Consider the following 111,647-nt stretch of genomic DNA (forward strand, 5'->3'; position numbering starts at 1 on the left):
GATCGTCAAATGCTTCGAACCACACCAGCAGCTTGCAGCCATGCTGCCTCGTGAAACCATCGATCCGGCCTTCGCGGTGAGCATATGCCCGGCCAATTAGATCACTGGTAACACCGATGTAGATCGTCCCATTTTTCTGGCTGGCCATGATGTAAACGTAGCCAGCCTTCATTCGTCCTCCGTTACAAAAGCCCTTCGGGCTCCTGGGCCCCGGCCTTCGCCGGGGAACATTAGCCTTTCAGCAGGGCGCTCAGCGTCGTGCCCAATTCAGATGGGCTCGGGGAAACGCGAATTTCAGCCGCTTCCATGGCGGCGATCTTGGACTCGGCATCGCCCTTGCCGCCCGAAACGATGGCGCCGGCATGGCCCATGCGGCGGCCCGGAGGCGCGGTGCGGCCGGCGATGAATCCGACGGTCGGCTTCCAGCGGCCCTTCTTCTTCTCGTCGGCGAGGAACTGGGCGGCGTCCTCTTCCGCACTGCCGCCGATCTCGCCGATCATGATGATCGACTTGGTCGCGTCGTCGGCGAGGAACATCTCCAGCATGTCGATGAACTCGGTGCCCTTGACCGGATCGCCGCCGATGCCGACAGCGGTGGTTTGGCCGAGGCCTTCGTTGGTCGTCTGGAAGACCGCTTCGTAGGTGAGCGTGCCGGAACGCGAGACGACGCCGACGCTGCCCTTCTTGAAGATGTTGCCCGGCATGATGCCGATCTTGCATTCCTCAGGCGTCAGCACGCCGGGGCAGTTGGGGCCAATGAGGCGCGACTTGGAGCCGTCGAGCGCACGCTTGACCTTGACCATGTCGAGGACCGGAACGCCCTCGGTGATGGCGACGATCAGCGGCACTTCGGCGTCGATGGCTTCGAGGATCGAATCCGCGGCGAAGGGCGGCGGGACGTAGATGACAGAGGCGGTGGCGCCGGTCTTGGCGACTGCTTCGTGCACCGTGTCGTAGACCGGCAAATCGAGGTGGGTCGTGCCGCCCTTCCCCGGAGTGACGCCGGCGACCATCTGCGTGCCGTAGGCCAGCGCCTGCTGCGTGTGGAAGGTGCCGGTTTCACCCGTCATGCCCTGGGTGATGACCTTGGTGTTGCGGTCGACGAGGATGCTCATGCCAGCGACCCGTCAATCTGCTTGCAGGCGACGAGCAGTTCCTTGACCGCATCGACGCTGACCTGGAGGTTCTTCTTCGCTTCCGCGTCGAGGTTGATCTCGACAATCTCTTCAACGCCGTTGGCGCCGATGACGGTCGGGACGCCGACGTAGAGGCCGTCGAGGCCGTACTTGCCGTCGACATAGACGGCGCACGGCAGGATGCGCTTCTGGTCGCCGAGATAGGCCTCGGCCATCGCAATCGCGCTGGTGGCAGGCGCGTAATAGGCCGAGCCCGTCTTCAAGAGCGCGACGATCTCGCCGCCGCCGCCGCGCGTGCGGGTTACGATCTCGTCGATCCGCTGTTTGGTGGATTTGCCCATCTTGACCAGGTCGTCCACCGGGATGCCCGAGACGGTCGTGTAGCTGGTGACCGGGACCATGGTGTCGCCGTGGCCGCCGAGGACAAAGGCGTTCACGTCCTTGACCGAGACGCCGAATTCCTGCGCCAGGAAGGTCGCGAAGCGGGCGCTGTCGAGGACGCCGGCCATGCCGACCACCTTGTTATGCGGCAGGCCGGAGAATTCGCGCAGGGCCCAGACCATGGCGTCGAGCGGGTTGGTGATGCAGATGACGAAGGCGTCGGGGGCATGGCTCTTGATGCCCTCGCCGACCGTCTTCATGACCTTGAGGTTGATGCCCAGCAAGTCGTCGCGGCTCATGCCTGGCTTACGCGGCACGCCCGCGGTGACGATGATGACATCGGCACCGGCGATGTCGGCATAGTCGTTGGTGCCCTTGATATTGGCGTCGAAGCCTTCGATCGGGCCGCACTGAGAAAGGTCGAGAGCCTTGCCCTGCGGAATGCCCTCGGCGATGTCGAACAGGACGATGTCGCCCATTTCCTTCTTCGCGGCGAGGTGAGCGAGGGTGCCGCCGATCATTCCGGCGCCGATGAGGGCGATCTTCTTGCGAGCCATGGGCTGGGCTGCTGCCTTTCTTCAAACGGTCTGGAGCCGCGCGGGGACGCGGATTTCGCGGGCGCTCTAGACCGTGAAGCCGGATGCATCAACCGCCTAGCCAAAGCCGCGTCATTTGGCGTTCAGGCGCCTTCCGCGATATTATCCGGCATTATGAAACAGCTTATTCTCCTCGCGGGCGCAGCGGCGCTCGTCTCCGCCGCCCCGGCACTGGCCCAAGGGCATGGACACGGTAACGGCAAGGGCAAGGGCAACGTTCATCCCTATGGCGTGAACGGCCCCGTGGGCTACGGCGTTGGCGGCTGCCCGCCGGGCCTTGCCAAGAAGAACAATGGCTGCCTGCCGCCGGGCCAGGCGAAGAAGCTCTATGGCGTCGGCCAGCGCTATCCGCTCGGATACGGCAATGCCTGGACCTATAACCAGATCCCGTACGACATCCGGACCCATTACGGGCTCAGCCCAAACTACAATTATTATTACGGCGACGGCTATGTTTACCGCGTCGATCCGGCAACCATGCTGATCAGCCAGGTCGTCAGCGCCATCATTCACTAGGGATCCTGGCGTCAGGCCTCTTCGATGAGGCTGAGGATGTTGCCGTCCGGGTCCTTGAACCAGGCGGTCTTCATGCCCTCGCCGACGTAAAGGTCGCCTCGCGGTTCAAGACCGGGGAGGTCGTACTTCTCGAAGAAAACGCCTTTGTCCTTCAAGGTCGCGACCTCTTCCTCGATATCGTCGACGTCGAAGTTGAGGGCGGTCGCCTTGTTGGTGCCGGCGAACTCGGACCTATAGACGTTGACGAGGGTGTCGCCGCTCTCGAGCGTGAAACCCTCGCCCCATTCATCCTTGGTCTTGAGGCCCAAGGTCTCCTCATAAAACCTGCGGGCGCGGTCGACATCGCTGACAGCGATCATCGGGGTTGCGTCTGATTTGCCGAGCATGGTCTTGCCTCCTCCATTGCCCGGTGACGAACGGGCGGGAAGCAAGCCGCGTTCCTCGGCTTACCGCCCGGCAAGCTCCTTCAGCACGATCTCCCAATGGACGACGTCGTCGTACATGGCGCGAACGGGGACGCGTTCGTCGAGGCCGTGGGCGCGCTCGTCATCGGGCGAGATGCCCCAGCTGCCGTCGACGTCATAGACAGGCATTCCCTTCGCGCGGAAGAATGAACCGTCACTGGCGCCAGTCGCCAGGATCGGAATGATTTCCATCTTCGGGCCATGGATGAAGGTGATCGCCTTGGTTACGGCGTTGACGACGTCAGGCCGAAGCGGCGAGGCCGGAGACGATTGTCCGAGGAAAGACGGGTCCATGGTCACCTGGACCTTGGGGCCGGCAAGTTGCTGGAGCTCGGCCTGCACCGTCTGGGTGTCGACACCCGGGAAGATGCGGCAGTTGACGGTCGCCTTTGCGGTCTGTGGCAGCGCGTTGTCGGCATGGCCGCCTTCGAGCATCGTCGCGACGCAACGGGTGCGCGTGTGGCCGACCTCCAAATCATTGGCCTCGACAGCGTCGGCGGCGGCGCCGTCATTCGGATTGGCCAGCCAGGCGCGAATGGCGTTGCCGAGGGAATTATTGCCCTCCTGCTTCGCGCGAGCCTCGAAATAGGCGCGCGAAACCTCGTTCATCATCGGCTGGAAGCGATGCGCCTGCAGGGCCTTCAGCGCGTCGGCAAGCTCGTAAATGGCGTTGTCGGGACGCGGCCGCGAGCTGTGGCCGCCGGGATTATGGGTGGTGAAGAAATAGGTCTGGAAGGTCTTCTCGGCCATGGAAATTGCGCAGTTGAGCGGCCGGCCGTCACGGTTGTAACCGGCGCAACCGCCATCGGCGTTGAGGCCGAACTCGGCATCGGTCAGGCTACGCCATTCCGAGGCTCCGAGCTTGGCGCCATTGCCCATGGTTTCCTCGTCACCGGTGAAGAAGAGGATGATGTCGCGGTCGGGCTTGAACCCTGACTCGCGCAGCTTGATGACGGCCATCGTCGTCGCGACGATGCCGTTCTTCATGTCCGAGGAACCGCGGCCGAGGAAGTAGCCACCCTCTTCGCGGAAGACGAAGGGATCGAAGGTCCAGTCGCTGCGCTTGGCTTCGACCACGTCCATGTGGCCGAGGATAAGGATCGGCTTCTTGGTCGGCTTGTCGGCCCGCCAGCGGGCAATCAGCGCCGCGGTCTTGTCGCCCGGCAACGCCTCATAAGGCTTGATCTGGATGTCGGCATCGGACCAGCCGGCGGCTTTCAATTGGTCGGCGAGCAGCGCCGCCATCTTCGGCACCTCGCCGCGATTATGGACGGTCGGGATTTCGATGACCTGCTTGAAGAGTGCACGCGTCTTTGCCTGCCATGCCGGTTCAAGCTTGCTCGGTACCGTCAGCGGGCTTGGCGCGGCGAGCGCCGGGGCGGCGAGGCAAGCGAGCAGGATAGCGGCGATGGGGCGCATGGACTTCAACTTTCTTCTCACTTGCCGGCGAGCTCGCGCAGCAGGATCTGCCAGTGGACGACGTTGTCATAGAGCGACTTGACGGGGAGCCGCTCGTCTTTCCCGTGAGCGCGATTGTCGATCGGCGTTACCGTCCAGCCGCCATTGGTGCCGTAGATAGGAATGCCTGCCACCCGGAATGGCCGCGCATCGCTGGCCCCCGTCGACATTTCCGGGAAAACCGGTTGGCCTGGATGCAAAGCGTGGACTGCCTTCGTGTAGGCCGCGACGACATCCGGACGCAGCGGCGAGGCCAAGGAGGCCTTCTGCTCGTCATTTCGGGTCACCACGACTTCCGGATTGGCAACAATGCGCTCCAGCTCGGCCTTGACCGCATCCGGCTCCACGCCCGGGAAGATGCGGCAGTTGATCATCGCCGTCGCCAATTGCGGCAAGGCGTTGTCGGCGTGGCCGGCGAACAGCCGGGTCGGCACGCAGCGCGTGCGCGTCAGCCCCACCTCGGTCTCGCTGGCCTCGATCGCATCGGGGGCCGCCGTATCGTTCGGGTTGGTGAGCCAGGCGCGCATCGCATCTCCGAGCGGGCCCTTCTCAAGCTTCTGCCGCCCGTCGAAATAGGCGCGCGTCGTCTCGTTCAGCATCGGTGTGAAGCGATAGGCCTCGATCTTGTCCAGCGCGTGCGCCAGCGTGAAAATCGCATTGTCCTTGCGTGGCTTCGAGGAATGGCCGCCGCGGTTGCGCACGGTCAGCGTGTAGCCCGCGTAGGTCTTCTCGGCGGCTTGCATCGTGAAGCCCGCAGGCGAGCCGTCGGTGTTGACGCTGCCGCCGCCGCCATCGGCGTTGAGGCCGAATTCCGGCTGGCCCAGCAGGTCGAGCCATAGCGAGGAACCATTCTTGGCACCGATGCCGTTGGTTTCCTCGTCGCCGGTGAAGAGGACGACGATGTCACGCTTCGGCTTAAAGCCGGCGGCCTTGAGGTTGATCATCGCCTGGGTGATGCCGACGATGCCGTCCTTCATGTCGGTGGTGCCGCGGCCGTAATAATAGCCGTCCTGCTCCGTCATCACGAACGGATCGGTGGTCGAATCCTCTCGCTTCGCCTCGACCACGTCCATGTGCCCCATCAGCATGATCGGCTTGAGCTTGGAATTGCCGGGCGCCCGCCAGCGAACGATCAAGGCGGCGGTGTCGTCTTCACCGGTCGTCGCGCTGCTTGTGTGATAGGGCAGAACGTGGACGTCGTCCTTCGGAAAGCCGGCGGCAAGGAATTGGTCGGCGACATATTGCGCCATGTCCGGAACCTTGTGCCGACCGATCACGGTCGGTGTGTTGATGACATGCTCGAACATGTCGTGCGTCGCCGTGCGCTGGGCCGGCGTCAGTCCGGGTGTCGCGGGCGCCGCAAGGGCCGATGTGCCCAAGGCAAGAACAAGTACGGCCAATCGATGCATGTGAACTTCCTCCCCGGCAGATGCGGGCGGGACGCTAGGCGGCCCCGTGGCCCACCGCAAGATAGTCGGCGCTGCGCATTTCCTCGAGCCGGCTGACGGTGCGCTGGAACTCGAAATTTCCGTCTCCCTGCGGGTAGAGCCCTTCCGGCGCTGCGTCCGCAGCGGCGAGCAGCTTGACCTTATGCTCATAGAGGGCGTCGATCAGGGTCACGAAGCGTGCCGCCTCGTTGCGCATTTCGCGCGTCATGACCGGGATGCCGACGATGATGACGGTGTGGAAGCGGCGGGCGATGGCGAGATAGTCGGGTGCCCCACGCGCCTCTCCACAAAGGCGCTTGAAGGAGAAGACCGCGACGCCCTTGAGGCTCTTTGGGACATGGAGTGTGCGCCCGCCCCCGACGTCAAGTTCCTCAGTGGGGACTTTGGCGCGGTCCTCGACCGGGTAATCGGTCAATTGGAAAAAGGCGCGGCTGAGCGCCGCAGTGGCCTCGGGTCCGTTCGGCACGTGCCAGGTCTGGACGCCCTCCAGTCGGTCGAGCCGATAATCGGTGGGGCCGCTCAGCGACACGACCTTCATGCGTTGCTCGATCAGCGCGATGAACGGCAGGAAGAGCTGGCGGTTGAGGCCGTCCTTGTAGAGGTCCTGCGGCGGCCGGTTGCTGGTGGTGACGATGCCGACGCCAGCATCGATTAAGGCGGTGAAGAGCCGGCTCATGATCATCGCGTCGGCAGGGTTGGTGACCATCATTTCGTCGAACGCAAGGAACCTGAGGTCGCGGGCGATATCTTCGGCGATGTGGATGACCGGGTCGCCTTCCTGCGTCTTGCGGGCGTCCCGCAGCCGCTCGTGGACCTCGAGCATGAAGGCATGGAAGTGGGCCCGGCGCTTGGGCGCGGCGTCGATGGAGTCGAAAGCGAGCTCCATCAGCATCGACTTGCCGCGACCCACCCCGCCCCAGAGATAAACGCCGCACGGCACAGGCGTTTCGCGGCCGAACAGGCGGGACAGGAAGCCGGTCCGAGTATTCCCAAGATCGCCGGCGAGCCGGTCGAGCGCAGCGACCGCACGTTCCTGGTCCGCATCGGGTTTCAGCTCGCCGGCCGCGACCAGCGCGGCATAGGCCTTACCGACGGGCCCCATCGTCATCCAATGCCGGTCCGTTGCGGCGCGTCACCTTCTTGAGCGTACCGGTAAAGCTGTAGCAGGGCTCGCCATCCTGGACGACGACGCCCTGCAGGAACACCAGGCTGCGTGTTTGCTTGACGAGATCGACCTGCGCATCGAGTGGAACGCCGGTCTCGCCGCGAGCGAGGAAGTGCGTCGTCAGGTCGAGCGTGACATAATGCCCTTCGGCCATGCCCGCGCAGCGGCCGCCGGCAAACAAGGCCATGTCGATGAAGCTCATCACAGCGCCGCCGTGAATCGAGCCGCCCATGTTCATATGCGCTTCGGTCGGGAACATTCGGACTTCGCCGCGCCCTTTCCCCGCTGGCCGGAACAATAACCTGCCGGTGGCGGACGCGAACGAGCTACGCGGAAAGTCCCCCCAGCTGAACCAGCCCGGATGATCGGGGTCCGGCTGCGCTCCGGTCGGTTGGCGGACCTGGTCTGTCATGACAGCAGCGCTATGGCCTTAGGTGGCTCTACGCAACCGACTTGATTGGGCCTAGGCGGCGCGCTCCGCCACCAGCTTCTTGGTCTCGGCAATCGCCTTGGCGGGGTTGAGGCCCTTCGGGCAGACGTTCGCGCAATTCATGATCGTGTGGCAGCGGTAGAGGCGGAACGGGTCCTCGAGCTGGTCGAGCCGCTCGCCGGTCATTTCGTCGCGGCTGTCGGCCAGCCAGCGATAGGCCTGGAGCAGGATGGCCGGCCCCAGGAAGCGGTCGCCGTTCCACCAATAGCTGGGGCAGCTGGTCTGGCAGCAGAAGCAGAGAATGCATTCGTAAAGCCCATCGAGCTTATGGCGGGCCTCCGGCGACTGCAGCCGTTCCTTGCCCGAGGGTTCGGGCGTCACCGTTTTCAGCCAGGGCTGGATCGAGGCGAGCTGCGCATAGGCATGGGTGAGGTCGGGCACCAGGTCCTTGACGACGTCCATGTGCGGCAGCGGGGTGATCTGCACCTCGCCCTTGATGTCCTCGATCGCGGTCGTGCAGGCGAGGCCGTTGCGGCCGTCCATGTTCATCGAACAGGAGCCGCAAATGCCCTCGCGGCAGGAGCGGCGGAAGGTCAGGGTCGGGTCGATCTCGTTCTTGATCTTGATGAGCGCGTCGAGGACCATCGGCCCGCACTTGTCGAGGTCGATCGTATAGGTGTCGTAGCGCGGGTTGGCACTGGTTTCCGGATCGTAGCGATAGATTTTGAAGCGCTTCTGGCGCTTGCCTTCCTCGGCCTTGTAGGTGCGGCCCTTGCGGCTGATCTTGCTGTTCTTTGGAAGGGTGAACTCAGCCACGACGGCTCCTCGGCTCCAGTGTTGTGGGAGCCGCTACCACCGCGACTCCCCGATGTTCAAGCTTAGAGGGCCTTGACGGCCTTCAGCACCTCGGCGGCATGGCCGGGGACTTTGACCTTGCGCCATGCCCTGGCGACCTTGCCATCCTTGCCGATCAGAAAGGTCGAGCGCTCCATCCCCATATATTTGCGGCCGTACATGGACTTTTCGACCCAGGTGCCGAACGCATCCGAAATGCGGCCCTCCTCGTCGGAGGCGAGCGGCACCTTGAGGTCGTATTTGGCGATGAATTTATCGTGCTTTTTCATCGGGTCGCGTGAAACGCCGACGATCCTGGCGCCGGCCTCGGCGAAGTCGCCGGCCAGCTCGGTGAAGTCCTGCGCTTCCTTGGTGCATCCCGAAGTGTCGTCCTTGGGATAAAAATAGAGGACGAGCGGCGCGCCCGGGGAGGCGAGGTTGACGGCCGAGCCGTCGCTGGCGTTGACGTCAATGTTGGGGGCCTTGTCGCCTTCGTTGATCATGCCTCGCCTTCCTTGATGCGATTCCACAGTGCCGCGATCCTTTGCCGCGCCTCGTCGTGGGCGGCAAGCAGCGCATCCCAGTCCGGGTAACCGCAGACTTCGGCGACCAGCGGGCGAGACTCCGGCGGTGGCACGCTGCCGTCCGGCGCGACCAGGCGCATGGTGACGAGGATGCGGGAAAGCAGGCGGAGGTCAGCGTCGGCCCGCATGGTTATATGGCCGGCCTCAAGCAGCGGTGCCATCGCAAATTCGAGACGCGGGTCGAAGCCGGTGCGGTGGGTCAGCTGCAGGACGTGGACGGCAAATTCGAGATCGACCAACCCACCTGGGCCGAGCTTGATATCGAGCGGGCCGGACGGAGGCTTATGTTTCGCCATGTCGAGGCGCATTTTGGCGGCGTCTGCGCGGACCTTCGCCGGATCGCGCTTCATGCCGAGCACGGTAAGGATGGCGTCCTTGAGTTTGGCCCGCCCCGCGTCCGAGCCATGGACAGGGCGCGCTCGGAGGAGCGCCATATGCTCCCAGGTCCAGGCTTCGTCGCGCTGGTAGGCCAAAAAGGCATCCATGCGGACGGCCATCATGCCTTCCGCACCCTGCGGCCTCAGCCGCGTATCGACGTCGTAGAGAGGGCCGGACGCCGTGGGCACCGAGAGCGCTGCGACAATGCGGCGAGCGAGGCGGTTGTAATAGTCGGTTGCGCTGAGCGGCTTCTTGCCATCGGAACTGCTGCCTTCCGGGGCGTCGAAGATGAAGATGAGATCGAGGTCGGAAGCGTGGGTAAGAGCCCTGCCGCCGAGGCGGCCGAGGCCAAGGATCAACAGTTCACCGCCGGCGACGGTGCCATGCAGCTGCTCGAACTCGCGGGTTGCGGCGGCGGCGAGCGCCTGGATCGCGCCCTCTGCAACATCGGCATAGCCCATCATGATGTCGAGCGGGTCGCGGTGCTTGAGGATCAGCTGCACCCCGAACGCAAAGCGACGCTCGTTGACGAGGCGGCGGACGCGGTCGAGCTGCTGGTCGTAATCGTCGCCTGAATGGCGCAGCTTTCGTGCGAACTCCGCTGGCTCAGGGGGCGCGGCAAAGCTGGATGCATCGATCAGCCCGTCGAACAGAACCGGACGGCGTGCGAGCTGGTCAGCCAGGACGGGCGCATGCGCCAGGATCAACGACAGCATGTCGGCCAGGGGCGCTTGCGCCTGCAGCAGGCGGAACAGGTTCACACCGCTCGACAGCCGCTCGATAATGTCGCTGAACCGGTTGAGCGCGTGGGTTGGGTCGGGGCCATGGGCGATGGCGCGGAGCATGACCGGGAGCATCGCCTCGAACGCCCGGCGGGCGGCGGGGGAGCGCAACGATCGAACGTCGCCGGCACGCCATTCGGCGATGCGCTTGAGCGGCTGCTGCGTGTCCTTGAAGCCGAGTTCCTTGAGCTCGCCCTCAAGAATATCGCGGTCGTTGGAGAGAAGCGCACCGCGGTCGCCGGCAAGTTCGTCAAATCGGGTACCGACGAAATCGACGTACGGCTGCAGTGAAGCGATGAGCGCGCCGCCGTCCGGCAGGCCGTCGAGCCGTGCAACTGCGTCGAGGCCTCTAGGGTCCAGCGGTAGCCGGTGAGTCTGCTGGTCGGCGATCATCTGGATCCGATGCTCGACGGTCCGCATACGGCGGTAGGCCGCGGCGAACCCTTCCGCGACTTGAGCCTCGAGACGGCCTTCGAACGCCAGGGCCGACAGTGCGTCGAGCGTTGCCGGCGTGCGCAATGATGGCTCGCGACCGCCGTGGATCAGCTGCTGGACCTGCGTGAAGAATTCGGCCTCGCGGATGCCCCCGCGGCCGCGTTTCAGGTCGAATCCCGGGCCAAAGGCCTGGCCCTGCGCATAATGGTCGCGGATACGGATGCTGATGTCCCGAATCTCGTCGATGGCGCCGAAATCGAGCGCGCGGCGCCAGATGAAGGGCTGGATTTCGGCCAGGAAGCGCTCGCCGAGCGCTTTGTCGCCGGCAGCGGCGCGGGCGCGAATGAAAGCGGCCCGCTCCCACGGCAGGGCTTGCGATTCATAATAGGAGATCGCGGCAGCAACCGGGAGTGCGATCGGCGTTACCTCGGGCGACGGACGCAGCCGCATATCCACGCGGGCCACATAGCCATGTTCGGTACGCTGCTGGAGCAGTTCCACCATTCGGCGAGCGACCCGGACTGCGGCTTCCCCCGGATCGTCGCGCTCGCGGCGCGGCAGTGTCGCGGGATCGAACAACAGGATGAGGTCGACGTCGGAGGAATAATTGAGCTCGTGGCTGCCGAGCTTGCCGAGGGCCAGGACGGTAAAGCCTTTTGCCTCGGCGCCGGGAACACGCTCTGAAATCGCCGTTGTCAGGGCACGGTCAATCGCTTGGTCAGCGAAGTCTGAGAGGATGCGGGTGACGTCCTCCAGGGGCAGCTCGCCGGCCAGATCGCCAAGCGCTACGGCCAATGCCAGGGCCGTTCTCCGACGCCGAAGCTCTTCGCCGACATCATTTCCCGCGAGGTTGAGCGCGAGAGGGACGACTGCCCGAGCGCCCTTTCCGACGAAAGCATCGGCAATGTCGGAAAATACCGACGCGGTCTCGCGCAGGAATGGCGAGCAGGCCAGCGCCCTTTGCAGCACTTCGCGTCGCTTGCCGATTGCGTCCATCAGGCAACGCTCTGCCCGATTTCGACGAAAAGGCGAAACCCCTGGCCCTCGCCTGCGTTAAGTTCTTCTAATGGCTAGCAACCCTCATAAGGAGACGGCTGGCGGGCACCATGTGGAAAGGCGCATCATCCGCGTCGAGAACTTGCCCGACCAGGCCGGAATTGCCGCGGCACTTCGTCGCGCATTCGCTGCTGGTATGCCTGAAAAGGACGATAGCGATCTGATGTTCGAGGAATTACTGAGGCGGCTGCACTAGCCGGCCTCAGGCTTCGTCGTCGAGGGCGCTTTCCTCGCTATCATCGTGACGACGCCGGGCGATCGCATCGCTGCCGGCGCTCAGTTCGTCGACTTCGCCCATGATCGTCTGCAGCGCCGACTTGTTCGGGTCGGTCTTGTGCTGGCGGCGGGAGGGCAGCTTGCCGCCTGACAGGAGGGCTTCCAACGCCACACGACCACGGGCCACGCGGCTTTTGATCGTGCCGACCGCGCAGCCGCAGATTTCCGCCGCTTCTTCGTAGGCAAAACCGCCGGCGCCGACGAGGATCAAAGCCTCGCGCTGTGGCTGCGGCAGATGCATCAACGCCCGCTGCATGTCACCGAGCTCGATATGCCGATCCTGGCTCGCCGGAGCGGCAAGGATCTTCGAGGCGGTGAGGTCATCCCACTCGCCCTTGAACCGCGCGCGGCGCATCTGGCTGAGGAACAGGTTGCGCAAGATGATGAAGGTCCAGGCCCGCATGTTGGTGCCGGCCTGGAACCGCTTGCGCGCCGCCCATGCTTTAAGAAGCGTTTCCTGGACGAGGTCGTCGGCGAGGTCGCGGCTGCCCGACAGCGAACGTCCGAAGGCGCGCAGGTGCGGGATCACCGCCGCCAGATGGTCTTTGAACTCATCGTCGGGGAGCGGCACCGGCTCGGGCCGTACCTCCTCGATGATTTCGTCGTCTTCAGCTTCGTCGGACACTTTACCCCACCCCGTTGCTGGGCCGGAGGCCGCATGCGCAATGTTCATTGATACGCCTGTAAAAAATAGGAAGTCAGCCAGCGACCAGCAATATGACCGCGAAGATCGCGATCACGAGCAACAGTCCGACGCCTAGCACCACGCGGGTGACGTGTGGCGTTGCACCGGCGCGCGCTTCGGTCGTCGTCAAATGCTCACTCGGCTCGGCCATTGAACGGGACTTCCTTGAGGAATGGACTTTCCGCGCCAACGCGGAGTTGGCGCGACTGTTCCCTTACGGAAACGAAGTCTATCCCGCTGGAACGGTCGCCGCGTCGAAGAACAGGGCCTGGCTGATCGCCGCCTTCACTGTCGAGCGCTGGAATGGCTTGGTGATGAGGAATGTCGGCTCCGGCCGGGTACCGGTCAACAGGCGCTCCGGAAAGGCGGTGATAAAGATCACGGGCACCGAAAATTCGGCGAGGATGTCCTTGACCGCGTCGATGCCCGAACTGTCGTCGGCGAGCTGGATGTCCGCCAGTACCAACGTCGGCGGCGACTGGCGCGCCTGGGCGACTGCCTCGGTGCGCGTGACTGCAACGCCGGTGACGTTGTGACCAAGGTCGCGGACAATCATTTCGATGTCCATTGCGATAATCGGCTCGTCTTCGATGATCAGCACGTCCGCATGGGTCTGGCGCTCGATTTCGGCCAGAGCCTCAGCGACCAGGCTGTCCACGTCTTCTGGCGAGACACCAATCAGATATGCGGCGTCCTCCGTCGAAAACCCTTCTAGCGACGTCAGCAGCAAAGCCTGGCGCGACAGTGGCGTGATGCGTGACAGCCGAGCTTGAGCGATGCCTTCGGCGCCGAAACCGGTGACACCCGAAGGCTCCTCGCCCGGCTCGATATTCGCGGTCGACCAGATGGCGTGGAAGGTCTTGTAGAGACCCAGCCGGGGGTCGACGTCCCGGGGGAAATCATTCGGCGCGGCGACGATGGCTTCGAGCGCTGCACGCACGAAGGCGTCACCATGAGCCTGCGATCCCGTAAGGGCGCGGGCATAGCGGCGAAGAAACGGCAGGTGCGGCGCGAGTTCCTGTCCAAGCGACATTCAAAGTCTCTCCCTGAATCCCCGGCGGCCCTATTGGGCGCACCGTATGATCGTTGCAACCCCGGAACCGAACGCCACGCGGTCCAGCCGCCTGCATCCCCCCGAGATCATTTCGAGTGTTGGAACAAAGAAGCGCGCTTTTAGTTTCCACGCATCAATTGGGGGCGTTTTTCCTTGCAGTTTGACGAGGTGCAAAGGGGGGATATAGGTGCGCGCCAAAGCCGCTATCGACCCGTCTTGCGTAGTGGATGTGAAGAGGACCATGTGGGTCGAACATTTGATGTACCCAGGCGAGGGGGACGACGAGTTGAGTGACAAGCGCAACAGCGACCGTCTCGCCGGAAAGGACAATTCGAAAGTGCGTTCCAAGCGCAAACCTGAAGGAGGCTCGAAAGCCGGCGACCTCGGGAAAGCCTTGCGATCGGTTTACGACAATACGCTTCGCGAAGAGGTTCCGGGCGATTTTCTCGACCTGCTGGGCAAGCTCAGCTAGGTCGGCGCGCTAACGGCAGCGCGATCCGTGGACGAACGTCCTTCCCAATTCGATCGCCTGCCGACGGGCACGAAGCTGTTGCTGATCCTGTCTGCGGCGCTGCTGCCGCTCGGCCTCGCGCTGGCCTGGGCAGCGCGCGACAGCCTGCACGACGCCAATATCGCCAACCGCGAAGCATCCGAGGAACAAGGCCGCGCGGTCGCACGGGCCATTGAGAGCCTGATTGCCCGCAATGCGCTGGCGCTCAGCGTCGCCGCCAACGGCGCCTTTCACGACAATAGCGACGACCCCTGCGGCAATGCCGCACAATCGCTCGCGGTGACTCCGGCGATCGCCAACCGCTTCACCATCCGCGACACCAACGGCAAACTCCTTTGCGCCCATGGCAATTTCGAGCCCCGGCGCGAAGAGACCCTTGTGGCGCCCGGCGACATCAGGCTGTGGGTGTCGCGTCAGGACAATGCTGTCGACTATCGCGTGGGGGTCGCCGGCGGCATGGCGACGGGCGATGTGACAGTCGATGCCTTGCGCGCAGCCGCCGCCGAAGTCAGCAAGGACATCGACGAACTCGTCGTCACGGATGGCGGCAGCCAGCTCGCCATCATTGAATCGCATCGCGCTGCTTCGACCGCCCAGCCGCTGCGCGGCCGGCACCGGATCGGCAGCGGCCAGCTGGAAGTCCACACCGCTGTCAATGTCGATCACACGACGATCTTCGACCAGGTGGCGATGATGCTGCCGATCCTGATGTGGGTCGTGGCGGCTTTGCTGAGCTGGTACCTGGTGCGTCGTTCACTGATCCAGCCCCTCGGGAGGCTGACGAGCGCGGTTACGGCCTATCAACCGGGCGACACTCTCGAGCTGCCGGAAAAACTGGGGCCTGCGGCAGAGATTCGCGAGCTTGGGCAGGCGTTCGAGCGCGCAGTCGCGAGGATCGAGGAATCCGAGCGCCATATGGCGGAAGCGCTGGAGGGCCAGAGGCGGTTGGTGCGCGAGGTCCATCACCGCGTGAAGAATAATTTGCAGGTCGTCGCCTCGCTTCTCAACATTCACGGCCGCAGCGCAACGATGCCGGAAGCACGCGCTGCTTATGCGGCGATCGGGCGCCGCGTCGACGCGCTGAGCGTCGTCCATCGCAACCATTTCGCCGAGGTCGAGGAGAGTCGCGGCATTTCCCTGCGGCCGTTGCTCGTCGAGCTCTCGGCGACGCTGCGAGCCTCGGCACCGGACGATGCCAAGGCAACGCCAATCCAGCTCGACGTCGACCATCTGTACACGACGCAGGATGCCGCGGTGGCAGCCGCCTTCTTCGTCACCGAGGTCGTCGAGTTCGCCATGCTGGACCAACCCGGCCAACCGATCGAAATCGAGCTGAGGCGGATCAGCGAACTGGTCGCCCACCTCACGATTTCCAGCAACGCCCTGACGCCCGCGAAGGATGGAGACGCCCAGCGGCAGCAGTTCAGCCGGATCATCGGCGGGCTGGCGCGGCAGTTGAGGTCACCGCTCGACGAGAGAATGGGGCGCTTGAGCGTTGATATTCCGGTCTTTCCCGACTGATCGGGCATTTTTCACGCCGCCGCGAAAAATTTTTTCAAAGAGGGGCGGAACCCACCGGAAACGCAGGACGTTGTGCAGGTTGGATAGTGACCTTTTGCCCCCCCGCTCTCGCTATCCGCTTAAATGGGCCCGGACTCGCCAACCCTCCCCCCCCCCGGTGGCGAATCCGGGCCCACGTTTCTCTGGGGCCCTTCATCTCCATTTGAGGCAGAGGCTTTGGCCAGGCGAGCAGCGCGCCAGTGCGTGATGCGAATGGCGAGGATCGCGAACTCGTATAGCAAATATAGCGGCACGAGCAGGATCAGCATCGAGACGACATCGGGCGGCGTCAGAACCGCCGACACCGCTGCGCAGACGACGATCGCGTAGCGGCGCGACTTGGCGAGCTGCTCCCGCGTGACAATCCCGGCCCGCTCTAGGATCATCAGCAGCACAGGTGTCAGGAAGGCTACGCCGAAGCCGAACAGAAAGCGGGTCGAGAAGGCCAAATAATTGCCCACAGCGGGCAAGGCTTCCTGATGGATGCCGCCGATTTCGCCCTGGTAGCCGAGCAGGAAATGCAGCGCCCACGGCATCGCGACGAAATAGGCGAAGCTTGCGCCCATCGCGAAGAACAGGGGCGTCATGATCAGGAAGGGCAGAAGCGCCTTCTTCTCCTTGGCGTAGAGGCCGGGCGCAACGAACTTCCAGATTTGCGTGGCAATGAAGGGGAAGGTGATCATCGCTGCGGCGAACAGGGCGACCTTCACCTCGGCAAAGAAGGCTTCGAAAATATCCGTGTAGATGAGCTTGCCCTGGCCGGCTTCGAGCAACGGCTGGACGAGGACCGCGAAGATATCGCGGGCGAAGTAGAGGCAGATGAAAAAGGCAGCCGCCAGCGCTGCGATGCACATGATCAAACGGCGCCTGAGCTCGACCAGGTGCTCCATCAGCGGCGCCTTGGTGTCGTCGATATCCTTCACGGCAGCGGACGCTCCTCAGGCGGGCGCGGGTCGGGATCTTCGAGCGGGAGGCCGGGCTGGTCGTCGTCGACCGGCGGCGGAATCCCGTCCGATGGCGGCATTTCGGCAGACGCCTCCTGACTCGGCAGCATCAGCTGATCACCGTTGGCCGGGAATTCCTGCATGATACGCTCGTTTTCGGCGCGCCAGCGCTTCTCCATCTCTTCCAGCTCGGCTTCGCGGACCATGGCCTCGATGCCCGAATTGAAGTGGCGCGCCATGCCGCGGATCTTGCCGACCCAGTGGCCGACCGTGCGCATGGCTTTGGGCAGGTCCTTCGGCCCAATGAATACGAGCGCGATGATCGCGACGAGGAAGAGTTCAGAGCTGTCGACGCCGAACATCGGCGTACTCCCGAGCTAGTCTAGCTGCGCGGCGGTTCGTCGCCAGAAGCCGGCGGCGGCGTGGTCGGCTGGGCGGGCGGGGGCGAGGTCGGCGTGATGTCGATCGGCTGCTCGCTCAGCTTGCGTTGCTGCTCCTCGTAGCGGCGGCGCTCCTCGTACTTCTTGTACTTTTCGTCCTCGTCGTCCTCCATGCCGCTCTTGAAGCTTTTGATGCCCTTGCCGAGCTCGCCCATGATGTTGGACACCCGGCCCGCGCCGAAGAGCAGGAGCACGATGACGAGAATGATGATCCAGTGACTGATGCCGCCTAGGCCCATTGGGAAACTCCTTTGAGGGCGTCTTTAGTCCGCCTCGTCTTCGCTTTCCAGTTGTAGCTGGAACATGCTCTCGTCGAGCGGGTCGAGCAGGCCCGCCGCCTTGAGGTCCTCGATGCCCGGCAGGTCGCGGCGAGAGCCGAGACCGAAGTGGGTCAGGAAGTCGTCCGTGGTCGCGTAAAGCAGCGGCCGCCCCGGCGCTTCGCGGCGACCGGCGGTCTTGACCCAGCCCGCTTCCATCAGCACGTCGAGGGTGCCTTTGGAGATCTGGACGCCGCGGATCGCCTCGATCTCGGCGCGGCTGACAGGCTCGTGATAGGCGATGATCGCCAATGTCTCGGTGGCGGCACGCGACAGGCGCCGTGGCTCTTCGCGCTCGCGGCGGAGAATGTGGGCGAGATCCGGCGCGGTCTGGAAATGCCAGCGTCCGCCGCGCTCGACTAGCTCGATGCCATGGCCTTCGTAGTGGGCGGAAAGCTGACCGAGCGCTATCTCAACGTCGCCTTCGCCGGTATAGGCAGCGATCTGCTCCACGGTCAGCGGGATTTCCGACGCGAACAGGGTCGCTTCAACGGCGCGGGCAAACTCATCCATCAGTGAAGCCTCGCGGCGGCTGCCTTGCGAACCAACAGAGGCGCAAAGGCCTCGTCCTGGGCGATCTCCACCCTGCCCTGCCGCGCCAGCTCCAGCGCGGCGACGAAAGAAGACGCGAGCGCGGATTTGATGAACGCGGAGTCTTCGCTCTCCGGCAGGAATGCTTCCAGCACCGTCCAGTCGATATGCGCGCCGATGAGCCGCGAGACGCGCTCGATGGCATCATCGAGGGTCATGACCCGTCGATCATGGACGACGTGCATAGCTGGCTGGGTGCGCGCCTTGACCACACCATAGGCAGCGAACAGCTCGAACGGCGTTACCTGCCAGGCGGATTTGCGGACGAGGCGAAGACCTTCGGGTCCGCCGCGGGCAAAGACGTCGCGGCCGAGACGGTCCCGGCCCATCAGCCGAGCACCAGCTTCCCGCATCGCGTCAAGCCGCTGCAGCCGCATCTGCAGGCGCAGCGCCAGCTCTTCCGGGCTCGGGTCCTGTTCCGGATCTTTGGGCAGCAGCAGGCAGGATTTAAGGTAGGCCAGCCATGCCGCCATGACGAGATAGTCGGCGGCAATCTCCAGACGCAGCTTCCGGGCGCCCTCCAGGTAGGTGAGATACTGCTCGACCAGCGCGAGGATCGAAATCTGGTGGAGGTCGACCTTCTGGACACGGGCAAGACTGAGCAGGAGGTCGAGCGGACCTTCCCAACCGTCGAGGTTGAGGGTCAGCGCCTCGTCTTCGCGTGCCGGAGTGTCGAAGAATTCGGAGTCCATCGGCGTCGAGCCTATCGCAGGGCCTAGACCAGCGCCAGAAGCTCATCGCGCTTGGCGACGGCTTCCGCGAAACTCACGTCATCTTCCTCGTTGAGCGTGATCGCCATCGCCCGCGCCAGCCGCGCCTCGCCGTCGGCAGACAGCGCGGGCACGGCTGCGGCGACGGACTGCATCTCCGCCATGTCGCCTGAGCAATGAAGGGCGATATCGCAGCCGGCCGCGACCGCATTCGCGGCTCGCGAGCCCATGTCGCCCGATAAGGCGTGCATGCCGAGGTCGTCGGTCATCAGCAGATTGTCGAAGCCGATGCGCTCGCGGATGATCTGGTTGATGACGGTCGGCGACATGCTGGACGGGAGGTCCGCATCCCAAGCGGTGTAGACGACGTGCGCCACCATCCCCATCGGCGCCCAACGCAGGCGTTCGAACGGTTCAAGGTCGATTGCCAGTTCGTCGTCGCCTGCGGTGACTATTGGCAGTTCCTTGTGGCTGTCGACGAGCGCTCGGCCATGACCCGGCATATGCTTGACCACACCGACGACGCCGGCCGAGGCCATGCCGTCGAGCACTGCCCGGCCAAGCGCCGCCACCTGCATTGGGTCGCCGCCCAGCGAGCGGTCGCCGACAATGTCGGTCGCACCCGGCTGGAGGACATCAAGGACCGGCAGGCAATTGACGTTGACACCGACGCCGCGAAGCATGAGCGCCAAGGCCCTGGCGTTGACCCGAGCGGCCTCGATCGCCGAGGACGGCGCGAGGTTATAGAGATTGGCGAATGCCTCGGCCTTGGGGAATGCCGGCCAGACCGGAGGCTGCATCCGGGCGACCCGGCCGCCCTCCTGGTCGATCAGGATCGGGAGGTCAGGACGGCCAGACAGCGCAAAAAGCTCGTCGTTAAGCCTCCGCAACTGTTCTTCGTTCGAACAGTTGCGTTTGAACAAAATATAGCCCGCCGGATCGGTATCGCGAAAGAAATCGCGTTCATTATCCGTGAGTTCGGTGCCAGAGAGGCCGTAAATCGCTGCCTGCATCTTATTGCGCCACGAAGCAGTTTTCGCCGCCGGCGGTCACGGCGCGACAGGCGGCCTGTGCCTCCGCCGGAGACGAGGCTGCAGCGCGAAGACGGTAGCCGCCACTGTACTGGACAACCACCTTATTGAGCTTCGCGACCTCCGGGAAGCGCCCGGACAGCAGCCGCCAGGCGGTCTCCGCCTTGCCGGTCGAGGCATAGGCGCCAAGCTGGATGACGGTGCCCTTGGCACCGCTTGGCGCGGCCGGAGCGGGCGTTGGTTCGGTCTTCGGCGGTTCAGGTTTCGCCGGCTTTTCGGCCGCTTCCGCAGGCTTTGTTGCGGGGCCCTCATCGACCGCGTCGGGAACTTCCGACAACTTGCTGGTGTCGAGTTGGGCGTCGCTGTCCTCGCCGGCACCCGTGGCATAAGCGGTGCCGCTGTCGCCGGCGACGTCGAGGCCGCCGGGATTATCGGGCTTCACCTTGTAGGGGCCGGGCTCGGCTTTGATCAGTTGCGGCGGGCCATGACCCTTGTCCTGGCGGCCGAGCCAGAAGAGCGTTCCGGCAACGATACCGACACCGACCAGTACCAGCAGCAGGGCCATCAGCATCTTCCGCCCGGAAACGGCGGGCGGCTCATCTTCGTCATCGACCGCTTCCAGCCAGGGAAGGGCTTCATCGCCGGAGCGGACGTCACTCATTCATTCGACTCCCTCAGCCGATCACCAGGCAGTGATCGCCGCTCCGCTGCAGGTTGCGGCAGACAGTTTTCGATTGTTGGCGCGAGCTGGTGCCGAGACGCAAGACATAAAGGATGCGACCGTCAGGCTTGGTGATGACCGGTACGACGACCTTCGGCATGCGCCCAAGGACCGGGTAGCGCGCCACTCGTGAGGAATAGGCATTGTTGGCCCTTGCCGCGGTGGTGAAGGCACCGAGCTGGATGACTTGTCCGGCAGGACCGGGCGAAGGCATTTTCGGCCAGGGGCGGCTCTTGGCGAGCCGCTCCTGCTCGGCGCGGACGGCATCGATATGAGCGCGCTCGACACCGGCGGTGCGGATCTTGCGGCGCGCGGGCGCTGCCCGATGGTGCACTGCTTTCCTTGGCGCTTTAGCCTTCGCAACTGGCACAGTTGCGGGACCGGGTGCCTCAACTGCGGGTGCAGCCACTGGCGCTTGTGCGACTTCAACGACCTGAGCGACTGGCCTGGCTGGAGCGATTGCAACCGTTTGCGATGGTTGCGGCTGGGGCGCTTCCTTCTGCTGGCCGAGCCAGTAACCGCCGCCGCCAACGGCCGCCAGCAAGATCAAGCCGATGATTGCCAGAAGCGGCCTGCCGGACCTCGAGCGCGGCTGCGGCGGCGCCGTCGCTTTCGTCTCCCGGTACGGCTCCAGCCAGGGCAGCCGGTCTTCATCGACCGGCCGGTGACCATGCATCAGCGCATCTCCTCGACGGCCTCGACTCCCATCAGTTCCAGGCCGTTACGGATGATTTGCCCGATGCCGCGCGCCAGTTCCAGCCGCGCCCGCGAAAGTTGTGGATTGTTTTCAAGGAGAAAGCGCCGCGATGGGTCGTCATTGCCGCGGTTCCACAACGCATGGAACTCGGCAGCTAGGTCGTAGAGATAGAAAGCGATCCGGTGCGGCTCATGCGCCATCGCCGCGCCTTCGACGACGCGGGGATATTGGGCAGCGGTCTTGACCAGCGCCAGTTCCTCGCCGTCGAGCAGGTTCAGGTCCGCAGGCATGTCGAGCGAAACCCCGGCGTCTGCGGCCTTGCGCTGCAGCGAGTGGATCCGCGCGTGCGCGTACTGGACGTAGAAGACCGGATTGTCCTTCGACGCCTCGACGACCTTGGCGAAGTCGAATTCGAGCATCGTGTCGGCGCGCTTGGTCAGCATCATGAAGCGGACAACATCCTTGCCTACCTCGCGCACGACATCGGCAAGCGTCACAAAATTCCCGGCGCGCTTGCTCATCTTGATCGGTTCGCCGCCGCGCAGGAGCTTGACCATCTGGATGATCTTGACGTCGAGATCGACGCGGCCGTCGGTCAGTGCGTTGACCGCTGCCTGCACGCGCTTGACGGTCCCGGCGTGATCGGCGCCCCAGATGTTGACCAGGTGATCGGCATTCTCGGCCTTTTGGTAGTGATAGGCGGCGTCGGCGCCGAAATAGGTCCAGCTGCCGTCGGACTTCTTCATGGGCCGGTCCTGATCGTCGCCGAACTGGCTTGACCGGAAGAGAGTCAGCTCGACCGGCTCCCAATCGTCATGATCATCGAGGCTCTTCGGCCGTTCCAGCTCGCCCTGGTAGACAAGGCCCTTGCTGCGGAGATTCTCCATCGTGGCCTCGACCTTGCCCGACTCTTGCAGCTCGGCCTCCGAGGCGAAGATGTCGTGATGGATGTTGAGCAGGCTGAGGTCGTGGCGAATGAGGTCGAGCATCGCCGCGACCGTTCGCTGCTTGAAGATCGGCAGCCATTCGCTCTCGGGCGCACCGACATATTTGTCGCTGAACTCGGCGGCGAGAAGCGACCCTACCGGCTGCAGATAGTCGCCCGGGTAAAGCCCTTCCGGGATCTCGCCGATATCCTCGCCGAGCGCCTCGCGGTAGCGCAGGTGCGCGGAGCGCGCGAGCGTGTCGACCTGCGACCCGGCGTCGTTGACATAATATTCCTTGGTGACCCGGAAGCCGGCGGCTTCGAGCAGCCGGGCGAGTGCATCGCCCACGACCGCACCGCGGCAATGCCCCATGTGCATCGGCCCGGTGGGATTGGCCGAGACATATTCGACATTCACGCGCTCGTTGTTGCCGATGTTCGACAGGCCGTATCCCTCACCCTCGGCAAGGATGGTCGTCAGCTCGTCCCGCCAGGATTCCTCGGCCAGCCTCAGATTGATGAAGCCCGGTCCGGCGATATCGACCGACGTGACGCCGGGGATGGCCTCGAGCTTCGGCTTGATCGCTTCGGCCAGCGCACGCGGATTGGTGCCGGCAGCCTTGGCGAGCACCATCGCAGCGTTCGTCGCGAGATCGCCATGGGAGGCATCGCGCGGCGGCTCGACCGCGACCGCCTTGCGGTTAGCGTCGGCGGGCAAACGCCCCTCGCTGACCAAATCGTCGAGAATGCCGTCAAGAAGCGCGGAAAAGCGGGCGTAGAGGCTCAATGTCGTGTCACCGAAAGCAGGAAAGCCGCGCCTCTAGCGCAGGCTCAAGCCTTCGTCACGTCCGGCTCTCGGCCATCTACCGGGATTTTCCGGTTCAGAGGAGCCGTGACGCGGGTTAGAAGCCCCGCTCCAGCATAGGGGATTCGGACATGATGATGATGCTAATCGCCGCCATGGCTGTGCAAGCGGCCACGCCGCCCGCCGGTCCCCCGACGGCTGCAAGGCCGCTGAAGGATATCCCCGGCGTCACCGTCTCCTATTATGACGTCGCCGGAAAGAACCAGAAGCAGATCAAGGACGCGCTCAAAAAATTGCGGCCGGTCGGCGCGAACGGCGAACCGCAGGCCATCAAATCAAGCTGGGACGTCGGCGCGGGCGTGCAGAAGCAGACGGAAGGCGACAAATGCACCATCATCGGCGCGAAGGTGACTTTGGAAGGGAAGGTCGAGCTTCCGCGCCTCGCCGACCCCGCCAAAGCCGACGCGGACACAGTCAAAGCCTGGAATGAATACGTCGCCAGATTGGAGAATGTGGCCGCGCTCGATTTTAATTTCGTTTCCGATCGCATGCCTGACATTGAGAAGGCTTTGACCGGCCAGACTTGTGATGCCGCTTCAGGCGCGATGAGTGCGGCCGTCGACCGACTAGCGGCGCAGGAAAGAGGATATATGGCGTCGCTGGCGCCCCCTGCAGCGGCGCCCCAGAAATAACAGCCTCAGAAACGGTCGGGCAGATGGACGGGACCGACCAGCTCCTCGTGGCGGGCGATGGCGAAGCGGTCGGTCATGCCGGCGATATAGTCGGCGATGCCGCGCTGGCGGGCGACTTCGCCCTCCCCGCGCTGCCAGCCCTTGGGAAGACCGGCGGGGTTGTCGAGATAATACTGTGCAAGGCCCGAGATCACACGTTGCGCCTCTTTGCGGACGGGCATCAGCGGGACACTGTTGTAAAGGCGATCATAGAGGAAGCGCTTCAGCTGGCGCTCCTCGGTAGCCAGCGCCTCCGAGAAGCCGACCAATGCAGACCCGAAGCTGCGGACGTCTTCGATGGATTGCACCCCCGCTTCGCGCACCAGGCGCAGGGTTTCCTCCATCGCATCGCCAACCATGGTCCCAATGCCGTCGCGGACGAGCGCTTTGACCTTCTTGATGGGATCAAGGCCCGGGTGGCGCTTCTCGATCGCAAGCCAGAGGCGCCGGACGAATGGCAGCTCCATTAGCTCTTCGAGCCTGAGGATCCCGGCGCGCAGCCCGTCGTCGATGTCGTGGTTATCGTAGGCGATATCGTCGGCAATCGCTGCAACCTGCGCCTCCAGGCTAGGCCAGGTGCCAAGCTCCAGCGGGAAGGCCGCGTCCGCTTCCGCCATAGCCCAGCCCGGATTGGTGACCGGCCCGTTGTGCTTGGCCAGCCCCTCCAGGCATTCCCAGCTGAGGTTGAGGCCGTCGAAATCCGGATATGGATTTTCGAGCAGGGTCACGAGCCGCAAGCTGTGGCCATTATGGTCGAACCCGCCGCCAGCGCTTAGCGCTTCCGACAGCGCGTCCTCACCGGCATGGCCGAACGGTGGATGGCCAAGGTCATGGGCCAGGCACAAAGCCTCGGTCAGGTCTTCATTGAGGCCGAAGGCGCGAGCCATGCTGCGGCCGATCTGCGCGACTTCCAGGGAATGGGTCAGGCGGACTCGAAAATGGTCGCCGTCGGGTGCAACGAAAACCTGCGTCTTGTGGCGCAACCGCCGAAACGACACGGAATGGACGATCCGATCGCGGTCACGCTGGAAGATGTCGCGCGGGCCGCGCGGACCCCCGTCGGCTTCGGAAAAGGCCCTGCCGCGCGACTGGCTTGGCTGCGCGGCTAAGTCCCCCCCTAGTTTCATCAGCTCTTGAGTTTCTCGATCCTGATCTGTGCCGGATTGCGGGTCCACCTAAAGCTGTCGACGCCCGCCTTATCAAGCTTTGTCACGAAATCCTGCGCATCGTCGGCGCTGGCAAAGGGTCCGACCAGCAACCGGAAATAATCCTTCCCGTTGGTGACGTAGCCGGAGCGCGACTTCAGCACCGAACCCGCTTTTGCGGACAGGCGCTTATATTCCGTGGCCAGGCGGTCCTGGTTGGCGCCACCCGCCAGCTGAACCCAATTGGAGCCTGCGACACCGAGCTTCGCGGCTTCTGCCTTTTCCTTCTTGTCCGCCTCGGCCTTGGCCTTCTTTTCGGCAGCGAGCTTGTCAGCCTTCTTCTTGTCCTCGGCTGCAGCTTTGGTCGATCTGGCATTCTCGACCTTTGGCGTGGAGAGGGTAGCGTCAGCCACCTTGGCCTTCGGCTGGATAATCACCGATCGCGTGGTTTCGACCTTCGGCCTGGAAATTGGCGGACCTTCGAACACGAATGCAGGCTCAACGGCCGCAACCGGTGGCGGCTCTGGCGCTTGCGCATCAGCCACTTTGACCAGGCCGTCGCCTGCGGGCGGATCGGCCGGTTCCTGCTTCAGGCTTTCGGCGATGTCATTGAGACGGTCGGCCGGTCGAGGTTCCGGATCCTTGTCGGCGGCATCCGGCCTGGCACTGTCGGCGGTTTGCGTCTTGGGTCGACGAGTTGAGGCAAAGCGGCTCGGATCGAGCGACGGTCGCACCATTGCCATGTAGGTCGACGGCTTCGCGGCTTCCTGTACGGCGCGGACCGGCGCATCGGCAACCTTGATCGGCTTCTTCGCTTGGGTGCGCGCCTGCTTTTGAGCCAGTGCCGCCTGTCGCTGCGGCGCGCTATTGCCGATCGAAACAACAGGTGAAATGGGCACTGGCTCTGCCGAAGCGTAACGTTGGGCCGCGTCCTTGGGGAAAATACCCAAGTGGACCGCGGCCGCCTTCTCGTCCGGCCGGAGCACGGGCAACATCTTGAAGAAGGGCTCGAAGCTCGCGCCGGCGCCGGGCATGACCGCGTCGATCGTCCGGCGCGCGCCTTCCCGATCCCCGGCCAAAGCCAGGATGAAGGCGTTGATCCGCGTCGCTTCCGGATCGCGCCGAGCCAGCAAGGGCTCGATCGTGTCGGCGGCAGCCTTGATGTTGCGTGAAATCGCAAGACTGACGGCCAACCGGCGGCGAGCCTCATCCGCGTCGGCACCCACCAAAGCCACCCGATAATCGGACTGCGCCTTGGCCTGGTCGCCGGTCAGGTCGAACGCGAGGCCGCGGTCGACGGCAATCTGCATCTGCGTCGCGCCGAACGATTGCGCCTTGGCGAAATAGGGCAGCGCATCGGACGGGTCGCCCATTGCGACCATCGCTGCCGCCTTGCCCGCTTGCGGTTGCCAGCTGTTGGGGCTGACATCCTCGGCACGGCCATAAAAGCCGATGGCGGCTTGAGGATCCCCGGTTGCGAGCGCGGCCCGCCCAGCGGCGACCAGTGCCTGGAAATTCCTGGGGTTGAGTGCGATCAGCCGGACGTTGCGGGCCAGCGCCGCTTCGGGGCTTTCGACGGTTCCGGGCGCAGGGGCTTCCGGTGGAGGAGGCGCTGCGCCGATATATTGGGCGCAAGCAGGGGCGATCGGCACGAAAACGGCAGACGCAACGAGTGCCGCGCGGCCGGCGCGGCTAGGCAAGCTCTTGAGCATGAAACGAATCATGCTCGCAACCAGCTTGCTCAAAGCTGACAGAAAAGACCCTCGCGGCGAACTGTGGCGGGGCGGCGGCGAACCGAGCCGCCGCCGCAACGCGCGTTACTGATTGTTTTGCCGATTGAGGAAACGAGGAATGTCGAGCGGCTCCCGGCGGAAGCTCGGCATCGGCTCGTCGCCCTCGCCCTGCGCCTGCGCAGCGCCACGCGCGATGTTCGACATACGCTCAAACAGGGTGCCGCTTTCGCGGGCGATCTTCGGCGCGTCCTCGGCGTCCGAAGTCTCTTCGACCGGAGTGTCGAGCTCCATCACTTCATCCGCCGGAGGAGCGATCGGCGCGGCACCGACCGGCTGGGTGAGGATGTCGTCATTGTCGAGCACCAGCTCGTCCGTCTCGTCTTCTTCCGTCAGCTCCAGCGGCTCATCGTCGATCGCTGCGGACGCCGGCGCCGGGGTCACAGCGACCGGGGCCGCGCGCGGTGTCGGGAAGCTGAACACCTTACCCGGCTGCGGCTGGGTCGCGGCGTCGGCCTCGATGCCAGTGGCGACGACCGAGACGCGGATCTTGCCGCCGAGGTCGTCATTGAACGCCGAGCCCCAGATGATGTTGGCGTCGGGATCGACCAATTCCTTGATGTGGCTGGCGGCCTCGTCAACCTCCATCAGGCGCATGTCCTCGCCGCCAGTGATCGAGATGATGACGCCCTTGGCACCCTTCATGCTGACACCGTCGAGCAGCGGGTTCGAGATCGCCTTTTCTGCGGCCTCGATGGCGCGATTTTCGCCAGCGGCTTCGCCGGTGCCCATCATCGCCTTGCCCATCTCGCCCATCACCGAGCGGACGTCGGCGAAATCGAGGTTGATGAGGCCCGGCATGACCATAAGGTCGGTGATGCCGCGCACGCCCTGCTGCAGCACCTCATCGGCCATTTCGAACGCTTCCTTGAAGGTCGTTTCAGAATTGGCGAGGCGGAACAGGTTCTGGTTGGGGATGACAATCAAGGTGTCGACGTGCTGCTGCAGCTCGCTGATGCCGGCCTCGGCCGAGCGGCTGCGGCGCGCGCCTTCGAACGCGAACGGCTTGGTGACGACACCGACAGTCAGGATGCCCTTGTCGCGCGCCGCCTTGGCGATGACCGGGGCAGCGCCGGTGCCCGTGCCGCCGCCCATGCCGGCGGCGATGAAGCACATGTGAGCGCCGTCCAGCGCCTTCTCGATTTCCTCCAACGTCTCTTCGGCGGCGGCGCGGCCGATCTCGGGTCGCGACCCGGCGCCGAGGCCCTGCGTGATCTTGAGGCCGAGCTGGATGCGGCGGTCGGCCGAGGAGGCATTGAGTGCCTGGGCGTCGGTGTTGGCGACGATGAAATCGACACCCTGAACGTCCCGGCGGATCATGTTGGCAATGGCGTTTCCGCCAGCGCCGCCGACGCCGATGACGCTGATCCGCGGCCGCAGTTCGTCGACCTCAGGACGGATGAAATCGATGCTCATGGGCTAAACCCCCTCCCCTGCACGCAGTGCATTGAACTTAGGGGATGAATCTTTGAATCATCGCGAGTCGCACCACAAGCGAAAAAGTTAACCGTGGTGAAAAAAAACGGTGGATTGTGCCCCTTCAGACTCACCGTGATTCAGATTGGGACAAGGTTAATCGAAAGCGGAACAATTAGCCCCGCCGCGCATCCCAATCGATCTCCCGGATTTCGGGCAACAGGAATGCCCACCAAAGTGCCCCGACGGCAGCGATGGCCGCGGTCAACAGAAAGGCACTCGTATAGCCGGCTCGATCGACGATTATGCCTGTGACGACCGGGCCAACGATGCCCGACAAATTGCCGAGCGCATTCTGAATTCCGACCCAACTACCGGACGCGCGCGGACCGGCATACATTTGCGCAATGGCATAAAGGTTCATCGACAGCGCAGCGGTCGCGGCGCCGGCAAAGCTGAGAAGAATGCCGATTTCGAATGCGGTGTCCGCATAGGCCAGGCCGAGGATGGCGCCGGCGGCAAGCAGCTGGCTCAAAACCATCATCCATTTCCGGCACGCGGCTTCGGATCGGCCCGACCGCGTCCACCAGTCCGAGAAATGACCGTAGCCGAACGCGCAAGCGCCCTGAACGGCATACCCGAGCGAAGCAAGATAGGTCATCTCCGTGATGGTGAAGCCGCGCGACTTGGTGAGGTAAAGCGGCAGCCAGGCCAGCAGGAAGTAGAAGCAGTAATTGCCGAGAGCGTGAACAATAGAGATCGACCACAATGGCCATTGGCTCAGGAGGACGCGAGCCGGCACGCGCCGCTCATCCATATTCGCGACTTGAGCGGGCAGATTGCGAACCAGCGGCTGCCACGGGATCAACCAAAGCAAGGTCGCGAGACCGAATAGGAAGAACATCGTCCGCCAGCCCCAGCTGGCGACAATCAGGCCGCCCGCAAGCGTTCCAAGCGCGGGTCCCAGCGCGATACCCATGGCGAGCGCGGCGTTGGCGACCCCGCGCCGCTCCGCCGGAACGTGCCTGGCGACAATCTTCGATGCGCCGGGGAAAGCGATGCTTTCGCCAATGCCTAGCATGATGCGGAGCACGAGCAGCGACACGAAACCGCCGACGAGACCCATCAACAGCGTGCTCGCCGCCCACAGGAGGATGCCAGCCGCGATCAACTTGTAGACCGAGAAGCGATCGCACAGCCAACCGGCGAAGAGCTGAACCGGTGCGTAAACCCAGAAGAAGGCGGAGACGGCGAGGCCGAAGTCGGTCGCACTTAACCCGAGTTCGCCTTTCATCACCGGGGCGGCAACCGCAATTGCGCCGCGATCTACGTAGTTGAGGAAGACTGCGACGCCCAAAAGCAGGATCAGCGCGTTCCCGGCCGTCCGTACGGTCGCCCCTGTAGTTGCTGTCGCCATAACCCCCCCCCCGGTTGACTGGCTAGAACCCGCCCTTCATGGCCGAGACCAGACGCCCCATGAAACCCTGCCCGGTCTTCTTTTCGATGACTGTGCCGAGTGCCAGGTCGCGCAAGTCTCCCGTGCCGCCTGCCGCAAGCATTGCCAGCCCGACCAACGTCGCGAAAGCGGGGCCGCTGTGCGCATCAGGGAGGCCGGTGATCGTCTTTGGACGCCCAACACGGACTGCACGCCCAAGCACACCCTGCATGTAGTCGGCGATGTTCTTGAGTTCGGCGCCGCCACCGGTCAGCACGACCTGGCGCCCGACGGGGCCAGTGAATCCTAGTCCCTTAAGGGCATTGTCGACCTGGTTGGTGAGCTCCTCGACGCGCTGGCGAATGACGGTCATCAGCTGGGCGCGGGTGATGCGCATCGGCTCGGTTCCGGCCTCCGCCCCCATTTGGTTGGCCTCGATCATCTCGTGATTGTCGCGAGGGCTCGTCATCGCCGAGCCGTAGAAACACTTCAGCCGCTCGGCATCGCGCCGCTGCACGCCGAAGGCGCAGGCGATGTCATCGCTGATGTCGCGAGCCCCGAGCGGGATTGAGCGGAGGCCGACAAGCATGCCGCCGACATGAAGCGAAACGTTGGTGACCTCGGCACCAAGCTCGACCAATGCGACGCCCAGCTCTCGCTCTTCCGGCGTCAGGCAAGCGAGCGCAGCCGCAACGGGCGAAGCCACGATGGCGCGGACACCGAGGTGCGCCGAGCGGATGACATAGTCGAGGTTGCGCAGCGGCGCCGGATCGGCGGCGATAACGTGAATGTCGACACCCAGTCGCTCGGCATGCAGGCCGATGGGCTGACGAACGCCCTCGACACCATCGATCGTATAAAGTGCAGGGTGGGCATGAAGGACAACGCGGTCACCGCGATCGATCGCGGTGCGGCCGTGGCGGAGCAGCTCGGTAATGTCCGACTGTTCGATCTGGTGGCCGCCGAGCTCGACCTCGACGTTGGCGTCCTCGCTGGTCAGCCCGCCCGCGCCAAAGCTGGCCCAGACGTCATCGATAGTGACACCTGACATACGCTCGGCACTCTCGACTGTCTCGCGGACGGCGACTTCGCTGCCGTCAACGTCGGTGACGTAACCGCGCTTGACGCCCTGGCTCTCTCGCTGGCCTGAGCCGAGTACGCGCAGCCGCCCGTCCGCGTCGGGAGCGACGATCAAGGCACTGACCTTCGACGAGCCGATGTCGAGGGCGGTGATCAGGGGCTGCGAGGTGGGGTCGGCCATTCGGTTTACGGTACTAACTCTGGTTCTTTGTTTCGGGAACGATCGGCTCGCCCGGCGCGCGCGGCAGGCGGACGACCATCTTGCCCGGAATGCGAAGGTCGATGCGAAGGATTCCGCGTCCGAGCAAGCCTGCCGATTTGTCGAGTTTCGCGAACTTGGCAAGTGCCGCTTTTGCGTCGGCCTGTCCCTCCGGCAGCGCGACGGTCTCACCGGATTGGAAATTGAGGTCCCAGCGACGACGGCCAACCCAGGTCGCCGATTCCAGCTGCGGCCCAAGCGTCGGCGCGCCCTGGAGCAGCGCCTGCAGGTTGCGACTCTGCGCGTTTGCGCCTGGCCCGATCAGCAAGGGCAGGTCTGGCATGGCACTGATCGGAACGCGGTCGAGGACGACGCCCTCCGCATCGATCAGCGACAGCTTGCTGCTGTCCTGCCAGATTGCCGTCGGCTTCCGCTCGATAATGTCGATGACCAGTGTGTCAGGCAGGCGGCGCGAGACGCGCGCGTCCTTGACCCAGCCATATTGGAGCAGCCGCTCGCGGATGGCGGCGACGTCGACGAGCGGCATGGCCATGCTCTTCTGGTCGAGCGCGATTTGATAGACCGGTTTGCGGTCCATGCGATGCACGCCCTGGACATCGACGCTGCGCACGCGGAAACCGGCGTCGCCGATGGCCTCGCCGGCGGCCAAACCTGCCTTGGCCGGAATATCGAGGGCCACCAGGGTCACCGCCACCGCCGCCGCAGCGAACAGGCCGAATGCCCAACGGGCCAGCCGGTTGGCGCTGTCCTGCTGCACCGGCAGCTTGTCGACGAGCTTCCTGGGAACCGTGACCTTGCCGCGCGCAGGCTTGCCGCGCTTCCGCCCGCTGCCCGATCCACGCCGGACGTGGGCCGCACTCATCCAGCCGCGCCCTCCAGCGCCCTGGCATTTTGCGCCGCGTCGTCGAGTGCTTCGGCGATCAGACGTTCGACCAGTTCGCCATATTCAATTCCGCGCTGGCGGGCCTGCTCGGGAACCAGGCTCAAGGGCGTCATGCCGGGCTGGGTGTTGACCTCGAGGAGGTAGATGCCCTCCTCGCCCTGCTCTTCATCCCAACGGAAGTCGGAGCGCGACGCGCCCTTGCAGCCAAGCAATTTGTGCGCGCGGGCGGCCATGTCCATCATCGCCTTGGCGATATTGTCGGGGACCTCCGCCGGGCAGACATGTTCCGTCAGTCCATCGGTATATTTGCTGTCATAGTCGTAGAAACCGACCTTGGGCTTCAGCTCGGTGACGCAGAGCGCCTCCCCGCCGATGACTGCCACCGTCAACTCGTGGCCCTTGATGAAGGGCTCGGCGAGCAAATGGTCGAAATGCTTCCACGGGCCTTCGACATCGCGACCGATCGGGTTGCCGTAATTGCTGTCGTTGGTGACGATGGCGACACCGACGGACGAGCCCTCGTTGACCGGCTTCAGCACGTAGGGTCGCGCCATCGGATCGCCGTCGTAGAGCGTGTCGCTCTCAACCACCTTACCTTTGGGCATGCGGATGCCGCCGGGGACCAGCACCATCTTGGTCAGTTCCTTGTCGATGGCGATCACCGAGGTTTCGAGTCCGCTGTGCGTATAAGGGATCTGCATCAGGTCGAGCATGCCCTGAACCGTGCCGTCCTCGCCGGGAGTGCCGTGCAGCGCGTTGAAGACAACGTCGGGGCGTATGGCTGTCAGGACTGAGGCGACATTGCGGTCCATGTCGACCGCCGTGACGTTCGACCAGCCGCGGCCGCGCAGCGCTTCGACCACACCCTGGCCGCTGGTCAGGGAGACTTCGCGTTCGGACGACCAGCCGCCCATCAGCACCACGACGTTCAGGTCCTTATTCACCGGTCATTCCACTCCGACGCGCTGGATTTCCCATTCCAGCTGAATGTTGGTTTTCTCCATCACGCGGCGGCGCACTTCCTCGCCGAGCGCTTCGATATCGCTAGAGGTCGCCGAGCCCGTGTTCAAAAGAAAATTGCAGTGTTTTTCCGAAACTTGCGCACCGCCCAGCGTCATTCCGCGGCAGCCCGCCGCATCGACCAAAGCCCAGGCCTTGTGGCCCGGCGGATTCCTGAAGGTCGACCCGCCGGTGCGGCTACGGAGCGGCTGCGATTCCTCGCGGGCACGAGCGATGGCATCCATCTCGGCACCAATGGCCTCCGGCTGGCCCGGCGTGCCGCGGAAGACGGCAGAAAGGACCACCGCGCCTTCGGGCAATTCGGAATGACGGTAGGTGTAGCCGAGCCGTTCGGCGGGCCATTTCTCGACGGTGCCGTCGCGAAGCGCAACGCGGCAGGACAGGAGGATATCGCAGACCTCGCGTCCGTAGGCGCCGCCGTTCATTCGAACGAAACCGCCGACCGTTCCGGGGATGCCGCGCAGGAATTCGAGCCCGGCGACGCCAGCGTCACGCGCTGTCGACGACACGAGAATGCCGCTCGCGCCCCCGCCGCATTGCAGCGTGGTTTCGTCGAGCCGGTCGATCTTCGCAAAAGCCTTGCCGAGACGGACGACCACGCCAGGCACGCCGCCGTCGCGAACGATCATATTGGAGCCTAAGCCCAGCGCCATCACCGGGACATCGGGATCAAGTTGGCGAAGGAAATCGACGAGGTCGGCTTCGTCCGCAGGTTCGAACAGCCATTCGGCATTTCCGCCGGACTTGAACCAGACCAGCGGCGCGAGCGGGGCATCACTTTTGAGCTTGCCCTTCACCTGCGGCAGCTCGGCGATAGAGCTCATTTCTTGCTCTTCCGCGCCTTGGCGATGCCGTCGGCCAGGCCAGCAGCCCATTTGGTGATGTCGCCGGCGCCAAGGCAGAGGATCATGTCGCCGTCGGCGGCGATGTCGCGGAGCGACGAGGCGAGATCGTCGGCGCTCTCCACCAGTTTCACCATGCGGTGGCCATGGACGCGAAGGCCCTCCGCCAACGCGGCGCTATCGACGCCCTCGATCGGTTCCTCGCCAGCGGGATAGACGGGGGCGACCATGACGATGTCGGCATCGTTGAAGGCGTTCTGAAAGTCGTCCATCAGCGCCTGCAGCCGAGTGTAGCGATGGGGCTGAACGACGGCGATGACGCGTCCTTCGGCGCTCTCCCGCGCGGCGGATAGCACTGCGCGGATTTCGACCGGATGGTGGGCGTAGTCGTCGATGACGATCGCGCCATCGACGTCGCCGACGCGGGTGAAGCGGCGCTTGACGCCATCGAACTTCTCAAAGCCGCGGGCGATGGCGGCATCGTCCATGCCGAGTTCGATTCCGACGGCGATGGCGGCAAGCGCGTTTAGCACATTGTGGCGCCCCGGCATCGGCATGCGAATGCCGGTGATTGAGCGCCGCGAGCCATCGCGTTCGAGGATGACGGCATCGAACTGCGAGCCGCCATCGACAACTTCGACATTATCGGCCCGCAGGTCGGCAAGGGCGGAGAAGCCATAGGTTACGATACGCCGGTCGCGGATGCGCCCGATCAAGCCTTGTACGTCCGGGTCGTCGATGCACATGACTGCAAGGCCGTAGAAGGGAACGTTCTCGATGAACTCGACGAAGGCGTCCTTGGCGCGGTCGAAATCGCCATAATGTTCGAGATGCTCGGGATCGACATTGGTGACGACGGCGATGGTGCCGTCAAGCCGCAGGAAGCTGCCGTCGCTCTCGTCGGCCTCGACCACCATCCAGTCGGATTTGCCGAGGCGCGCGTTGGAGCCGTAGCGGTTGATGATGCCGCCGTTGATGACGGTGGGGTCGATCCCGCCGGCGTCAAGCAGGCAGGCGATCATCGAGGTCGTCGTCGTTTTCCCGTGGGTGCCGGCGACGGCGATCGTCTTCTGCATCCGCATCAGCTCGGCGAGCATTTCGGCACGGCGGACACGCGGCAGCCGGCGCTCGACCGCAGCAGCGATCTCGGGGTTGTTTTCCTTGATCGCGGTCGAGCAGACGATGACGGTGGCATCGCCGAGATTGCCGGCGTCATGACCGATTGAGACGGGAATGCCGGCCTTCCGCAGTTTCTCGACCACGTAGCTGTCGGCCTGGTCGGAGCCCTGCACCTTGTAGCCGAGCTGATGCATGACTTCAGCGATGCCGGACATGCCGATGCCGCCGATTCCGACGAAATGGATCGTACCGATGTCAGTGCCCAAAGCCTTCATCATGCCGGGACGCCGTTCGTGACGGTTTCGGGAGCGGTGCGAGCGGCAAGTCCGACGGGGATCGGCGACAGCCCGCCGCCGATGCGTTCGACCAGGTCGGCAAGGTCGCGAGCGGCGTTGGGGCGACCGACGGACAGCGAGCGCGCCGCGGCATTGGCCAACGCCTGCGGGTCCTGGGCCAGTGCCTCGATCTGGCGCGCCAGTGCTTCGGGCGTGAATTCCGGCTGCGGGATCATGCGGGCGCCGCCAGCCTTGGCCATTTCGCGCGCATTGGCGGTCTGGTGATCGTCGGTGGCGATCGGCAGTGGCACCAGGATCGCAGGGCGCCCCGCCGCCGTAAGCTCGGCAATGGTCGATGCTCCGGCGCGCGCGATGACGAGATGCGCGTCGGCGATCTTGTCAGGCATGTCGGTGATATAGGTCATCAGCTCGGCGGGAATGCCGAGCTCCGCATAGCGGGCGCGGACCTGGTCGATGTCGTCGGGCCGGCACTGCTGGACGATCTGCAACCGGTGACGCAATGACGGCCCGAGCAGGCCGAGGCCTTCCGGGACGACCTGGCCGAGAATCGTCGCGCCCTGGCTGCCGCCGGTGATCAGGATCTTGAGCGGCGCATAATCGTCGAATGGCGGCAGCGGCGCCTCGCCCAATCGAGCGACCTCCTCGCGGACCGGGTTGCCGACCAGCACTGTCTTCTTGGCGTAAGCAGGCTTCAGCCGGTCGACCTGGTCGTAGGCGGTGGCGATCGCTTCCGCCTCGCCCGCAAGCAACCGATTGACGCGCCCAAGCACGGCATTCTGCTCATGCAGGATCGTCGGCACCTTGAGCGAACTCGCCGCCAGCAGCGACGGAAACGCGGGATAGCCCCCGAAGCCGACGACAACGTCAAGACGGAAGCTGCGATAAAGCTTCTTCGCCTCGCGCCGTCCAGCGATGACCGAGCCTACCGCCTTCAACCATGAGAGCGGCCCGCCACCGGTCCGGCCAGCCGGCAGCACGTGCACCGGCACATCCTCGAACAGGCCGGGAATCTTCGCGCCGCGCGCGTCGGTGACAAGGCCGACGCCATAACCGCGCGCCTTTAGCTCCGCGGCAAGCGCATGGGCTGGGACCATGTGACCGCCGGTTCCTCCGGCGGCAAGAATGACGTTCATCCGGCTACGGCCTCACCGCTCCATTTAACCACATAGGGCGAGCGCGTGAGATACGGATTTCTGCGCGTGAAGGCGAGCAGCAATCCCATGCCGATGGAGAGCGCCAGCATCGAGCTGCCGCCATAGGAGATGAACGGCAGGGTCATGCCCTTTGATGGGGCGATCTGGACGTTGACTGCCATGTTGATCAGCGCCTGCAGCCCGAACTCGATGACGAGACCGGCAGCGGCGAGGATGGCAAAGGGCGATTCCTCATCGAGCAATTTGACGAGCACCCGGCCGACGATGGCGAGGTAGAGGCAGGCGATGGCGAGACAGGCAATGAGGCCGAACTCCTCGCCGATGACCGAGAAGATGTAATCGGTATGCGGCTCGGGCAGGCCGAACTTCCGCGTGCCACCGCCCGGCCCCATGCCGAAGAGGCCGCCGGCAGTCAGCGTCCGCATGGCATTGTCGGTCTGGAATGTATCACCCTGGCCGAACAGGAAGCCGTCGATGCGGACGGTTGCGACGTCATAGGTGAAGTAGGCGATGATGACGCCGAGGACCGCCGCGACGCCAAGGCCGATGAGCAGCCGCATGCGAAGACCGGCGAGCGCCAGCATGGCGATCCAGACGCTGGCGAAGATGATGGTCGAGCCGAAGTCGGGCTGCTTCATCAACAGGAAGGCGACGATGCCGGTTAGCACCGCCGACAGCGGGAAGACCGGCAGGCTCTTGTCGCTCTGTCTGAGGCTCAGGAGCCATGCGAGCGCAACGACGAAGAACGGCTTGAGGAATTCGGACGGCTGCAGCTGGCCGACCCCGATGTTGAGCCAGCGGACGGCACCGTTCTTCTCCTCACCGATGACCGGCACCAGCGCCAGCAACGCCAGGAAGATGACGGCTCCGACAACACAGAGGCGGCGGAGCTTGTCGCGTGGCATCATCGAAATGCCGATCATGACCGGCAGCGAGGCGCCGATCCAGATGATCTGGCGGTAGAAATAATGGAGTTCGTTGAAGCGGACGTTACCACCCGAATAGCGCTGACCGGCGGCCGGCGACGCGGCGGCGACGGCGATCAGGCCGATGCCGATCAGCACCGCGACGAGCAGCAGCAGGACGCGGTCGATTTCCCAAAACCAGCGGCCAATCGGCGAGCGGTCGGAGCGGCCGTAACGGCTCGGATCCAACAACTCCGCCTTGGCCCTTATGCTGCGCGAAATCCCTGCCGCGGTCATAGCCCCTCCACCAGCTCCCGGAACCGGTCCCCTCGCGCTTCGAAGTCCCTGAATTGGTCGAACGACGCGCTCGCCGGCGAGAGTAGAACAACATCGCCTGGAAGTGAATCCTCCGCGGCGCGATTTGTCGCAATTTCAAGCGTTTCGCATTCCTCGGCCGGAACGGCGAGGTCGCGGAGCAGCCGGGCGAACATTGGCCCAGCTTCGCCGATCGTATACGCCTTCACGACATGGCCGAGTTGGGCCTCTGTATCGCCGAGGCTTTCGGTCTTCGCCTGACCGCCAAGGATCCAGCGCACCTTGGAATAAGCCGCCAGCGCCGGCGCCGCCGCCTCGGCATTGGTCGCCTTGCTGTCGTTGACGAACAGCACGCCATCCTTTTCGCGGATGCGCTCCATGCGATGCGGGAGGCCGGGGTAGGTGCGGAGGCCATCGCGAATTTGCTCGCCTCCCAACCCCAACAGGTAGCAAGTCGACATCGCAGCTGAGACATTCAAAAGATTGTGGGGTCCCTGCAGCGAAGGCCACTGAGGCTGCTCAAAAACGCCTATTGCGCCAGATTCGGCCTGCCAGTTGTGGAACGCGTCGTCGAACACATCGAGATGGCCAGCTTTGCTTTTCTCTTGGGCACCTTTGCCCCACCAATCAGCGGATCGCGCCACTGCGGTGTGAGTACTGGTCTGCATCTCGAACAGCCGCGCCTTCGATGCCGCATAGGCCTCGAAGCTCTCATACCGGTCGAGATGGTCGGGCGTGATGTTCAGCAGCACCGCGACGTCGCAATCAAGGCTCTGCGTCAGGTCGATCTGGTAGCTCGACAGTTCCAGCACATAGACGCCGCCTTCGGGTAGCGGCTCCTGCGCCAGGATCGGCAGGCCGATGTTGCCGCCCATCGTCGTCGGCACGCCGGCAGTCTTGAGAATGTGATGGATGAGCGCAGTGGTCGTCGACTTGCCGTTGGTGCCGGTGATGCCAACCACCTTGTGCGGCGGCAGCTCCGGCCGGGCGCGGGCGAACAGCTCGATGTCGCCGATGATTTCGACGCCCGCCGCCCGCGCAGCCTGCGCGATCGGGTGGCGGTTCAGCGGAACTCCTGGCGAAAGTACCAAGGAGTCGAAAGCGCCGATTTCGTTGAATCCTGTATCCCCGCGAAGGCGGGGATCCAGTAGTGGGCTCCTGCCTTCGCAGGAGCACATCTCGGCCTTGGCACGGGCGTCGGGATTATCATCCCACGCCGTCACCTTGGCTCCGCTGGCCAGCAGCGCCTCGATCGTCGCGATGCCCGACCGCGCGAGGCCGTAGACTGCGTAATGTTTGCCGGCGAAGGCCTTGGCCGTGATCACCGCAATTTGAGGGTCGACAGGCCGGCGAGCGCCAGCACGAAGCTGATGATCCAGAAGCGGATGACGACCGTCGGCTCGCTCCAGCCGAGATGCTCGAAATGGTGGTGGATCGGTGCCATCCGGAAGACGCGCTTCCCGGTGCGCTTGTAGAAGAAGACCTGAATGATGACGCTCATCGCTTCGAGCACAAACAGCCCGCCCACGATCGCCAGTACGAACTCGTGGTGCGTCGCCACTGCGACCGCGCCGAGCGCTCCGCCCAAAGCGAGGCTGCCGGTGTCGCCCATGAAGACTGCCGCCGGCGGCGCGTTGAACCAGAGGAAAGCGAGGCCCGCGCCGATGATCGCAAGGAGCAAGACGGTCAGGTCGCCAACGCCGGGCACGTGCGGAATGCCGAGATACTCGGCGAACTTCACGTTGCCGACGAGGTAGGCGATCAGGAGGAAGGCCATGCTGGCGATGATCACGGGCATGGTTGCCAGCCCGTCGAGCCCATCGGTCAGGTTCACGGCATTGCCGAACGCGACGATGACGAAGGCACCGAAGGCGATGTAGCCCCAGCTCAAGTCGAGAACCGGTCCCTGCACGAATGGCAAATACAGCTCTGTGTTGCTGTTGCCGACCATCAGCCAGGTCGCGACGCCGGCGATCAGGAACTCCAGGGCCAGCCGCATCTTGCCGGAAAGCCCCGCATGGTGGGCCTTCTTCACCTTGTCATAGTCGTCGAGGAACCCGATCAGGCCGAAGCCCGCCGTCACCAACAGGCACGCCCAGACGTAAGGGTTCTTGAGGTCCATCCACAGGAGGACCGAGACGAAGGCGGAGATCAGGATCAGCAGTCCGCCCATGGTCGGCGTGCCGACCTTTGCGAGATGGCTTTGCGGACCGTCTGCGCGGATTGGCTGGCCCTTGCCCTGTTTGGCGCGCAGCCAGCGGATGAAGGCCGGCCCAAGCAGCAGGCCGATAAGCAGCGCGGTGGCGCTCGCGGCACCAGCCCGAAAGCTGATGTAGCGAATGAGGTTGAGGATTCCGGGGAATCCAAGCTGCTCGGCGATTACGTAGAGCATGGGACTCCCGCTTCTGTAACCCGGTCGACGAGCCTCGCAAGCCCGACGCTGTTCGACGCCTTGACCAGCACCGCATCGCCGTCGCGCAGCATCGCCAGCAACAGCTCTGTAGCTTCGTCGACGGTGGCGGCTCGGTCGATGGCAATTTGTTCGCCCAGGGCATTGGCCAGCGGCGCCATGTCACCGTTGATGAGGATGAGGTGGTCGACCTTGGCTTCGAGCACCGGCTCGGCGAGTCCGGCGTGGAGGTCGTTGGCGTGCTCGCCAAGCTCGCGCATGGGCCCCAGAACCGCGATGCGACGCTTCGCATCCTCGACACCAAGGCTCTTCAATGTCGCCGCCATACTTGCGGGATTGGCGTTGTAGCTTTCATCGATGAGCAGGGCCTCGCCGTTTTCCAGCTCAATCTTGTGCCGCTCGCCGCGGCCCTTGAGTCCGCCCATGTCGGCGAGGGCAAGCCCGGCAGCCGCGATATCGCCGCCAACTGCTTCTACTGCCGCCAGAACCGCCAGTGAGTTGGTCACCCAATGCTCGCCGCGCTGGGACAAAGTGTAGGTCAGCTCGCTGTCCATCAGCCGGGCCGTGATCAGGTAGCCGCCTGCGTCGGACCGTACGGCATGCAGCGCGGTGACATCCGCGTCCTGGCTCAGGCCGAAGGTCACGACCCGCTCGGCATGATCGCGCGCGGCGCGCACCAGGCGATCGCGCTGTCGGCTGTCTTCAGGGATGATGGCGGTGCCGCCGGGTTCGAGGCCCTGGAAGATCTCGCCCTTGGCGTCGGCGATCGACTCAATCGAGCCGAGGTTCTCGATATGCGCGGGGGCGATCGATGTGACGACGGCAACGTGCGGCCGGACCAGCCGGGTCAGGGCCGCGATCTCGCCGGCATTGTTCATGCCCATTTCGAGCACGGCATAGACGGCCTCGCGCGGCATCCGCGCCAGCGACAGCGGCACACCGGTGTGGTTGTTGTAGCTCTTCACCGACTTGTGGACCGGGCCGCGGCGGCTGCGCTCCAGTGCCGCGGACAGCGCTTCCTTGGTGCTCGTCTTGCCGACCGATCCGGTGACGCCGAGCACCGTGCCCTTCATCCGCTCGCGGGCGGTGATCGCCATGGCGGTCAGGGCGGCGGCGACATCGTCGACCAGGACATGGGGGCCATCGACGGGTTGTGAGACGACTGCAGCGGCCGCGCCCGAAGCGAAAGCTTGGGTGACGAATGAGTGGCCGTCGTGGACTGTGCCTGGCATGGCGACAAACAGGTCGCCGGGGCCGACCTCACGGCTATCGAATGTGACGCCGGTCGCGTCGAACGCCACGTTCGCCTTGCCGCCGGTGGCCGCTTCGATCTCGGCGCTGGTCCACAGCGCGCTCATGCCGCGCACTCCCTGGCGACTTTGGCATCATCGAAAGGAAATACTTTGTTTCCAATGATTTGACCGGTCTCATGGCCCTTGCCGGCGAGCAGTATAATGTCCTTCGGGCCGGCCAGCCGGATCGCCTCGGCAATGGCCTCGCGGCGGCCGCCGATTTCGGTCGCTCCGGACGCGCCTTGCATGATTGCCGAGCGTATGAGCGCCGGGTCTTCGCCGCGCGGATTGTCGTCGGTGACGATGACGACGTCGGAAAGCCGCGCCGCGACTTCGCCCATCGGCGCACGCTTGCCGGCATCGCGGTCGCCGCCGGCGCCGAAGACGGTAATGAGCTTGCCCTCGACGTGCGGCCGCAGCGCTTCGATCGCGGCTTCCAGCGCATCGGCGGTATGCGCGTAGTCGACATAGACCGGGGCGCCGGCACGGCTGATGACCGCGCGCTCGAGGCGCCCGCGCACTGGCGCGACGCGACCCATGGCGGACAAGGTCGCCGCCCATTCGCCGCCGGTAGCCAGCACTAGGCCGGCGGACACAAGGACGTTCGCGGCCTGATAGGCGCCAATGAGCGGCAGGCTGAGCTTATATTCCTTGCCGCCGAAGCGGATGACGAGCGACTGGCCGAGCGGGGTCGGCGCGCGGCTGACCAGCGCAATGGTCTCGGCGTCGGGTCCGACGGTTATGATGTTGAGCCCGCGCTTCATCGCGTGCTCGATGACCTGTCCGGACTTGGGATCAGCAGTCCACAAGACGGCGGTGCCGCCCGGTTCAACCACCTCGTCGAACAGCCGCATCTTGGCCGCGAAATATGCGTCCATGTCGGGGTGGTAGTCGAGATGGTCGCGGCTGAAGTTGGTGAAGGCAGCGGCGCGGACGGGCACGCCTTCGGCGCGATACTGGTCGAGCCCGTGGCTCGAGGCTTCGTAGGCGACGTGGCTGATCCCGAGCTTCTTCAAGCCGGCGACATTGTTGAGGAAGGTGACGATGTCGGGCGTCGTCAGGCCCGTCGTCACCTGGTCGTCGGCGGTGGTGACCCCCAGCGTACCGATCGATGCAGACCTGTGGCCGGCCATGCGCCACATCTGGCGCGTCATCTCGACCGTCGAGGTCTTGCCGTTGGTGCCGGTGACGGCGACGACGACCTCCGGATAGGGCGCGTAATATCTGGCGGCGAGTTCGGCGAAGAGCTTGCGCGGCTCATCGGCGGCCAAATGTGGCACGCCTTCGACCTTTGCGTCGGGCGATGCGACGATCGCCACAGCTCCATTGGCAATGGCTTCGCCAATGAAATCCTCGCCATTGAAGCGGCTGCCGCGGAAGGCGCCGAAGACATTGCCGCGCACGACCTTGCGATGATCGATCGCAAAGCCGGTGACTTCGGAATCGTTCGCGATGCCGGCGAGCTCACCCAGGTTCACGGGATTATTTCTCCTCGTGAACGAAGGGCAATACTTCCGCCATGTTGGGTTCGCGGCCCTTGTCGGGTCGCACGCCGAGCATCGGTGCGATCCGACTGACGGTGCGCGAAACGACGGGCGCCACGTTCCAGCCGGCGGTCGTGAAGCCGTAGGTGTCCTTGGTTGCCTTGGGTTCGTCGAGCATGACTACGATCACATAGCGCGGGTCGTCCATCGGGAACACACCGGCGAAGCTGGTGATGTTGATGGTCTGGCTATAGCGGCCATTGATCAGCTTCTGCGCCGTGCCGGTCTTGCCCCCGACCCTATAACCGGGCGCGTCGGCCTTCTTGCCGGTGCCCTTCATTACGACCAGGCGGAGCAATGAGCGCATGCGATAGCTGGTGTCGGCGGTGAAGACGCGGCGGCCCTGCGGCAAGGGATGGCTCGCATCGCGCTTCAGAATGGTCGGCGCATGATAGATGCCGCCGTTGAACAATGTCGCATAGCCCATGGCGAGCTGGAGCGGCGCGACGGCGATGCCCTGGCCGAAGCCGATGGTCATGGTTTCGAACGGCCCCCAGCGCGACCCGGGATTGAGGGCGCGGCCGCGCTCTTTCAGTTCGATATCGACCCTGTCGAGGAAGCCCATTTTCTTGAGCCAGGCCTTCTGGCGCTGGATCCCGAGCTGGTCCGCCATCTGGGCCATGCCGATGTTGGAGCTTTCCATCATGATTTCAGCGACGGAGCAGCGGCGTCCGAACGGATGGGTATCGTGAACGACGTGGCCATAAACCGGCAGCGCATCCGGGCAATTGTATATCTGGCCCGGTCCGGAGACGACGCCGGAATCCATCGCCATCGCCAGCGTGAACGGCTTGAAGGTCGAGCCAAGCTCGAACACGCCGAGCGTCGCACGATTGAACATCTGCTCGGGGGTCGCCTTGCCGGCAACGTTCGGGTTCATCTCCGGTAGCGAGGTCATTGCCAGGACTTCGCCGGTGTGGACATCCATGATGACCCCGGCGGCGCCGATGGCACTGAATTCGTTCAAGGCGGCATTGAGTTCGTTCTCGAGCGCCTGCTGGACACGGCTGGAGATGGAAAGCGTCAGCGGCTGGCCGCGGCGGGCGGGATCGGACAATTCCTTGTCGAAGGCGCGCTCGACCCCGGCCATGCCATGGCCGTCGACGTCCGTGTAGCCGATGACGTGGGCGGCAAGGCTGGTCTGGGGATAGAGCCGGTCGGGCTCACTATCGATCGCGAGGCCCGGTTCGCCGATGGCGTTGATCGCCTGGACGAGCGCGGGCGGCGAACGACGGCGAAGATAATAGAAGGGCTTGTCCGACCGCAGCATCGCGAAATAGTCGGCCTCGGTCTTCTCCGGCATCAGCCGTGCCAGCGTGCGCGCCAGGTCGAGCTTGTTGCCGATGATTTTCTTCGGATGCAGGGAAATGGTCCAGGCATCGATGGTCCGTGCCAGCGGATGGCCTTCGCGATCCACGATATCGCCCCGCGCCGGAACGAGGGCCACAACGCCTTCCTTGCGGCCGGCATGATCGCCGAAGGCTGCGAGCCACAGGATACGCAGAACGATGAGGCCGATGATGCCCGCGTAGACGATCATCGCGAACATCAGCCGCTGGTGCATGACCGCCAGCACCTGGCGCCTCTGTCCGACGAGACGAAGCCGCTCGGGCCGTGCGACGAGAGCGGGCGTGGGCGCGTTCATCGGGCGGAAGTGATGTCCTTGGGTTTTGCGGAAACAGGCTTGGAAGCGCCGCCCTTGGCCGAGGATGCCGCTGTCGGCAAGGGCGCCAGCGGGTCAGCCGTCGCGCTTTTCGCCGGTTTCGCCGTTACGGTAGCCACCGACTTTACAGGGCGCTTCTCCACCGGCGGTAAGGCCGGCTTCACAGCGACCGGAGCAGGCTTCTCGTAGCTGGCCGTATGCAGCATGTCCGCAGCATCAGGATGCTTGGCCACCGCGGGCGGCGGCGTGTCGTCGGCGTCGCTGATGACGACGGGACGGACCGGCGCTTCAGGCGCGGGCGCGGAAGCCAGGACGACAGGCGCATCGATCGCCGGATGCTTGTCCGGCTTGACGAGCGCGGCGAGCTGGAAGCCGCCGTCCACGAACTGGTCGGCGGACGGCGCCGACAGGCGAATGAACCTGGCGTTCCAGCGTTCGAGCTGGGCGAGCCGTCCGCGCGTTCCGATTTCGGTCTGCAGCACCCGGATGTCCTGCTGGGCGAGGACGATCTTGCCCTCGACCCTTTCCAGCTTGGCCCGTTCCGAGGCGACATTCAGAGAGACGAGGTAACAGCCGAGCGCGGCGCCAACTACGCTGGCGGCCATGAACACCGACTTGAAGCCGTGCGCGCTCATGCATGCCCTCCCTGGTCCCACGCGGGCGCATCGGTACGGACAGCGGTACGCAGCCGGGCCGAGCGCGCGCGCGGGTTCCTGGCCAGCTCGCGCTCCGACGGGGCGACGGGCTTGGCGACCTTCTCGAACGTGGGTGCCGGGCCGCGCGCGATTTGCGGGCGATGGCGCGACCCGGCGGGAACGTTGCCACTGCGCTCCTTGAGGAAGCGCTTGACGATGCGGTCTTCGAGCGAATGGAAGGTGACGACGGCGATCCGGCCGCCCGGGCGCAGCACGCGCTCGGCAGCACGGAGCCCCTGCTCCAGCTCTTCAAGCTCGGCATTTAGATGGATACGGATCGCCTGGAAAGTGCGAGTGGCGGGATCGCTTTTCATTCCCTGGCGGTGGCCGAGGGCCTTGCGGACGACGGCGGCAAGCTCGGCGGTGCGGGTCAAGGGCCGCGCTCCGACGATAGCGCGTGCGACCGCCCGGGCGCGCGGCTCCTCCCCATAGTCACGCAGGACCCGGGCGATCTCGGCCTCCTCGGCCGTATTCAGGAATTCCGCAGCGGACTCGCCGGCCTGGCTCATCCGCATGTCGAGCGGGCCGTCCTTGGAGAAGGAGAAGCCGCGGTCGGCACGGTCGAGCTGCATGGACGAAACGCCGATGTCGAGCGCAACCCCATCGACCGGCGCTTCGTCCAATTGAATAAGTGCGCTGTCCATGCGGCTGAAGCGCTCGTGCACCAAGGTCAGGTTGGAGTTCGGGACGAGCGACCGGCCTTCCTCGATCGCTGTGGGGTCGCGATCGAAGGCGATCACTCGTCCCGCCCCCGCCCCCAGGAGGGCCTTGGTGTAGCCGCCGGCGCCAAAGGTGCCGTCGACGATGGTGGCGCCGGGCTGCACGGCGAGGCCGGCGACGACCTCCTCGAGCAGCACCGGCTCGTGCGGTGCCGGGGCAACGGCGGCCGCACTCATGGCTTCACCCCCCGCTCTTCCAAACGGAAGCGGGCGATATCTTTCATGTCCTCAGGAATGCGCTTGTCGGCGAGGAACAGCTTGGGGTTCCAGATCTGGAAGGTCTCACCGGCGCCCAGGAACAGCGCGAGTTCGCCGAGTTCACCCTTGCGGCGCATCATCGGTGGCAAGACGATGCGGCCGGAGGCGTCGTAGGGCACTTCCTCGGTAGCGCCGAAGGCCATGAGCGTGCGGGCCTGATAGGCAAGCTCGGCTTCGGGGTTGAGTTCGTCCTTCTCGAACTGGCGCTCGATCTTGGCGTGCTTCAGCGCGGCATAGCCGGGATCGTAAGCGGAGAGGCAGGCGAAGGCGTCATGCTTGGCAAGCACGATGGTTTTGGCGTCGCCGCGGCGTTCGATGACGGAGCGCAGGAAGGCGGGCACGGAGACGCGACCCTTCGCGTCGACCGCGTTCAAGGCACTGCCCTGAAACAGATGCTCTAGCGCCACGTCCTACTCCCGCGGCGCGCAAAGCTTCCCCGTTCGCAGGTTGCACGACATCGCCGTGCGCCCTGCGGTTTTCACTCAAAGGTGAGGATGCCCCCGCGCCAGACATGTTGGTAACTCAACACGGGTGGGGACACAATGGATTTTGATGCCATTTTGTGGGTTTTAATCCCACCAAGATGGAAAAAGATGGAAAATCGCGACGAATTGGGCGGGATTACTTGGGTTTGTTCTCGTCCTGTTCTGGGTGGATCAGGTTGTGGATAAGTTTGTGGGCGACGCGACTCGGAAAAACCAGCCGAATCAGCGGGTCAGCGAAGCCAGCTGCGATTCCAGGGCAAAGAGGTTTGGGTCATCCGTACCGACGTTAAGGAAGTCGGCGTCGGCAATGACCGTGACCTGCCCGCGGCCGATGGCGCAGCGCCCGACGAACCCTTGATCGCTGAACCGGCACCTTCCACGCTCAAGGACGAGCAGGCCCGGCGAGGCAGTTTGCACAGGCCGCCCGCCGATTTGCGATTGAACCGGGCCCCTATGCTCCGGAGCATCGAGGCGCAGGCCCCAATGTTGCAGCAGCCCGGTGTCAGCGAAAGCCGTCGGCGCGCGGCGCTTGTCGCCCAGCGGCAGATCGCTCGGCCATTCCAGCATCGGGTCGGCAAGGAGCAAAAGTCGCCCTCCAGCCCTCACCCACGCGTCGAGCTTGACCAATTCCTCGGCCGGAAGTGCCCGCGGCTGAGCGGCCAGCAAGACCGCGCCCTTCGGCAATTGGCTGGGCAGGTCGATCAACTTGACGCGATAATCCTTCTCGAGCGCCGTCATCACCGGTGACTTCGGTTGGTCGAGCGAGAATTGTTCGCTCCACGCGATGGGCAGGGAGGTGAGTAGGAAGAGATCGGGCTTGGGCCGCTCAGGGGGCTTCGGAGCCGGCGCCTGACGGCAGGAGACCAGCGCTATCAGCGCCACCGCTGCCGCCAGCGCACGTTTCACTGCTTGTTCTGGGAGTCGTTCTTGGCGGATGAGTCGCCCGGCGCAACACCGAGCTCGGCCAGCGGCTCATTGGGCTCGGCGGTATTGTTGGCGATGTTGGCGGTGTTGTTCGCGGCCGGCTCTTCCGAACTCCAGCGGCTGATCGCGGCGCCAAGCAGGACAAGCAGGAACACGAACGCCAGGCCCGTCAATCCAATGCGCACGCGCTGCATGTCGTTCAGCAATCCTCCCCTGCCCCCGCAGTTCGACGAGCCTATGCCCGGCGTCGACAAATGGCAAACACCCGTATTGACTGTTGGCGAATGATGGCGACATGCCAAGGGATATGAAGCGCCTCCTCTGCTCGACTCTACTGGTTGCCGCCGCCGCGCTAGCCGGCTGTGACCAATCCGATCACAATCTCAGCACCACTGAGCCTTATGATCCGCAGGCGAATGTCGCCAACAGCACTGCCCCTGTAGCTCTTCCGCCGTCCATCACCGCCCAGAAGTCGTACCGCTGCAAGGACAATAGCATCATCTACGTCGATTGGTTGAGCGACGGGACCGCGCGCCTCAAGAAGGACCGCGCCGAGCCCGGCACGCTTGTCCAGGGCGCCGACCTCAAGGGCGACGCCAAATCGGTTTCGATCACGGCGAACGGGCAGAGCTGCAAGGCTTAAGCCGCTCGACGCGAGACAAAGGACCCCCGGTTCCGGCCGGGGGTTTTTTTATGCCCTTAGCGCGGCTAGTGGGCGCCATGACCGTCGCCGAAGCGCCCGCCATCACCCCGCAGATCGTTGCCGACCACGGCCTTTCGCCGGAGGAATATGACCGCATCCTGCACGCGATGGGCCGCGAGCCGAACCTCGTCGAGCTTGGCATCTTCTCCGTCATGTGGTCGGAGCATTGCAGCTACAAGAGCTCGCGCTTCCACCTGAAGAAGCTGCCGACCGAGGCGCCTTGGGTGATCCAGGGTCCGGGCGAGAATGCCGGCGTCATCGACATTGGCGATGGCGATGCGGCCATCTTCAAGATGGAGAGCCACAACCACCCGTCCTACATCGAGCCCCACCAGGGCGCGGCGACGGGCGTCGGCGGCATCTTGCGCGACGTCTTCACGATGGGCGCGCGTCCGGTGGCCAACATGAACGCGCTGCGCTTCGGGCGGCCGGACCATCCCAAGATGCGGCATTTGATCGCGGGCGTGGTCGCGGGGATCGGCGGCTACGGCAATTGCGTCGGCGTCCCGACGGTGGGCGGAGAGGTCAATTTCGACACCGCCTATGACGGCAACATCCTCGTCAACGCCATGACCGTCGGCGTCGCGAAGACCGACAAGATTTTCTATTCGGCCGCGACCGGCGTCGGCAATCCGATCGTCTATGTCGGCTCCAAGACCGGCCGCGACGGCATCCACGGCGCGACCATGGCGAGCGCCGATTTCGGGGAAGACAGCGACGCCAAGCGCCCGACCGTGCAGGTCGGCGACCCCTTCACCGAAAAGCTGCTGATCGAGGCCTGTCTTGAGCTGATGGCGACGGACATCATCGTCGCCATTCAGGACATGGGTGCGGCGGGCCTTACGTCCTCCTCGGTAGAAATGGCGAGCAAGGGCGGCGCCGGCATCCGCCTCGACATGGACAAGGTGCCGTGCCGCGAGGAGGGCATGACGCCCTATGAGATGATGCTCTCCGAGAGCCAGGAGCGGATGCTCATGGTCCTCAAGCCCGGCCGCGAGCCCGAGGCGGAAGCCATCTTCAGGAAGTGGGAGCTGGACTTCGCGGTGATCGGCGAAGTCACCGACACCGGGCATATGGTGCTCGAGTTCGGCGGCGAGGTCGTCTGCGACATACCGCTGGGCCCACTGGCCGACGAGGCGCCCTGCTACGAGCGGCCCTATCTGAGCCGCGACGAGTACAAGGCCTGGGCGCAGGTGAAGCCGCTCGGCGAGGTGCCGGAATCGACCGACATCGCCGGCGACCTGCTGAAGCTGATGGCGTCCCCCAACCTCGCTTCGCGGCGGTGGATCTGGGAACAGTATGACAATCGCGTCGGCGCCGACACGGTCCAGCCGCCCGGCGGCGACGCCGCGGTGGTTCGCGTCCACGGCACGAAGAAGGCGCTGGCGATCACGACCGACTGCACACCGCGCTATTGCTATGCCGACCCCTATGAAGGCGGGAAGCAGGCGATCGCCGAGGCCTATCGCAATCTCTGCGCGGTCGGGGCGAAGCCGCTCGCCGTCACCAACTGCCTCAACTTCGGCAACCCGCAGCGGCCCGAGATCATGGCGCAATTTGTGGGTTGCCTCGAAGGCATGGCCGACGCCTGCCGCGCGCTCGACTTCCCGATCATCAGCGGCAATGTCTCGCTCTACAACGAGAGCAAGGCGACGGGCGGCGGCAGCGCGATCCTGCCGACTCCCGCCATCGGCGGCGTTGGGTTGCTGGACGATTGGGAGAAGTCGGCGACGATTGGGTTCAAGGCTGCGGGCGAGCACATCGTCTTGATCGGCCATAGCGACAGCCATGCCGACCAGTCGCTTTGGCTCGACGTATGCCACGATCGCCGGGAAGGTCCTTCGCCACCGGTTGACCTCGCCGCGGAGCGGCGCGCGGGCGAATGCATCCGAAAGCTGATCCGCAACGGGCTTGTCACCGCGGTCCACGATTGCTCAGACGGCGGAGCTGCCGTGGCGGTCGCCGAGATGGCGCTGGCGGGGAATATCGGAATGACGATGACGGTCGTTCCGCAGATCCCGAACCCCGGCGCGATCCTCTTCGGTGAAGACCAGGGTCGCTACGTCGTCACGACCAACGACGCGGACCAGGTCCGTCAGCTCGCCAACGATGCGCAGCTGTTCGCGGTGCCGATCGGAACGACGGGCGGCGAGGCTTTGACTTTCGACCTCGTCGAGCGTGGTGGTTCGCAGGCCGTAAGCTTGAGCGACCTCCGCGCCGCGAGCGAAGGGTTCTTCCCGAAGCTGATGGGCAGCGAGCTGACGCCGGAGTTCTAATCCTCCCCGAGCTTGCTCGGGGAGGGGGACCATGCAAAGCATGGTGGAGGGGACCGCTCGCCGATGCTTTCCGGACCAGCTCAAACTGTGAAGCACGCGCGTCGGCTGCGGCAAACCATGAGCCCGCCCGAGATCATTCTATGGCAGCGGCTTCGCCAGCGTCCCGGAGGATTCAAGTTCCGGCGGCAGCATCCTGCCGGGGGCTATGTCCTCGATTTCTTCTGCTCGGAAGCGCGATTGGCGATCGAGGTCGACGGCATGGCGCATGACATGGGCAATGCCCCGCGCGCCGACGAAATGCGCGATAGCTGGCTGCGGATGCGAAATGTCCAGACGCTGAGGATTCCCGCGAGCGATGTGTCGCGCTCGCCCGACCAAGTCATCGAATGGATCGTCAACAATTGCGTGGAACGGGCCGGGCCCCTCCACCAGCCTCCGGCTGGTCCCCCTCCCCGTTCCGGGGAGGATGTTTGATGCTTAAGCCAATCGCAATTGCGACCGCGATTTCCGGTTCGCTCGACATATTGTTCGCGATGATCCTGACGGTCGCTTTCGGCCGCCAGATCCCGGGCATGCTTCGCTATGTCGGCTCCGGACCCTTCCCGCAGGCGATGGACATGGGCACCACCGGCGCCATCCTCGGCCTCGTCGTCCACTTCGCGCTGATGGCGATCATGGCTGCAGTGCTGATGGCCTACCTCCGCCACAATCCCGCCCAGCTCGCCAACCCAATCATGGTCGGGATCGTCTACGGCCTCATTACCTATGTGGTCATGAACCTGATTGTCGTGCCGGTGCGCTTCGGGACGCCGCTGCCACCCAAGACACTGTCCATCGCGACGCAGCTGTTCGCGCATATCTGCCTGGTCGGTATTCCGATGGCGCTGGTCGCGAAGAGATTCCTGCGGCCGCAACTGGGATGACAGCCGGGTATTCAGGGACGCCATTAGCGAAGAAGCTGGGGTTCAAGCCCGGCCAGCGGACCTGGTTCGATGCCATGCCGGACAGCGTCCGGACCGAGATCGGCGATACCGGCGCTGACATGCTCGAAAGCCCGGAGCCGCCGGTCGAGGCCGCGCATATGTTTGCGACCCATACCGCGACCCTCGACTGCAAGCTGCGGATGCTGCTGCCTCTCATCGCCCGCGACGGCATGATCTGGGTCAGCTGGCCGAAAAAGGCCGCCAAGGTCGAGACCGATATCACCGAAGACGTCATCCGGGCGGTCGCGCTGCCGCTCGGCCTGGTCGATGTGAAAGTCTGCGCAGTCGATGAGACCTGGTCCGGCCTCAAGCTGGTCATCAGAAAGGAGCTTCGATAGTTATTGCGAACGTTTCGCATTATCGTTATACTGCGCTCCATGATCGTCTGTATCTGCAACCGCATCACAGAGAGCGAGGTCCGCTTGGCCGCGCGCGGTGGCTGCAAGACTCCGGAAGCCGCCTACGCCTGCCAGGGTTGCGAAGTGCAGTGCGGCTGCTGCCTCGACTATGCGCAGGAAGTCATCGACGAAGAGCTGGGCAAGCACCCGCCGCTGAGGCTGGTCCCGAAGGCAGCCTGACCGCCTACCTGCGACTGACTCTCAATCGCATATTTTTCGCAGTTTTCCGCCAATAATTCGCTTTGATTTGCCGTGGATAAGGCGTAGTGCCGCCTCGCCAAGAGGGAGGCGTGCATGAAGGGCGACCCCAAGGTCCTCGAGCTGCTCAACGAAGCGCTGAAGAACGAGTTGACCGCGACCAACCAATATTGGCTTCACTACCGGCTGCTCGACAATTGGGGGGTCCACAAGCTGGCACAATTCGAGCGCGGCGAATCGATCGACGAGATGAAGCATGCCGACAAGCTTGCGGAGCGAATCCTGTTCCTCGACGGCCTGCCCAACTTCCAGCTGCTTGGCCGGCTGCACATCGGCGAGAATGTCGAGGAAATCCTCAAGGCCGACCTGGAACTGGAGCTGGAAGCGCTCGGACAACTCAAAGGCGCCATCGCCCATTGCGAGAAGGTTCACGACTATGTCAGCCGCGACCTCTTCTCCGAAATCCTCGAAAATGAGGAAGAGCATGTCGACACGCTCGAGCAGCAATTCGAGATGATCGCGCGAATGGGGCTGCAGAACTACATTCAGTTGCAGAGCGAGGCCGCAAAGGACTAGCCTGCCCAGGGGTTAGGGGGCAGGCATGGCGACACTCGCATCAGACGTCGCGTCCAGGCGCATCGTCACGCTCGACATGATCCGCGGCATCGCGGTCATGGGCATCTTTTCGGTCAACGTCATCGCCTTCGCGATGATCGAAAGCGCCTATTTTAACCCCGCTGCCTATGGCGGCCACGCCGGACCCAATTTGGCACTTTGGGCGACCAACATGATCCTCATCGACGGCAAGATGCGGACGCTCTTCTCGATGCTCTTCGGTGCCTCGATGCTGCTCGTCATCGAGCGCGCGGAGGCTTCGGGCCGGTCAGGCTGGTGGACTCACTTCCGGCGGATGATCGTGCTCTTGGGCTTCGGCCTCGCCCATTATTATCTCATCTGGTTCGGCGACATCCTGACGCTCTACGCGGTGGCCGGACTGTGCTCTTACATGTTCCGCCGGATGAGCCCGCGCGCGCTCGTCGTCTCGGGCATCATCTGGCTCGTCCTGCACGAGCTTCTGTTCACCGGCTTCCTCTACAGCCAGTATCTTGCGGACATCGCGGCGCACGCGCCGGGCGCGACCCAGTCGGCCATCAAGGAATGGAATGATGCGCTCGGCAGCTTTTATCCCTCAGCGGCCGAGATCGCCAAGGACAAGGCCCGGATGCTGGGCTCATGGATCAGCTACGCCAGCGGCAATCTGCGGCACTGGGACAATGTCATTCAAGGCGTGCTTGTTTTCATCCCCGACACGATCGGGCTGATGCTGATCGGAATGGCTGGGTACAAGTCGGGCTTCCTCACCGGCGCCTGGTCCGACGCCAGCTATCGCCGCTTTGCCTCGTGGACGATCCCGCTCGGCATCGCCGCCGGCATCGGCGTGGTCGCCATCGACCTCAGCACGAATTTCTACACCATTGCCATGATGGGGTCGTTCGTCGTGCTGGAAACGCCGTTCATTACCTTGATGGCGCTAGGCTATGCAGCGCTCATCATTCTGCTCACCCGGAGAGGCGGTTGGTTGGCGGAGCGCATTGCCGCCGCCGGCCGCTGCGCCTTCACCAACTATCTGGGCACTTCGATCATCGCCAGTTTGGTCTTCTTCGGCTGGGGCCTCGGGCTCTATGGCAGCCTGTCGCGCTGGCAGGCCTGGCTGGTGGCGCCCATGATCTGGACCGTGATGCTGCTATGGTCGAAGCCGTGGCTCGAGCGCTTCCATTACGGACCGTTCGAGTGGGCGTGGCGCAGCCTCGCGCGGGGAAAATTACAGCCGATGTGGAAGCACGGAGCCGCTACGGTGGCGGCCGCCGCCTAGGTCAGATCCGGCCGAAGCCCTGGTTGCTGACCTTGCGGCCGAAGCCGCCGACACCCGGCGCATTGCGCGTCACCAAAGGGTTGGTCGCCTTTTCGAACAGCTCGACCGTCTGCTCGAAGAGCTTGCGGAGCTGCACGACCTCGGGAACCAGCTCATCCGGAAAGCGGTGGGTCTCGACGCACATGCGTGCGGTCTGCTCGATGAGCTCGGCGATGTTCGCGAGCGGCTCGGCGCCGAACTGGCGCGACTCGCCCTTCAGCGTGTGGGCCGGAATGATGAGGGCAACGGTATTATGCTCGCGCATCGCGTCCTCGATCTGCGCGACCGATTTGACGCCATCCTCGCGGAAATAGCTCAGGATGCGGATAAAGCCCGGGCCGAGCTCGGCCCTGCTCTTCTCGAAATGCACCCAGTCGACGATGTCCGGGCTGTCGGTCAAAACCAATGCTCCTCATGCCCATTCGGGCGTGGTCCCACGCTGCTGGTCTAGCCGCAAAAGGGTAAAGAGCCGGTTATTATTGGGGCTAATCCTTGTTAGCGTCGTAGGGATTCTTCGGCGCGCGCATCGTCATCCGGAGCGGCACGGCACCAAGCTTCAGGTCGCGCCGCATCGAGTTGAGCAAATAACGCCGGTAGCTTTCCGGCAGCTGGTCGACCCTAGTCCCGAATACGACGAACGTCGGCGGCCGGGTCTTTACCTGGGTGATGTAGCGCAGCTTGATGCGACGGCCGCCCGGCGCCGGCGGCGGGTTGTTATCCACCGCCTTCTCGAACCAGCGGTTGAGCTCGCCCGTCGTGACGCGCCGCGACCAACTGTCGCGGATTTCAAAGGCGGCGCCGAGCAGTTGGTCGATGCCCTTTCCGGTCTTGGCCGAGACTGTGAGCAGCGGCACGTCCTTCAGCTGCGACAGCCCCTCCTGCAACGCTGCCTTGACGCCGTTGAAGAGCGACGAGGCATGGTCGGCAACGTCCCATTTGTTGAGCGCGATGACTAGGCCGCGGCCCTCCTCGATCACCTGGTCGGCGATGCGCAAATCCTGCGCCTCGAGCCCGCGCGTGGCGTCCAGCAAGAGCACGACCACCTCGGCCATGTCGATGGCGCGGCGGGTATCCATGGCCGACAGCTTTTCCAGCTTGTCCTCGACTTTGGCGCGCTTCCTGAGGCCCGCCGTGTCGACGAGATGGACGCCGCGGCCTTTCCATTCCCAGTCCAGCTTGATCGAGTCCCGGGTGATTCCGGCCTCGGGGCCAGTGATCATCCGTTCCTCGCCGAGCATGGTGTTGACGAGGGTGGACTTGCCGGCGTTGGGACGGCCGACGATCGCGATATGCAGGGGACGGCTGGGGTCTTCCTCGTCCTCCTCGACGGTCTCTTCCTCCTCGCGCTCGACATAGGGTCGGAGGGATTCGAACAAATCGGCAAGGCCTTCGCCATGTTCGGCGGACAAGGCGATTGGCTCGCCAAGGCCAAGGGCGAAGGCCTCAAGGCGCCCGGCTTCGCCGCCTCGGCCTTCGGCCTTGTTGGCGGCGACGATCACGGGCGTGTCCTCGCCACGAAGCCAGCGGCCGATTTCCTCGTCGAGCGGGGTGATGCCAGCCCGAGCATCGACCAGGAACAAGGCGGCGTCGGCGTCGCGGACCGCCGCTTCGGTCTGGGCGCGCATGCGGCCGGGAAGCGTGTGGGGGTCCTCGTCCTCGAACCCCGCCGTGTCCATGATCGTGAAGGTCAGGTCGAACAGGCGCGCCTCTCCCTCGCGCCGGTCACGGGTGACGCCGGGCCTGTCATCGACAAGCGCCAGGCGCTTGCCGACCAGCCTGTTGAACAGGGTCGACTTGCCGACATTGGGACGGCCGATGATGGCGACGACGGGAAGGGGCATGGCGCGACGCCCTGCCCGCCCCCTGCCTCCGGGTCAACCTTAGCGGAAGGCGGTCAACCGGCCGCGATCGTCGAGCACGAACAGGGTCGACCCCGCGACGACCGGCTGCAGGCTGATGCCCGCGCCGACCTGGCTCTGCGTCAGGAACGCGCCATTTTCCGGGTTGATGTTGATCAGCGCGCCGCGCGAGCTGACCAGAACAAGCCGGCCGCCGGCCAGCACCGGGCCGTAATAGAAGATCGGGTTCTTCTTGCCCTTTTCATTTTCCCAGCGCGGCAGCTGATTGATCCAGCGGACCTTGCCGTTGGTCCGGTTGAGCGCAATCGCCTTGGCCTCATCGGTCACAACGAACACCCAGTCGCCCGCCACCCAGGGGGTCGCGTTGCCGGCAATGTTGAGTTCCCACATGCGCTGGCCGCTTGTGAGCTCGAGGGCGACCATGCGGCCACCCTTGCCGATCGAGAAGACCTGGCCGCCGTCGACGACCGGATCGGCGTCGATGTCGGACAAAGCGGCAACGCTGGTCGAGATGCTGGTGCGCGACAAAGTGTCGCTCCAGACCTGGCGTCCGTTCTCGTAACGGTAGGCGTTGAGCTCGCCCGACGAGAAACCCGCGACGACGGTGCCGGAAACGACCGAGGGCGAGGCCGCACCGAAGATGCCGGCGATTTCAAGGGCCGCGGCGCTGGACCAGTTGGTCGTGCCGTCGCTTTCCTTCAGCGCATAGAGCTGGTTGTCCTGGCTCATGACATAAACGGAATCGCTGGTGGCAGTCGGCGCGCCGCGCAGCGGGCCGCCCGGCTTCACCGTCCAGACAACACCGCCGTTCGTGGCATCGAGCGCAGCGACGAAACCGTTGCCGTTGGTCGCATAGACCCGGCCGTTGTCGTAGGCGACGCCGCCGCCGTAATTGCTTTCGCGGCTGATGTCCTTGCCGAAGCTGCTGCTCCAGACCTGGCCGCCGTTGCGCACGTCGAAGGCCCGGACAGTGCCGATGGCATCGATCGTGTAGACGCGGCCGCCGCCGACGACCGGCGAGCTAACGAGGCGCGACTTGTTGCTGCTGCCTTCGCCGATGGAAACGGTCCAGGCCGTCCCGAGGCTGTTGCCGAGGGCGAGGTGCCCCATCGACTTCTGGGCATTGCCGCCCGGCTGCGTCCAGTCCTCGTTCGCCACCGCCTCGGGCAAGGTGAACGGCATGGCCGCCGTTTCATCGTCGATTTCGACGTCGCTTTCGCTGGCCAGCACCGAGATGCGCTCGCCGACGACCGGTGTCTTCGGCTTGTCCTTCTTGAACGGGTTGCAACCGCCGAGCAGGGCGGCCGCCGCGAAAACCATGCCAATCTTGTAAACGCTACGCTTCATTGATTTCAGTCCTATCGGGCTGCGGCAGGCAGCGACGCAGTGGCGTCGACGCCGAGCGTACCGGCGATCTGCACCGCGCGGCTACGGATGGTAATGGGAACCTGCTTGTCGGCGGCCATGGCGGCGAACATGCGCCCCGCCTCGCTCTTCTTGCCCTGCTTGAGCATCGCCATGGCGGTCAGTTCGCCGGCGCTGCCGAACCATGGATTGCCGGGCTTGGCGAGCGTCTCAAGCCGGGAGATCACGTCCTCGGGCTTGATCTGGTCGAATTCGAGCGCGGTCAGTCGGATCATCGCCATGTCGCGATAGGGCTGGGCCAAGTCCTTGTCGTTGGCGACGGCGCGATATTCATCCATCGCCGCCTTACGGTCCGACTTGTCCAGCAAGAGTGCTGCATGGGTAAGGCGAGCGGCGGCGCTGATGCCTTCCGACTTCGAGCCCTGGAGTGCCGGCAGGTCCTTCTCGGCAGTGGCGATTTGCCCGCCGCCAATCTCCACCATGACCTCGTTCAGCTTTTCGGTGTCGGCTTCCGACGCCTTCAGCTGGCGGTCCTGCCAATAGAGATAGCCGGCGACTGCGGCGAGGAAGAGGAGGACGGCGCCGACGATCCACGGCCCGTTCTTCTTCAGGAAATCCTGGGCCTGGTCGCGGCGTAGATTCTCGTCGACTTCGCGGACGAAGGATTCGGCTGGGTCGGTGGGAAGCGCCAATTCGGTCCTCATGCCAAGGGGATAGGATTCACCAGCTGCTTCCTTCCCCCCTCATAATGAACGAAAGCTGGCTCGGGCGCCCGTCTAGCGAACCGCGGAAGAAAGGCAAAGGCCCAAGCGCAGGTCGTGCGGCGCACGACCTGCACTTGGGCCCTGCGTCAGAGCCAGCCGCTTCGGCGGAAGCGGCCGTATAGCAATGTGCAAAGGGCGACGATCACAACGAGGACGACATAGTAGCCGTACTTCGTGTCGATCTCGGGCATGTTGGTGAAATTCATCCCGTAAATGCCGGCGATCGCGGTCGGCACCGCCAGAATTGCCGCCCAGGCGGCCAGCTTGCGGGTGATTTCGCCCTGCCGCTGCTGCTCGAACAATGTGCTGACCTCGAACACGCTGGCAATCGCGTCCTTCACTGCATCGACGCGCGTGCTGACACGTTGCACGTGGTCCAGCACGTCGCGGAAATAGGGCCGGATATTGGCGTCGATTACGGGCAGGTCGACGCGCACGAGCCGGCTGCAGACTTCCGTCATCGGGCCCAGGTGCCGCTGGAAACGAATGACCTCACGCCGCAGCGCGAACAGCCGCGAGACCTCCTCACGGCTGAGGAAGGCATCGACCGCAGAGGTTTCGATCGCCAGCACGTCCTCCTCGATCTCCTCGACCACCGGCTGATAGCCGTCGACGATGAAATCGAGCACGCCGTGGAGCACATAGTCGACCCCATGCGCGAGAAGCTTCGACGATGCCTCCAGCTGCGCCCGCAGCATGCCGTGGTCGCGGACAGATCCGTGGCGAACCGTGACGATGTGGCGTTTTCCAACGAAGATGGCGGTCTCGCCATAGCTGATGGCGTCGTCGCGGAAGCTAGCGGTCGTCGCGACGACGAACAGCTGGTCGCCATAGACTTCGACCTTGGGCAGTTGATGCGCCTTGTGGGCGTCCTCGACAGCCAGCGGGTGCAGATCGAACTTTTTCTGGAGCGAGGCGAGCTCCTCCTCCGTTGGCTCGACGACGCCGACCCAGACGAACTCATTTTCTTCGCAAACCAGGTTCGGATCGTAGAGGTTGACCTCCTCGACCCGTTCGCCTCCGCGATATTTGTAAGCTGCTACCAGGGTCATCGGCTGAAACTAACTCTTCGGCCGGTAGGTCTGGTCGGCGGTGGGGAAGCCTCGATCGATCACTTCCTGGCGGTATTTGGCCGCCGCCGTGCCGATTTCGCTCGCGAGGTCGGCGTAGCGCTTCACGAAACGAGGCGTCCGCTCGAACAGGCCGAGCATATCCTCGGTGACGAGCACCTGCCCATCGCATTGGGCCGAAGCGCCGATGCCGATCACTGGGGCTTTCACCTCAGCGGTCACCTTGTTTGCAATCTCTTCCATAACCCCTTCGACCACGATCAGGAACGCGCCGGCTTGATCGACCGCCTTGGCGTCGGCGAGGATTTTCTTCGCCTCATCCGAGCTCTTGCCGCGCGCGCCGTAGCCGCCGAGCACGTTCACCGCCTGCGGCGTCAGGCCGACATGGCCGATAACCGGGATGCCGCGGTGGGTGAGGAAGTCGATCGTCTCCGCCATCGCCTCGCCGCCTTCGAGCTTCACCGCCGCGCAGCCGGTCTCCTTCAAGATTCGCGAGGCGCTAGCGAAGGCCTGTTCGGGCGAACCCTCATAGCTGCCGAACGGCATGTCGACCGCGACGAGGCTGTGCCAACTGCCACGCACCACCGCCGCGCCGTGCGCGCACATCATTTCCAGAGTTACCGGAACGGTGGAAGGCAGCCCGTAGATCACCTGCCCCAGGCTGTCTCCGACCAGCAAGACCTCGCAATGCGGATCGAGCAACTGGGCCATCCGCATCGTGTAGGCGGTCAGCATGACCAGCGGCTGCTCGGTCTTCCCGTCTTTCTTGCGGGCCCGGATGGCGGGGACGGTCATGCGCTTGCCGGGGACCGGCGAGGGCGTCGCCCGGCTCGTCGCCGTATCGATGGTGAAAGTCGACATGAGCGGCCTTCTAATCGTTCGCTTCCCCGTCAGCCACCCCACCGGTCCAACAGGCCACCGATGACGAGCCGGAACGACCGGAACCGCACCTTTATGAACGTGGGTTGGTCAACGCTCGGCGCATTTGCGTGCGCTTACAGGGAATGGAGATCATCATGTTCAAGACACTCATGGCCGGGGCACTTTTGACGCTTGGCGCTGGGGTCGCGCTCGGCCAGACCGAGATTCCGCCCGATTCAACGGCCCCCGCAACCGCCGATGTCCAGGCCACCGCCAAGGAAGATCCGGCGCCGGCTGCGGGCGCCGCGGCCAGCACCGACGCGCAGGCCTCCGCGAAGGCGGATCCGGCTGCTAATGCCGATGTGAGCGCCAGTGGGGAAACCGATGCAAAGGCCGACCTTGCCGACGCGCGCAAGGCCAAGAAGGCCAAGCAGAAAGCCGAATGCCTGAAGGTCAACGTCGGCAAGCCGCACGACTGTTAGGAAGGCGGAAGACTGGCTAGCGAAGCCAGCCTTCCTTCCTTGCCCGGCGGGCCAAGTGCCAGACGGCGTAGCAGATCACGCCGACGATGAAGGGCATGAACAGATCGTCTGAATTTGTCAGGTTTCGCAGTGCCGGAACCAGGACCATCCCGCTGAACTGAACGACGACTGCGAGGAAAGAGAGCAGCAGCAGCGGCTCCGACTGACGCCGGCGCATCACGAGCAGCACCGCGCCGGCAATGCCCGTGACGACGGCAAAACCCCACGCCGCGTTCATCCAGGCCGGCGTCGCGGCCCAGGCAGCGCGTTGGTCGAGAGGCAGCGAGGCGGGGTCGGCCATCGCCTGCATGAGAAACATCGAACAACCGAGCGCTTCCCAAAGGACTGCTGCAATTGCCGCCGCTGTGAACCAGCGCGGCGCCGCAACCGCGCTTTGCTTCACGTCCATGCCCACCTCCCCTTTGCAGATCTCAAACTGCATCCCAGGCTGGTCCGACTCAACCCGTCGGCCTGGTTTACATAGCTTATTGCGGCGGGTTGCGACTCGTGAGAAGTTTTCCACAGCCGGCAGGGCAAGCTGGCCAGAGTGGGGCGGCGTATCAGAAGGATTTTTCGTTCACGGCTTCCGGAGCGCTTTGCGGGCAGGCTGCCGCCGATCCTTGTTGAGGTGGCGGTAGGTGTCGGCCTGCCTCTCATCATCTTTGCCGCGCGCCTGCTACTCTATCCCCTGGTAGGCGAGACCGCGCCGCTGGCGCCGATTTTCGTCGGCATCGCGGCCGCGGCGGTGCTGGCTGGCTGGCGCGCAGGGCTGATGACGCTGATCCTGGGCCAGGCCCTGATCTGGATCTTCATCATGGCGCCCCGGGGCTCGCTCGGTCCCAAGGAGGCCGTCGCGACAAGCGCTTTCGTGACCGCCACCGCCTGCGAGTTGGCGATCCTAGCCATCATCGGATTGTACCAGCGCGAAATCGCGCTCGCATGGTCGAAGCGTGAATCGCAGCTGGGGTTGCTGCAGCAGGCGCTGAAGGAAATCGATCACCGCACCAGCAACAATTATCAGACCGTGCTGGCACTCGTCCTGGCCCAGGCGAAGAGCGCCGACGACGCGACCGTCAAGAACGCGCTGCAGCAGGTCGCCGACCGCATCAAGGCCATCGCCGACGCGTCGAAAAAGCTCGCCGTCGCCAGCGAGAGCCTCGAGGAGGTGCGAATTGCCGACCACCTCCACGAGCTTTGCCGGCAGATCGAGAAAGGCTTGTCCCGACCCGGAGTCCGGCTGACCTGCGCTTTTGACGACATGATCCTCGACGCCGATTCGACAGTCCGCATTTCCATCCTGGTCAACGAACTCGTCACGAACGCACTGAAGCACGCGTTTCCCGACGGACGTCACGGATCGATCGGCGTCAGCCTGAGGAAGGCTGGCAAGGAGATTGAGCTCGTTGTCGCTGACAATGGCGTCGGCATCGACGGATCCGGCAAGAGCCGCGGCACCGGCCTCGGCTCAAGACTGGTCCAGACTTTCGTCAAGCAGCTGAAGGCCAAGCACGAGGCAAAATCGGACGAAAACGGTACTCGGCACACCATCCGTTTCGCCGGCTAGCCTGCTCGCTTATCTTGAATGGCCGCCGCGATCGCGGCGGCGAGGGTGGTGCCGTCATACGGCTTGGCTACGACCGCCCAATGATTTGAGTGCTTGCCCACGAGCTCGTCACTGTAACCTGTGGCCAGCAATATCGGCAGGTTGGGACGAGCCTTCTCTATGGCCTGCGCCAGCTGCAAGCCGCTGAGACCCGGCATGACGATATCGGAAAAGACCAAGTCGAAATCCTGGGCGAGCGCCTTTTCCAAGGCTTCGTCGCCGCTTTCGCAGGCATGGACCTCGCAACGCAGGTCTTTCAGCAACTCCGCTGCAAACTCCCGAACCTGTAGATTGTCCTCGACGAGCAGGACCTTGAGGCCGTTGGGCAGGGCCGCGCAATTTTCACCAGGCGTGTCGTTTTCGACCGTCTTTTGCGTGCGGAGAAGAATGATCCTGACTTCGGTGCCGACACCCTCTTGCGACCTGATCTCGGCGGCGCCGCCGGCTTGAGCCGCGAAGCCATGAATCTGGGAGAGGCCGAGTCCGGTACCCTTGCCGATTGCCTTGGTGGTGTAGAATGGCTCGAAGACCCGCTTGAGAACGTCAGGAGGAATTCCCGGCCCGTTATCGCGGACGCTGATGCAAATGGCATCGCGGCCCTCCAGCTGGCAGTCCGACGTCGACAAAGTCAGTTCACCGCCCTCCGGCATGGCGTCGCGGGCGTTGACGACAGCATTCAGCAACGCAGTCTCAAGATGCGCGGAATCGACCTCGACGACCGGCGACTTTGAATGAATCTCAAGATTGACCTTGAACAGCGATCCCAGCATCCGCCCGGTCATTTCGGCCAGGGCATCGAGTCGCACGGCGAGATCGATTACGACAGGATTCAGCGACTGCCGCCGCCCGAAAGCCAGCAAGTGGTCCGTCAGCGCCTTGGCGCGCCCCGTTGTCTCGACGATGGCCTCGAGATAACGAACTTTCTTTTCCTCGGGCAGGTCGCGATTCTTGAGCAAGAAGTCGCTCGCCCCGGCGATCACGGTCATCAGGTTGTTGAAATCGTGGGCGATGCCTCCGGTGAGTTCGCCCAACGCCTGCAGCTTTTGCGATTGCGCCAGGACTTCCCTGGTCTGCTCAAGCTCCTCCTGTGCGCGCTTTCTCTGGGTAATATCGCGAGTGATCTTGGCGAAGCCGATATGCTCCCCTTGCTCGTTGAAGATCGGATCGATCAGGACATGCGCCCAGAATAACGTTCCGTCCTTGCGCACGCGCCAGGCTTCGCGCTCGTATTTTCCCTCCTTCAGCGCAATCTGGAGCGCCCGCTCGGGCTCGCCGTTTTCCCGATCTTCTTCGGTGTAGAAACGGGAAAAGTGCTCGCCGACAATCTCGTCCTCGCTATAACCCTTGATCGTCTCCGCACCGGGATTCCAGTTGGTAACGCGCCCGCCATTGTCGAGCATGTAAATGGCATAATCGGTAACGCCCTGGACCAGCATCCGGAACGCCTGTTCGCTTTCGTAGAGCGCCCGGTCATGTTCGCGTTTGTCGGTGATATCGCGCGTAATCTTGGCAAAGCCGATCAGCTTCCCGTCATCACCCCGGATCGGATCGAGTACTGCATTGGCCCAAAATCGGGTGCCGTCCTTGCGGATCCTCCAGCCTTCGGCTTCGTAACGTCCTTCCCGAGCGGCGATCCGCAAGGCCTTGCCAGGCAGGTCTGCCGAGGCGTCTTCGGGCGTGAAGAAGCGCGAGTAATGTTTGCCGATGATCTCGCCGGCCTTGTACCCCTTGAAACGCTCGGCGCCTGGGTTCCAGGTCGCGACGCGACCTTCCGTGTCGAGCATGTAGATGGCGTAGTCGGTGACAGAGTTAATCAGCAGCCTGAAACGCTGCTCTTCCGACAGAGCCAACAAGTCGGACAAAGGCGCTTCCTCTCAAACGCATGCGCTAAACGCCGCATGCCACACCCGCCCCGCCGCGACTTGTATGGCAAACGCCGACGCAATCAAGTGCGGACCGTCATCGTAACGAAGCTTATTCGGTGCTAGGGCGTTGATCCGCCCAAACTGATGGAGAAAGCGATGAGCATCGACCAAATCCGTGAAGGTATGGAAGTCATCGGCGCCGACGGGGTGCATGTCGGAACCGTCGACCGGATCGAAGGCCACCGCATCAAGCTGACCAAGGCCGATAGCGGCAGCGGCAGCCATGAGGGCCACCACCATTTTCTCTCCGCAGGCCTGATCGCCGGTGTCGAGGGCGACCAGGTGCGTCTGTCGGCGACCGCAGAAAATGCAGAGCTGTTCGAGGAAGAGCAGGACGAGGGCTAAGCCCGCGCCGTTCTTAGATCACCAGAATCAGGCTGGCGCCGCCCTCGGGTGCGTCGCCGGCGCTGATCGATCCGCCGTGCGCCAGGGCCACTTGGCGGGCGAAGCTCAGGCCGACTCCGCTGCCGCCCTTGTGCGTGGTATAGAACGGCAGGAAGATGTCGTCCCGACGATCCGGCGGGATGCCCGGGCCATTGTCCCGGATTTCGATCCTCACCTGCCCTCTCGGCTGCCGGACGATGGCGAAACGAAGCTGTGGCTTCGCGACGTCAGCAGTCGCCCGGATGGCGTTGCGCAACAGGTTGATGAGCGCCTGCGCCAGGAGTTCGGGGTCTCCACTGACCTTCAAGGTCGGCGGCGTCACGTCGATACGGGTATCGATCTCACGATCCGGCATGCTCGCGGTTGCCAGGCGCAAAATCTCCTCCGCCCAGGGCTTGGCCGGGAAGCTCTGGCGATGGACTTCCGGCGCCTGCGCGAATTCGCGATAGCTTTCGACGAAGCGGGAGATGCCTTCGGCGCGGCGGGCAACGGTTTCGGTTGCAATGCGCGCATCGCCGAGGTCGATACCCTTGGCCTCCGCAGCCGCGACCATTTCCGCCGCGGACCGCGCAAGCGACGTAACCGGGGTCAGCGAGTTCATGATTTCGTGGGTGAGAACCCGGACGAGGTCCGCCTGGGCCGCGATTTCCAGAGCCCCCAACTCGCTCTGCACGGGCAGGATGGAAAGGACGGTGACTCCGCCTTCCAGGCGCGCGACATGGGCTGACGCGAAAATTGCCCGGTGCGGCACGCCCTCGATCATCAGACGCGTGATCTTACGCGTGCCCGGCGGCAATTGGACCGCGGCGGCAAGCTCGGGTCCCAGCTCGCGCAAATCTTCCGCGCGGGCGATGTGTAGCTGGGCCATCAACTGGCGCGCCGATTTGTTCAGCATCTCGACCTTGCCGTCCTGGTCGATGGCGACCAGCGCGCTCGGACTGTCGTCGACAATGGCGGACAAATAGCGCGCTTCGGACGAAGCGCTGACGTGGCGCGCCTGAAGCTGCTTCAACGCCGCATCGAGCGTGTCGCCAAGGACGTCGAAGCCGCCGCCGCTGGGATCGGAGAAGCGCTGCGCATAATCCTCGAAGCGCACGGATTCGATGAACCGTGAGACCTGGAAATTGGTCCGGCGGATGAAAGCCCAGAGGCTGGCGAGCGCCGCGAAGGCGATGAGCAGCGCGACCATCCGGGCCGCGCGCAAGTCGGCCATCCGCATGGACTCGATGAACAGCCAGATTGCCGCCAGCAGGACCGCCGTCCGCCAGGCGAGACCGAACTCGAAGCGGCGGCGGAAGGCCGGCTTCTGCTTAAAGGCCATGCTTTTCCATGCGCCGGTACAGCGCGCCGCGGCTGAGCCCCAATTCCGACGCCGCGAGCGAGATGTTGAAATGGTGCATCCGCAATGCTCGCTCGATCATCTGCTTCTCGAGTTGGTCGAGATTGAGGTTGCCACCCAGCAATTGCAGCGACGGCGCATCCGGCCGGCTCGGCAGCGGAAAATCCTCGATCCGGTAGCTATCGCCGTCCGCAAGGATGACAGCGCGCTCGGCGGCGTGGCGCAGCGCCCGGACATTGCCCGGCCAGTCGTAATTGACGAGCAGGTCGAGGGCGTCGCCGCCAAGCTCCCGTACAGGCTTGTCGTACTTGCGCGCATATTGAGAGAGATAATGCTCCAGCAGCACGGGAATGTCTTCGCGCCGTGCCCGGAGCGCCGGCAAGTGGATCTCGATTGTATTCAGCCGGAACAGCAGGTCCTGGCGGAAGCGGTTTTCGTCCGACAGCTTCTCGGCGGACAGGTTGGTCGCGGCGACAACGCGGACGTCGATCGGCACCGCCTTGTTGGCGCCGACCGGGACGACCTGCCTTTGCTCCAGCGCGGTCAGCAGCTTGGGCTGGAGATGCAGCGGCAGATTGCCGATCTCATCGAGGAACAGGGTACTGTGGTCGGCGGCCTTGAGGCGGCCGAGACGGTCGGAAGACGCACCGGTGAAGGCGCCTTTCATGTGACCGAAAAGCTCGGATTCGAACAGGCTCTCGCTGGTCGCGCCAAGGTCGATGGCAACCATGGGCTTGCCTGCACGGCGCGACAGGCGATGGATTTCGCGAGCGACGATTTCCTTGCCGGTGCCGTTCTCGCCGAGGATCAGGACATTCGCGTCGGTCGGCGCCGCCCGCTCGATCAGCTGGCGCACACGGCTCATCGCGTCGGACTTTCCGAGCAACGGCGTCTCGGCGCTCGACTGGCCGATTTCCGTCGACCGTTCTCGCTCCAGCCTTGCCTCGATCCGTGTCCGCCTTAGGGCGGCCGCGCTGCGTACCGTCGCCGCAAGCCGCTCATTGCCCCACGGCTTCGCGACAAAATCGCTGGCGCCCCGCTTGATCGCCTCGACCGCCACCGACACCGCTCCATGGGCAGTGATGATGACCACCGCCGCATCCGGGTCGAGCTTCATGATCCGGCCCAATTGCTCCAGGCCTTCGCTCCCATCGGTTGCGCCGCGTTCAAAATTCAGGTCCAGGAGGATGACGTCGGGCGAGTCCTTCTTGAGCACCGTCGCCAGTTCATCCGGCGCGGTCAGTGTCTCGACCCTAGCGAAAAGCTCGCGCAGCGCCAGCCGCGCGGCGAGCGCGATGTCGGGATCATCGTCAACCACCAGGGCAAAGTCGAAAGGCTGGCTCATCTCGTTTCGACCCTAGCGCCATTGTCCGGAAACGAACAGCTACATTTGTAGTCAAAGCCAATTTGGCACGCCGCTTGCAGCTATTTGGGCATGAGCGGATCGATTACAACCTGTTTCGTGAGCGTAGGGGCCGTTGCGGCGCCGTTATTTTTGTCCGTTTTCGGACACGAACTGTCCGGAGCCGAACAATGAGCGTGATGGAATTCCGCAAGAACGAGCACGAAGAACCCAGTGCGGTCAGCGGCGGCGCGATGGACAAAGTCGTCGTCCGCAAGCGGATCGACAAGCGCATCCTGATCGCCGGTGCCGGCGGCTTGGCTCTGATCTTGATCATCGCCTTCTGGCTGTTCGCCCCGCGCGCCGGTTCGCAATCCGTTGCCATGGACCGGCTGACGATTTCGACGGTCGACAAAGGCGTGTTCGAGGACTTCCTGCCGCTCCGTGCCCGCGTCACTCCACTGGTGACCGTCTACCTCGACGCCGTCGAGGGCGGCCGCGTCGAAAAGAGGGTCGTCGAGGACGGCGCCCAGGTCACCGAAGGCCAGTTACTGGCCGTCCTGTCCAACGCTGAATTGCAATTGTCGACTCTCGAGAAGCAGGCTGAGGTCGAGCAGCAGCTCAACAACATGCGCAGCCAGGAACTGGCACTGACCCAGACCCGCAATTCCAACCTACGCGACCTCAACCAGGCGGAGACGGACCTCGCTAAGGCCCGGCGGCTTTACGACCTCCAGAAAGATCTCGCCGACAAGGGTTTCGTCGCGAAGAAGACCTTCAACGACACCAAGGACGACCTGCAGTATCAGCAGCAGCGGTTGGCGATCCTGCAGCGCAGCATCGCCCAGACCGAGGCGCTGCAGTCGAGCCAGCTGGTCCAGCTCCGCGCGGCCGCCGGCTCGCTCAGCTCGAGCATGGGTATCGCTAGGAACAGCCTCGGCCAGCTCAATATCCGTGCGCCTGTAACCGGGCAGCTCAGCGGCTTCGACATCCAGCTCGGCCAGTCGCTCCAGCAAGGCCAGCGCATCGGCCAGATCGACAGCGCCGGCGCCGACAAGCTGGTCGCTGACGTTGATGAATTCTATCTCGGCCGCGTGCGCGCCGGCCAGACCGCGACGGTCGATGCCGACGGCAAGACCTATCGCATGAAGGTGACGAAGGTCCTCCCCCAGGTCCGCAACGGCCAGTTCCAGGCGGAGCTCATTTTCCTTGGAGCCGAGCCGCAATCGATCCAGCGCGGCCAAACCTTGCAGGTCAAGCTGACGCTCGGCGATTCCAGCCGCGCGGTGCTGATCCCGAACGGGGCCTTCTTCAACGATACCGGTGGCCAGTGGGTGTTCGTCGTCGACAGCGGCGGCAGCAGCGCCACCAAGCGTCAAATCCAGATCGGCCGAAAGAATGCCGACTTCATCGAGGTGCTCGGCGGGCTGAAGCCCGGGGAGAAAGTCGTCACCTCTTCCTACAGCGGGATGGTCGACAAGGACCGTCTGAATTTCGAGAGCGAATAAGAGAAAGGGACCTGTTCCATGCTGACCATGACCGGCCTGACCAAGACCTACCGCACCGACACGGTCGAGACGACCGCGCTCGACGCCATCGACCTCGACATCGCCGACGGCGAATTCGTCGCGATCATGGGCCCGTCGGGCTGCGGCAAATCGACGCTCCTCAACGTCATGGGCATGCTGGATAGCCCGACGGCAGGCTCCTATGTCTTCAACGGCCATGAAGTCGCGGGGCTGAGCGAGACGCAACTCGCCGACACCCGCAAGGCCAACATCGGCTTCATCTTCCAGAGCTTCAATCTGGTCGACGAGCTGACGGTCCGCGAGAATGTCGAGCTCGCCCTCCTCTACCACAATATCCCGGCCGGCGAGCGCAAGGCGCGCGTCGATCGCGTGCTCGACAAGGTCGGCATCGCCCACCGCGCCAAGCACCGTCCGACCCAGCTGTCCGGCGGCCAGCAGCAGCGCGTCGCTGTCGCCCGCGCACTAGTGGGCGAGCCCAAGCTGATCCTCGCCGACGAGCCGACCGGCAACCTCGACACCGCGCACGGCGAAGAGGTCATGCGGATGCTCCGCCAGCTGAACCAGGAAGGCTCGACCATCGTCATGGTCACGCACTCCCCGGCGCATGCCGACTTCGCCAGCCGCATCGTCAACATGCTCGACGGCCGCATCCTGCAGGAGCGGCGCCGCGCGGCCTGAGCCGCCGCGGTCTGAGGTGCACCATGGGATCAAGGAGCATGGCCATGTGGAGGAATTACTGGACGGTCGCCACGAGGGCGCTGGCCAAGAGCAAAACCTATTCGATCATCAACATCGTCGGCCTGGCCATCGGCATGGCCGCGTGCGTCATGATCCTGCTCTACATCCGGTACGAGCAAAGCTACGACAAATGGCTTCCGGACGTCGACAACACCTACCAACTGCAGGCCTGGTACCCGCATCCTGAGGATGGCGAGCCATTCTTCCTGCAAATGTCGGCAGTCGTCACTGAAAGCCGCGTGAAGAAGGATTTCCCGCAGGTCGAAAAGGCGGTCTACGTCCAGGGCGCGGGCCCGGTCTTCTACCAGAACGGCCAGGCCAGCTCGACCAAGGACTATCTGTTCGCCGACGGCGATTTCCTCAGCGTCGTGAATCTGCCGATGAAGTACGGCTCGTCATTGCCCGAGGCGCAGACCGCGGCGATGAGCGAGACCGAGGCGCGCAACCGCTTCGGCACCGACAATGTCGTCGGCCGCACCTTCACGGTCATCTCGCGCGGCAAGAAGCGCGACTTCAAGATCACCGGCGTCTTCAAGGATATTCCGAAGAATTCCTCGATGAAGATCGCGGCCGTCCTGCGGCTCGATTACGTCGCTTTCAACGCCGACAACCCGTCGTTCCTGACTTGCTGGGGCTGCCAGTCGGGCTGGGTTTACCTGAAGCTGCGTCCGGGTTCGGACATCAAGGCGATGGAAGCGCAGATGCCCTCTTGGGAAAAGCGCAACATCCCTGACGAGCCGAATGCGGGAATCCGCTACAATGCCGGCGACGACCAGGACTGGCACTTCGTCAACCTGAAGGACGTCCACCTCGGCAAGGCCCAGGGCGGCGTCATGACGCCGGGCAATGACGAGAAGTCGATCGCGACCTTCGCCATCATCGCCCTTTTGATCCTTGGCATGGCGGTGGTGAACTTCACCAACCTTGCCACGGCCCGTGCAAGCCAGCGTGCCCGTGAGGTTGCTCTGCGCAAGGTGCTGGGCGCGAACCGGCGGCAGCTGATCGTCCAGTTCGTCGGCGAGTCCGTGTTGATCTCGGCTGCGTCGATGTTGCTGGCATTGACGCTCGTTGAGCTACTGGTGAAGCCGTTCGCGGCCTTCCTCGATGCCGACTTGTCGCTGCACTATTTCGGGCAAGGCGGGATCCTGTTGCCGGCCATCGCCCTGACGCTGCTGGTCGGTATCCTCGGCGGGCTCTACCCGGCCTTCTTCCTGTCCCGCTTCCAGCCGGCGCAGGTATTGAAGGCGAACCGTTCGGCCGCCGAAACGCCGGGTTCGGGACGGCTGCGCACCGCGCTCGTCATCCTGCAATTCGCTGTTTCGATCGGCCTGATCATCTGCACCGCGGTCATCTACGGCCAGACGGTCTACGCCCGCTCGGTCGACCCGGGATACAAGCGCGACCACATCATCCAGGTCGATGAACTGTCGCGTGCCCAGCTTTGGCCCTTTGGCGAAACCATCGTCGATGCGTTCAAGCGAGTCCCCGGCGTCACCGCCGTCGGCCGCACCGAGATCGGCGTTGCAACCGACAATAACAACAACACCGGACTCATCCCGCCTGGCGCCAACAAGCAGGTCAACATCGGCCAGTACAGCGTCGATGAGGGCTTCTTCTACGCCATGGGACTGAAGCTGGTCGCCGGGCGCTGGTTCGACCCGAACCGGCCGATGGACGACATGACCACGCCTTATCCGACCGACGAAAACGTCGAGCGCCAGTTGGCGGCGCGCGGCGTCAACGTCGTCCTGAACGAGTATGCGGTTCGGAAGCTCGGCTTCAAATCGCCGCAAGATGCGATCGGCAAGGTCGTGCGCAGCGAGCTGTTCTCGCCGGGCACGGGCGTCGTCAACATCACCATCATCGGTGTCGTGAAGGACAGTCGCTTCCGGACCGTTCGCCAGCCGATCGATCCGATCATGTTCCGCAACATCAACCTGGGCATTTCCTGGGCCATTGTCCGCTACAACGGCGATCCACAGGCGGTTCGAGCCGGGCTTGAGCGGGCGTGGAAGCAGATCACCAATGAAGTGCCCTTCACCGCCAAGTTCAGCGAGGACATCATGGCCGAGCTGTACAAGGCGGAGGACGCGCGGGCGAAGATCTTCGCCGCCTTCGCGATCCTGGCGGTGATCATCGGCTGCCTCGGCCTCTTCGGCCTTGCCGCCTTCACGGCCGAGCGTCGCACGAAGGAAATCGGCATCCGCAAGGTGCTGGGTGCCCGTACGCGGGACATCGTCCGGCTGCTTGTCTGGCAGTTCAGCCGGCCGGTGCTGGTCGCCAACATCATTGCCTGGCCAATCGCCTGGTGGATGATGCGCGACTGGCTGAACACCTTCGACCAGCGGATCACGCTTGGGCCAATCCCGTTCGTGATCGCCGCCGCGGTGGCGTTGACGATCGCCATCGTCACCGTCGTCGGTCATGCCATGAAGGTGGCCCGGGCAAACCCGATCCACGCGCTCCGTTACGAATAAAGAGGGGGAAGATGAGGTTCGGGCGAGCATTGTCCATTGCTGCTGCGGCAATGCTCGCCACGGCCTGTGGCGCCCTGGGATTTCCCGAGCCCCGGGCGCCACTATCTTCTTATGCGCAAGCGGATTGTCCGGAGCACAAGGCGACGCACGGCGCCGCCGCAACCGCGCCATTGTCGGCGCAATTCAGCTCGGCCTTGATGCCGTGAGGGCTTAGCCCTCGATCACCACTTTCGTGCCGATCTTGGTCATGCCGTAAAGTTTCTCGGCAAACTTGAGCGGCAACCGGACGCAGCCGTGGCTGGCGGGGTAGCCGGGGTTCGGTCCGGCATGGAAAGCAATGCCCTTGGGATCGTACATCTGCATGAAGGGCATCGGCGCATTTTCATACTTGCGGCTGTGTCCCAGCTTCTGCTTCAGCATCACGTTCCAGAAGCCGAGCGGGGTCTCACGGCCTTTCTTGCCGCTGGAGATGGTGGCGACGCCGACCAATTGGTCGCCGCGATAGACGTAGAAGAGCTGCGTCAGGAGGTCGACGACGACCTTGGTGTCGCCAGCTTCGGGAATGCTCGCCGCCCACTTATATTCGCCGGGCTTTAGCGCCAGCGGACCGAAAATGGCGACGGCGTCCTGGTGCGCCTGCGGGGCATTGCCCTGCGTCCAGCGATAGGGAAGCGGCGCGGGCGTCACGACGGCGACGGGCCGCGGCGGTGGCGGAGCGGTCGTGCAGGAAGCCAGCAAAGCCGTGCCCACGGCGGCCATCATCCAATTCCGGTATTTGCCCACTGTCACCCTCGCTGCTTGAGACGTGCACTGCACAGCCAATCCGCGGCATCGAGTCAACCGCAAGGTAAACAATAAGTTACTGTTAACGGAACGATTTTCCCCTGTTTCAATCTGGCGCAGCGGCGGAGACGCCGGGATATCGCCCTTCAATTCGAGTTATATCACCGGCCATGCTTACCAGGGCATCAGTGCAGTCTCCCGAGCGCCGGCATGGATCTCGCCGGCCTGTCGAGTTGCGCGCCTTCGCGGTTCAAAGTTGCGGGCAAGCCGCGGAGGCGCGCATCGAAAACCTCTCTCACGATGGTTACGGCCTTTCCTGTGACGACGGCACACCCGGATGCGGCAATCAGCTTGAGCTTCGCATCATTCGTCTCTGAGCCATCGACGCCGAGGTCTGCTGGTCGGAAGACTGCCGCGCCGGCTGCCACTTTATCGGCTAGATCGCCTTTAACGGTGCCTTGGGGGTCGCCCGCTTGCGCGCGGGTGCCTTTTTAACAGCAGCCTTCTTCGTCACCGTCGCCGGCTTGGATGCAGCCGTCTTGCGCGCGGCAGCAGGCTTGCGTTTCGTCGTTGTTTTCCGAGCAGCGGGCTTACGCGCTGGCGCAGCACGTTTCGGCGCTTCGGGCGGCACGAGATCTAGCGTTTCAAGGCTTTTGCGGCCGACGTCGAGTGCCAGCGTCCACAGCGCCGAGCCCTTCTCGGCGGCGTCCTTGCCCAGCTTTTCAAGATTGTCGCCGGCGGCGGTCGCAAGCTTGCGCGCCTTGGCGGGATTCCTGAGGGCCGCGGCAGCGCCAACCAGCGCGGCGGCGACGATTTCAGCGACGGCCGGATTGCCGGCCAATGCGGCGCCCATTTTCCCGAGCTTAGCGGAGGTGCCCAGCCTTTCCGCCTTCTTTGCGGCCTTCTTTTCCTTCTTCGATTTCTTGTCCTTCTTCGCCACGCCTACTCTCCAAGCCTGTTGAGCGACAGAAAACAGGGACGTAGGTGACTTGTGCCACCCTCACAATCATAGGTTATCCGGAGTTGCCCCGCTTGCCCAAGTTCCGCCCTTCGGCCTAGCAAGCCCGCGCCATGAAGTATCAGGCTTCCAAAGAGATCGCGCCGCCTCCAAGCGATGATGTGCCGCGCTATTTCAACCGTGAGCTATCGTGGCTGGCGTTCAATCGCCGCGTCCTCGAAGAGGCGAGCAACGCCGCGCACCCGCTACTCGAACGGCTGCGCTTCCTCTCCATTTCCGCCACCAACCTCGACGAATTCTTCATGGTCCGGGTTGCTGGCCTCAAGGCGCACCAGGCGCTGGGTATCGAGAAAGTTTCGAATGAGGGCCTGACCTCCAACCAACAGCTGGCGGCGGTCGGCGAGGCGGTCGACCTGCTGGTGATGGACCAGCAGCTTGTCTGGCTTCACCTTCAGGAAGACCTGATCGCGGTTGGGGTCGACGTCATCGAAATGGAGCCGCTCGATGCCGCAACGGAGTCCTGGCTCGACAAATATTTCCGCGAGCAGATCTTCCCGCTGTTGACGCCGCAGGCCATCGACCCGGCGCATCCTTTCCCCTTCATTCCCAATCGAGGATTTTCGCTCATCTTCGAAATCCGGAAGGGCAAGACCGCGGTTCACCAGCTCATCATGCTGCCGGTCGGCTTGCCGCGCTTCATCCGCATCCCCGGCAAGGACACGCGGTTCATTGCACTCGAAACACTGATCCGCCGTAAGACCAGCTACATCTTCCCCAAATATGACGTGATCGGCGGCGGCGCCTTCCGCATCCTGCGCGACAGCGACATCGAGGTTGAGGAAGAGGCCGAAGACCTGGTCCGCTACTTCCGCACCGCCATCAAACGCCGCCGGCGCGGCCGGGTCGTCCGCCTCGAGCTTGAACCGGACATACCGCCCGGCCTGATGGAAGTCCTCGCCGAGGGTCTCGATTCCGACAACGCGATCACCTCAGAAATTCGCGGCTTCCTGGGGATGGGCGATTTGTCGCTGCTGGTGGAAGAGGACCGGCCTGAACTAAAATTCCCTCCTTTCGACCCGCGCTTTCCGGAGCGTATTCGCGAACATGGCGGCGACTGTTTCGCGGCGATCCGCGCCAAGGATATCCTCGTCCACCACCCCTATGAAAGCTTCGACGTCGTCGTCGAATTCGTGCGCCAGGCCGCCGCCGATCCCGCCGTCGTCGCCATCAAGCACACGCTCTATCGCGCCGGCCGAACCTCGCCCATCGTCCGCGCCCTCATCGACGCCGCCGAAGCCGGCAAGTCCGTCACCGCCGTTGTCGAATTGAAAGCCCGCTTCGATGAGGAACAGAATCTCCTGTGGGCGAGCGAGCTGGAGCGCGCCGGCGTCCAGGTCGTCTACGGCTTCGTCGAGTGGAAGACCCACGCCAAGGTGTCGATTGTCGTGCGACGCGAAGAGAAAGGCTTTCGCACCTACTGCCACTTCGGAACGGGCAATTACCATCCGGTGACCGCGCGCATCTACACCGACCTCAGCTACTTCACCGCCGACGCGCAGACCGGCCGCGACGTCACCAAGATGTTCAACTTCATCACCGGCTATCTCGAGCCCCGAAACCTCAAGACGCTCGTCCTATCGCCCAACCAGATGCGCACCGAGCTCATTCGCCTGATCGAGGTCGAGATGGGCCACGCCCGCAAGGGCAAGCCGGCCGAAATCTGGGCGAAGATGAACTCGCTCGTCGACCCCGCCGTCATCGACAAACTCTACGAAGCGAGTGCCGCCGGCGTGAAAATCGATCTCGTCGTTCGCGGCGTCTGCTGCCTTCGCCCGGGCGTCACGGGCCTTAGCGACAACATCAACGTCAAGTCGATCGTCGGCCGGTTTCTCGAACATGCGCGCATGTGGTGCTTCGCGGACGGCAAGGCGCTGCCGAACGCAGACGCCAAGGTATATATCAGCTCGGCCGACTGGATGCCCCGCAACTTCGACCGGCGCATCGAATATATGCTGCCGATCGACAACCCCACGGTTCATGCGCAGCTCCTCGACCAGGTCATGGTCGCGAACCTTCTGGATAACCAACAGAGCTGGCGGCTTCTGCCTGACGGAACCTACGTGAGGCTGCAGGCTAAAGCGACCGAGGCTTTCAACCTCCATCATTATTTCATGACCAACGTATCGCTCTCCGGCCGCGGGCAGTCGCTCAAGAAGGGGCGCCGCGTTCCCAAGCTCAAGTTCGATCGTCCGCAGAAGGCATGAGTGACCGCAAGCGCGCCGCCGTCATCGACATCGGGTCTAACTCGGTCCGCCTCGTCGTCTACGCCGGCGCCCAGCGCTCGCCTGAGCCCATCTTCAACGAGAAAGTCATGGCCGGCCTCGGCGCGGGCCTACAGCGCAACGGCGACCTTTCCGGCGCCAGCATGGAAAGCGCGCTCGCCGAGCTGACCCGCTTCCGCCTGCTGCTCAACCAGTTCGGGATCGACGATGTGCATGTCGTCGCCACCGCCGCCGTCCGCGATGCCGGCAACGGCCCGGATTTCGTCAAGGCGATCCGCAAGCTCGGGCTGCCGTGCCGGGTGCTGGAAGGCGAGGAAGAAGCTCGGCTCGCGGGCGCCGGGGTCATTTCCTCGACGCCGAGTGCCGACGGTCTCGTTGCCGACCTTGGCGGCGGCAGCGTGGAGCTGGTCGACGTCGCCAACGGGGTTACCGGCGAAGCCTTTTCCTTGCCCCTCGGCACGCTGCGAGCGGCCGCTGACGATGACGGTGAAGAGGCGGCGCGCAAGCTGCTCAAGAAGTCGATCAAGGAGCATGGCCTGCGTGGCGCAGCACGCGGTCGCACATTCTACCTTGTCGGTGGCTCCTGGCGCTGCCTCGCCAAGGCGCACATGGCGCTGGTCGACTATCCGCTGCGCGTGACGCACGAATATCCCCTGCCGACCAACGGCCTCGGCAAGCTCCGCAAGTTCGTCGCATCCGACGACCCGCGCATGCCGAAGGACATCTCGCCAATGCGGCTCGCCGGCTTGCCGGTCGGCGCCATGCTGGTGAAGCTACTCGCGGAAGAGTTGGAGCCTGACGCAATCTTGGTCTCGGCCTTCGGCATCCGCGAGGGCCTACTCTATTCACTGCTCCCGAAGCGCATCCGCGCGACCGACCCGTTGCTGGCTGCGCTGGATGACAGCGGCCATCACGACTTCGATACCTATACCGACGGCTTCGTACTCGACGAATGGATCGGTAGCCTGTTCGACGACGATCCGCACATGGCCCGCATCCGCTGCGCTGCAAGCCTGCTTGCTGCCTCTGCGGGCAAGGCAACGGGTCCATTCCGCGCCGAGCGGGCGATCGAAGCGGCGCTGCACGGCAATTGGCCGGCCATCAATGCCCCCGAACGTGTGCTCTTGGCGCAAGCTCTGCGCTCCTCATTCGGGCGAATGCGGCCAATTGCTCAGCCGCTCGCCGACCTCTGCCACGAAGAGGACCTCATCCGCGCCCACGAATGGGGACTGGCCCTGCGCTTGGCCCTGCGCTTCTCCGGGGGCGCCTCGCCGATCCTGAAGTCGAGCGGGCTGGAAGCGGAAGACGGATCGCTGAGATTGGTCGTGCAGAAGGGAAATGCCGCGCTCGTTACCGAGGTCGTCCAGCGCCGCCTGCTGGAACTGGCCGACGCGCTGGGTCTCGGAGCGGTGATTGCGGCCGGCTAGCCTGGCAATTTTTCAAGCGCATCCGTCAAGACTCCGCGTACACCCTCGATGGTGTACGGATCGTCGGAATGCGCAGGCGACCCGTCGCGTTCGAAGTGCGGTCGCTCATCCATTCGACGGCCCCATTCGACATCGGCTTCACGGACGATTTCGTGAAGCAGCGGCTCGGTATCAAGGATGCGCCGCAGGTACTCTGCCAATACCCGAAGCGGTTCATCGAGGCCGTTGAGCAGCGCCGCACTTCCCTTGAGGTGGCGCTGAAGCTGAATCTCAAGGGCGCCGCTGGTATCGTCGAGATTGTCCCTCAGCCAATTGCCCACTTGCGTTTCGGCCTGCTGGATCGGCGAAACGGGCGAGGCGCCTTTCATCGCGCCAGGCCCGGCCATTCGGGCAAGGGCTTCCTCGGGCGTGAACTTCCGTCCTTGCCGAAGCTCCTGTTCGATCTCTTCCGGCGGCTTGTCGTCTTCGCCCATCGCCCCGCCTTTCGCAGCTTCTAATTCATTCCCATTCGATCGTGCCTGGCGGCTTCGACGTAAAGTCGTAGACCACGCGGTTGATGCCCTGGACTTCATTGACGATGCGGGTGGCAACGCGGCTCAGGAACGCGGGGTCGAACGGATAGACGTCGGCGGTCATGCCATCGACGCTGGTCACGGCGCGCAGTCCGCAGACGCTGTCGTAAGTCCGCGCATCGCCCATGACCCCGACCGTCCGCACCGGCAACAGCACCGCAAAGGCCTGCCAGATGGCGTCGTAGAGTCCGGCGTTGCGGATTTCTTCAAGGTAGATGGAGTCCGCCTTGCGCAGGATGTCGCAGCGCTCCTTGGTGACCTCACCCGGAATGCGGATCGCGAGGCCGGGCCCCGGGAACGGGTGCCGTGAAACAAAGGCTTCAGGCAGGCCGAGCTCGCGGCCAAGTTCGCGGACCTCGTCCTTGAACAGCTCGCGCAGCGGCTCGACCAAAGCCATGTTCATGCGCTCTGGCAGGCCGCCGACATTGTGATGGCTCTTGATGGTGACGCTCGGCCCGCCGGTGAAGCTGACGCTCTCGATCACATCCGGATAAAGCGTGCCCTGCGCGAGGAAGTCGGCACCGCCGATCTTTTGCGCTTCGGCTTCGAAAACGTTGATGAACTCGGCACCAATGAACTTGCGCTTCTTCTCGGGGTCGGTGACGCCCTCCAGCCCGCCAAGGAAGTCGGCGCTGGCGTCCACATGAACCAGCGGGATGTTGTACGAATTGCGGAACAGCGACACAACCTGCTCGGCCTCGTTGGCGCGCATCAGTCCGTGATCGACGAAGACGCAGGTCAGTTGCTCGCCGATCGCCTCGTGGATCAGCACGGCGGCGACAGCGCTATCGACGCCGCCCGACAGGCCGCAGATCACCCGGCCCTTGCCGATCTGGTCGCGGATCTCGGCGATCTTGGTGTCGCGGAAGGCGGCCATGGTCCAGTCACCCGAGCAGCCGCAGATGTGCCGCGCGAAATTGGCGAGCAGTTTGCCGCCATCCGGCGTGTGGACGACTTCCGGGTGGAACATCAGGCTGTAGCGTTTCGCCGCTTCGTTGGTTGCTATGGCGAAGGGTGCGCCCTCCGACTTCGCCACCACCTCGAACCCGGGCGCCAGACTGTCGACGCGGTCGCCATGGCTCATCCACACCTGGTGCGTTTCGCCAACCTGCCACAGGCCGTCGAACAACGCGCTGGGGCTGACAATCTCGATAAAGGCTCGCCCGAATTCCTTTTGGTCCGACGTCACCACCTGGCCGCCCAGTTGCTGATGCATGGTCTGCTGGCCGTAGCAGATGGCGAGGAGCGGCAGGCCGCTGTCGAACAAGGCCTGCGGCGCGCGCGGGCTTTCATGCTCGGTCACCGACGCCGGCCCCCCCGAAAAGATGATTCCCTTGGGCTGCATCCGGCGAAATGCCTCTTCGGCGGCGCTGAAGGGCACAATCTCGGAATAGACGCCCGCCTCGCGCACCCGCCGGGCGATCAGCTGCGTCACCTGGCTACCGAAATCGACGATGAGGATGGTGTCTGAGGGCGTCATGGCGAGCCGATAGATAGTGGGTGGCGCACTGTCAAAGGCGGGCGCGAGCTCCGGGGCTTGCATCTATCGATTACATCTGTCATCGATGCGCTTGCAGCAGCAGTCTTTCTCGCAGGAGCGACATTCCATGCTTCCAACCCCACGTCATGCCGCCATAGCGTTGGCAGCGTCCCTGCTGGCTGCGGCCGCCTCTGCGCAAAGCCAGAACAACGGCACCAACTCCATGGCCGTCAGCGAGACCATCGACCGCACCGTCGAACTATCGCCTGGCGCCGACGTCTCGCTCGAGTCCATCGCGGGCCCGGTGACGATCGAGACTGGCAATGGCCCGACCGCGCAGGTTCATATCGTCCGCGGCGCGGCCACTGCGCGCGAACTCGCCTGTTACCAGACCAAAGTCGACGCCAGCGCCAGCCGCCTCAAAATTTATCACGTCCAGGACAAGAGCCGCGAGTGCAACAACATCCGCTCGCGACAGGAAGTGCGCCTCGTCCTCCCGCGCTCGGCGAATATTTCGATGTCGTCCGTCGCCGGTAACGTTGAGATCGCGCCGACCGACGGCAAGCTGGAGCTCAGCAGCATCGCCGGCCAGGTGCGTGCCCATGGCGTACGCGCCGCGGACCTCTCCAGCATTGCCGGCGGCCTCGCAATGACGCTCGGCCAACTCGATCAGCGCGGCGTGCAGGTGTCCAGCGTCGTCGGGGCGACGGACCTTCGCTTCGCCTCGGGCACCAATGCAGACGTTCATGTGGACAGCGTCGTCGGCAGTGTCACGAGCGCCACGCCGGCGATCGCCATCAGCTACAAGTCGGGCAGCGCCGTTGCCCGCGTCGGCTCTGGCGGGACGCCGGTCAACATCTCCTCGGTGGTCGGCAACGTCACTCTCCAAGGCAATTAAACTTAAGCGATTGCTTAAGTGACTTGACAAGGCCACGTCGCTCTCGATAGTTAAGCACATGCTTAACGAATCGCGGCTCGACGTGGCCTTTCAGGCATTGGCGGATCCGGCGCGGCGCGCCATGCTCGCGCGTCTCGCGCTCGGACCGGCCTCTGTCAGCGAGCTTGCTCGTCCCCTGCCGATGAGCCTGCCGGCCGTCATGCAGCACCTAAAAGCGCTGGAAGATAGCGGCCTGGTCTCGACGGCCAAGAAGGGACGCGTCCGAACCGCCCAACTCGAAGGCGATACGCTCGGCGCGGCCGAGGCCTGGCTCAAGGATCGTCGCACGGAATGGGAGGCGCAGGCCGACCGCCTTGAGGCCTTTCTCGAATCATATCAGGACAAGGGAGAATGATGATGGCCGGTGAACTCGACCTGGTGCTGGAACGCACGCTCAACGCCCCGCGCGACCTTGTGTGGCGCGCGTGGACCGACCCCGAATTGCTCAAGCAATGGTTCGCCCCGAAACCCTATCTGATCTCCGAGCTGGAGATGGACCTGCAACCGGGCGGCATCTTCCGGATCCGCATGACCGGCCCCGATGGTTTCGACACCGGTCACGGCAATGCCGGCTGCGTGCTAGAGGTCATCGACGGCGAGAAGCTCATCTGGACTAGCGCGCTCGGCCCGCAATACCGGCCTGCCGAAATGGGCGAGGGATGCGAGAGCTTCCCGATGACGGCGATCGTCACCCTTGCCGATGCACCGGGCGGCAAGACGCTTTACCGCGCGGTGGCGCTGCACAAGGACAAGGCCGACCGGGACCAGCATGAGGCCATGGGCTTCCAGGACGGCTGGGGAACCTGCGCCGCTCAGCTCGAAGAGCTGGCCGCGGGACTGAAGGCCGAGGCCTGACTGCCTAGCGGCGGTTCAAGTCGACGCTGATCACGCGGCCGCCGTAATCGACGTTGCAGCGGAAGCTGATGTCGGCGGTCTGGGTCGCGGCCCCGGCAAGCGCGCCGTAGGTGGCGGTTCCATAATGGTGGCGCATCAGGCGATCGCTGTTGGCGAGCCCGGTGACACGAATGTAGTTCCGGCGCTGGTCCACGCGGGTCACGCCGACGACCTGGCCGCCGATCGATTGCCCGCCGAAACCGCGGACACCGATTTTCTGGCTCAGCCGATATTGCACGGCCGTCGAGCAGCGGTCGGCTGCAAAACCATTCTCCGCGCCAAAATTGTGGGGATTGATCTGGGCTGGTGCCGGGGCTGCGATTGCCAGGGTTGCGGCACAGGCACCCGCACCAAGAATTTTCAACTTACGCATCATGGCCGGCCTCCTTTCAGGAACATTGGGCCAATTCTGCGGGATTAACGCATGATAGGCCCTGCCGCTCCGATCGTTCCGCCCACGAAAAAAGCGCCGGAGTCCCGCGAAGGACCCCGACGCTCCATTTCCCTCCCCGGAAGGGGTTTGATTACTCGCGCGGTCTGCCGTGCGAGCGGCGCTCACCGCCACGCCCGCTGCTGCTGTCGCCGAACGAATCCTGCCGCTGTTGCTGTCGTTCGACGCGCGCGGCACGAGCCTCGCCCTGCGCCTGTTGACGCTGGGCAATGGACTGCTGGCGCTCGGCGATTGCCTGGCGGCGCGCCTGCTGGATGCGGTCCAGCGAGCCACGGTCTGCGGTCGCGCTGCCGCCCGCGTTCGCGCGTGCATTGACCTCGGCATTGGCCTGTCGGGCGGCCTGCATCTCGACCTGGTTGGCGCGGATGCGCTCGCGGATCGTGGCCAGGCTGCGCTGCTGATCGGCATTGGTTGCCGTCGCCGCTTTGGCGCTGAAGCCCGACCAGTTTTCCTTGGTCTCCGCGGTGCCGGTCACGCCGGACCGGCGCTTGGCGTCGCGCAGGATATCGCCCCAGTGGCTTTCCTGCTTGCGGTCCCAGTGGTGCGCGCAGCCGTAGCGGTCGTAAACGTAAAAGCCGGCGCCCGGATAATAGAAGCCGTCGTACCAGCCGAAATAGGGGTAGCCGCCGTAATAGCCGTAGCCGAACGGGTCGCCGTAACCATAGCCGTACGGTCCGTAACCATAATCATAGCCTAACGAGCCGTGGCCGGCGCCGACGGAAACTCCGCCGTACGGACCATAGGCGCAGCCGGCGAGGCCGGCGGATGTCGCCAGCACAACGGCTGCGGCCTTGAAACGAGAACTAAACACAGGCGATTCTCCCGAACTCGCAGAAATACGCAGTCTCGCGAATCCATTACTGCCCTTGAACGGCGCCTGAACCCACAAGCCCATGAAAAAGGGCCGAGGCTCGCAAGAACCCCGGCCCGATTGTCTTGGCCTTGCGGCCTAGTAGCGGCGGTAAGGGTAGTTCCCAGCATAGTTGCGCTTGGCATCGATGTCGGTGATCCGGCCACCGCGGTCGATCGAGCAGTTGAACTGCGCGTCGGCGGCGCCATTGTAGCCGTAATTGCCGTAGCCATTACGGTCATAGCCGTAGCCGTTATAGCCATTATAGCCGTTGTTGTAGCCGCCATAGCCGCGGCCCATGCCGGTCGAGGCAAGGCCGTAGACCTTGAGGCCGCCGTTGCTGCGCGGCGACACCTGCGTCACGCTGACGACACGGGCGCCCATATAGCCGTTGTTATAGCCATTGTTGTAACCATAGCCGTAGCCATAGTTGCGGTAACGGCCGCCTTCATTGTCGAGACCGCGGGTATTGATGCGATATTCAACGGCGCGGACGCACTGCTCGACCGCATAGCGCTCGTTCTGCTGATAGCTGCGGCCGCCCAGGATCGAATCCAGGATATTGCCGACCGGGTTGTTGCCGTAACCATAGCCGTACCCCGGATAGGCTCCGCCCGGATAACCGCCGTATTGCGCGGCCGCGGGGGCCGATGCGACGATCGCTGCGAGACCGGCCGCGCCAGCCATAATCTTCGTGATTGCCTTCATGGCCACACACTCCCTCATCAAAACGACTCGCAGACACAACGCGCGAGCCTAGGGGAAAGTCCCTAGTCCCAATGCGCTGCATTGCGCCTGAACATGACGGTGGGGAAATATTCAGGTTTCGGTTGGCGAGCCCGAAACGAAAAAGCCCGGACTGCTGGGGGCAGACCGGGCCAGGCAGAAGGCTGGCGGGCAAGCTAGCCATTTGCCTGGCCGGCTAAAAAGCGATGTTCGCCGCCCGCGTCAATCTCACTAAAGTTAAGTCAGCCGCTTGCCGTTCACTGACCCGCCAAAGGCAATTCATTCTCGTCCTCGGGCGGCTTGCGATGATCCTGCGGTTGCGCCTTAGGCCGCTCGCCTTCCGGCTCGGCATCGAGCACCATCTCGGTCAATCCCGGCGATTCTTCTTCGTGTCGGTCTCTCTGGACCATTGCCCATCTCCTTCGCGGCCTGAACGCGCGGAAATGAAAAAAGGGCCGCCGGATCGCTCCGACGGCCCCTTCTTGATCGATGCGCTGAAGCTCAGGCCTCGGCGAATTCCTCGTCCATGACCGGACCCGAATCCTGGCCCTTGGCCGAGACGTCGCGGTCGACGAATTCGATGATCGCAATCGGCGCGGCGTCGCTCGAGCGGATGCCGGCCTTGATGACGCGGGTGTAGCCGCCGTTACGGTCGGCGTAGCGCGCGGCGATGACATCGAACAGCTTCACCAGCTGCGCGTCGTCGAGGATGCGCGCATGGGCCAGGCGGCGGTTCGAAAGGCCGCCCTTCTTGGCCAAAGTCACCAGCTTCTCGACATAGGGGCGAAGCTCCTTCGCCTTGGCGAGGGTCGTGGTGATCTGCTCATGCTTGATGAGCGCCGCCGCCATGTTGCGGAACATGGCCGCGCGGTGGCTGGAGGTGCGCTGCAGCTTACGATGGCCGACGCGATGACGCATTGTTCTTTTCCTTCGTTCGTAGGGGGCCCGTACGAGGTAGCCCGATCCAGGCGGTGATCACGGGCACCGCCCAAACCCGTGTTGAGGATCGGCTTAGCCGAGCAGTTCCTGCTCCAGCTTCTTGGCCATTTCCTCGATGTTCTCCGGCGGCCAGCCGGGGATGTCCATGCCGAGGCGCAGGCCCATCGAGGCAAGGACTTCCTTGATCTCGTTCAGGCTCTTGCGGCCGAAGTTCGGCGTGCGGAGCATCTCGGCCTCGGTCTTCTGGACCAGGTCGCCGATGTAGATGATGTTGTCGTTCTTCAGGCAGTTCGCGCTGCGGACCGACAGCTCCAGCTCGTCGACCTTCTTGAGGAGGTAGCGGTTGAGCTGGTTGGTATCGGCCTGGGCCTCGACCGGCGAAGCGGCCGACGGGGTGCCGATCATGGCCGGAGCCGAGCGGATCTGGCTGTCGTCGAAGTGAACGAACAGCTGCAGCTGGTCCTGCAGGATACGCGCTGCATAAGCGAGCGCGTCTTCCGGCGTGACCGTGCCGTCGGTTTCGATCGTCAGGTTGAGCTTGTCGTAGTCGAGCTCCTGGCCGACGCGGGTGTTCTCCACCTTGTAGGCGACCTGGCGAACCGGGCTGTACAGCGCATCGACCGGGATGAGGCCGATCGGCGCATCGGCCGGACGGTTGGCGGCAGCCGGGACATAGCCCTTACCGATGTCGGCGGTCAGCTCCATGTTGAGCGTCGCGCCCTGGTCGAGGTGACAAATGACGAGGTCGGGATTGGTGACCTCGATGTCGCCCGACGTGGCGATCTGGCCGGCGGTGACCTCGCCCGGGCCCGTGGCCGAGAGCTGCAGCCGCTTCGGGCCTTCGCCTTCCATCTTTAGCGCGATCTGCTTCACGTTGAGGACGATGTCGGTGACGTCCTCGCGGACACCCGCGAGGCTCGAGAACTCATGGAGCACGCCTTCGATCTTGATCGAGGTAACGGCGGCGCCCTGCAGCGAGCTCAGGAGCACGCGGCGCAGCGAATTGCCGAGCGTCATGCCGAAGCCACGCTCCAGCGGCTCGGCGACGAAGACGGCCTTGCGGCGGTTGTCGCCGGTGCCGGCCTTGCGCTCCAGCGCGTTCGGCTTCTTGAGTTCCTGCCAGTTCTTTGCGTTGACGGCCATTTTCATTCCTTGGCAGCTAAGGGGCTAACCCCTTGTTGAATCTTCATTTTCACCTTCAAATCGTGCCCGTCGGCACGAGTTCAAGGCTTAGACGCGGCGGCGCTTGGACGGGCGGACGCCATTGTGCGGAATCGGCGTGACGTCGCGGATCGAGGTGATCTGGAAGCCGACCGCCTGCAGCGCACGGAGCGCGCTCTCGCGGCCCGAACCCGGACCCTTGACCTCGACCTCGAGGGTGCGAACGCCATGCTCGGCGGCCTTGCGGCCCGCATCCTCGGCGGCGACCTGGGCGGCGTAAGGGGTCGACTTGCGGCTGCCCTTGAAGCCCATCATGCCGGCCGACGACCAGGCAATCGCATTGCCCTGCGCGTCGGTAATGGTGATCATCGTGTTGTTGAACGAAGCATTCACGTGGGCGACGCCCGCCGTGATGTTCTTGCGCTCGCGGCGCCGAAGGCGCTGGGGTGCTTGAGCCATTTAAAAATTCCTACAAATTCGAAGCTGCGTGATGCGGCAGTGAAGCAAGCGTGGCGCTTACTTCTTTTTACCAGCGATCGGCTTGGCCTTGCCCTTGCGGGTGCGCGCATTGGTGTGCGTGCGCTGGCCACGGACCGGCAGGCCCTTGCGATGGCGCAGGCCGCGGTAGCAGGCCAGGTCCATCAGCCGCTTGATGTTCATCGCGGTCTCGCGGCGGAGGTCACCCTCGACCGTGTGATCGGCGTCGATCGTCTCACGGATCTGCAGCACTTCCTGGTCGGTCAGGTCCTGGACCCGGCGCTCAGGCGCAATGTGCAGCTTCTCGGTAATCGCCTTGGCCTTGGTGCGACCAATGCCATGGATGTAGGTCAGCGCGATCTCGACGCGCTTGTTGGTGGGGATGTTCACCCCGGCAATACGTGCCATTAACTACGTGCTCCTAAAGCTCCACAGGGCCTGGAAGTCGGCCCTATCTCTCAGCCAGTACCCCGCCTCCACCAAAGCCAAAACCGACGCGCGCACGAATGCGCCGCCGGTGAGCCGGTGGAACGGGATGCAAGCCATGTAGGTTTCGCGGGCGCGTGAGTCAAGAAGGCGGCATTTGCAAGCGCCCGAGCCTTCGCTAAGCGCAGGCCATGCAGCGCCTGTCTCTCGACCAGCCGATCCCGGAAGCCTTGCGCGGTGCAGTCGTCGCGCTCGGCAATTTCGACGGCTTTCACCTGGGCCACCAGGCGGTGGTCGGGCGAGCGGTGCAGCGCGGCGCGCATGAGCGCCGGCCGGTCATCGTCGCCACCTTCGACCCGCATCCTGTGCGCCATTTCAAGCCGGACGTCCCGCCCTTTCGGCTGACGACCCTCGACCAGCGCCAACGGCTGTTCGAGCATGCCGGCGCCGATGCCATGCTGGTGTTCCAGTTTGACGGCACGCTGGCTTCGACCACGGCCGAGGATTTCGTCGCGAAAATTCTCGGCGAAAAGATCGGCGCCGCAGCGGTCGTCACCGGCGAGGACTTCACCTTCGGCAAGGGCCGTGGCGGCAATGCCGAAGTCCTGCGCGAACTGGGCAAGGGAAGCGGCATCGTCGCCGAGGCCGTCGCGCCCATCAACCTTGACGGGGAGCTGGTCTCCTCCAGCCGCATCCGCGAGGCGCTGCAGGCCGCCGATCCGCATACGGCGACCCACTTGCTCACCCGCCCCTTCGCCATCGAGGGCGAGGTCATTCACGGCAACAAGCGCGGCCGCGAGCTTGGCTGGCCGACCGCCAACATGAAGCTCGGCAACTACCTCCGCCCCGCCTACGGCATCTACGCCGTGCGCGCGCGGCTCGCCGATGGGCACGACCTGGACGGTGTCGCCAATGTGGGCCAGCGCCCGATGTTCGAGCCGGAGGAGCTACTGGAAGTCCATCTCTTCGACTTCGACGGCGACCTCTACGGCCAGCAGGTCGAAGTCGACCTCCACCATTACATCCGTCCCGAAGCCAAGTTCGGCAGCCTCGAAGAACTGGCCGCCCAGATCGGCCGAGACGCCGAGCAGGCGCGGGAGCTTCTCAAGCGCTAGGTTTGCATTCGCGGACTCCGCCGCTAATGCCGCCCGCAATGTCCGACGCGCCCGATAAACCTGATTACCGCAGCACCGTTTTCTTGCCCAAGACCGACTTTCCGATGAAAGCCGGCCTGCCGCAGCAGGAGCCGGGCATCGCCGCGCGCTGGGAATCCGAGGGGCTATACCAGCAGGTCCGCGTCGCCCGCGCCGGCCGCGAGAAGTTCATCCTCCACGACGGCCCGCCCTACGCCAATGGCGACATGCACATCGGCCATGCGCTCAACCATATCCTCAAGGACATGGTCGTCCGCACCCAGACCTTGCTGGGCAAGGACGCGCCCTATGTGCCCGGCTGGGACTGCCACGGCCTGCCGATCGAGTGGAAGGTCGAGGAGCAGTATCGCAAGAAGAAGCTCAACAAGGACGAGGTGCCGGTCAAGGAATTCCGCGCCGAGTGCCGCGCCTATGCCCAGCATTGGGTCGACCGCCAGCGCGAGCAGCTGAAGCGGCTCGGCATCGGCGGCAATTGGGACAAGCCGTATCTGACCATGAACTATGAGGCGGAGGCGACCATCGTCTCCGAGCTCTACAAGTTCGCCGCCTCGGGCCAGCTCTACCGCGGCGCCAAGCCCGTCATGTGGTCACCGGTCGAGAAGACCGCGCTGGCCGAAGCCGAGATCGAATATGAGGACATCGTCTCCACCCAGATCGATGTCGCGTTCGAGATTGTCGAAAGCCCGATCCCCGAGCTGGTCGGCGCTCACGCGGTGGTGTGGACGACCACGCCTTGGACGATCCCGGTCAACCAGGGCATCGCGTTCGGACCTGAAGTCGAATACGGCCTTTATCAGGTCGAAGGACGGCGCCTGCTCATAGCCAAGAGCCTGTTCCCCGCGACCTACACACGAACACGGCTAGGCAAAGGTAGTTCGATCGAATTTGTGGAGGTTACTCCGGACAAGTTCGTGGGCGAATTTCAAGCCGGAGATTTGAACCACCTCGCGGACTTCAAGGGCTCCGATCTCGCCGGCACCATTGCCCGCCACCCGATGCACAAGCTCGGCGGCTTCTTCGCCAAGCCCCGCCCCTTCCTGCCCGGCGACTTCGTCACGACCGACAGTGGCACCGGCCTCGTCCACATGGCGCCCGACCATGGCGAGGACGATTTCGAGCTGTGCAAGGCGCACGGCATCGACCCCGTCTTCGCGGTCGAGGGCGACGGCAAGTATCGCGAGGACTGGCTCTGGCTCGGCGGCCAGGGCAGCGTCATCAATTCCAAGTTCAATGCGCCCGACGGCCCGATCAACTCGGACCTGCGCGAGGCCGGCGCCTTGCTCGCCGCTTCCGCTGACTACCAGCACAGCTACCCGCACAGCTGGCGGTCGAAGGCAAAGGTCATCTATCGCTGCACCCCGCAATGGTTCGTCGCCATGGACAAGGACCTTGGCGACGGGACGACACTGCGCAGCCGCGCGCTGAAAGCCATTACCGACACGCGCTGGGTGCCCGAAAAGGGCGAGAACCGCATCCGCTCGATGGTCGAAGGCCGACCCGACTGGGTGCTGTCGCGCCAGCGCGCCTGGGGCGTGCCGATCGCTTTGTTCGTCGAGCGTAAGACCGGCAAGCTGCTGGTGGACGAGGAGGTCAACGCCCGCATCACTGGCAAGATCGCCGAGCAGGGCGTCGATGCCTGGGACCCGGAGAATGCGGCCTACTTCCTCGGCAACCGCTCTCCGCAAGATTACGAAATGGTCGGCGACATTCTCGACGTCTGGTTCGACAGCGGCTGCACCCACGTCTTCACGCTGGAAAGCGGCCACTGGCCCGAGCTCCGCTGGCCCGCTGACCTCTACCTCGAAGGTAGTGACCAGCACCGCGGCTGGTTCCAGTCGTCGCTGCTCGAAAGCTGCGGCACGCGCGGCCGCGCGCCCTACAATGCGGTCCTGACCCATGGCTTCACCATGGACGCCAAGGGTCTGAAGATGTCGAAGTCGATCGGCAATACGGTCGACCCGCTGAAGGTCATGGAGACCAACGGCGCCGACATCATCCGCCTCTGGGCCCTGTCGGTCGATTATACCGAGGATCACCGCATCGGCGACGAGATCCTCAAAGGCGTCGCCGACCAGTATCGCAAACTACGCAACACTTTCCGCTATTTGCTCGGCGCGCTCGACGGGTTCAGCGACGAGGAGCGGCTGGCCGACGTCGCGGCCTATCCGGAGCTGGAGCGCTACATGCTCCATCTCGCCTCGGAGCTCGACAAGCAGCTGAAGCAGGCCGTCAACGACTTCGACTTCAACAGCTACACTCGGCTGCTGACCGATTTCTGCAACGACGACCTCAGCGCCTTCTTCTTCGATATCCGCAAGGACGTCCTCTATTGCGACGCGCCGTCGAGCGAGACGCGCCGCGCCTATCGCACCACGCTCGACACGCTGTTCCAGGCGCTGGTTCGCTGGCTGGCGCCGGTGCTCGTGTTCACGACCGAGGAGGTCTGGGGCACGCGCTACCCGGATGCCGGATCGGTGCATTTGCTAGAATGGCCGGAAATCCCGGCTGTCGATGCCGACGATGCTAAATGGGCCGAGCTCCGCGACCTTCGCACCCAGGTAACCGAGGCGATCGAGCCGCTGCGCCGCGACAAGATGCTGGGTTCCAGCCTCGAGGCCGAGGTCACCGTCCCCTCGACCGCCGACGCCGCCTTCCTCGCCGAGTTGTTCATCTCTTCGACAGTCCATCACGGCGATAGCCTCGCCGTGGCGAAAACGAACCATCACAAGTGCGGCCGCTGCTGGCGCCTCCTGCCCGAGGTCGAGGAAGATGGCCTGCTCTGCGCGCGCTGCTCGGAGGTCGTGTCGTGAGGTCACGTTCGACCGCGATCGCGGCCGCAGTCCTCATCTTTTTCGCCGACCAGCTGACCAAATGGCTGGTGACGGGCCCGCTCGGCGTCAACGAACTCGGCGACCAGATGGTGCTGCTGCCGATCTTCAATTTCACCTTCACGAAGAACACCGGCATTTCGCTCGGGCTGCTGACCGCCAATGGCGAGCTCGGCCGTTGGCTGCTGGTCGCCATGACCGCGATCATCGCGGGCGGAATCGCCTGGTGGATCACGCATGAGCACAAGCGTGGCGACCAGCTGGCGCTCGGCATGGTGCTGGGCGGAGCGCTCGGCAACATCCTCGACCGGGTGCGCCTCGGCTATGTCACCGACTTCTGCGACCTGCATTTCGGCGAGTGGCGACCCTTTTTAGTCTTTAATGTCGCCGACGCAGCGATTAGCATCGGCGTAATCATTTTGCTGCTTCGCGCCTTTCTGGCGAAACCAAAGGCGCCCAAGGAGACTATCGATCATGCGTAAGGCCATTGCCCTCACCCTCCTCCTGCCGGCGCTCGCGCTCGGCGGATGCAGCATCTTCAAGCCGAAGACGGCATCGCTCGACGAATTTGCCGTGGCCCGCAATGCGCCGCTGGTGATCCCGCCCGATTATTCGCTGACCCCGCCGGTTGCAGGCACGATTAGCTCGACCGCCGAAAGCGCCCAGGCCCAGGCGATCGAAGCCCTGTTCGGCGGCCCGGCCCCGCGCAGCGCGACCGAGACCAGCATGCTCGACGCTGCCGGCCGCGACCGCGTCTCGCTCGGCATTCGTTCGACCGCGGGCGACCCCGACAGCCGTGTTGTCGACAAGGGCCAGACGACGGTGACGATTCTCCAGGCGCCGGAAGGCGACACCCAGACTGCGTCAGCCCAGTAACTCAAGCCCCGAACGCCTGAGGAACCTAAAGACCCGATGACCGCAGAAAACCTTTCCGCCCGGCTCGCTGAGCTGGAATCGATCCTCGACCGTGCCCGCAAGCGGTTCGAAGAGGGCATGAAGATCGTCGAGGACGCGCATCGCACCTTCGGCGACATTCAGCAGGCGCTGCTCGGCGCTCCCGCAAGCGGCATGTCGGCCGAGGATAGCGAGGAAGCCGCCTCGCGCCTGCTTGCTTCGCTCAAGTCGGCAGGCGGCACCATGCCCGACACCCTTTGCGGCGGGCGTCTTGCCGTCGACCAGACCCAGCGCCTGATCCGCATCGACGGTCACCCGATCGGCATTACCGAGATGGAATATCGCGTGCTGGAGCTGCTTGCCTTTGCCCGCAACAATGTCGTTACCCGGACGATGCTGCTGAAGCATCTCTACCGCCGGTCCGATGACCAGCCGCAGCCGAAGATCATCGACGTCTTCATCTCCAAGCTGCGCAAGAAGCTGCGCTCGGCCTCGGGCGGTGCGGAGTTCATCGAGACGATTCCGCAGCGCGGCTGGATCCTCCGCGACATCGAGCGCGACGCCGCATAACCGAAACGGCTAAAGCCGGATTCACTTTTCTTTAGGCCGTCCGTGAGAAACGGCGCGGATGATTCACTTCGTCCCCGATTCGGCCAACGAGCCGGTACAGGCCCCCTATTCCGAGGCGATTGCCCGGTTGGCCGGCCTGCGCCAGGCTTTGAGCCTGGTTGAGGATATGGCTGGCATGGCGCCGTCGGCGTGGCCGCACCACGACGGGGCGAACGCGACCATCAACGGCGAAGCACGGCGCGCCTGGTTCGACGAGAGCTCCGCTCGTGCCGTTGCCGGCTCGGCCGCTGGCCTCGAAGCCATTGCTGAACTGAATGCCGAAGGCGGCCAGGTCCATCCCGCCGCCGCCGAGCGACTGGCGCTCGATATCCGCACCCGCCTCGAAGAGCTGGGCGCGGTCCTCAGCCTCTAGGCTGGCCCAAGGGCCTTCGGAGTGGCCGGATCGGCGCCCCATTCGCTCCAGCTTCCATCGTACAAGCGTGCCTCGTCGTTGCCGAGCAGATGCGCGGCGAAGATCAGGCTGTTGGCCGTGACACCGGAGCCGCAAGTGGCGACGAACGGCTTGGCGGGATCGATCCCTTCCCATTCGAACAGCTGTTCCAGCGTGTCCCGGTCCTTGAACGTACCATCCTCATTATAGAGCGCTTCGAACGGCAGGTTCCTGGCGCCGGGGATATGGCCGGGCGCGACACCGGGGCGGGGGTCCGGTGCATCGCCCTCGAAGCGCGGACGCCCCCGCGCATCGAGTAAGGGCGTATCCAGCCCATCGATGATCTGCTGTTTCGTGATGATCGGCGCCCGCGCCTCGGCTGCGAAGGCGGCGCTGGCAGTATTTGCCTCACCGCGTTCGGTCGGCCGGCCTTCGGCCGTCCATTTCTGGAAGCCGCCATCGAGGATCGCGACATTTTGCGCACCGAACTGGCGAAGCATGAACCAGCCGCGAGCCGCCGTTCGGACCGGACTATTGTCATAGACGACGATCCGATCGTCGCGGCCGATACCTAGCCTGCTCATCGCCGCACCGAAGTCCGATGCCGAAGGCAGCATGTGCGGTGCCGGGTTCGATTTGTCCGACAGTTCGTCGATGTCGAAGAAGACTGCGCCCGGAATGTGAGCGCCGCGAAACTCATCGGCGCCCTTGCGGCCGCTGGCCGGCATGAACCAGCTGGCATCGACGATGCGAAGATCCGGTTCGCCGAGATGCTCCGCCAGCCAATCGGTGGAAACGAGCGAGTCCATGCGCCCGGGATTGCCACTTGGGCCCGCTGTCCGCAATGACGGGCTTATGGAGGGGACGATCAAGCTGCACCCGAGCTGGCTCGAGCCGCTGAGCGGCGAGTTCGCCTCGTCCTACATGTCCGACCTGAAGCAATTCCTCCTCGCCGAGCGCGAATCCGGCAAGCGTATCTTTCCCAAGGGCAGTAACTGGTTTCGGGCGCTCGACCTGACGCCGCTGGACGAAGTACGCGTCGTCATCCTCGGCCAGGACCCCTATCACGGCGAAGGCCAGGCGCACGGCCTCTGCTTCTCCGTGCCGGATGGCATCCGCCCGCCGCCGAGCCTCGTCAACATCTACAAGGAGATGAAGACCGACCTTGGCATCACGCCGCCCGCGCACGGTCTCCTCGAACATTGGGCGCGACAAGGCGTGTTGCTCTTGAACAGCGTCCTGACCGTCCAGATGGGCCTCGCCGCCTCCCACCGCGATCGCGGCTGGGAACGCTTCACCGACGCGGTCGTCCGGTTGGTGAATGCCAAGTCCGACCCGGTCGTCTTCATGCTCTGGGGCAGCTACGCGCAGAAGAAGGCGGCGTTCGTCGACACCTCGCGCCACCTGGTGCTGAAGGCGCCGCACCCCTCACCGCTCTCCGCGCACAGCGGCTTCTTCGGCTGCAAGCATTTCTCCAAGGCCAACGCGTTCCTTGAAGCGCATGGCCGGCGCGCAATCGACTGGGCGTTGCCGGAATGCGTGAGTAGCGACTAGAAGCCCGCGCCATGGAAACCCGCCACCTCGGCCAGACCAGCGCGCTGCCCGCTTCTCCTGAAGAAGCCGCGCTGGATTATGTCCCGAACCCCCGCAAAGGCTCCCTATACCTGGTTCGCTTCGCAGCACCGGAATTCACCTCGCTCTGCCCGGTCACCGGCCAGCCGGATTTCGCGCATCTCGTCATCGACTATGCGCCGAACGAGACCATCGTCGAATCCAAGAGCCTCAAGCTGTTCCTGGGCTCCTTCCGCAACCACTGCGGCTTCCACGAAGACGTCACAGTTGGCATCGGCCAGCGCCTGTTCGACGAAATGAAGCCGCAGTGGCTGCGTATCGGCGGTTACTGGTATCCGCGCGGCGGCATTCCGATCGATGTCTTCTGGCAGTCGGGCGAGCCGCCGGCTGGCCTCTGGCTACCGGACCAAGGCGTCGCTTCTTACCGTGGCCGCGGCTAGAGTCGCTGTCCACGGCGCCGGCTCGGTCGGCTGCTTCATCGGGGGCTGCTGGCAAGCCGCCGGCATCGACGTCACCTTTATCGGCCGCCCCAATTTCGTTGAGGACATCGCCAATCATGGCCTGACGCTCAGCGATTCCAATGGCTGGGAGGCTCATCTCGACAAAGTCGATTATCGCACCGAACCGACTGGGCTCGCCGACGCGGACATCATCGCGCTGACCGTGAAGAGCGCAGCCACCGCCGATGCCGCGCGCGAGATAGCGAAGCACGGGCGCAAGGGCGCGCTGGTCATCAGCTTCCAGAACGGCATCAGCAACGTCGATGTCCTGAAGCGCGAGCTCGGCGACCGCTTTCAGGTCGCGCGCGGCATGGTCCAGTACAATGTCGCCTTTTTGGGCGAAGGCCGTTTCCACAAGGGCGTCGCCGGCCATCTCTACACCGAGAACCTTCCCGAGACTCAGGCTTTGGCCCAACGGATCGGCGACGGCCCGGCAGCGCTGAAACTGTCGGACGACATGCTAGGCATCGCCTGGGGCAAGTTGCTCATCAACCTCAACAATGCGGTCGCTGCGCTGTCTGGCCGCACCCTACTCGACGAGCTGAGCCAGCGGGACTACCGCCGCGTCGTCGCCGCCTCACAGCGCGAAGGTCTTCGCCTCCTCAAGCGCGCGGGCATCGAGCCGGCGAAGATCGGCGGCGTCGCGCCGAGCCTCCTGCCTTTCATCATCGGCTCGCCCGACTGGCTGTTCCGGAACGTCTTCTTGGCCAAGTGGAAGATCGATGCCAAGGCGCGGTCGTCGATGAACGACGACCTCATCGCTCGCCGCCGCACGGAGGTCGATTATCTCAACGGCGAGCTGGTCGCTCTGGCTAACCGCATGGGCACGGATGCCCCGATCAACCGCCGCATTGTCGAACTGGTTCGCCTTGCGGAGAAAGGCGTCGATCCCTGGGGACCGGCCACCCTCCGCCGCGAAGTGCTGGGCCGCTAGCGGAAGCTAGCCTCGGCTTCCGGAACCGCAGCATCATCGTCGGGCGCCGGCGCGTCCGAAGCCCGCGACTTGGTCCACATGTACAGCCCGATGATCGCGACTGTGAAGACGACCAGGCTGACGACCATCACCGACGAATAGGCCGGTATCAGCGCAAACACACTGGCGCTGTCGGCGGACCCGGCCTTCTCCGCGCCCGCGACGGCGGCCGCGTAGACGACGCCCATCAGGCTCTCGCCAACGATCATGCCAGTCGCCATGAGCACACCCATGCGCTCCGCGAATGCCGGGCTGCGTGAAGCGAGAGCCCAGCGATTGTAGAAATAGCCGAGGACGGCGCCGAACGGGATCAGCAAATTGGCCTCCATCGGCAAATAGATGCCCATGCCGATGGCGAGCGGCGGCAGATGCAGGCGGCCATTGGAGGTGCGCTTCAGCCCTTCGTCGATGATCACGGCAACGACGCCGATGATTGCGCCTTCCTTGATCAGGCCCCAGTCGAGATTGCCGCCCAGAACGCCCTGCGCGATCGTCGAAATAATCGCGGCTTGCGGCGCTGGTAGCGCGGTCGCCCTTGCACCCGGCGCGCCCTGGAACGTGAAGGCCGTGTTCATGAGGTCGAGGATCGGCGGAATGACGAGCGCGCCGAAGACGACGCCGAGAACCAGCGCCACCTGCTGCCGCCATGGCGTCGCGTCGACCAGCTGGCCGGTCTTTAGATCCTGCAAATTGTTGTTGGCGATGGTGGCAATGCCGAAAATGACCGCTGTTACAAACAGCGCATAGGCGACAAGCGCCTTGGTTTCCTCGCCCGTCGCGCCGCCATACATCGCCGCCAGGATCAATGCGATGCCGAGGACCGACAGGATACCGACACCCGAGATCGGGCTGTTCGAAGCGCCAATGAGGCCAGCCATGTAGCCGCAGACGGCCGCGATCACGACGCCAGCAATGAGGATGTAGACAAGGCTGATGCCGACCGTCAGGCCGGCATTACCCGAGATCGGGGCGGTGTTGCCGAACGCAAAGAGCAGCAGGCCGATCGGGATCATCGACAAGAGGATGGTGCCGCCGACGATACCGATTGGCATATCGCGCTCGGTCAGCGGCAGTTGTTCGGCGCGGCCCGCCTTGCGCTCGGCGCTGGCGATGAGCGCCGAGCGGATGCCCGCGATAATCGGGCCAATGATCTTCAGCAGCGTCCAAATAGCGGCGACGCCGATGGCGCCGGCGCCGACCATGCGCGCCTTTTGCCGGAACGCCGTGCTGACCAGAGTCTCGATGTTCCCCGCCGCCTGCGCGATCAGACCAGCATCCTGTGTCCAGTGCGGGACGATGAATGCCCAGCTGATGAGGATGCCGATCAGCATGGCGACACCAACGGCAATGCCGACGAGGTGACCGACGCCGATCAGCGCCATCGAGAAGCTCGTGGAAATGCCGGTCGCACCCGCGCCGACCTTGAAGGTCCGGCCGGCGGTGTCCGTCAGCAGCCTGGTTTTGGCGAGCAGGAAATAGACTGCGGCGACGATGGTGGATCCGCTGATCAGCGCGAGGCCACGCTTGTTCTCTTCAGCCCCGCCAACGCCCGATCCGACCTTCAACACTTCGGCCGCCGCGACGCCTTCCGGGTAGGGCAAGTCGGATCCCGTCACGAGTGCGCGCCTGAGCGGTACCGAATACATGACGCCAAGAATACCGCCGAGGCCGATGACCGCGACCGACAGCCAGTATGGGAAGCCCGTCCACCAACCGACCATGATCAGACCGGGCAGCACGAAGATGATCGCCGACAGAGTTCCGGCCGCCGAAGCGATGGTCTGGACGATATTGTTTTCCTGGATGGTCGCGTCCTTGAACGCCTTCAGTACCGCCATCGAAATGACGGCCGCCGGGATCGACGTCGCGAAGGTGATGCCGATCTTGAGGCCCAAATAGACGTTGGCCGCGGTGAACACGACGGTGATGATCGCGCCGAGGATGATGCCCCGGATCGTCAGTTCCTTGATGCTGCTCAGCTGGCTGGTACGCGCGTCGGTCGCCATGTCTTATCCTTCTTGAAACTCAGTCCCAGCCGCGCTCGAGGAAACGCGTGGCAAAGGCACAGTGCATGGCGACGCCGCGCGGTAAAACGCTTTCGTCGACCATCATGCTCGGGTTGTGCAGCGGTGCGCGCGTGGCGGCATCGCCGTCATGCGGCGCGACGCCCAGGAACGCCATCGCTCCCGGCACCTTCTGCAACACATAGGAAAAGTCTTCGGCGCCCATGCTCGGGCCCGGCGGCTCCAGGAAGGCATTGCCTCCGAACTGGCCCACCGCGAGCTCGCGGATCATCTTCACAGCGCGCGGGTCATTGATCGTCGGCGGATAGCCTTCCTCGATCCACGCGCCGGCGCTGGCGCCATGGGCCTCCGCCACCTTGGTGATGATCCGCTCAAAGGCCTCGCCGACTGCCTTGCGCGTCTTCACGGACAGGGTCCGCATCGTGCCGACGAGCTCAACATCGTCAGGGATGACGTTGTGCGTGCTGCCCGCCGAAATCTGCGTCACCGACAGTACCGCCGGATCGGTGAAAGTGGTCCGCCGCGCGATATGGGCCTGCAGCGCCATCACTGCTTCGCAGGCGATTGGCACGGGGTCGACGGCGTCGTGCGGCATGGCAGCGTGCCCGCCCTTGCCCGTGATCATCGCGCCCACTTTGTCCGCTGAGGCCAGCATGGCACCCGAGCGGCAGGCGATCACCCCGCCCGCGACATTCGGGAAGATGTGAAGGGCGAACGCGGCCTCGGGCGTCGGGTCGTCCAGCAGCCCCTCGTCGATCATGTAGCGCGCGCCGTGCATTCCCTCTTCGCCCGGCTGGAACATGAAGAGGATGGTGCCGGCTAGTTCCTCGCGCCTGGCGCACAGGATTTTCGCCGCGCTGACGAGCATGGCCGAATGCGTGTCATGGCCGCAGGCGTGCATGTGCCCGTGAGTATGGGACGCGAAGTCGAGGCCGGTCTCCTCGTGGATCGGCAACGCATCCATATCGCCACGAAGCAGAACGGTGCGCCCGGGACGGCCACAGTCCAGCCGGGCGATGAAGCCGCTGGTCGACTGGCTGTCGCGAATATCGAGAGGCAAACCGGAAAGCGCCGCCTTCAGCTTGGCGGTCGTCTTGTGGCAATTGAGGCCCAGCTCCGGATCGGCATGGATCGCGCGACGCAGCGCGACGGTGGATTCCTGTTCGGCTTCCGCGGCCTCGCTCCAGACTTCCAGTGTCATTCGTCGTCTCGTGAGAAAGTGAAGATCGTGTCCCAACGCTGGAGCAGCAGGTCGCCCTTGTCGATAGGCAAGCGCTGATTCTGGAACTTGGCGTCGCTACGCTCAATTTCCCGCATCAGGTCGGCGGACAAAGGATCGCTTTGCAGGCGAACCGCACCGTCCTTCACCGACCAATGGCCCTGCGCCGCCTCCGACACCGCGCCATAATCCAGCGAGTAGAGAAAGGTGCCGTCGTCCTTCAACAGGAGCTCCGCGCCGACTTCCATCTGGTGCGTGCGGTAGTCGCCAGCAACAGTCGCCGGCGCGCCAGCCGCAAGCAGGAGCGCGGCTATGAACGCCGTCATTCGATGCTGACGCCCGCCGGCACCGGGCTCGAGTGGCGGCGTACGACCCGCCAGCCCTCATCGGTGTTCACCCAGACATCGGTAAGCAGGACCCGCTCGTCGATCGCATGGCCCATGAAGCGGAGCTTCCACTGCGCATCGACCGTGGCGACGATCGTCTGGTCCAGCCGAAGCGAGTCCATGACCCGGACCTCCAGGCTGATCAGGTCCATCTTCTGGAGTGCAATCAGCCAGTCTTCCAGGCTGACGCCGACAGTCCCGGTCGAGCGAATGCCGACCAGCTTGAATTGCGGATGGATGAGTTCCCGCAGCCGGCCGACGTCCTTGGCGAACAAAGCGTCGCGCCACTGCCGCTCGAGGTCGCGGATGTCGGTCTGGTCAGCGACCACGCATCAGGCCTCCGAAAATTCCCCGCAGGATCGAGTTGCCAAGCTGGCGGCCGACCGAACTGGCGGCCGCGCGCGTCGCGGACTGGATGATTTTGTCCGACATGGTCGGCCTCGCCGCTTCCCGCGCCTGTCGCGCCGCCTCTCGGTCTGCCTCGCGCTGGCGCTGTGTCTCCAGCCGTTCCTGCGCAGCCTGGGCGCGGGCCGCTTCCTTGGCGGCAATGGCATCGAGCCGCGCTTTCTCGGCGGCGGCCTTGTCGGCCTCGGTCTGAGCCTTGGCGGCGGCGGCCGCAGCGGTCGCTTCGTCGGCCTTGGCCTTCAGGATTTCCTCGGCGCTGTCGCGGTCGAGCACCGTGTCATATTTCGTGCCGATCGCATCGGTTGTCCGGATCACGGAACGCTCGTCCGCGGTCAACGGACCGACGCGCGAGGAAGGCGGCTTTATCAGCGTCCGCTCGACCGGCGACGGCGCGCCATCCGGCTGCAGCAGCGAAACCAAAGCCTCACCGACCTTCAATTCGGTGATGGCGGTCGCGACATTGATTTCGGGGTTCGGCCGGAAGGTATCCGCCGCCGACTTCACGGCTGCCTCGTCCCGTGGCGTGAAGGCTCGCAGCGCGTGCTGGACACGGTTTCCGAGCTGGCCCGCAACCTTGTCAGGAATGTCAATCGGGTTCTGCGTGATGAAATAGACGCCGACGCCCTTCGAACGGATAAGGCGGACCACCTGCTCGACCTTCTCCAGCAAGGCGGGCGGCGCATCGTCGAAAAGCAAATGGGCTTCATCGAAGAAGAAGCAGAGCTTCGGCTTGTCGGGATCACCGACCTCCGGGAGCTGCTCGAACAGTTCGGACAGCAACCACAGAAGGAAGGTCGAGTAGAGCCTCGGGCTCGCCATCAACTTATCAGCCGCAAGGATGTTGACGATGCCCTTGCCGGACTCGTCCAGCTTCATGAAATCTTCGAGCTCCAGTGCCGGCTCGCCGAAGAAATGATCCCCGCCTTGGGCGCGAAGCTGGAGCAGCGACCGCTGGATCGTGCCGACCGACGCCTTGGAGACATTGCCATATTCCAGGGTCAGCTGATCGGCCTCTTCGCCGCAATGTACGAGCATGGCCTGAAGGTCGTCGAGGTCGAGGAGGATGAGGCCTTCCTTGTCCGCGACATGGAAGGCGATGGTCAGAACGCCTTCCTGCACGTCGTTCAGGTTCATCATCCGTGAGAGGAGAAGCGGCCCCATTTCACTGACGGTGGTCCGGACGGCGTGGCCCTGTTCGCCGAACAGGTCCCAAAATTGCACCGGAAAGGCTTCATAGTTCCAGCCCGTGTAGCCGATTTCGTGGGCCCTGGCGGCAAAGGCCTCATGCGGTTTGGCGGTCGCAGCCCCCGGCATGGCGATGCCGGCAAGGTCGCCTTTGACGTCGGCAAGGAACGTCGGGACGCCGTCCGCGGACAGGCTCTCGACGATGCCCTGCAACGTAACCGTCTTGCCGGTGCCGGTTGCGCCGGCGATCAGGCCATGGCGATTGGCGCGGTTAAGCTGGAGTTCCTGAGGATGAACCCCGCCGGGCCCGGCGCCAATGAAAATGCCCGTCGCCTGATCAGCCATGTGCGCCTTTCTCCTCGGCCCGAAGGGCGAGACCCTAGGCCGAAGAGGTAAGTGCGGGCAAGGCTCGTTACTGCGGGGTGATGTCGACCCCGACGAACGCCTCGGGTGCGTTCCCCGCCTTGACCAGCAACAGGACGCTCGTCCGGCCCGCCTTCTTCGCAGTTTCGATGATCGCCGACACCTGGGCCGGCGTCGTCACTGCCTGGCGGTTCACCGATACGATCACGTAACCGGCGCGCAGGCCCTCGTCGGCTGCCTTGCTGGACGGATCGACAGCAGTGATCAGCACGCCGCGCACCGTCGCCGGCACGTTGGAGCGCTGGGCGAGTTCAGGAGTCAACGGAACCAGCGTCAGCCCAAGCGCCTGCGCGGAGCCAGGCGTCGCCGCCGTGCCCGTAGTGCCATCGCCCTGGTCGGTATCGCCACCCGCCTGCTGGGCGAGCTGCTCTTCGGTCGGGCGCTGTCCGACGGCGACTGTGACGGTCTGGTGGCGACCGTCGCGGACGATTTCAACCGGCACGCGCGCGCCGACCTGGGTGTTGGCGATCAGGTACGAAACCGTCTCGTCCGGATTCACCTCGCGGCCGCCGACTTTCACGATGACGTCGCCCTGCTGGATGCCGGCTTTCGCCGCGGCTTCGCCGGGAACGACCGAGCGAACGATTTCGCCATTGTCCTTGGGCAGTCCCAGCGAGGCGGCGATATTCTCGTCCAGCGGCTGGAGGCCGACACCGAGATATCCCCGCGACGGACGCTCGCCGCGGCGCAGCGAATCGATGACCGGCTTGGCGAGCTCCGCCGGAATGGCGAGGCCGATGCCGACATTGGCGCCGGTCGGCGAAATCAGCGCCGAATTGATGCCGATGACATTGCCGTTGAGATCGAACATCGGGCCGCCGGAATTGCCCATGTTGATGCTAGCGTCGGTCTGGAGGTAGCGGTCGTAGGCGCCGACGCCGGTGATGCCGCGGTGCAGCGCCGAGATGATGCCGGCCGTCACTGTGCCGCCAAGGCCATAGGGGTTGCCGATGGCAAGCACCCAGTCGCCGACCCGGACGCGAGTGGAGTCGCCCCAGTTGACGTAAGGCAGGTTCTTCGCGTCGATCTTCAGCAGCGCCAGGTCGGACGCCGTGTCGCGGCCGACGATCCGCGCCGTATATTCGCGGCGATTGGTCAGGATCACCGTCACCGTGTCGACGGTGCCCGTGCCGGTCAGGCCCTGCACAAGGTGGTTGTTGGTGACGACATAGCCGTCCGGCGAGATGATGAAGCCGGAACCGAGCGAACCGGCCTCGCGAGTCTTCGGCTGCCCCTGCTGCGGCGTTTGCCCTTGCTGGCTCGGGTCCTGGCCGCCGAAGCGCCGGAAGAATTCCTCGAACGGATCGGTCTGGGTCTTCACCGGCACGCGTTGGCGGGTGGAAATGTTGACCACCGCCGGCTGGAGCTTGGCGGCGAGGTCCGCGAACGACATGGGTGCGCCGTGCGGCGGCATCGCGGCCGGCGCATTTTGCGCGACCTGTGCCCCTACCGGCCCGGTCGCAACCGAAAATGCCGTTCCGCCGATCAACAGTGCCGTCGCGACTCCATAGGCGTAGCGCACCAGTCCGGACTCCTTCGAAACCATTACTTACCTCTCAGCTCGAGCCGACGTTTATGGGACGCGACGCTAGGTCGAGCTCATGAACGCAAATTGAACATTGCTGGATGCCTATCGTCCAGAAAATTCCTTCAAATAGGCATTGTCAGGCGACAAAATGACGGTTGTGGGGCCGATTTTCTCGGTTCCGTCACCCAGGAACGTCGTCCGGTAGCTCTGCATGGCCCGATAGAAGTCGTAGAATTCCGGGTCCTTGCCGAAACTCGCCGCATAGATGCGCGCGGCTTCCGCATCGGCATCTGCCTGGATGATCAGGGCCTGTTTCTGGCCTTGGGCACGGATTGAACGGGCCTCCTGCTGGCGGGCGCTGATCATGCGGTTGTAGGCCGATTGCAGTGGCGTGCCGTCGGGCAGGTCCGCCTTCTTGATGCGGACATCGACAATCTCGACGCCATATTGCCGGGCAACCCGATTGAGGCCGGTGCGGATGTTCTCCATGACACCTTCGCGCTCGGGGCTGAGCAGCGATGCGAACGGCCGCTTGCCGAGCTCGTTCCTGAGTTGGGAGCCGAGAATCGGCCGAAGCGCGTTCTCGACACGGTCCTCGGTCCTCGCCGCAATATACATGCGCAGCGGATCCACCACGCGATAACGGGCGAAAGCATCGACCTCGAGCCTCAGCTGGTCGGTCGACAGCACCTGCTGGCGCTCCATGTCGATGTCACGGACGCGCTTGTCGATCCAGACGATATCCTCGGCGAACGGGATGCGCGCATTGATGCCGGCGCCAACCGTGCCGAAGGGCCGCTTCGGATCGTAACGGTTGATGATCCGGACCGGCTTGCCGAACTGGACGACGACGCCCTGTCTGGTTTCAGGCACGATCGAGATGCTGCTCATGACCAGGGCAAGCACGAACAGGGCAAGCAGGCCTGCCCACAAAGGATGGCGGCGAACGAAGTCGATCATTGGGCTGGCTCCTTCGGCGGAGTTCGCCTCAACTCATTCAGGGGCAGGTACGAATTGACGCCCGGCGCCTCGACGATCGTCTTGTCGACACTCTTCAGGACGCGCTCCATCGTTTCATAATACATGCGCCGCTTGGTCACGCCCGGGGCAAGCTTGTACTGCTCATAGACCTTGTCGAATGCAGTGGACTCACCCAGTGCCTGCTGCCGCAATTGCAGCGCGTAGGTGTTCGCGCGGTTGACGGTTGCCTGGGCATCCTGCTGTGCCGCCGTAACTTCCTTGAAAGCGTCGTTGACCGCGGCGGGCGGATCCGCCTGGCGGATGGCAACGCCCTGCACCGAGACGCCGGATTTGTAGAAGTTCAGCGTTTGCTGCATTTCTTCCGCGACCCGCGATTCAATTTCGCCGCGCTGGTTGCCCATTGCACCTTGCAAGGAAACGTTGGCGATCACCTGCCGCATTGCGCTCTCGGCAACCTGGCGGATCGTATCCTCCGGCTCGGCAAGCTCGAACATGAAGAGTTCGGGATCGCTGACCTTCCAGCGGACCTGGTACGCGATATCGATCATGTTCTGGTCGCCGGTCAGCATCAGCGTCTCTTCGCTGGCCGAACCAAGGTTGATCTCGCGGATGTTCTCGACGTCCAGTTTCTGCACCCGGTCGATCGGCGCCGGCAGGGTCCAGCCGATGCCCGGTGTCAGCGTATGGCTGTAGCGGCCGAACCGCGTGACGACGCCGCGCTGCTCCGGCGCGATGCTGTGCATGCTCGTACCGACCAGCCAGATCGCGACCAACGCAATGACGACCCATTTGATAAGGCCTGACGGCGCTTGGCCGGAGAAACCGCCACCACCGCCGCCGCCAAACCGCTCGCGGCTGCGCGTCAGCCATTCGTCGAGGCTGGAGACGTTGCCCGAGCTCGGCGGCTCGCCCTTGCGGCGGCGCTTGGGCCCGTCGCCCCAGGGCCCGCTATTGTCGGGCGGCGGCTTGTCACCGCCATCGCCTCCGCCGGGCGCCTGGCCCCATGGTCCCTTATTGTCGCTGAACAGGCCGCGACCCAGCGAGCCCAGCCCCGAGAAGATGCTCATACGCCCCACTATAGGAAGCCGTCGGGCCGAAAAACAGTGGCAAGCGAAACGAGAGTGCCTAAGTGGCCCAAATGCCCGATCTCGACGCCCTTGATCATCATCCCGATGTCGCCCGCATTCGCTCACGACGCCTGACCGGCAAGGTGGCGACCCTCGTCGTCGACGCGACCGGCTTGGATGACGGAGAAAAGGAAAAGCTTGAACTGAGCCTCAAGGAGGCCGCGCTCGCCGTTCCCGGCATCGAGGAAGCCCGCATTGCACTCACCGCCACCAAGCGCGGGCGGACCGTCGTCGCCGTCGGCAGCGGCAAGGGCGGCGTCGGCAAATCGACGCTCGCCGCGAACCTCGCCGTCGCCTTGGCGCGCCTCGGCCAGAAGGTTGGGCTGATCGACGCCGACATATACGGCCCCTCCCAGCCAAGACTGTTCGGTGCGACGCAGCGCGCCGAAGCCAAGGACAAGCAACTGATCCCCGTCGAGGCGTACGGTGTGAAGTTGCTTTCCGTCGGCCAGCTGGTCGCCGAAGGCACCGCCCTCGCCTGGCGTGGCCCCATGGCGTCCGGCGCCTTGAACCAGCTGATCGATGCCGACTGGGGCGATGCCGAGCTGATTGTCGTCGACCTGCCGCCCGGCACCGGCGATGTGCAACTGTCGCTGATCCAGAAAGCGCGGCCTGCCGCCGCCGTCATCGTTTCGACGCCGCAGGACCTGTCGCTGATCGATGCCGCCCGTGCCATCGACCTGTTCGAAAAGACCCATGTTCCGATCGCCGGCGTCATCGAGAACATGGCCGGCTACGACTGCCCCCATTGCGGCCAGCCGTCCGACCCGTTCGGTCATGGCGGGGCCGAAGCGGAAGCCAAGCGGTTGGGCGTCGCCTTCCTCGGTCGCCTGCCTTTGTCCGCCAGCCTGCGCGAAGCGTCCGACGCCGGCAATCCGCCCGCCGCCGGCGAGGGCCCTGCCGCCGCAGCCTTCGCAGACCTCGCCCGCAAGCTGCTGGTCCAGCTGGAGACAATCCGCGGTTGAATGTGCCGCCTGTGGCGCAGAACGCCTAGGCCGACGCCACCGTCATTTCCGGGACCAGCACCGTCGGCGCATCCACACCACGGCGAAACCGGAGGTCGCTCCCCGGCTCCAGCGTCAGGAACATGTCCTTCAGGTTCGACGCGATCGTAATCTCCGCAACCGGGCCGGCGATCTCGCCATTTTCGATCAGGAAACCCGCCGCGCCCCGGCTGTAATCGCCGGTCACCGGATTGACACCCTGCCCGATCAGCTCGGTCACCAGGATGCAGCGCGGGAAGGCCGCAACCAATTCCTCGCGGCTCCGCTCACCGGCAGCCAAATAGAAGTTCGAAGGTCCCGCACCCGGCGCACCGCTCACCCCGCGCACCGCGTGGCCGGTCGGCTGGATACCCAGCTGCCGCGCATCGGCGCTGGTCGCGAGCCAGGTCGTCAGCACCCCGTCGGCGACGATGTTCATTGCCCGGACCGGCAGGCCCTCGCCGTCGAACGCCCGGCTCCTGATGCCCCGCTTGCGAAACGGATCGTCGTGGATGGTGACGCCCTTCGCGAACACCTGCTCGCCCAGCCTGTCTTGCAGGAAGCTCGTCTTGCGGGCGATCGAGCTGCCCGTGATCGCCCCGGAGAAGTGGCCGAGCAGCGTCCCGGCGACCCGCGGCTCGAACAGCACTGGATATTTGCCTGGCACGATCTTGGTATTGCCCAGCCGCGCGACCGCACGTTCCGCCGCCCGCCGCCCAATGGCGTCGGCGTCTTCCAAATCCTCGGCGTGGCGCGCGCTGTGCCAGCCATAGTCGCGCTGCATGCCCGAACCTTCGCCGGCAACGACGCTGACCGAACAGCTGTGCCCCGAAGCCCGCGTCCCGCCGGAAAAGCCGCCGCTCGTCGCCAGCGCGAAGGTCGATGCGGAGGCCGAAGCGCTGCCGCCATTGCTGTTGGTCACGCCCGCCACCGCCAGCGCGGCGCTCTCCGCTTCCAGCGCCCGCGCCTTCAGTGCTGCCGGATCAGGCTCGATCGCGTCCCAATTGTCGAGATCAGCGAGCTCGCCGCACAGCAGCAATTCTGCGGGTGCGAGCCCGGCATAAGGATCCTCCGGCGCCTCACCCGCCATGGCGATCACCCGCCCGACCAGCGCCGACAGCGCCTCGTCACTCAAATCCGACGAAGCAACGCTCGCCGACTTCGACCCAACAAAGACGCGCAGGCCCATTTCCTCGCCCTCAGAGCGATGCACATCCTCCAGCGCGCCTTTTCGGACCTGCACGCCGCTCGACCGCTCGCCGACATAGACGGCGTCGGCGGCATCGGCCCCGGCGGCGCGCGCCTGTTCGACCAGTTTTTCGGCTTTTTCGCGGGCGGAAGCGACGCTCAACATGGGCGCGGGTTAGGCGCTCAACGGACCGCGCTCAACCCCACCACGAGCATCGCGAAAAACACGAGCGCGCCGCACCACCGGTTGGACCGGAACAGATTGAGCGCTGCCTCCCCGTCCTTCGGGTCGGCCCGCAACGCCTGGTTGGCGAGGTGGATGGCCGCCGGAACAAGAGCAGCCAGTGCCAGCCAGGTCGGCTTCACCTGCCATAGTGCCGCGCCCCATCCGGCCAGAGCCAGCGCGTAGAACATCCCGACGCCCAGCGCCGCCTTGCCGCCTAGCCGCCGCGCGCTCGACCGGACCCCGACCAGCGCATCGTCTTCCATGTCCTGGATGGCATAGAGCGTGTCGTAACCGATCACCCAGGCGACGCTGCCAAGCCACAGCAGCACCGGCGCCAGGTCCATCGATCCCGTCACCGCCGGCCAGCCGACCAAAGCACCCCAACTGAACACCAGCCCCAGCCAGGCCTGCGGCCACCAGGTGATGCGCTTCATGAAGGGATAGGCGGCAACCAGCGCCAGGCTGCCGAGCGCCACATATTGCGCCGTCCGCTCCAGCTGCAGCAGAACCACCAGCCCGACCAGGCACAGGCCGATGGTCAGCACCCAAGCTGCTTTCAGGCTCACCCGTTCGCTCGCCAGTGGCCGCAGCCTCGTCCGCTCCACCTGCCGGTCGAGGTCGCGGTCGACGATGTCGTTATAGACGCACCCCGCGCTCCGCATCGCGAACGCACCGAGCGCCAGCCACAGAAACAGGTCCCAGCGCCCCTGCACCCCCGCCAGCGCCACGCTCCATGCACAGGGCCAATAGAGCAGCCATGTCCCGATCGGCCGGTCCACCCGCATCAGCGACGCGTACGGCCGCAGCCGAGGCGGCAAGGCCCCGATCAGCCCGCGGCGTTCACTGTCAGGGACGGTTTCAGTACTAGCAGTCACGCGGCTCGATTAGCGGACGGGATTCATCTTGTCGCTAATGTCCGCTTTCGACCCATTGCGGACACTAAGCGCGCGCGATCAGAGAACCTCTAGAACCTTGCCAACAGCGACAAGGCGCGAACCCTCTTGGATGCGCCATTCTCTACCCGGATAGATTTGCCCTTCGAGCGCTGGCCACCACCATAGCGTGATTGATGCTTCAACTGAGTGTCCCGGATGGACCTCAACACCATCGGGCAGTTCGATAAACCCCACTGTCATTTGGCGGTCGTCGGGTCCAAAGAAGTTATGATTGGGGCGATAACTACCGAATATGGGGCCTTTGCGTCCCCCTTCGGCGGTTGAAAGAAAACGCACCACGGCACGCACCGTTACCATGTCTGGCTCGTTCTTAGTCATTAGTCTTTTGTGGCAAAGCTAGTGTCCGCTTTCCACCCAAACCTGCCACTAGAATTCGCTGTCCTACAGCCACAGGGCTATGTCACGACGCCCTCGGCTCTTTCGCAGCGTCGATTCTCCAATCCCGTTTTGGAGCAAAGGTAACGGGGGTAACGACCCCCCGTTTTGGTAGGGAAAGTCGTTACCCTAACGCTTCCGGCTCAACTCCCGCATCGCGTCGTCGAGCTCTTCCAGAGCCAGGGAATCCATGCGGTCGTGCATCGTCCCAAACGCATGCGGCTGACCGTTCACCCGGTGAAGCGGGTCATGCCGCTTTTGGCGTTGCAGCCATCTGCGCGTGAACAATCTCCGGGCTCAACAGCCGGCCGCCAACAGCCCAATGGTCAATCTCGTTGAGCTTCACCCAGGTGACTTGCCGCATGGCTTCGCCTTCGACCGAAATCATGGCTTCCGTCACCCTCTCGATCATGTCCTTCTTCTGGTCGGCGGTGAAAATGCCTTTGACCACGTCGATTGTAACCAGCGCCATATCAGCCGTTCCTTCTTATCCCCGGGTCGCGATACGGCTCTGCACAATTGCGGCCCAACAAATCCTCCGATGACGCCTATAAGCGCCGCTTATCGAATCGTCCGCTTCGCGCTCCTGGAGGATTTTCCTGTCCTACGGCTACGCGGCTGTGCAACCGAGCCAATGGCTCATTCGCATCGTTATGATCTGCACATTCTCGCATGCGCGCCCGCGAGCACGCACGCGCTGTGAGGGCGACTTTAGCGAACTTTGACCTTCCGTCAGCGCGAACATTGTGAACATTCGGCTCGCGGCCTCCCCCTTTTTGTCATCCCGCGAAATGTCCGGACGGCACCCGCTTTCAACCTATTCTGGCATTAACTTCCTGTTTATTGATGCAAATTAAACAGGAGATATTGGACCGTGTTGGGGGGACCAATGAGTAGCGTAATCGCGTTGGATAGTCTGATTAAGCGTGCCGACCGGCATGAGGTGAATGTCGCGGCGCTTGCGTTCCGATTAGACGGAACCAGTCTGGGGGTCACCATTCGCAACATCTCGTACAATGGATGCCTGATCCTGGCGGATGCCGCGTTCGCCATTGGTGAGAAACTGAGGCTCGCGATCCCGCGAATGGGAGAGATTAGGGCACAGGTTAGATGGTCCTCGAATGAGGGTAAGGCGGGCGCATGCTTCATTCTTGAAGAAATTCGTCCGGACGAACCTCATCTTCCCGCGAAAGCGGGAACCTGGTTTTCTACCTCTTCCGGGTAACCGCTTTCGCGGCGGTGACGAATGTTGTTAGTGTCCGCCGATGCCCGCAACCCCCGCCTGGCCGCCGAAAAGCCTGCCGCGCCTGTTCGTCGGCGGGCCGCTTGGCCCCGGCATTTCGGTCGAGCTGGATTCCGGACAGGCCAATTATCTCGGCAATGTCATGCGCCTGAAGACCGGGGATGAAGCCTTGCTGTTCGATGGCGCTTCTGGGGAATGGCTGGCCCGCGTCACTGACGCCGGCAAGAAGCGCATGACGCTCAGCATCGAGCGCCGCAGCGGCGAGCAGGAGGCCGTTCCCGATTGCTGGCTCGCCTTCGCGCCGGTGAAACGCAGCCAAACCGACTGGATGGTTGAAAAGGCGACCGAGCTCGGCATCGCGCGGCTTCTGCCGGTGACGACGAAGCGCACCATCGTCGAGCGTGTGAAGCTGGAGCGGCTGGAAGCCATCGCCATCGAGGCCGCCGAGCAGTGCAACCGCACCACCGTCCCCGACATCGCCGAGCCCATCACGCTCGACACTCTCCTCAAGGGTCGCGACCCCGAACGCACCCTCTACTTTGCCGATGAAAGCGGCGGCGAACCTGCCCTCCACGCCATCAAGCCCGGCCCCGCCGTGTTGCTGACCGGCCCCGAAGGCGGTTTCACCGACAAGGAGCGCGACGCCATCCGCGCGGCGCCCAATGCCGTCGCCATCAGCCTTGGTCCCCGTATCCTCCGCGCTGAAACCGCGGCACTGGCCGTCGTCACAACCTATATGGCGCTCGCCGGAGACTGGCGCTAAGCGCGCCCACGAATGACAACCCGAACCGATGACACGCCGGCGAGCCATCGCCTGATCGAGGGCCGCGAGGACCTTTTGTCCGTCTTTTCCGGCGGTGAGAAGCCGCGCGAGAATTGGCGGATCGGCACGGAGCACGAAAAATTCGTCTATCGCTGCGCCGACCATCGCGCGCCGAGCTGGGACGAGACCGGCGGCATCCGCGACCTGCTGATGGGCCTCACCGAGTTCGGCTGGCGCCCGATCGAGGAGAACCGCAAGGTCATCGCGCTGTCGGGCCCCGACGGCACCATCAGCCTGGAGCCCGCCGGCCAGTTCGAACTATCGGGCGCGCCGCTCAGGGACCTGCACGAAACCTGCGCCGAAGCTGGCCGCCACCTCGAACAATGCAAGACGATCGGCGACCGCCTCGGTCTTGGATTCCTCGGCCTCGGCATGTGGCCGGACAAGGCCCGCGCCGATTTGCCGATCATGCCCAAGGGCCGCTACGACATCATGCTGCGCCACATGCCGCGTGTCGGCACGCTCGGCCTCGACATGATGCTGCGCACCTGCACCATACAGGTGAACCTCGACTATTCGTCCGAGGCGGACATGGTGAAGAAATTCCGGGTCGGCCTGGCACTGCAGCCAGTCGCGACAGCGCTCTTTGCCAACTCGCCGCTGACCGAGGGCAAACCCAACGGCTACAAGAGCTTCCGGAGCCACATCTGGGAGGACACGGACCCGGCGCGCACCGGCATGCTGCCCTTCGTCTTCGAAGACGGTTTCGGCTACGAGCGCTACTGCGACTACGCGCTCGATGTGCCGATGTACTTCGTCTATCGCGACGGCAAATATATCGACGTCGCCGGCGAAAGCTTCCGCGATTTCCTCGAAGGCAAATTGCCGCAACTGCCCGGCGAGAAGCCGCGCCTTAGCGACTTCATCGATCATCTTTCGACCGCCTTCCCGGAAGTTCGCTTGAAGAGCTTTCTCGAAATGCGCGGCGCCGACGGCGGGCGCTGGGGCAAAATCTGCGCCCTTCCCGCTTTATGGGTCGGCCTGCTCTACGATCCGGCAACGCTCGACGCGGCCTGGGACCGCGTCAAGCATTGGACGATCGAGGAGCGCGAAGCTCTTCGTCACGCAGTTCCCCGGCAGGCGCTCGAAGCGCCGATCCCCGGCGGCGGCACCATGCATGACCTCGCCCGCGAGGTGCTCGACATGGCCTCGGCCGGTCTCACCGCCCGCGCCGAACTGAACGCCAGCGGCGACAATGAAGGCGGCTTCCTCGATCCGCTGCGCGAAGTCGTCATGACCGGAGTCACGCCCGCCGACCGGCTGCTCGACAAGTATCGCAACGAATGGGGCGGCGATGTCCGCCACATCTACGACGAGCTCAGCTTCTAGGGCTGATGGGCAATCCCTGGGCCTACGACTTCACTGCTGTCGGCGCCCGGACCTCGCCTCTGCTGATCGTCCACGGCAGCGATGTCGAGGCCAGGGAGAAGGGTGAAGGATATCGCGTCAGCGGCAATTCCGACATCTATCGACTTCTGCCGGAGGGCATGGCCGTCGATCAGGTCAACCTCAGCAAGCAGTTCGTCAAAGGCCCGCCGCCCGATCCGGCGCGCTACGACTGCGTCCTCAACCTGGTCACCGATCCTGACCAGCACCCGAAAACACTCGAGAAAGTTCGCAAACTCCTCAAGGGCTACAAGGGACGTGTCGTCAATCGTCCCGAGGCAGTGCTCCGGTCGAGCCGCGACCAGGTTGCGAAGCGTCTCGGCGGCATCGACAACCTGCGGGTGCCGAAGGTTCTGCGGCTTCGCAATCCGAAGCCTGGAGGAGCGG

Annotated in this window: 117 protein-coding genes (2 of these 117 cut by a window edge); 38 read left to right on the top strand and 79 right to left on the bottom strand. The window is 64.2% G+C overall.

Features of this window, described 5'->3' with window-relative positions; translation table 11 throughout:
• The 3 genes in view from LZ536_RS05265 to mdh are tightly spaced (at most 58 nt apart) and all read right to left on the bottom strand, a layout consistent with a single transcriptional unit that may run on beyond the window.
• Positions 1-172, bottom strand: partial view of a GIY-YIG nuclease family protein gene (locus LZ536_RS05265; RefSeq protein WP_283938388.1) — the 5' portion only. It extends 116 nt beyond the left edge of the window; 172 of the gene's 288 nt are visible here — the first part of the coding sequence; its start codon is at positions 170-172; its stop codon lies beyond the left edge, outside the window.
• 58 nt (positions 173-230) lie between these two features.
• Positions 231-1,115, bottom strand: coding sequence for a succinate--CoA ligase subunit alpha (gene sucD / locus LZ536_RS05270; RefSeq protein ID WP_249847244.1), 885 nt, complete (start codon positions 1,113-1,115; stop codon positions 231-233).
• The gene (gene mdh / locus LZ536_RS05275; RefSeq protein ID WP_249847245.1) at positions 1,112-2,074 is read right to left on the bottom strand and encodes a malate dehydrogenase; all 963 of its coding nucleotides are present in this window, start codon (positions 2,072-2,074) and stop codon (positions 1,112-1,114) included. The genes sucD and mdh overlap by 4 nt, the downstream gene beginning before the upstream one ends.
• A gap of 153 nt (positions 2,075-2,227) precedes the next feature.
• Between mdh and LZ536_RS05280 the strand changes: the two genes are divergently transcribed.
• Positions 2,228-2,629: a hypothetical protein gene (locus LZ536_RS05280; protein WP_249847246.1), complete on the top strand. Its 402-nt coding sequence runs from the start codon at positions 2,228-2,230 to the stop codon at positions 2,627-2,629.
• An 11-nt stretch (positions 2,630-2,640) separates the two neighbouring features.
• On the opposite strand, the gene LZ536_RS05285 is transcribed toward LZ536_RS05280, so the two are convergent.
• From LZ536_RS05285 to LZ536_RS05320, 8 genes are all read right to left on the bottom strand, one after another.
• The gene (locus LZ536_RS05285) at positions 2,641-3,015 is read right to left on the bottom strand and encodes a VOC family protein (protein ID WP_249847247.1); all 375 of its coding nucleotides are present in this window, start codon (positions 3,013-3,015) and stop codon (positions 2,641-2,643) included.
• Positions 3,016-3,075: 60 nt separating this feature from the next.
• On the bottom strand, positions 3,076-4,512 hold the full coding sequence (locus LZ536_RS05290) for a M20/M25/M40 family metallo-hydrolase (protein ID WP_249848563.1): 1,437 nt from the start codon (positions 4,510-4,512) through the stop codon (positions 3,076-3,078).
• Between the two features lie 17 nt (positions 4,513-4,529).
• Positions 4,530-5,960, bottom strand: coding sequence for a M20/M25/M40 family metallo-hydrolase (locus tag LZ536_RS05295; RefSeq protein WP_249847248.1), 1,431 nt, complete (start codon positions 5,958-5,960; stop codon positions 4,530-4,532).
• 34 nt (positions 5,961-5,994) lie between these two features.
• Positions 5,995-7,101, bottom strand: a complete 1,107-nt coding sequence (gene zapE, locus LZ536_RS05300) for a cell division protein ZapE (RefSeq protein ID WP_249848564.1) — start codon at positions 7,099-7,101, stop codon at positions 5,995-5,997.
• Entirely contained in the window at positions 7,085-7,576 is a 492-nt protein-coding gene (locus tag LZ536_RS05305) for a PaaI family thioesterase (RefSeq protein ID WP_249847249.1), read from the bottom strand. The genes zapE and LZ536_RS05305 overlap by 17 nt, the downstream gene beginning before the upstream one ends.
• Before the next feature lie 51 nt (positions 7,577-7,627).
• On the bottom strand, positions 7,628-8,410 hold the full coding sequence (locus LZ536_RS05310; protein ID WP_249847250.1) for a succinate dehydrogenase iron-sulfur subunit: 783 nt from the start codon (positions 8,408-8,410) through the stop codon (positions 7,628-7,630).
• 62 nt (positions 8,411-8,472) lie between these two features.
• Positions 8,473-8,931 (bottom strand): peroxiredoxin, encoded by a 459-nt coding sequence (locus LZ536_RS05315; protein ID WP_249847251.1) that lies wholly within the window; start codon positions 8,929-8,931, stop codon positions 8,473-8,475.
• A complete protein-coding gene (locus LZ536_RS05320; RefSeq protein ID WP_249847252.1) occupies positions 8,928-11,603 on the bottom strand; it encodes a bifunctional [glutamine synthetase] adenylyltransferase/[glutamine synthetase]-adenylyl-L-tyrosine phosphorylase in 2,676 nt (891 codons plus the stop codon). The genes LZ536_RS05315 and LZ536_RS05320 overlap by 4 nt, the downstream gene beginning before the upstream one ends.
• A 70-nt stretch (positions 11,604-11,673) precedes the next feature.
• Here LZ536_RS05320 and LZ536_RS05325 point away from each other — a divergent pair, with 70 nt between their 5' ends.
• Positions 11,674-11,859 carry a hypothetical protein gene (locus tag LZ536_RS05325; protein ID WP_249847253.1) on the top strand — a complete coding sequence of 62 codons (186 nt, stop codon included), beginning with the start codon at positions 11,674-11,676 and terminating at the stop codon, positions 11,857-11,859.
• A 6-nt stretch (positions 11,860-11,865) separates the two neighbouring features.
• Here LZ536_RS05325 and LZ536_RS05330 read toward each other — a convergent pair whose 3' ends face one another.
• The 3 genes from LZ536_RS05330 to LZ536_RS05340 form a co-directional block, all read right to left on the bottom strand.
• Complete coding sequence (locus LZ536_RS05330) at positions 11,866-12,612, bottom strand: sigma-70 family RNA polymerase sigma factor (protein ID WP_431357913.1); 747 nt, start codon at positions 12,610-12,612, stop codon at positions 11,866-11,868.
• A 25-nt stretch (positions 12,613-12,637) separates the two neighbouring features.
• Positions 12,638-12,775, bottom strand: coding sequence for a hypothetical protein (locus LZ536_RS05335; protein ID WP_249847254.1), 138 nt, complete (start codon positions 12,773-12,775; stop codon positions 12,638-12,640).
• A 78-nt stretch (positions 12,776-12,853) separates the two neighbouring features.
• The gene (locus tag LZ536_RS05340) at positions 12,854-13,657 is read right to left on the bottom strand and encodes a response regulator (protein WP_249847255.1); all 804 of its coding nucleotides are present in this window, start codon (positions 13,655-13,657) and stop codon (positions 12,854-12,856) included.
• Positions 13,658-13,865: 208 nt separating this feature from the next.
• Between LZ536_RS05340 and LZ536_RS05345 the strand changes: the two genes are divergently transcribed.
• Both LZ536_RS05345 and LZ536_RS13110 read left to right on the top strand, forming a co-directional pair.
• A complete protein-coding gene (locus LZ536_RS05345; RefSeq protein ID WP_249847256.1) occupies positions 13,866-14,150 on the top strand; it encodes a NepR family anti-sigma factor in 285 nt (94 codons plus the stop codon).
• A 27-nt stretch (positions 14,151-14,177) separates the two neighbouring features.
• Entirely contained in the window at positions 14,178-15,710 is a 1,533-nt protein-coding gene (locus LZ536_RS13110) for a sensor histidine kinase (RefSeq protein WP_249847257.1), read from the top strand.
• A 119-nt stretch (positions 15,711-15,829) separates the two neighbouring features.
• Here LZ536_RS13110 and tatC read toward each other — a convergent pair whose 3' ends face one another.
• The 9 genes from tatC to argS are packed head-to-tail and all read right to left on the bottom strand — an operon-like array spanning position 15,830 to position 22,912.
• Complete coding sequence (gene tatC, locus LZ536_RS05355) at positions 15,830-16,639, bottom strand: twin-arginine translocase subunit TatC (protein ID WP_249848566.1); 810 nt, start codon at positions 16,637-16,639, stop codon at positions 15,830-15,832.
• Positions 16,640-16,668: 29 nt separating this feature from the next.
• Positions 16,669-17,055 carry a Sec-independent protein translocase protein TatB gene (gene tatB, locus LZ536_RS05360; RefSeq protein ID WP_249847258.1) on the bottom strand — a complete coding sequence of 129 codons (387 nt, stop codon included), beginning with the start codon at positions 17,053-17,055 and terminating at the stop codon, positions 16,669-16,671.
• A 20-nt stretch (positions 17,056-17,075) separates the two neighbouring features.
• Positions 17,076-17,372 (bottom strand): twin-arginine translocase TatA/TatE family subunit, encoded by a 297-nt coding sequence (locus tag LZ536_RS05365; protein ID WP_249847259.1) that lies wholly within the window; start codon positions 17,370-17,372, stop codon positions 17,076-17,078.
• A 24-nt stretch (positions 17,373-17,396) separates the two neighbouring features.
• Entirely contained in the window at positions 17,397-17,963 is a 567-nt protein-coding gene (scpB, locus tag LZ536_RS05370; protein ID WP_249847260.1) for an SMC-Scp complex subunit ScpB, read from the bottom strand.
• Entirely contained in the window at positions 17,963-18,733 is a 771-nt protein-coding gene (locus LZ536_RS05375; RefSeq protein ID WP_249847261.1) for a segregation and condensation protein A, read from the bottom strand. The genes scpB and LZ536_RS05375 overlap by 1 nt, the downstream gene beginning before the upstream one ends.
• Positions 18,734-18,756: 23 nt before the next feature.
• Positions 18,757-19,764: a beta-N-acetylhexosaminidase gene (nagZ, locus tag LZ536_RS05380; RefSeq protein ID WP_249847262.1), complete on the bottom strand. Its 1,008-nt coding sequence runs from the start codon at positions 19,762-19,764 to the stop codon at positions 18,757-18,759.
• A gap of 1 nt (position 19,765) precedes the next feature.
• On the bottom strand, positions 19,766-20,443 hold the full coding sequence (locus LZ536_RS05385; RefSeq protein WP_249847263.1) for an SPOR domain-containing protein: 678 nt from the start codon (positions 20,441-20,443) through the stop codon (positions 19,766-19,768).
• A 13-nt stretch (positions 20,444-20,456) separates the two neighbouring features.
• The gene (locus tag LZ536_RS05390) at positions 20,457-21,179 is read right to left on the bottom strand and encodes a hypothetical protein (RefSeq protein ID WP_249847264.1); all 723 of its coding nucleotides are present in this window, start codon (positions 21,177-21,179) and stop codon (positions 20,457-20,459) included.
• Positions 21,179-22,912 carry an arginine--tRNA ligase gene (argS, locus tag LZ536_RS05395; protein ID WP_249847265.1) on the bottom strand — a complete coding sequence of 578 codons (1,734 nt, stop codon included), beginning with the start codon at positions 22,910-22,912 and terminating at the stop codon, positions 21,179-21,181. The genes LZ536_RS05390 and argS overlap by 1 nt, the downstream gene beginning before the upstream one ends.
• Before the next feature lie 149 nt (positions 22,913-23,061).
• Between argS and LZ536_RS05400 the strand changes: the two genes are divergently transcribed.
• On the top strand, positions 23,062-23,622 hold the full coding sequence (locus tag LZ536_RS05400) for a DUF922 domain-containing protein (protein ID WP_249847266.1): 561 nt from the start codon (positions 23,062-23,064) through the stop codon (positions 23,620-23,622).
• Between the two features lie 5 nt (positions 23,623-23,627).
• On the opposite strand, the gene LZ536_RS05405 is transcribed toward LZ536_RS05400, so the two are convergent.
• The 21 genes from LZ536_RS05405 to LZ536_RS05505 all read right to left on the bottom strand — a co-directional run bounded on the left by LZ536_RS05405 (position 23,628) and on the right by LZ536_RS05505 (position 47,477).
• Entirely contained in the window at positions 23,628-24,788 is a 1,161-nt protein-coding gene (locus LZ536_RS05405) for a deoxyguanosinetriphosphate triphosphohydrolase (protein WP_249847267.1), read from the bottom strand.
• On the bottom strand, positions 24,788-26,530 hold the full coding sequence (locus tag LZ536_RS05410; RefSeq protein ID WP_249847268.1) for an SPOR domain-containing protein: 1,743 nt from the start codon (positions 26,528-26,530) through the stop codon (positions 24,788-24,790). The genes LZ536_RS05405 and LZ536_RS05410 overlap by 1 nt, the downstream gene beginning before the upstream one ends.
• A gap of 93 nt (positions 26,531-26,623) precedes the next feature.
• A complete protein-coding gene (gene ftsZ / locus LZ536_RS05415; protein WP_249847269.1) occupies positions 26,624-28,012 on the bottom strand; it encodes a cell division protein FtsZ in 1,389 nt (462 codons plus the stop codon).
• Between the two features lie 175 nt (positions 28,013-28,187).
• Positions 28,188-29,429 (bottom strand): MFS transporter, encoded by a 1,242-nt coding sequence (locus tag LZ536_RS05420; protein WP_249847270.1) that lies wholly within the window; start codon positions 29,427-29,429, stop codon positions 28,188-28,190.
• 22 nt (positions 29,430-29,451) lie between these two features.
• Positions 29,452-30,708, bottom strand: coding sequence for a cell division protein FtsA (ftsA, locus tag LZ536_RS05425; RefSeq protein ID WP_249847271.1), 1,257 nt, complete (start codon positions 30,706-30,708; stop codon positions 29,452-29,454).
• A 13-nt stretch (positions 30,709-30,721) separates the two neighbouring features.
• On the bottom strand, positions 30,722-31,609 hold the full coding sequence (locus LZ536_RS05430; protein WP_249847272.1) for a cell division protein FtsQ/DivIB: 888 nt from the start codon (positions 31,607-31,609) through the stop codon (positions 30,722-30,724).
• Complete coding sequence (locus tag LZ536_RS05435; protein WP_249848567.1) at positions 31,606-32,544, bottom strand: D-alanine--D-alanine ligase; 939 nt, start codon at positions 32,542-32,544, stop codon at positions 31,606-31,608. Before LZ536_RS05435 ends, LZ536_RS05430 begins: the two co-directional genes overlap by 4 nt.
• 33 nt (positions 32,545-32,577) lie before the next feature.
• On the bottom strand, positions 32,578-33,474 hold the full coding sequence (murB, locus tag LZ536_RS05440; RefSeq protein WP_249847273.1) for a UDP-N-acetylmuramate dehydrogenase: 897 nt from the start codon (positions 33,472-33,474) through the stop codon (positions 32,578-32,580).
• Positions 33,471-34,886 (bottom strand): UDP-N-acetylmuramate--L-alanine ligase, encoded by a 1,416-nt coding sequence (murC, locus tag LZ536_RS05445; RefSeq protein ID WP_249848568.1) that lies wholly within the window; start codon positions 34,884-34,886, stop codon positions 33,471-33,473. Before murC ends, murB begins: the two co-directional genes overlap by 4 nt.
• On the bottom strand, positions 34,886-36,040 hold the full coding sequence (gene murG / locus LZ536_RS05450; RefSeq protein ID WP_249847274.1) for an undecaprenyldiphospho-muramoylpentapeptide beta-N-acetylglucosaminyltransferase: 1,155 nt from the start codon (positions 36,038-36,040) through the stop codon (positions 34,886-34,888). The genes murC and murG overlap by 1 nt, the downstream gene beginning before the upstream one ends.
• Entirely contained in the window at positions 36,037-37,263 is a 1,227-nt protein-coding gene (locus LZ536_RS05455; RefSeq protein ID WP_431357914.1) for an FtsW/RodA/SpoVE family cell cycle protein, read from the bottom strand. The genes murG and LZ536_RS05455 overlap by 4 nt, the downstream gene beginning before the upstream one ends.
• Positions 37,260-38,606 carry a UDP-N-acetylmuramoyl-L-alanine--D-glutamate ligase gene (gene murD / locus LZ536_RS05460; protein ID WP_249847276.1) on the bottom strand — a complete coding sequence of 449 codons (1,347 nt, stop codon included), beginning with the start codon at positions 38,604-38,606 and terminating at the stop codon, positions 37,260-37,262. Before murD ends, LZ536_RS05455 begins: the two co-directional genes overlap by 4 nt.
• Positions 38,603-39,673, bottom strand: coding sequence for a phospho-N-acetylmuramoyl-pentapeptide-transferase (mraY, locus tag LZ536_RS05465; protein ID WP_249847277.1), 1,071 nt, complete (start codon positions 39,671-39,673; stop codon positions 38,603-38,605). Before mraY ends, murD begins: the two co-directional genes overlap by 4 nt.
• Positions 39,661-41,049 carry a UDP-N-acetylmuramoyl-tripeptide--D-alanyl-D-alanine ligase gene (locus LZ536_RS05470; protein WP_249847278.1) on the bottom strand — a complete coding sequence of 463 codons (1,389 nt, stop codon included), beginning with the start codon at positions 41,047-41,049 and terminating at the stop codon, positions 39,661-39,663. Before LZ536_RS05470 ends, mraY begins: the two co-directional genes overlap by 13 nt.
• A complete protein-coding gene (locus tag LZ536_RS05475; protein ID WP_249847279.1) occupies positions 41,046-42,461 on the bottom strand; it encodes a UDP-N-acetylmuramoyl-L-alanyl-D-glutamate--2,6-diaminopimelate ligase in 1,416 nt (471 codons plus the stop codon). Before LZ536_RS05475 ends, LZ536_RS05470 begins: the two co-directional genes overlap by 4 nt.
• Before the next feature lie 4 nt (positions 42,462-42,465).
• Positions 42,466-44,172 carry a peptidoglycan D,D-transpeptidase FtsI family protein gene (locus LZ536_RS05480; protein WP_249847280.1) on the bottom strand — a complete coding sequence of 569 codons (1,707 nt, stop codon included), beginning with the start codon at positions 44,170-44,172 and terminating at the stop codon, positions 42,466-42,468.
• Positions 44,169-44,825 (bottom strand): hypothetical protein, encoded by a 657-nt coding sequence (locus tag LZ536_RS05485; protein ID WP_249847281.1) that lies wholly within the window; start codon positions 44,823-44,825, stop codon positions 44,169-44,171. Before LZ536_RS05485 ends, LZ536_RS05480 begins: the two co-directional genes overlap by 4 nt.
• The gene (gene rsmH / locus LZ536_RS05490; RefSeq protein ID WP_249847282.1) at positions 44,822-45,781 is read right to left on the bottom strand and encodes a 16S rRNA (cytosine(1402)-N(4))-methyltransferase RsmH; all 960 of its coding nucleotides are present in this window, start codon (positions 45,779-45,781) and stop codon (positions 44,822-44,824) included. Before rsmH ends, LZ536_RS05485 begins: the two co-directional genes overlap by 4 nt.
• Complete coding sequence (locus tag LZ536_RS13115; RefSeq protein ID WP_249847283.1) at positions 45,778-46,269, bottom strand: division/cell wall cluster transcriptional repressor MraZ; 492 nt, start codon at positions 46,267-46,269, stop codon at positions 45,778-45,780. The genes rsmH and LZ536_RS13115 overlap by 4 nt, the downstream gene beginning before the upstream one ends.
• 300 nt (positions 46,270-46,569) lie before the next feature.
• Positions 46,570-47,253, bottom strand: coding sequence for a Gldg family protein (locus LZ536_RS05500; protein ID WP_249847284.1), 684 nt, complete (start codon positions 47,251-47,253; stop codon positions 46,570-46,572).
• A complete protein-coding gene (locus LZ536_RS05505) occupies positions 47,250-47,477 on the bottom strand; it encodes a hypothetical protein (RefSeq protein WP_249847285.1) in 228 nt (75 codons plus the stop codon). The genes LZ536_RS05500 and LZ536_RS05505 overlap by 4 nt, the downstream gene beginning before the upstream one ends.
• Before the next feature lie 101 nt (positions 47,478-47,578).
• Here LZ536_RS05505 and LZ536_RS05510 point away from each other — a divergent pair, with 101 nt between their 5' ends.
• From LZ536_RS05510 to LZ536_RS05545, 8 genes are all read left to right on the top strand, one after another.
• Positions 47,579-47,914, top strand: a complete 336-nt coding sequence (locus LZ536_RS05510; protein WP_249847286.1) for a hypothetical protein — start codon at positions 47,579-47,581, stop codon at positions 47,912-47,914.
• Between the two features lie 77 nt (positions 47,915-47,991).
• Positions 47,992-50,250, top strand: a complete 2,259-nt coding sequence (purL, locus tag LZ536_RS05515; RefSeq protein ID WP_249847287.1) for a phosphoribosylformylglycinamidine synthase subunit PurL — start codon at positions 47,992-47,994, stop codon at positions 50,248-50,250.
• 63 nt (positions 50,251-50,313) lie between these two features.
• Complete coding sequence (locus LZ536_RS05520; protein ID WP_283938389.1) at positions 50,314-50,724, top strand: endonuclease domain-containing protein; 411 nt, start codon at positions 50,314-50,316, stop codon at positions 50,722-50,724.
• Entirely contained in the window at positions 50,724-51,173 is a 450-nt protein-coding gene (locus LZ536_RS05525; protein WP_249847289.1) for a hypothetical protein, read from the top strand. The genes LZ536_RS05520 and LZ536_RS05525 overlap by 1 nt, the downstream gene beginning before the upstream one ends.
• The gene (locus tag LZ536_RS05530; RefSeq protein ID WP_249847290.1) at positions 51,170-51,571 is read left to right on the top strand and encodes a DUF3052 domain-containing protein; all 402 of its coding nucleotides are present in this window, start codon (positions 51,170-51,172) and stop codon (positions 51,569-51,571) included. Before LZ536_RS05525 ends, LZ536_RS05530 begins: the two co-directional genes overlap by 4 nt.
• Before the next feature lie 39 nt (positions 51,572-51,610).
• Positions 51,611-51,811: a (2Fe-2S)-binding protein gene (locus LZ536_RS05535; RefSeq protein WP_249847291.1), complete on the top strand. Its 201-nt coding sequence runs from the start codon at positions 51,611-51,613 to the stop codon at positions 51,809-51,811.
• A gap of 114 nt (positions 51,812-51,925) precedes the next feature.
• Complete coding sequence (gene bfr, locus LZ536_RS05540; RefSeq protein WP_249847292.1) at positions 51,926-52,405, top strand: bacterioferritin; 480 nt, start codon at positions 51,926-51,928, stop codon at positions 52,403-52,405.
• A 25-nt stretch (positions 52,406-52,430) separates the two neighbouring features.
• Positions 52,431-53,702, top strand: coding sequence for a DUF418 domain-containing protein (locus LZ536_RS05545; protein ID WP_249847293.1), 1,272 nt, complete (start codon positions 52,431-52,433; stop codon positions 53,700-53,702).
• Between the two features lies 1 nt (position 53,703).
• Here the strand turns inward: LZ536_RS05545 and LZ536_RS05550 are convergent, their stop codons facing one another.
• From LZ536_RS05550 to panB, 6 genes are all read right to left on the bottom strand, one after another.
• Positions 53,704-54,141, bottom strand: a complete 438-nt coding sequence (locus LZ536_RS05550) for an Hpt domain-containing protein (protein WP_249847294.1) — start codon at positions 54,139-54,141, stop codon at positions 53,704-53,706.
• Positions 54,142-54,226: 85 nt separating this feature from the next.
• Entirely contained in the window at positions 54,227-55,582 is a 1,356-nt protein-coding gene (gene der, locus LZ536_RS05555) for a ribosome biogenesis GTPase Der (protein ID WP_249847295.1), read from the bottom strand.
• A 39-nt stretch (positions 55,583-55,621) separates the two neighbouring features.
• Positions 55,622-56,947 carry an outer membrane protein assembly factor BamB family protein gene (locus tag LZ536_RS05560; protein ID WP_249847296.1) on the bottom strand — a complete coding sequence of 442 codons (1,326 nt, stop codon included), beginning with the start codon at positions 56,945-56,947 and terminating at the stop codon, positions 55,622-55,624.
• An 11-nt stretch (positions 56,948-56,958) separates the two neighbouring features.
• Positions 56,959-57,669, bottom strand: a complete 711-nt coding sequence (locus tag LZ536_RS05565) for a tetratricopeptide repeat protein (protein ID WP_249847297.1) — start codon at positions 57,667-57,669, stop codon at positions 56,959-56,961.
• Positions 57,670-57,815: 146 nt separating this feature from the next.
• On the bottom strand, positions 57,816-58,781 hold the full coding sequence (gene corA, locus LZ536_RS05570) for a magnesium/cobalt transporter CorA (RefSeq protein WP_249847298.1): 966 nt from the start codon (positions 58,779-58,781) through the stop codon (positions 57,816-57,818).
• 9 nt (positions 58,782-58,790) lie between these two features.
• Entirely contained in the window at positions 58,791-59,660 is an 870-nt protein-coding gene (panB, locus tag LZ536_RS05575; RefSeq protein ID WP_249847299.1) for a 3-methyl-2-oxobutanoate hydroxymethyltransferase, read from the bottom strand.
• Between the two features lie 155 nt (positions 59,661-59,815).
• Between panB and LZ536_RS05580 the strand changes: the two genes are divergently transcribed.
• Positions 59,816-60,142, top strand: coding sequence for a hypothetical protein (locus LZ536_RS05580; protein WP_249847300.1), 327 nt, complete (start codon positions 59,816-59,818; stop codon positions 60,140-60,142).
• A gap of 16 nt (positions 60,143-60,158) precedes the next feature.
• Here LZ536_RS05580 and LZ536_RS05585 read toward each other — a convergent pair whose 3' ends face one another.
• Positions 60,159-60,590 (bottom strand): hypothetical protein, encoded by a 432-nt coding sequence (locus LZ536_RS05585; protein ID WP_249847301.1) that lies wholly within the window; start codon positions 60,588-60,590, stop codon positions 60,159-60,161.
• Between the two features lie 138 nt (positions 60,591-60,728).
• Between LZ536_RS05585 and LZ536_RS05590 the strand changes: the two genes are divergently transcribed.
• A complete protein-coding gene (locus tag LZ536_RS05590) occupies positions 60,729-61,745 on the top strand; it encodes a sensor histidine kinase (protein WP_249847302.1) in 1,017 nt (338 codons plus the stop codon).
• Here the strand turns inward: LZ536_RS05590 and LZ536_RS05595 are convergent.
• Positions 61,742-63,646: a hybrid sensor histidine kinase/response regulator gene (locus LZ536_RS05595; RefSeq protein WP_249847303.1), complete on the bottom strand. Its 1,905-nt coding sequence runs from the start codon at positions 63,644-63,646 to the stop codon at positions 61,742-61,744. The genes LZ536_RS05590 and LZ536_RS05595 overlap by 4 nt on opposite strands.
• Before the next feature lie 159 nt (positions 63,647-63,805).
• Between LZ536_RS05595 and LZ536_RS05600 the strand changes: the two genes are divergently transcribed.
• A complete protein-coding gene (locus tag LZ536_RS05600; RefSeq protein ID WP_249847304.1) occupies positions 63,806-64,054 on the top strand; it encodes a DUF2171 domain-containing protein in 249 nt (82 codons plus the stop codon).
• A 13-nt stretch (positions 64,055-64,067) separates the two neighbouring features.
• On the opposite strand, the gene LZ536_RS05605 is transcribed toward LZ536_RS05600, so the two are convergent.
• Positions 64,068-65,414, bottom strand: coding sequence for a sensor histidine kinase (locus LZ536_RS05605; protein ID WP_249847305.1), 1,347 nt, complete (start codon positions 65,412-65,414; stop codon positions 64,068-64,070).
• Positions 65,404-66,777: a sigma-54-dependent transcriptional regulator gene (locus LZ536_RS05610; RefSeq protein ID WP_249847306.1), complete on the bottom strand. Its 1,374-nt coding sequence runs from the start codon at positions 66,775-66,777 to the stop codon at positions 65,404-65,406. Before LZ536_RS05610 ends, LZ536_RS05605 begins: the two co-directional genes overlap by 11 nt.
• A gap of 188 nt (positions 66,778-66,965) precedes the next feature.
• On the opposite strand from LZ536_RS05610, the gene LZ536_RS05615 reads away from it, so the two are divergent.
• Genes LZ536_RS05615 through LZ536_RS05625 form a run of 3 tightly spaced genes read left to right on the top strand, consistent with a single transcriptional unit; the run spans position 66,966 to position 71,518 of the window.
• Positions 66,966-68,282, top strand: coding sequence for an efflux RND transporter periplasmic adaptor subunit (locus LZ536_RS05615; RefSeq protein WP_249847307.1), 1,317 nt, complete (start codon positions 66,966-66,968; stop codon positions 68,280-68,282).
• A gap of 18 nt (positions 68,283-68,300) precedes the next feature.
• Positions 68,301-68,981, top strand: a complete 681-nt coding sequence (locus LZ536_RS05620) for an ABC transporter ATP-binding protein (protein WP_249847308.1) — start codon at positions 68,301-68,303, stop codon at positions 68,979-68,981.
• A 38-nt stretch (positions 68,982-69,019) separates the two neighbouring features.
• Positions 69,020-71,518, top strand: a complete 2,499-nt coding sequence (locus tag LZ536_RS05625) for an ABC transporter permease (protein WP_249847309.1) — start codon at positions 69,020-69,022, stop codon at positions 71,516-71,518.
• Between the two features lie 210 nt (positions 71,519-71,728).
• Here the strand turns inward: LZ536_RS05625 and LZ536_RS05630 are convergent, their stop codons facing one another.
• Positions 71,729-72,307, bottom strand: a complete 579-nt coding sequence (locus tag LZ536_RS05630) for a L,D-transpeptidase family protein (RefSeq protein ID WP_249847310.1) — start codon at positions 72,305-72,307, stop codon at positions 71,729-71,731.
• Between the two features lie 430 nt (positions 72,308-72,737).
• A complete protein-coding gene (locus LZ536_RS05635; RefSeq protein ID WP_249847311.1) occupies positions 72,738-73,241 on the bottom strand; it encodes a hypothetical protein in 504 nt (167 codons plus the stop codon).
• A 131-nt stretch (positions 73,242-73,372) separates the two neighbouring features.
• On the opposite strand from LZ536_RS05635, the gene LZ536_RS05640 reads away from it, so the two are divergent.
• Positions 73,373-75,523, top strand: coding sequence for an RNA degradosome polyphosphate kinase (locus LZ536_RS05640; protein WP_249847312.1), 2,151 nt, complete (start codon positions 73,373-73,375; stop codon positions 75,521-75,523).
• The gene (locus LZ536_RS05645) at positions 75,520-76,968 is read left to right on the top strand and encodes a Ppx/GppA family phosphatase (RefSeq protein ID WP_249847313.1); all 1,449 of its coding nucleotides are present in this window, start codon (positions 75,520-75,522) and stop codon (positions 76,966-76,968) included. Before LZ536_RS05640 ends, LZ536_RS05645 begins: the two co-directional genes overlap by 4 nt.
• Here the strand turns inward: LZ536_RS05645 and LZ536_RS05650 are convergent.
• Together LZ536_RS05650 and guaA are read right to left on the bottom strand one after the other, a co-directional pair.
• A complete protein-coding gene (locus LZ536_RS05650) occupies positions 76,965-77,441 on the bottom strand; it encodes a hypothetical protein (RefSeq protein WP_249847314.1) in 477 nt (158 codons plus the stop codon). The two genes, LZ536_RS05645 and LZ536_RS05650, sit on opposite strands and share 4 nt — an antisense overlap.
• 25 nt (positions 77,442-77,466) lie before the next feature.
• A complete protein-coding gene (gene guaA / locus LZ536_RS05655; protein WP_249847315.1) occupies positions 77,467-79,020 on the bottom strand; it encodes a glutamine-hydrolyzing GMP synthase in 1,554 nt (517 codons plus the stop codon).
• 127 nt (positions 79,021-79,147) lie between these two features.
• Between guaA and LZ536_RS05660 the strand changes: the two genes are divergently transcribed.
• From LZ536_RS05660 to LZ536_RS05670, 3 genes are read left to right on the top strand one after another with little or no spacing between them, the layout of a single operon-like run.
• Positions 79,148-79,918, top strand: coding sequence for a DUF4097 family beta strand repeat-containing protein (locus tag LZ536_RS05660; RefSeq protein ID WP_249847316.1), 771 nt, complete (start codon positions 79,148-79,150; stop codon positions 79,916-79,918).
• A gap of 58 nt (positions 79,919-79,976) precedes the next feature.
• Positions 79,977-80,312, top strand: a complete 336-nt coding sequence (locus LZ536_RS05665) for an ArsR/SmtB family transcription factor (RefSeq protein ID WP_249847317.1) — start codon at positions 79,977-79,979, stop codon at positions 80,310-80,312.
• A gap of 2 nt (positions 80,313-80,314) precedes the next feature.
• Entirely contained in the window at positions 80,315-80,812 is a 498-nt protein-coding gene (locus LZ536_RS05670; protein WP_249847318.1) for an SRPBCC family protein, read from the top strand.
• A gap of 4 nt (positions 80,813-80,816) precedes the next feature.
• Here LZ536_RS05670 and LZ536_RS05675 read toward each other — a convergent pair whose 3' ends face one another.
• From LZ536_RS05675 to rpsM, 8 genes are all read right to left on the bottom strand, one after another.
• Positions 80,817-81,227 (bottom strand): hypothetical protein, encoded by a 411-nt coding sequence (locus LZ536_RS05675; protein ID WP_249847319.1) that lies wholly within the window; start codon positions 81,225-81,227, stop codon positions 80,817-80,819.
• Between the two features lie 148 nt (positions 81,228-81,375).
• Positions 81,376-82,113 carry a hypothetical protein gene (locus LZ536_RS05680; RefSeq protein ID WP_249847320.1) on the bottom strand — a complete coding sequence of 246 codons (738 nt, stop codon included), beginning with the start codon at positions 82,111-82,113 and terminating at the stop codon, positions 81,376-81,378.
• A 138-nt stretch (positions 82,114-82,251) separates the two neighbouring features.
• Positions 82,252-82,860, bottom strand: a complete 609-nt coding sequence (locus LZ536_RS05685) for a hypothetical protein (RefSeq protein ID WP_249847321.1) — start codon at positions 82,858-82,860, stop codon at positions 82,252-82,254.
• 275 nt (positions 82,861-83,135) lie between these two features.
• Complete coding sequence (locus LZ536_RS05690) at positions 83,136-83,288, bottom strand: hypothetical protein (protein WP_249847322.1); 153 nt, start codon at positions 83,286-83,288, stop codon at positions 83,136-83,138.
• 91 nt (positions 83,289-83,379) lie between these two features.
• A complete protein-coding gene (rplQ, locus tag LZ536_RS05695; RefSeq protein ID WP_249847323.1) occupies positions 83,380-83,796 on the bottom strand; it encodes a 50S ribosomal protein L17 in 417 nt (138 codons plus the stop codon).
• Positions 83,797-83,889: 93 nt separating this feature from the next.
• Positions 83,890-84,960 carry a DNA-directed RNA polymerase subunit alpha gene (locus LZ536_RS05700; protein ID WP_249847324.1) on the bottom strand — a complete coding sequence of 357 codons (1,071 nt, stop codon included), beginning with the start codon at positions 84,958-84,960 and terminating at the stop codon, positions 83,890-83,892.
• An 87-nt stretch (positions 84,961-85,047) separates the two neighbouring features.
• Positions 85,048-85,437, bottom strand: a complete 390-nt coding sequence (rpsK, locus tag LZ536_RS05705) for a 30S ribosomal protein S11 (protein ID WP_166202296.1) — start codon at positions 85,435-85,437, stop codon at positions 85,048-85,050.
• A 57-nt stretch (positions 85,438-85,494) separates the two neighbouring features.
• Positions 85,495-85,863, bottom strand: a complete 369-nt coding sequence (gene rpsM, locus LZ536_RS05710; protein ID WP_249847325.1) for a 30S ribosomal protein S13 — start codon at positions 85,861-85,863, stop codon at positions 85,495-85,497.
• A gap of 209 nt (positions 85,864-86,072) precedes the next feature.
• On the opposite strand from rpsM, the gene LZ536_RS05715 reads away from it, so the two are divergent.
• Genes LZ536_RS05715 through LZ536_RS05740 form a run of 6 tightly spaced genes read left to right on the top strand, consistent with a single transcriptional unit; the run spans position 86,073 to position 91,739 of the window.
• The gene (locus tag LZ536_RS05715; RefSeq protein WP_249847326.1) at positions 86,073-86,996 is read left to right on the top strand and encodes a bifunctional riboflavin kinase/FAD synthetase; all 924 of its coding nucleotides are present in this window, start codon (positions 86,073-86,075) and stop codon (positions 86,994-86,996) included.
• Between the two features lie 38 nt (positions 86,997-87,034).
• Positions 87,035-89,845 (top strand): isoleucine--tRNA ligase, encoded by a 2,811-nt coding sequence (gene ileS, locus LZ536_RS05720; protein ID WP_249847327.1) that lies wholly within the window; start codon positions 87,035-87,037, stop codon positions 89,843-89,845.
• On the top strand, positions 89,842-90,345 hold the full coding sequence (gene lspA, locus LZ536_RS05725; protein ID WP_249847328.1) for a signal peptidase II: 504 nt from the start codon (positions 89,842-89,844) through the stop codon (positions 90,343-90,345). Before ileS ends, lspA begins: the two co-directional genes overlap by 4 nt.
• Complete coding sequence (locus LZ536_RS05730) at positions 90,338-90,739, top strand: DUF3035 domain-containing protein (RefSeq protein ID WP_249847329.1); 402 nt, start codon at positions 90,338-90,340, stop codon at positions 90,737-90,739. Before lspA ends, LZ536_RS05730 begins: the two co-directional genes overlap by 8 nt.
• Positions 90,740-90,775: 36 nt before the next feature.
• A complete protein-coding gene (locus LZ536_RS05735) occupies positions 90,776-91,327 on the top strand; it encodes a winged helix-turn-helix domain-containing protein (protein ID WP_249847330.1) in 552 nt (183 codons plus the stop codon).
• A gap of 58 nt (positions 91,328-91,385) precedes the next feature.
• Positions 91,386-91,739, top strand: coding sequence for a hypothetical protein (locus LZ536_RS05740; protein ID WP_249847331.1), 354 nt, complete (start codon positions 91,386-91,388; stop codon positions 91,737-91,739).
• On the opposite strand, the gene sseA is transcribed toward LZ536_RS05740, so the two are convergent.
• Positions 91,736-92,566, bottom strand: coding sequence for a 3-mercaptopyruvate sulfurtransferase (gene sseA / locus LZ536_RS05745; protein ID WP_249847332.1), 831 nt, complete (start codon positions 92,564-92,566; stop codon positions 91,736-91,738). The two genes, LZ536_RS05740 and sseA, sit on opposite strands and share 4 nt — an antisense overlap.
• 46 nt (positions 92,567-92,612) lie before the next feature.
• Between sseA and ung the strand changes: the two genes are divergently transcribed.
• From ung to LZ536_RS05760, 3 genes are read left to right on the top strand one after another with little or no spacing between them, the layout of a single operon-like run.
• Entirely contained in the window at positions 92,613-93,311 is a 699-nt protein-coding gene (gene ung / locus LZ536_RS05750; protein WP_249847333.1) for a uracil-DNA glycosylase, read from the top strand.
• Positions 93,312-93,322: 11 nt separating this feature from the next.
• Positions 93,323-93,769 (top strand): preQ(1) synthase, encoded by a 447-nt coding sequence (queF, locus tag LZ536_RS05755; RefSeq protein WP_249847334.1) that lies wholly within the window; start codon positions 93,323-93,325, stop codon positions 93,767-93,769.
• Complete coding sequence (locus tag LZ536_RS05760; protein ID WP_249847335.1) at positions 93,756-94,763, top strand: 2-dehydropantoate 2-reductase; 1,008 nt, start codon at positions 93,756-93,758, stop codon at positions 94,761-94,763. Before queF ends, LZ536_RS05760 begins: the two co-directional genes overlap by 14 nt.
• On the opposite strand, the gene LZ536_RS05765 is transcribed toward LZ536_RS05760, so the two are convergent.
• The 8 genes from LZ536_RS05765 to hflK form a co-directional block, all read right to left on the bottom strand.
• Positions 94,760-96,808, bottom strand: a complete 2,049-nt coding sequence (locus tag LZ536_RS05765) for an OPT family oligopeptide transporter (protein ID WP_249847336.1) — start codon at positions 96,806-96,808, stop codon at positions 94,760-94,762. The genes LZ536_RS05760 and LZ536_RS05765 overlap by 4 nt on opposite strands.
• Before the next feature lie 19 nt (positions 96,809-96,827).
• Positions 96,828-98,027, bottom strand: coding sequence for a M20 metallopeptidase family protein (locus LZ536_RS05770; RefSeq protein WP_249847337.1), 1,200 nt, complete (start codon positions 98,025-98,027; stop codon positions 96,828-96,830).
• Positions 98,024-98,371 carry a hypothetical protein gene (locus LZ536_RS05775; RefSeq protein ID WP_249847338.1) on the bottom strand — a complete coding sequence of 116 codons (348 nt, stop codon included), beginning with the start codon at positions 98,369-98,371 and terminating at the stop codon, positions 98,024-98,026. The genes LZ536_RS05770 and LZ536_RS05775 overlap by 4 nt, the downstream gene beginning before the upstream one ends.
• Complete coding sequence (locus tag LZ536_RS05780) at positions 98,368-98,760, bottom strand: nuclear transport factor 2 family protein (protein WP_249847339.1); 393 nt, start codon at positions 98,758-98,760, stop codon at positions 98,368-98,370. Before LZ536_RS05780 ends, LZ536_RS05775 begins: the two co-directional genes overlap by 4 nt.
• On the bottom strand, positions 98,750-100,366 hold the full coding sequence (locus LZ536_RS05785; protein ID WP_249847340.1) for a helicase HerA-like domain-containing protein: 1,617 nt from the start codon (positions 100,364-100,366) through the stop codon (positions 98,750-98,752). Before LZ536_RS05785 ends, LZ536_RS05780 begins: the two co-directional genes overlap by 11 nt.
• A 67-nt stretch (positions 100,367-100,433) precedes the next feature.
• The gene (locus LZ536_RS05790) at positions 100,434-101,966 is read right to left on the bottom strand and encodes a Do family serine endopeptidase (protein WP_249847341.1); all 1,533 of its coding nucleotides are present in this window, start codon (positions 101,964-101,966) and stop codon (positions 100,434-100,436) included.
• A gap of 108 nt (positions 101,967-102,074) precedes the next feature.
• Positions 102,075-102,932, bottom strand: a complete 858-nt coding sequence (hflC, locus tag LZ536_RS05795; RefSeq protein ID WP_249847342.1) for a protease modulator HflC — start codon at positions 102,930-102,932, stop codon at positions 102,075-102,077.
• Positions 102,929-104,020 (bottom strand): FtsH protease activity modulator HflK, encoded by a 1,092-nt coding sequence (gene hflK / locus LZ536_RS05800; protein ID WP_249847343.1) that lies wholly within the window; start codon positions 104,018-104,020, stop codon positions 102,929-102,931. Before hflK ends, hflC begins: the two co-directional genes overlap by 4 nt.
• 71 nt (positions 104,021-104,091) lie before the next feature.
• Between hflK and LZ536_RS05805 the strand changes: the two genes are divergently transcribed.
• On the top strand, positions 104,092-105,045 hold the full coding sequence (locus LZ536_RS05805; protein ID WP_249847344.1) for an Mrp/NBP35 family ATP-binding protein: 954 nt from the start codon (positions 104,092-104,094) through the stop codon (positions 105,043-105,045).
• A gap of 25 nt (positions 105,046-105,070) precedes the next feature.
• Here the strand turns inward: LZ536_RS05805 and LZ536_RS05810 are convergent, their stop codons facing one another.
• From LZ536_RS05810 to LZ536_RS05825, 4 genes are all read right to left on the bottom strand, one after another.
• Entirely contained in the window at positions 105,071-106,417 is a 1,347-nt protein-coding gene (locus LZ536_RS05810; RefSeq protein WP_249847345.1) for a TldD/PmbA family protein, read from the bottom strand.
• Positions 106,418-106,434: 17 nt separating this feature from the next.
• Positions 106,435-107,352: a 4-hydroxybenzoate octaprenyltransferase gene (gene ubiA, locus LZ536_RS05815; protein ID WP_249847346.1), complete on the bottom strand. Its 918-nt coding sequence runs from the start codon at positions 107,350-107,352 to the stop codon at positions 106,435-106,437.
• 78 nt (positions 107,353-107,430) lie between these two features.
• Positions 107,431-107,751: a hypothetical protein gene (locus LZ536_RS05820; protein WP_249847347.1), complete on the bottom strand. Its 321-nt coding sequence runs from the start codon at positions 107,749-107,751 to the stop codon at positions 107,431-107,433.
• Positions 107,752-108,055: 304 nt separating this feature from the next.
• Positions 108,056-108,280, bottom strand: coding sequence for a tautomerase family protein (locus tag LZ536_RS05825; protein ID WP_249847348.1), 225 nt, complete (start codon positions 108,278-108,280; stop codon positions 108,056-108,058).
• 417 nt (positions 108,281-108,697) lie between these two features.
• Between LZ536_RS05825 and LZ536_RS05830 the strand changes: the two genes are divergently transcribed.
• The 4 genes in view from LZ536_RS05830 to LZ536_RS05845 are tightly spaced (at most 40 nt apart) and all read left to right on the top strand, a layout consistent with a single transcriptional unit that may run on beyond the window.
• A complete protein-coding gene (locus LZ536_RS05830; protein ID WP_249847349.1) occupies positions 108,698-109,033 on the top strand; it encodes a PilZ domain-containing protein in 336 nt (111 codons plus the stop codon).
• A gap of 40 nt (positions 109,034-109,073) precedes the next feature.
• Entirely contained in the window at positions 109,074-109,814 is a 741-nt protein-coding gene (locus LZ536_RS05835) for a 16S rRNA (uracil(1498)-N(3))-methyltransferase (protein WP_249847350.1), read from the top strand.
• Positions 109,815-109,826: 12 nt separating this feature from the next.
• The gene (locus LZ536_RS05840; protein ID WP_249847351.1) at positions 109,827-111,203 is read left to right on the top strand and encodes a glutamate--cysteine ligase; all 1,377 of its coding nucleotides are present in this window, start codon (positions 109,827-109,829) and stop codon (positions 111,201-111,203) included.
• A gap of 5 nt (positions 111,204-111,208) precedes the next feature.
• Positions 111,209-111,647, top strand: the start of a protein-coding gene (locus LZ536_RS05845) for an ATP-grasp domain-containing protein (RefSeq protein ID WP_249847352.1). It continues 566 nt past the right edge of the window; 439 of the gene's 1,005 nt are visible here — the first part of the coding sequence; it begins with the start codon at positions 111,209-111,211; its stop codon lies beyond the right edge, outside the window.

Source organism: Sphingomonas alba (assembly GCF_023516555.1).
GTDB lineage: Bacteria > Pseudomonadota > Alphaproteobacteria > Sphingomonadales > Sphingomonadaceae > Sphingomicrobium > Sphingomicrobium album.

Bases quoted from the DNA above. Each gene is read 5' to 3' on its own strand.
- rpsM (WP_249847325.1), bottom strand. From the start codon at position 85,863: ATGGCACGTATTGCCGGGGTGAACATCCCCACCAACAAGCGCGTCGAG.
- LZ536_RS05735 (WP_249847330.1), top strand. From the start codon at position 90,776: ATGACCGCAGAAAACCTTTCCGCCCGGCTCGCTGAGCTGGAATCGATC.
- LZ536_RS05775 (WP_249847338.1), bottom strand. From the start codon at position 98,371: ATGACGGCGTTCATAGCCGCGCTCCTGCTTGCGGCTGGCGCGCCGGCG.
- LZ536_RS05430 (WP_249847272.1), bottom strand. From the start codon at position 31,609: ATGAGTGCGGCCCACGTCCGGCGTGGATCGGGCAGCGGGCGGAAGCGC.
- rplQ (WP_249847323.1), bottom strand. From the start codon at position 83,796: ATGCGTCATCGCGTCGGCCATCGTAAGCTGCAGCGCACCTCCAGCCAC.
- LZ536_RS05840 (WP_249847351.1), top strand. From the start codon at position 109,827: ATGACAACCCGAACCGATGACACGCCGGCGAGCCATCGCCTGATCGAG.
- ileS (WP_249847327.1), top strand. From the start codon at position 87,035: ATGTCCGACGCGCCCGATAAACCTGATTACCGCAGCACCGTTTTCTTG.
- LZ536_RS05510 (WP_249847286.1), top strand. From the start codon at position 47,579: ATGAAGCGCCTCCTCTGCTCGACTCTACTGGTTGCCGCCGCCGCGCTA.
- LZ536_RS05330 (WP_431357913.1), bottom strand. From the start codon at position 12,612: ATGAACATTGCGCATGCGGCCTCCGGCCCAGCAACGGGGTGGGGTAAA.
- LZ536_RS05365 (WP_249847259.1), bottom strand. From the start codon at position 17,372: ATGGGCCTAGGCGGCATCAGTCACTGGATCATCATTCTCGTCATCGTG.
- LZ536_RS05525 (WP_249847289.1), top strand. From the start codon at position 50,724: ATGCTTAAGCCAATCGCAATTGCGACCGCGATTTCCGGTTCGCTCGAC.
- LZ536_RS05420 (WP_249847270.1), bottom strand. From the start codon at position 29,429: ATGGCGACAGCAACTACAGGGGCGACCGTACGGACGGCCGGGAACGCG.
- LZ536_RS05285 (WP_249847247.1), bottom strand. From the start codon at position 3,015: ATGCTCGGCAAATCAGACGCAACCCCGATGATCGCTGTCAGCGATGTC.
- sseA (WP_249847332.1), bottom strand. From the start codon at position 92,566: ATGGACTCGCTCGTTTCCACCGATTGGCTGGCGGAGCATCTCGGCGAA.
- LZ536_RS05405 (WP_249847267.1), bottom strand. From the start codon at position 24,788: ATGAAACTAGGGGGGGACTTAGCCGCGCAGCCAAGCCAGTCGCGCGGC.
- LZ536_RS05785 (WP_249847340.1), bottom strand. From the start codon at position 100,366: ATGGCTGATCAGGCGACGGGCATTTTCATTGGCGCCGGGCCCGGCGGG.
- LZ536_RS05375 (WP_249847261.1), bottom strand. From the start codon at position 18,733: ATGGACTCCGAATTCTTCGACACTCCGGCACGCGAAGACGAGGCGCTG.
- LZ536_RS05820 (WP_249847347.1), bottom strand. From the start codon at position 107,751: ATGACTAAGAACGAGCCAGACATGGTAACGGTGCGTGCCGTGGTGCGT.
- LZ536_RS05295 (WP_249847248.1), bottom strand. From the start codon at position 5,960: ATGCATCGATTGGCCGTACTTGTTCTTGCCTTGGGCACATCGGCCCTT.
- LZ536_RS05315 (WP_249847251.1), bottom strand. From the start codon at position 8,931: ATGATCAACGAAGGCGACAAGGCCCCCAACATTGACGTCAACGCCAGC.
- corA (WP_249847298.1), bottom strand. From the start codon at position 58,781: ATGACCCTGGTAGCAGCTTACAAATATCGCGGAGGCGAACGGGTCGAG.
- ftsA (WP_249847271.1), bottom strand. From the start codon at position 30,708: ATGGCCGACCCCACCTCGCAGCCCCTGATCACCGCCCTCGACATCGGC.
- LZ536_RS05830 (WP_249847349.1), top strand. From the start codon at position 108,698: ATGAGTAGCGTAATCGCGTTGGATAGTCTGATTAAGCGTGCCGACCGG.
- LZ536_RS05605 (WP_249847305.1), bottom strand. From the start codon at position 65,414: ATGGCCTTTAAGCAGAAGCCGGCCTTCCGCCGCCGCTTCGAGTTCGGT.
- LZ536_RS05770 (WP_249847337.1), bottom strand. From the start codon at position 98,027: ATGACACTGGAAGTCTGGAGCGAGGCCGCGGAAGCCGAACAGGAATCC.
- murG (WP_249847274.1), bottom strand. From the start codon at position 36,040: ATGAACGTCATTCTTGCCGCCGGAGGAACCGGCGGTCACATGGTCCCA.
- LZ536_RS05615 (WP_249847307.1), top strand. From the start codon at position 66,966: ATGAGCGTGATGGAATTCCGCAAGAACGAGCACGAAGAACCCAGTGCG.
- rpsK (WP_166202296.1), bottom strand. From the start codon at position 85,437: ATGGCTCAAGCACCCCAGCGCCTTCGGCGCCGCGAGCGCAAGAACATC.
- LZ536_RS05435 (WP_249848567.1), bottom strand. From the start codon at position 32,544: ATGGGCGGCTGGTCGTCCGAACGCGAAGTCTCCCTGACCAGCGGCCAG.
- LZ536_RS05670 (WP_249847318.1), top strand. From the start codon at position 80,315: ATGGCCGGTGAACTCGACCTGGTGCTGGAACGCACGCTCAACGCCCCG.
- LZ536_RS05740 (WP_249847331.1), top strand. From the start codon at position 91,386: ATGATTCACTTCGTCCCCGATTCGGCCAACGAGCCGGTACAGGCCCCC.
- murC (WP_249848568.1), bottom strand. From the start codon at position 34,886: ATGAAGGCTTTGGGCACTGACATCGGTACGATCCATTTCGTCGGAATC.
- LZ536_RS05665 (WP_249847317.1), top strand. From the start codon at position 79,977: ATGCTTAACGAATCGCGGCTCGACGTGGCCTTTCAGGCATTGGCGGAT.
- LZ536_RS05715 (WP_249847326.1), top strand. From the start codon at position 86,073: ATGCAGCGCCTGTCTCTCGACCAGCCGATCCCGGAAGCCTTGCGCGGT.
- ftsZ (WP_249847269.1), bottom strand. From the start codon at position 28,012: ATGAGCATCGATTTCATCCGTCCTGAGGTCGACGAACTGCGGCCGCGG.
- purL (WP_249847287.1), top strand. From the start codon at position 47,992: ATGACCGTCGCCGAAGCGCCCGCCATCACCCCGCAGATCGTTGCCGAC.
- LZ536_RS05625 (WP_249847309.1), top strand. From the start codon at position 69,020: ATGGCCATGTGGAGGAATTACTGGACGGTCGCCACGAGGGCGCTGGCC.
- LZ536_RS05565 (WP_249847297.1), bottom strand. From the start codon at position 57,669: ATGAGGACCGAATTGGCGCTTCCCACCGACCCAGCCGAATCCTTCGTC.
- der (WP_249847295.1), bottom strand. From the start codon at position 55,582: ATGCCCCTTCCCGTCGTCGCCATCATCGGCCGTCCCAATGTCGGCAAG.
- LZ536_RS05600 (WP_249847304.1), top strand. From the start codon at position 63,806: ATGAGCATCGACCAAATCCGTGAAGGTATGGAAGTCATCGGCGCCGAC.
- scpB (WP_249847260.1), bottom strand. From the start codon at position 17,963: ATGGATGAGTTTGCCCGCGCCGTTGAAGCGACCCTGTTCGCGTCGGAA.
- LZ536_RS05685 (WP_249847321.1), bottom strand. From the start codon at position 82,860: ATGAAGGCAATCACGAAGATTATGGCTGGCGCGGCCGGTCTCGCAGCG.
- LZ536_RS05485 (WP_249847281.1), bottom strand. From the start codon at position 44,825: ATGAGCGCGCACGGCTTCAAGTCGGTGTTCATGGCCGCCAGCGTAGTT.
- LZ536_RS05560 (WP_249847296.1), bottom strand. From the start codon at position 56,947: ATGAAGCGTAGCGTTTACAAGATTGGCATGGTTTTCGCGGCGGCCGCC.
- LZ536_RS05675 (WP_249847319.1), bottom strand. From the start codon at position 81,227: ATGATGCGTAAGTTGAAAATTCTTGGTGCGGGTGCCTGTGCCGCAACC.
- LZ536_RS05480 (WP_249847280.1), bottom strand. From the start codon at position 44,172: ATGAACGCGCCCACGCCCGCTCTCGTCGCACGGCCCGAGCGGCTTCGT.
- LZ536_RS05470 (WP_249847278.1), bottom strand. From the start codon at position 41,049: ATGAGCGCGCTGTGGACCAGCGCCGAGATCGAAGCGGCCACCGGCGGC.
- panB (WP_249847299.1), bottom strand. From the start codon at position 59,660: ATGTCGACTTTCACCATCGATACGGCGACGAGCCGGGCGACGCCCTCG.
- LZ536_RS05385 (WP_249847263.1), bottom strand. From the start codon at position 20,443: ATGAGTGACGTCCGCTCCGGCGATGAAGCCCTTCCCTGGCTGGAAGCG.
- LZ536_RS05545 (WP_249847293.1), top strand. From the start codon at position 52,431: ATGGCGACACTCGCATCAGACGTCGCGTCCAGGCGCATCGTCACGCTC.
- sucD (WP_249847244.1), bottom strand. From the start codon at position 1,115: ATGAGCATCCTCGTCGACCGCAACACCAAGGTCATCACCCAGGGCATG.
- LZ536_RS05325 (WP_249847253.1), top strand. From the start codon at position 11,674: ATGGCTAGCAACCCTCATAAGGAGACGGCTGGCGGGCACCATGTGGAA.
- LZ536_RS05645 (WP_249847313.1), top strand. From the start codon at position 75,520: ATGAGTGACCGCAAGCGCGCCGCCGTCATCGACATCGGGTCTAACTCG.
- LZ536_RS05410 (WP_249847268.1), bottom strand. From the start codon at position 26,530: ATGATTCGTTTCATGCTCAAGAGCTTGCCTAGCCGCGCCGGCCGCGCG.
- LZ536_RS05660 (WP_249847316.1), top strand. From the start codon at position 79,148: ATGCTTCCAACCCCACGTCATGCCGCCATAGCGTTGGCAGCGTCCCTG.
- LZ536_RS05535 (WP_249847291.1), top strand. From the start codon at position 51,611: ATGATCGTCTGTATCTGCAACCGCATCACAGAGAGCGAGGTCCGCTTG.
- hflC (WP_249847342.1), bottom strand. From the start codon at position 102,932: ATGATCGACTTCGTTCGCCGCCATCCTTTGTGGGCAGGCCTGCTTGCC.
- LZ536_RS05290 (WP_249848563.1), bottom strand. From the start codon at position 4,512: ATGCGCCCCATCGCCGCTATCCTGCTCGCTTGCCTCGCCGCCCCGGCG.
- LZ536_RS05805 (WP_249847344.1), top strand. From the start codon at position 104,092: ATGCCCGATCTCGACGCCCTTGATCATCATCCCGATGTCGCCCGCATT.
- LZ536_RS05400 (WP_249847266.1), top strand. From the start codon at position 23,062: ATGATGATGATGCTAATCGCCGCCATGGCTGTGCAAGCGGCCACGCCG.
- nagZ (WP_249847262.1), bottom strand. From the start codon at position 19,764: ATGCAGGCAGCGATTTACGGCCTCTCTGGCACCGAACTCACGGATAAT.
- LZ536_RS05640 (WP_249847312.1), top strand. From the start codon at position 73,373: ATGAAGTATCAGGCTTCCAAAGAGATCGCGCCGCCTCCAAGCGATGAT.
- bfr (WP_249847292.1), top strand. From the start codon at position 51,926: ATGAAGGGCGACCCCAAGGTCCTCGAGCTGCTCAACGAAGCGCTGAAG.
- LZ536_RS05335 (WP_249847254.1), bottom strand. From the start codon at position 12,775: ATGGCCGAGCCGAGTGAGCATTTGACGACGACCGAAGCGCGCGCCGGT.
- tatC (WP_249848566.1), bottom strand. From the start codon at position 16,639: ATGGAGCACCTGGTCGAGCTCAGGCGCCGTTTGATCATGTGCATCGCA.
- LZ536_RS05835 (WP_249847350.1), top strand. From the start codon at position 109,074: ATGCCCGCAACCCCCGCCTGGCCGCCGAAAAGCCTGCCGCGCCTGTTC.
- LZ536_RS05700 (WP_249847324.1), bottom strand. From the start codon at position 84,960: ATGGCCGTCAACGCAAAGAACTGGCAGGAACTCAAGAAGCCGAACGCG.
- LZ536_RS05825 (WP_249847348.1), bottom strand. From the start codon at position 108,280: ATGGCGCTGGTTACAATCGACGTGGTCAAAGGCATTTTCACCGCCGAC.
- LZ536_RS05610 (WP_249847306.1), bottom strand. From the start codon at position 66,777: ATGAGCCAGCCTTTCGACTTTGCCCTGGTGGTTGACGATGATCCCGAC.
- LZ536_RS05765 (WP_249847336.1), bottom strand. From the start codon at position 96,808: ATGGCGACCGACGCGCGTACCAGCCAGCTGAGCAGCATCAAGGAACTG.
- LZ536_RS05390 (WP_249847264.1), bottom strand. From the start codon at position 21,179: ATGCATGGTCACCGGCCGGTCGATGAAGACCGGCTGCCCTGGCTGGAG.
- queF (WP_249847334.1), top strand. From the start codon at position 93,323: ATGGAAACCCGCCACCTCGGCCAGACCAGCGCGCTGCCCGCTTCTCCT.
- guaA (WP_249847315.1), bottom strand. From the start codon at position 79,020: ATGACGCCCTCAGACACCATCCTCATCGTCGATTTCGGTAGCCAGGTG.
- LZ536_RS05585 (WP_249847301.1), bottom strand. From the start codon at position 60,590: ATGGACGTGAAGCAAAGCGCGGTTGCGGCGCCGCGCTGGTTCACAGCG.
- LZ536_RS05520 (WP_283938389.1), top strand. From the start codon at position 50,314: ATGCTTTCCGGACCAGCTCAAACTGTGAAGCACGCGCGTCGGCTGCGG.
- mdh (WP_249847245.1), bottom strand. From the start codon at position 2,074: ATGGCTCGCAAGAAGATCGCCCTCATCGGCGCCGGAATGATCGGCGGC.
- mraY (WP_249847277.1), bottom strand. From the start codon at position 39,673: ATGCTCTACGTAATCGCCGAGCAGCTTGGATTCCCCGGAATCCTCAAC.
- tatB (WP_249847258.1), bottom strand. From the start codon at position 17,055: ATGTTCGGCGTCGACAGCTCTGAACTCTTCCTCGTCGCGATCATCGCG.
- LZ536_RS05280 (WP_249847246.1), top strand. From the start codon at position 2,228: ATGAAACAGCTTATTCTCCTCGCGGGCGCAGCGGCGCTCGTCTCCGCC.
- LZ536_RS05620 (WP_249847308.1), top strand. From the start codon at position 68,301: ATGCTGACCATGACCGGCCTGACCAAGACCTACCGCACCGACACGGTC.
- rsmH (WP_249847282.1), bottom strand. From the start codon at position 45,781: ATGAGTGCGGCCGCCGTTGCCCCGGCACCGCACGAGCCGGTGCTGCTC.
- LZ536_RS05810 (WP_249847345.1), bottom strand. From the start codon at position 106,417: ATGTTGAGCGTCGCTTCCGCCCGCGAAAAAGCCGAAAAACTGGTCGAA.
- LZ536_RS05650 (WP_249847314.1), bottom strand. From the start codon at position 77,441: ATGGGCGAAGACGACAAGCCGCCGGAAGAGATCGAACAGGAGCTTCGG.
- zapE (WP_249848564.1), bottom strand. From the start codon at position 7,101: ATGGGGCCCGTCGGTAAGGCCTATGCCGCGCTGGTCGCGGCCGGCGAG.
- LZ536_RS05530 (WP_249847290.1), top strand. From the start codon at position 51,170: ATGACAGCCGGGTATTCAGGGACGCCATTAGCGAAGAAGCTGGGGTTC.
- LZ536_RS05305 (WP_249847249.1), bottom strand. From the start codon at position 7,576: ATGACAGACCAGGTCCGCCAACCGACCGGAGCGCAGCCGGACCCCGAT.
- LZ536_RS05455 (WP_431357914.1), bottom strand. From the start codon at position 37,263: ATGACCGCGGCAGGGATTTCGCGCAGCATAAGGGCCAAGGCGGAGTTG.
- hflK (WP_249847343.1), bottom strand. From the start codon at position 104,020: ATGAGCATCTTCTCGGGGCTGGGCTCGCTGGGTCGCGGCCTGTTCAGC.
- LZ536_RS05320 (WP_249847252.1), bottom strand. From the start codon at position 11,603: ATGGACGCAATCGGCAAGCGACGCGAAGTGCTGCAAAGGGCGCTGGCC.
- LZ536_RS05730 (WP_249847329.1), top strand. From the start codon at position 90,338: ATGCGTAAGGCCATTGCCCTCACCCTCCTCCTGCCGGCGCTCGCGCTC.
- LZ536_RS05580 (WP_249847300.1), top strand. From the start codon at position 59,816: ATGTTCAAGACACTCATGGCCGGGGCACTTTTGACGCTTGGCGCTGGG.
- murB (WP_249847273.1), bottom strand. From the start codon at position 33,474: ATGAGCTCTATCGCCGAGCTGCCGCAGGTGAAGGGCAAGCTCAAAAGT.
- ung (WP_249847333.1), top strand. From the start codon at position 92,613: ATGGAGGGGACGATCAAGCTGCACCCGAGCTGGCTCGAGCCGCTGAGC.
- LZ536_RS05340 (WP_249847255.1), bottom strand. From the start codon at position 13,657: ATGTCGCTTGGACAGGAACTCGCGCCGCACCTGCCGTTTCTTCGCCGC.
- LZ536_RS05690 (WP_249847322.1), bottom strand. From the start codon at position 83,288: ATGGTCCAGAGAGACCGACACGAAGAAGAATCGCCGGGATTGACCGAG.